Origin of the sequence: Microbulbifer guangxiensis, from assembly GCF_021729075.1 — a bacterium.
GTDB classification, from domain to species: domain Bacteria; phylum Pseudomonadota; class Gammaproteobacteria; order Pseudomonadales; family Cellvibrionaceae; genus Microbulbifer; species Microbulbifer guangxiensis.
The window spans coordinates 230,687-346,029 of the sequence record NZ_JAJSAQ010000002.1; the positions used below are offsets into that span (position 1 = coordinate 230,687).

The following is a 115,343-nucleotide window of genomic DNA, read 5'->3' on the forward strand; positions in this document are numbered from 1 at the left end:
AGACCGGCCGAGAGAATTTCGGAATCACATCACGCACGTTCTCATCGTCACCGCAGACCACTGCCAGACCGTAAAATGGCAGGTTGTGGACGAAGTCGATGAAAATCTGTTTGACCTTCTCGAAATCGCCGCCGTAGGTCTCCATATGGTCGGCGTCGATATTGGTGATCACCGTGACCATCGGCTGCAGATGGATGAACGATGCATCGCTTTCGTCAGCCTCGGCAATCAGATAGCGGCTCTCACCGAGGGCGGCATTGGCCCCGGCCGCATTCACCAGGCCGCCAATCACGAATGTGGGATCCTTGCCATCCGCGGCAAAAATGGACGCGATCAGGCTGGTGGTGGTCGTCTTGCCGTGGGTACCGGCCACGGCAATGCCATAGCGGTAACGCATCAGTTCACCGAGCATTTCCGCACGGCGCACCACCGGAATGCGGTTCTCCCGCGCAGCGACCAGCTCCGGGTTGTCCTCGTGTACTGCGGAGGAATTCACCACCACATCCGCGTCGCTCACATTGTCCGCGCTGTGGCCGATCTGCACCTGCACACCCAGGTCCCGCAGGCGGCGGGTGACCGAGGACTCCTTCAGGTCAGACCCCGACACTTCATAGCCCTGGTTCTGCAATACCTCGGCGATACCACTCATGCCGGCGCCACCGACACCAATAAAATGGATACGGCGGATGCGGCGCATGGCGGGCACGCTGTAGCTGCTCTGTTCCACTGCTGCTTCCTTACTCATTGGTTTCTCACTGCCTCCGCCGGATTCTCATTTGGTGCCTATCATGGCCGCACAGGCCGCGACCACTCGCTCAGTGGCATCGGTACGGGCCACGCTGCGGGCGGCCTTGGCCATTGCCAGCAGCTTTTCCGGCTGAGCGAACAGGTCGCTCAGCAATCCGGCCATCTGCTCGGCACTCATCACATCCTGCTGCACCACAATCGCGCCGCCGGCCTGCTGCAACCACTCCCCGTTCTTCGTCTGGTGGTCATCGATGGCAAAGGGGAAAGGCACCATGATTGCCCCGACCCCGGCGGCCGCAACTTCCGAAACTGTCAGGGCGCCCGCGCGGCAGATCACCAGATCTGCCTTTGCATAGGCGCCGGCCATGTCGGCGATAAAAGGCACCACATCTGCCTCGACCCCGGCCTGGCGGTAGCTCTCGCGGGCTACATCAAGGTGGCGTTGGCCAGCCTGGTGGGTCACATGGGGGCGGATGGATTCCTCCACCAGTGACAGCGCCTGCGGCACGACTTCGTTAATCGCCACCGCACCCAGGCTGCCACCCAGCACCAGCAGACGCAGCGGGCGTTCGGTGGCAATCCGCTCTTCCGGCGCCGGCAGCTGTGCGATTTCCTCACGCACCGGGTTGCCTACCTGCTCACCGCCGCCGAGGCCACTGGGAAAGGCTTCCAGCACCCGGTTGGCAATTCTGGCCAGCAGACGGTTGGTGGTGCCGGCAACCGCGTTCTGCTCGTGTATCAGCAGCGGGATACCCCGCAGTCGTGCCGCTACACCACCGGGCCCGGTGGCATAGCCGCCGAAGCCCAGGACCGCATCCGGCTTCACCTGGTTTACTACGGCCAGTGCCTGTTGCACGGCGCCGGCAATCTTCAGCGGTGCCTTCAGCAGGGCCAGCTTGCCCTTGCCGCGCACACCTTCCACGGTGATGAAGTGCAGCGGAATTCCGGCCTCAGGAATCAGCTGGGCTTCGATACCGCGCTCGGTGCCAAGCCACTCCACGTCGGCACCCTGGGCCTGCAGTGCCCTCGCGACGGCAAGCGCCGGGAACACATGGCCACCGGTGCCGCCGGCCATCAGCAGAAACTTCTTGCCGGCAAAATCCTGGCTCGGCTGCGGACTCAAAGTCTTTTCAACCATCACGCGGCCTCCCCCTGGGTTCTGTCACCCAGTTGCAGGGGGTTGAAAATTGGCAACATGCGCACGCTGCCGCCTTTCTGCTCGGCGCCGGACTCCTGCAGCTCGGCCTGAATGCGCAGTGCCAGCGCAAACAGGGCACAGCAGATCACCAGGCTACTGCCGCCGGAACTCACGAAGGGCAGCGTCAAGCCCTTGGTCGGCAACAGTCCGGAGGCCACACCCATATTGACGAAGGCCTGGCCGGCGAGCAGTACGGCAATCCCGAACGCCAGCAGTGCGGCAAAGAACTGTTGTTTGGCCAGCGCCTGACGCACCAGGCGCAGCAGCGACCACGTCAGCGCAGCAAACAGACCGATCACCATCAGCCCACCGACAATGCCCCACTCCTCGGAAAGAATGGCGAAAATAAAATCCGTGTGCGCCTCTGGCAGGTAAAAGAGTTTCTGCACACTGTTACCGAGACCAACCCCCAGCCATTCGCCACGACCAAATGCGATCAGTGACTGGGTGAGCTGGTAACCACTGGCAAACTGGTCCCGCCACGGGTCCAGGAACGTGGTCAGTCGTTGCAGCCGGTACGGGCTCATCAGTGCCATCGCCGCCAGGGCGCATGCCGCCAGGCCTACCAGGGTGAAAGTGTGCGGGAGCCGCGCTCCTGCCAGGAACACCATCGCCAGCACCGTCCCGGAGATCACCACCACCGAGCCGAAGTCCGGCTGCAGCAACAGCAGCAGGGCTACCAGGCCGAGGATCACCACCGGCACCATAAAGCTGCTCCAGTGGCGCAACTGCTGATTGCGGCGCGTCAGGAAGCTGGCAAAAAAGACCAGCAGGCAGAACTTTGCCACCTCGGCCGGCTGCACGGTGATCGGTCCGAACGACAGCCAGCGACGGCTGCCATTCACCTCACGGCCGATGCCAGGCACCAGCACGATCAGCAGCAGCAGGCATGAGAACAGCAGCAGCGGCCACGACAGGCGCGACCACGCCGACAGCGGTACCTGGCTGACCACCCCGGCGACCACCAGGCCCAGCACCAGGAACATCACGTGCCGCTTGAGGAAAAACCAGGGATCGCCATAGATATCGCTGGCGAAGGCGATCGACGCGGAAGCCACCATCACGACGCCGATACTCGCCAGCGCCAGCACGCTGAACGGCAGCACCCATTCCGCCTTGAAACCATCGCTGCCGCCGGCAGCAAGTTGTTGCAACTGTTCAGCAGTGCGGCTCATTGCGCACCTCCCGCCGGGACAGTGGCCTCGAGCGCGGTCACCGCGCGGCGGAAGTCCTCACCGCGCGCCTCAAAATTGCGGTACATATCAAAACTGGCGCAGGCCGGTGACAGCAGTACGTAATCACCGGGCTCGGCCATTGTCATTGCGGTTGCCACTGCCTCGTCCATTGTGCGGGCGGTCTGCGTGCGGCAGGCAGCGGCAAGTGCAGCGCCAATTTTGGGACCGTCGACACCGATGGTAACCAGCCCGCGCAGGTTGCCGGCGACCTCTGCCAGCGGCGCGAAGTCGGCACCCTTGCCCTCACCGCCGGCAATCAGCACGATCTTCTTATCGGCTGATCCCAGCCCTTCCAGGGCGGCGCGGGTAGCACCGACGTTGGTGCCCTTGGAGTCGTTCACAAAGACCACATCATTGATGTCGCCAATACGCTCACAACGATGCGTGAGGCCGGGGAATTCCCGCAGCACCGCCAGCATCGCCTCCATCGGCAGGCCCACAGCCTGGCCGAGGGCGAGTGCCGCAAGCGCATTGGCCGCATTGTGACGGCCCACCATGGCCATGTCGGACAGCGGCAGCAATTTGTTCATGCCACAGGCGAGCCACTCTTCACCATCCACTGTCCGCAGGCCAAACTGGCCGAGATCGGGCGCATCCAGGCCGAAGGTCCACTCCCGTACGCCCTGAGCCAGCGGCGCGCGGGTGAGCGGATCATCCCGGTTGACCACCAGCTGCTGCGCGTGGCGATAGATCCGCTGCTTGGCTGCGTGGTAGGCCGCCATACTCGGATAGCGGTCCATGTGGTCTTCACTGAGATTCAGGATGGTGGCTGCGGTCACTGGCAGGCTGTGGGTGGTCTCGAGCTGGAAACTCGACAGCTCCAGCACGAATAGCTCCGGCAACGGCTGCTCCAGCAGGTCCAGAACCGGCACACCGATATTGCCGCCCACGGCGACCCGCACACCGGCACGCTGCGCCATCTGCCCGACGAGGGTGGTCACGGTGCTCTTGCCGTTGGAACCGGTGATGGCCGCAATTTTCGGTGGCTGCTGCAAGCGATTCATTTCCTGCGCGAACAGTTCAATATCACCGACCACGGGAATACCCTCGGCCAGGGCCCGCTGCAGGGCCGGCTCGGCCAGCGCCACACCGGGGCTGGCGATCACTTCACTGGCTGACAGCAGCGTCTCTTCATCGAGCGGGCCAAGCTGCACCGGCACCTGCGGGAACTGCTCGCGGAACGCATCCAGCCCGGGCGGCTGCGCCCGGCTGTCGAGCACCACGGGTACGCAACCGGCACGCAGCAGGTAGCGCACCACCGATACACCGGTAGCGCCCAGCCCGATTACCACTCTCTGCTGTGAAGTTGCGATCAAAGTCATCCGTTCAATTTCCAGTGCGCCGTGCGCTCTTTATGCTCTTGTGTCCGTCTTGTGCCTGTTCTTCCGTCGATCCGTTCCGGTCTTCTGTTTCGACCCTCTGCTCCGCTGTGTCCCCAAGCCGATCAGCGCAGTTTCAGCGTTGCCAGGCCTGCCAGTACCAGCACCACGGTGATGATCCAGAAGCGCACGATCACACGCGGCTCCGGCCAGCCTTTCAATTCAAAATGGTGGTGCAGCGGTGCCATGCGGAAAATCCGCTTGCCGGTCAGCTTGAACGAGGCCACCTGCAGGATCACCGAAACTGTTTCCATCACGAACACACCGCCCATGATGAACAGCACGATTTCGTGCCGGGTGATCACCGCGATGATGCCCAGCGCTGCACCGAGGGCCAGCGCGCCCACATCGCCCATGAACACCTGGGCCGGGTAGGTGTTGAACCACAGGAAACCGAGACCCGCGCCACCGAGGGCTGCACAGAAGACGGCCAGCTCACCCGCGCCCGGAATCGAGGGGATATGCAGGTAGTTGGCAAATTCCACGTGACCGACCAGGTAGGCGATGATGCCGAGCGCACCGCCCACCATCACCGTCGGCATGATCGCGAGGCCGTCGAGACCATCGGTCAGGTTCACGGCATTACTGGAACCGACTACAACGAAATAGGTCAGTACGATGAAGAACGCCGGCCCCAGGTCGATGGCAATATCCTTGAAGAAAGGCACGAAGAACTGGGTTTCCGCCGGGCTGGTGGCGCTCATGAAGAGATAAATCGCCGCACCCAGGCCCGCGATGGACTGCCAGAAATATTTCCAGCGGGCAATCAGACCGCGCGGGTTCTTCTCGACGACTTTCTTGTAATCGTCGACAAACCCGACGGCACCGAAAACGAAAGTCACCAGCAGCACGACCCATACATAGCGGTTACTCAAGTCCGACCACAGCAGGGCTGCGGAAAAAATCGCAGCGAGGATCAAGGTGCCGCCCATGGTGGGGGTACCGGACTTGCTCAGGTGGGTCTGCGGGCCATCGTCCCGCACCGCCTGTCCCACCTGCAGCTGGTTCAGCCAGGTAATCATGCGCGGGCCAACCAACAGGGAAATCCCCAGCGCCGTCAGCGCACCCAGGATCGCGCGCACGGTCAGGTAGTTGAACACCGCAAAGGCGCTCACGTGTTGTTGCAGTAATTCTGCCAGCCAGAGCAGCATCAGTTTTCCTCTTGCGCGTCTGCGCTTTCCGTCAGTGCCTGCACAACGCGCTCCATCCGCGCGCTGCGGGAACCTTTCACCAGCACTGTGGTGTTCTTGTCCAATTCGCGTTTCAGCGCCTCTACCAGCGCCTGATGTTCGCGAAAGTTATGGCGCGGCTTGCCGGTTCCCTCAGCAAAAGCCACGCTGGCCGCCATGCCCAGCGGTCCCAGGGTAAAGAGCGCATCCAGGCCGCGGTCGCGGGCCAGCTCTCCCATCTCGCGGTGCATCCGCTCCGCGTCTGCTCCCAGCTCTGCCATGTCGCCAAGAACCAGTATTTTCTTGCCATGGCGCTGGGCCAGGAGTTCGATCGCAGCCGACACGGAGCCCGGGTTGGCGTTGTAGCTGTCGTCGATCACCGTCTCGCCACCGAGGCCCTGATGTACCTGCAGGCGGCCACCCACAGAACCGGCACGGGCGAGGCCGGTGGCGATTTCCACCGCGGGAATGCCCGCAGCGAACGCACAGCCGGCAGCGACGAGTGCGTTGTGCACATTGTGTTCACCCAGCAGCTGCAGCTGTACCGGGTGGGACACCTCGTCGATCACCAGGTCGAATCGCGCACAGCCGCGCTCATCCATGGCGATGTTATCGGCGTGCACGGCACAGTCGTGGCCGAGGCCCACTGCCAGCGTTTTTACTTCATCGGGCATCTGCCCCAGCCAGTAGCGGGCATAGTCGTCGTCCGCATTGATGACCGCGGTGCTGCCCGGTGCCAGGGTGGTGTAGATCTGCCCTTTCGCAGCCGCGATACCATCCACGGAACCAAAGCCCTCAACGTGGGCGGGCATCACATTGTTAACTGCGGTGATCTGCGGCTTGCCGATACCACAGAGATAACCAATGTCGTCGGGGCCATTGGCGCCCATCTCCAGGATCAGCACCTCATGCTCCGGCGTGAGCCCGAACAGGGTCATCGGCAGACCAAACTGGTTATTCAGGTTGCCGCGGGTCACGCATATGTTGTGGCGCTGTGAAAATATCGCCGCCAGCATTTCCTTGACCGTGGTTTTGCCACAGGAGCCGGTAATGGCCACCACCGGCCCCTGGAACTGTTCGCGACACAGCAGCCCGATCTGCCCCAGGGCAACCGTCGTGTCTGGAACCACCCACTGGGGCAGCGATACTCCGGGGATCTCGCGCTCCACTACCAGGCCGAGGACCTTGCCTTCCAGCTCGGAGGCGAAGTCATGGGCATCGAAGTTCTCACCGACGAGCGCGACAAACAGCCCCTGCTCATCCAGTTTGCGGGTGTCCGTGCACACCCGATCGAAGGTGACCGAACCGTTGACCAGCTCGCCACCGAAGCGTTTCTGCAGCTGTTCCAGGGTCAGCGGCGCGATCATGTGCGCATCCCCTCGTCATCCGCCGAGGCGTGCCGCTTGGCCAGTGCCGCCGCCGCCTGTTCGCGGTCACAGAAGTGGAAACGCTCGCCGCCGATGATCTGGTAATCCTCATGGCCCTTGCCCGCGATCAGCACGATGTCGCCGGGCTGGGCGCCGGTAACGGCGATCTCGATGGCCCTGGCGCGATCCACTTCCACCTCTATATTGCTTGCGGCACCCTCGAGAATGTCATCAATGATCTTCTGCGGATCCTCACTGCGGGGATTGTCGCTGGTGACGATGGCGCGATCCGCCATCTCCGAGGCGATACGGCCCATGGGCGCACGTTTGCCGCTATCCCGATCGCCGCCACAGCCGAAGACACACCAGAGGCGACCGCGGCAATAGGGCCGGGCTGCCGCCAGAGCTGCGCGCAGGGCATCCGGGGTGTGGGCGTAATCCACCAGCACACTGACTTCCTCGTCCATGCCCTCGACGCGGACGCGTTCCATCCGGCCCGGTACAGCACGGATCTTCGGGAAGGTATCGAGGATCTCCTGCAATGGCATGCCCGAGGCAGCCACCGCCGCCACCACCGCCAGGGCGTTGTGGATATTGAAGTCACCGATCAACGGTGCCTCCAGGCGGCCGGAGCCCCATGGCGTTGTCAGCTGCACGGAGAAACCGGTCTCGTGCCGGTGCAGATCGGTGGCGTGCAGATCGCCGGCTTGCAGGCCGTAAGTGATGACTTTCAGGTTGCGCAGCCGGCAACGGTCGGCCAGCTGGGCACCGAAGGGATCGTCCAGATTGATGATGCCGCGCTTCAGTTTCGGCAGCCCGAACAGCTTCTCCTTGGCGGCGCCATAGGCGGCCATGCTGCCGTGGTAATCCAGGTGGTCCCGCGACAGGTTGGTGAAGATGGCGGTATCGAAGATCAGGCCATGCACCCGCCCCTGGGCCAGTGCGTGGGAAGAAACCTCCATCGCCGCAGCTTTCACGCCCTGGTCGCGGAAAGCGGCATAATCGGCCTGCAGACGCACCGGATCGGGTGTGGTGAGCCCCGTATCCTCGAGGGTGATGCGCCCATCTTTCCAGATGCCGTTGCCGATGGTCCCCATGACGCCGGCGCTGCCGAAGTGATGGGCCAGCAGCTGCGCAGTCAGGTAGGCGCAGGTGGACTTGCCATTGGTGCCGGTCACCCCCACCAGGTACATGGCCTCGGTGGGGTTGTCATAGAAACGGGCGGCGATTTCGCCGACGCGCTTGGCCAGTCCCGGCACGGAGACCACCATGACCCCTTCACGGGTGATGGTGTCCAGCTGGTCGCCATCGGCGAGTACTGCCGCCGCACCGGCGTGGATGGCATCGCCGATGAATTCACGGCCATCCACCACGCTGCCCCGCAGGGCCATGAACAGGTCACCGGCACGCACCTGGCGGCTGTCCAGTGCCACACCGGAAACTTCCACGTCAGGGATGCCGGCGTAGCCCGGGACCAGTTGCTGCAGGGAAACTTTGCGCTGATTCACGATTTGTTACCTCTCTCGCCCAGCTGCACGGCCAACTGCTCCTCCGCCGGCGGCACCTCTTCCGGCGGCACCTGCAACAGTCGCATGGCACCTTCCATGACCGCGCCGAATACCGGGGCGGCCACTTCACCGCCGTAGTACTTGGCCTGGCTCGGGTCGTCGATCACCACCACCGCCGCGAGGCGCGGGTTGTCGGCGGGAATAAAGCCGGCAAATACTGAGCGGTAGCGGTTCTCCGCGTACCCGCCACTGCCCACCTTGTGGACGGTGCCGGTCTTGCCGGCGACGCGATATCCCTCCACGGCTGCCCGGCGGCCGGTGCCTTCTTTACCGATGACTGTTTCCAGCATGGCAGTGACCTGCTGTGCCAGCGCATCCTCCACCACACGCTCCGGCTCGACGGAAGCCTTCTGCCCGTCGGCCAGAACCAGCGAAACCGGGCGCTTGAGCCCGGCATTGGCGATGACACTGTAGGCCTGTGCAAGCTGCACGGCGTTTACTGTTAAACCGTAGCCGAATGCGAAGTTGGCCCGCTCGATTGGATGCCATCGACTTCGACTGGGCAGGATGCCCGCGGCCTCGCCCGGGAAGCCGCTGCCGACCGCTTCACCGAGACCCAGGCGGTAAAAGAGTTCCCGCAGGGTATTTGGTTCCAGGTCCATGGCGATTTTTGTGATACCGACCTGGCTGGACTTGGTGATCACCCGGGTCAGGTCGATGCGTCCGTAGTTGATCGGGTCCACCAGGGTCTTGCCCGGCAGGCGGATATAGCCCGGGCTGGTGTTGATGGCGGTATGCGGCCGGTAGCGACCGCTCTCCAGGGCTGCCAGCGCGGTCAATGGCTTGACGGTCGAACCCGGCTCGAACTGGTCGATCAGGGCGCGGTTTCGCATGGCTGCGGCTGTCGCGCCCTTGCGGTTGTTCGGGTTGAAAGAAGGCTGGTTGGCCATGGCCAGCACGTCGCCCGAGCGGGTGTCGAGAATCACCATAAAGCCGGAAGCGGCGCCATTTTCATTGACGGCCCGCTTCAGCTCCCGGTAGGCGAGGTACTGCAGACGCATGTCGATGGACAGGCGCAGGTCGCGGCCCGGACGCGCCTCGCGCTTGGTGGCCAGATCCTGCACCGTGCGACCCTTGAGGTCCTTCAACACCTGCTGCTGGCCAGGCTGGCCCGACAGCCAGTTGTCGTAAGCAAGCTCCAGGCCTTCCTGACCGCGATCATCGATATTGGTAAAGCCCAGCAGCTGTGCCACAACCTCACCGGCAGGGTAGAAACGGCGGTATTCTTTCTTGCTGTAGACACCGGCGATATCCAGCGACAGGGCGCGACCGGCCCGCTCCGGCGACAGGTGGCGGCGCAGGTACATGAACTCCTTGTTGGCGTACTTCTGCAGACGCTTGGCGAGTGTCGCCGGCTTCATTTCCAGCGCGGCCGCCAGCTGGCGCAGCTCAGCTGCAGAGGCTTCCTTCAGGTGCTGGGGATTCGCCCACAGTGTCTGCACCGGGGTGCTCACCGCCAGCAGCTCACCGTTGCGGTCGAGAATGGCGCCGCGATAGGCGGCGATTTCTTCGGTGCGGATGGTGCGGGCGCGCCCCTGATCCTGCAGGAAGCGGTAACCGCGCTCCTCCTCGGGCAGAACCTGCAGGCGCGCCAGGTGAAGAACCAGAACCACGGCCAGCAGGCACAGCAGTATCGCCACCAGCGCAAAGCGCCAGCGGGCAATACCCGGCTGCAACTGCTGTTTTTTGACCGCGCCCATGAAATTCTCCAACAGGCCCTGATTAAAATTATTGTTCCGGAACCAGGACTCGCTCGTCAGATTCCGGCATATGCATGTTCAATTTTTCCCGCGCCACCTGCTCGATGCGCCCGTAGGCGGACCAGGCGCCCTTTTCCAGCAGCAGGCGCTCCTGCTCAAAGCGCAGTTCATCCCGCTCCTTCTGCGCATCGACCAGCTCGGCGGTCAGGGTGCGACTGCGGTGGGTGGTGTGCACCACCGACAGCGCCGAAGCGATCACCCCCAGCCACAATCCGGCCAGCAGCAGTCCCCGCTTCGCTGTCATGGCTGTGCCTCCGTGCCTAGCTTCTCAGCGACCCGCATCACGGCACTGCGGGAGCGGACGTTCTCACCAAGCTCTTCCGCTTCTGCCTTGACGGCTTTGCCCACCGATCGCAGCGTTTTCGTGATCTGACTGTCCATAACCGGCAGCCCGCGGGGCAATGTAGGCCCGCGCTCTTTGTCGCGGATAAAACGCTTCACCATGCGGTCTTCCAGTGAGTGGAAACTGATCACCACCAGACGCCCACCGGGAGCGAGCAGGTCAATCGACTTATCCAGCGCCCGATGCAGGTCTTCCAGCTCACCATTTACATGGATGCGAATGGCCTGGAACACCCGCGTGGCCGGATGCTTGCCCTTTTCCCAGGCGGGATTGGCCTCCTTGACCACCTCCGCCAGGTCCAGCGTGCGCTCGAAGGGGCGCTCAGCCCGCCGACGCACGATGGCTGCCGCCATGCGGCGCGCGAAGCGCTCTTCGCCATACTCCCTGAACACTCGCGCCAGCTCTGCCTCGGACTCCGTGTTGACCCACTCGGCAGCACTGATGCCGTGGGTGGTGTCCATGCGCATGTCCAGCGGCCCATCCTGCATAAAGCTGAAACCGCGCTGGGCCTGGTCCAGCTGCGGGGACGATACCCCCAGGTCCAGCAGAATCCCGGTGACCCGGCCGGCCTCATCCGCCGCAGCCCGGTCCATGTCGGCAAAAGAGCCGTGCCATATGGACAGCCGCGGGTCGCCGGCAAAGCGTTCGTTGCCGTAGGCCACCGCCTCTGGATCCTTGTCGATCGCCAGCAGTCGACCGCTGGCGCTCAGCCGCTCGAGGATCGCGGCGCTGTGACCCCCGCGCCCGAATGTGCCGTCTATATAAAAACCGCCCGGATCGATGACCAGGGCGTCCACGGCCTCGCGCAACAACACACTGCGATGCAACTCTTGTGACACCCGGGGCATCTCCTCTCTAATTACAGTGACAGCGAGGCCATTTCCTCCGGCATCTCGCCATCCCCTTCACTGCTGTCGAGCCATTCCATCCAGCGGTCCTCGCTCCACAGCTCCAGTTTCTTGCCCTGCCCGACCAGCATCAGCTTCTTCTCCAGCCCGGCGTACTCGCGCAGGGTGGGGGGAATCAGCACGCGGCCGTTGCCGTCAACCTGCAGCTCACAGGCATAACCGATCAACAGCCGCTGGGCGCGGCGGGCCACTTTATTAAAGCTAGACAGCGATTCGATCTTTGGGAGAATTTCCTGCCACTGGGGCTCGGGGTACACCAGCAGGCAACGCTCTTCGGTATGGGCCGTCACCACCAGGTTACCGGCACACTCCTCCATCAGCGTGTCGCGAACGCGCGCCGGAATCGCCAGACGCCCTTTTGCGTCCATATTGATTGCGTGGCTGCCGAGATACACGAATGTGCCCGATTGAAACCCTGGTTATGCCCCCTCAAACCACCGGGGTGCGCGTTATTAACGGAGAGTTTTTGTGCGTTTTTTGGTCAAGCGAAAGTAAATCCCCACTCACTCGCCCACATGAACCACCAAAACCCACAAATCTCCACTTTTCTCCACCTCCGACACTATAAATCTGGATGGTGCAAAGTCAAGGAAATAGGCGAGGGGAAAATGAAGAAAGCCCAGTAATTTCGCGGGCTGCGGGGTTAATGAAGCTTAAGGCCGGCAATTTTTCCGCCAAATTCTCCAGGCTGAAGCGAGCACTCACTTCCCCAAACCTGAGAGACCACTTTAAGTTTCAGCCGGAGGTGATTGAATGCAGGTATGCTAGCGAACGCTCACACCAATTTGCTTGCGTTTTGAGCTTCAGTCGAACGGGCGATACCGAAGAGCCCACCATTGGCAGGAAAACATGCCAATGCCACCGGGTCTGGCGCATAATTCCGATCAGAGCCTTCCCAGATCCGGAAGCCCCCAGACAAAATAAGGACACAATCCGTGAAACAGTTGCTGCTCGGCCTCGCCTGGATACTGGCCATCGCCACTGGGGCCGCCGCCGGTGATAACGGCAAGGTGTACATCCCCCTCGATAACGCCATGGAAGCTGTCGACACCACTCTGTCAAATGCTAAAGAGCACAAAAAACGAGCGCTCATCATCATGGGCGCCAACTGGTGCCACGACAGCCGCGCGCTGGCCACCAACCTCCAGTCACCGGAGATTGCTGGCGCTGTCGCGGATGCTTTCGAGATCCAGTACGTGGATGTGGGCTACCTGGCAAAGAACTTCGACATCAACCGCCGCTTCGGCCTGCCGGTGATCTTCGGCACCCCCACCGTGCTGGCCATCGACCCGCAAACCAACCGGCTGCTCAACCGGGATTCCGTACATATCTGGAGCAGTGCCGCCAGCTATAGCGCTGTGGAGACCCTGGAAAAGCTCAACGCCCTGCAAGCTCAGCCGGCAGCGCGACAGTCAGAACCGGAGGCATTAGCCCGGCTGACGGCTCAGATCGATGAATTTGAACAGCAACAGGCCCAACGCATCTACCACGGCTACAGTATCGTCGGCCCGATGCTGGCCAGCTACAAGGCGGGAGAAAAACCGGAAGACTTCGAACGCTATTGGCAGCAGCTGTACGAAATGCGCTCCCAGCTGCCACGCGATTTACAAAACCTGCGGAGTGAAGCTCAACTGCGCGCAGCCGCCGGTGACAAAGGAGTCCGACTGGAATTTCCCGAATACTCCGCGTTTGATTGGGAAAAACCCGTAAGACAATTAACTGAAACAAAGTGAGACAAGCGATCAGATAGGGGCGCCACTCCAATAACCGCCAAAATCATACTCCGCTGGCATCACTCAAATCAGCCAACCCCTACCATATTGCCATCAGAACTGGGGGGCATGGATGCTTTGAGCCTCCTGATCGAATCGACTCCGACAATGATGAGACACAGCAGGCTGGCGATAACGTAGACAGAAATCAATCTGCTATCGATCGCTCTGCCGCGTAAATAACCATTATAGTAACCGCTGTGAAAGTGTCGCGCTTCACACGGCAACACGGGGAAGCTGCCTATTGATTAGCCAGGCCAGCCTCTGCTTCCGGCACTGTAAATTTCCAAACGGCGAGGAGACCTGGACCGACACGAAGTTCAGAATTGCCTATGCGCTCTACGTGCTGCGCCTTGACAGGACTATTGAGAGTAAACTTCAACTCAGCCAGTCCGTGCCTTCCTTTTTCAGCAGGTATAAGTACGATCTCCTCTTCCTGCCCGATCATTCGAGTTTTTCCATCAACCTTTGCGACCTTGTACCCTCCAGCCAAGAACATTGGCATCACTTGATCAATGGCATGCTTCTCCATGTTGAATGCCACATATGAGACATCACGGACAAGCTTTTCTCGATATTCATCGCCAAGATATCGCTCCCGACTGATCAGGTCCCCTTCCCCCTCCGGCGGTTCTTTTTTGGCTGCTGGGTTGTCAAGGTAAGAAGGGACATACTCCATCGCCCAGAAGGTTACCCTGTCACTTTTCGCGTCAAGGCCGACCGTATGAAACCAATCTACTTCGACACCGTCGAAATTACGCCTGCGCATATTACGAGAGAAGCTAGCACCTGACTTCACCAGATAGCGCTCGATCGAGTCAATCCCACCGACCACCTCTGGACTGATTGCGAGGCCAACATCTCCGACCTTGTAACCCCCATAGTCACCTAAAGAAAAAAACTCGACATAGGTCGATCGACCGCTGACATAACGACCCGTCCAGCTCTCTCCACCCTCGGCGGTAACCACTAATTTTTCATACTCAATAAATTCAGGTAGGTATTTGGATTGTTCGATTGCCTGAATCGTTTCTTGGTCAAGCACTGCAAACAAATGATTGAGAAATGCGGTTTGCTTCGGGGAGGCCTGCACAAATGCACTCAGACCAAAAGTTAGCGCCAGCACCGCCAGTCGGTTCCATGTTTTCATAATATTCACTCAGTGTATTTCCCGATCTGCACCGCATCTAACAGATACCCAAGTCATGCAGCCTGTTATCCTTAATTCTTACCCAGGCGAACAACACGCTTAATGCTACAGGTATGTCATCGAAGAGCAGGCATTTCTAGCAGATTCCCCTCGTGACAGGTGACAACTTTACCGCCTCAAGTACTGCCCCCGGTTAAATCGAGCGCTACAGCCTCTTGACGGCAAAACTCCCAGTAAACACCAATTGGATCAAGAGAGAGTTCACTCGCGAGCATTAGGGCACTCAAGACAACTCGAACGCACCTTTACATACAAATATACGCACAATGCCAATCATAATATATTTGTCCGAATACAATGCTGATTGAGGAGCTTGCAACATGTCATTCCATCATTTTATAAGGCATATCCCAATCCTCACTTTCAGCATTTTCCTCCCGGTCGCTTTAAGTGCCAACCCCACCCAAATCGCGTTTTTGGATCACGCTTACACAGTATTAGATAAAGCAACAATCAAAGAATTGGACGAATCAGATTTCCTTAAGCGCTTCGCATTTTACGAGGTAATCTCACATTCCGAAAAAGAGGGAGTGCGGATTGCCCGCTACCTTACTGGTCGATCGACATATATTGAATTATATGCAGAGGGCGAACGTGACGGGACAAAAGTAGGACTGGGGATAATGTCAGAATCCCCAGGGGATATAGACATAATCAAGAACCGCCTATCCCAAGAGAGCGTAGCGTTCAAGAGCTCACTGATGACCAGAAACCTCGGCGAAGAGGAGGTTAACTTCCTTCAGGACCTGGCACTTGGTGATGACGAGGTTGACTTGTGGGCCGCCGAATACATTTCTTCGTATATGAATAACCCGCTGTCGCAACGCGAACCAGCTGAACACGAAAATGACCAAATAAGTAGAGAACGATATCTTCCGGACGGCTACCAACAGCATCAGTTTAGAGACATCCAAAAAGTCGTCATTGAATTAGACCCAAGTCATGCGGCTAGCTTAATATCCCTTTTAAAAGCTGCCGGCTATAACGTCAATCGTGGCGGGAACACTTTTAGCGCAACTGGAGAGAGGGATGCTATAGAGGTGATCAGCAAGGAGGATGGAAAAGGAAGAATTCGAGAAATCCATATGCTGCTGAATGATCCGGTCAAAGGTAAGCATGTGGAAGCAATCGGAAATACTTCATTGACCGTAGGGCCAGGGAGAAGCGCTGTGTGGGTATTGAATGATTGAATATGCTTGGCAAGGCGCAACAGCCTAGGCAATTCCTGCAAGCACATCCTGCATGACGAAGGACCAGTTAGCGCCGGTCAACATGTACCAGATTCTGTACCAAGATCAGGCTCTCCAAGGAGGCGCATGCACGCACCTCCCTGAAAAACCTGAACTTTCAGAATTTGATGAGCTGGCCTGTAAGCCGGGTTCTGTCGAGGACAATCATTCATCTGGGATGTGTGTCACCACACACATCAAGCGACCTACCCGCCCTCAGTGCGGGTCACACCTGTAGAGGGCCTATTTGGTCTTGCTCCGAACGGGGTTTACCGTGCCACGAACTGTTACCAGTCGCGCGGTGCGCTCTTACCGCACCCTTTCAAAACATGCTCAACCTCACTTGTCAGGTTGATCAAGGAAAAGCTGAGCGCACGCTCAGTTCATCGATCAATCACCAAGATTGTACCAACTTCTGTACCAGCGTCGAGGGCATGCATATGGCGCCACAAGACTCTCTTACATGCCTGACGCCTCTACTTCATGGGTACGGCCAGTGCTATCCTTCATATGACAAGTCGACCAGCTGCAGCATCTCTGCAAGCATTCCTAATGAAAAATCTTCAAGATGCCTTCCTGGCGTTTCTTGATTCCCAACATCGCCCTTTTGGCGGGCACTCTCATTTTTCACAGCCTGACCGAATAGCGTCTGCTGACGGAAACAGCCTGTTCTGCACACTCATTTTCAATGCAGGCGACCACCATTGCTGCTGGAACCCAAGCTGCCATATCGGGTTGCACAGTGGAGCAGAATGGGAAGACTTCAGAGAAGTTCTCTCGAAACGCGCCCTCCGCCCTTCTCAGCTTTGCCTTCATGTAAAGGTAGAGATACACGCTGGAGCATCCTTCGACTCACCAAGCTGTTCAAGGTCGAATGGCGGCTTTGACGCTCCATTTTCGGCACTCAAACTCAATTACGAAGACACCTTGCATGAAGCCCCCTCATTCACCGAATTCATTGACGACGGGGCAATAGACATCAGCAGCCTACTCCGCGACTTTTACCCTGAAGTCCCACATCTTGATGAAGAATTCCACCAAAGGCACACACCGCACCGGACAGTACCTCCGCATTTTGAGGTGTCAGGTGCTATCAAAGGAAACACTCTGTGGTTCAGGTGCAAGCTGCTGTCTACCGGCGGCTTTTGCTGCCCAGCAATAATCTGCCACACGGATTTCACCTGCACTGAAGACTGGCAATATTTACGCGAGCTTCTGCAAGCGCGGAGAATTGAGCCTCCTCGCAGACTCAAGGTTATCTGGGAGCAAATCACTGAAAGAGGCGCTATTTTTTACGATGAACCATACATAGCGAGCCCTTGGTGCTCCACAGAAACCTCCCAAGAGTGGATACAGATGTGGGAAGAGTTACCAGGCCAGCCTGAACCCGAGGGGATTGAAATCTCACAGCCATAAAGGCTCGTATGCCGCTTATCACCGGGGCTCCAGTCGTCCGTCTGGCTATCACCAGAAGTACTGACCCGTCGTCATGTCCCACATCAAGCGACGTTCAGACTCTCGCTTCTTGGCATACCGCATCCGAGCACGAGCACTGGCCTCCGCCGCCAGCTGTCGCTGAGCGGTCTTGTTGCTGACCGACTGCTTCAAGCTCAGGTGTTCGGTCTCCACAAGCCCCTCAAAGTGCCCACTGATGGCCTGCGCCCCGACCGTCTCCAGACGCTGTCCGATCCACCGAGCAAAAGAGAGTGATAGTTGGCCATACGGCTGTGTCTTGCCGCATCACTAATTGATCAGATGGAGCCCCAAAGATCACGTAGCGCTCGCTGGTCGCAGCATTGGTAGATCAACTGAACCAGGGGAAGCTTCTGGCCAACCAGAGCCCTGGCCTGTGATAGCGAGTCAGTCTTGAGACTCCGCTCGACCTCTCTGGGAAGGGAGGGAAACCAACCTCCGCGCATGGGTCGGAGTCGGGAAGTGGAAGTAATAGGTAGCGCCGTGCAGGAGCAGGAAGCGCCGGTCGTTCTGTACCAGATTCTGTACCAAGGTCAGGCTCTCCAAGGAGGCGCATGCACGCAACTCCTTGAAAAACCTGAACCTCTGGAATTTGATGAGCTGGCCTGTAAGCCGGGTTCTGTCGAGGACAATCATTCATCTGGGATGTGTGTCGCCACACACCTCAAGCGACCTACCCGCCCTCAGTGCGGGTCACACCTATAGAGGGCCTATTTGGTCTTGCTCCGGACGGGGTTTACCATGCCGCGGACTGTTACCAGCCGCGCGGTGCGCTCTTACCGCACCCTTTCACCCTTACCTGTGCTTCCGAGGAAGCCATCGGCGGTCTGCTCTCTGCTGCACTTTCCGTAGGCTCGCGCCCCCCAGGCGTTACCTGGCGTCCCACCCTATGGAGCCCGGACTTTCCTCCACCGTAAAAACGGCAGCGATTGCCCGGCCAGCTCGCGGCGAAGAGTAATGCCGCCCCCTGGGCAATGCAAGAAAGTTGTCGGGACAAGGCGACCAACGCCCTGCGCCCTGCGCCCTGCGCCCTGCGCCCTGCGCCCTGCGCCCTGCGCCCAGCAGCATGCAGGTCCAGGCAGTCCATTCACACGGCTATTCCGCCAATGGCCACACGCCATTAACAGATCCATCGCAACAGGCCGCCATCACACCGCATTCGCAGGCGATCAAACTTTACACAGCGGCAGCAACTTCCTATTCTGCCTCACCGGAAAATCGCGGCGCCAACTGCCGCTGGTATGAAATTCTACAGGCTTGGTAATCATGAGAATAAAGGTTCGGAAGATCGCCTTCTCGGCCCTGGCGCTGGTCGCCGGTAATGCAGCCTGGGCTGCGCAGGATCCCTATCTGTGGCTCGAGAACGTGGATGGCGAGCGCGCCATCGAGTGGGTCAAAGAGCAGAATGCAGAGACTCACTCCAGGCTCGCCGAAGGCGAGTTGTACCAATCCCTGTATCAGGATGCCCTGGCGGCCCTGAATGCCGAGGATCGCCTTCCGGAACTGAGCCAGAAAGGTGACTGGCTTTACGAGAATCACCACAACGAGGAACACCCTCGCGGCCTGTATCGGCGCATCAAAACTGATGCTTTCGATCGCGGCAGTGACGAATGGGAAACGGTACTGGATATCGACGCCCTGTCAGCCGCCGAAGGTAAGAAGTGGGTTCTGAATGGTATGTCCTGTGAAGACGAGGCGCAGACCCGCTGCCTGGTCCGCCTGTCACAAGGTGGCGGCGACGCCGTCGAACTGCGGGAGTTTAATGCCCGCAGCGGTGAGTTTGTCGAGAACGGCTTCTTCTCCCCCCTGGCCAAGCAGTGGGCCACCTGGATTGATGCTGACCATCTGCTGATCACCACTGCCGGTGGCGCACAGGGCGCTACCGATTCCGGCTATGCCCGCACCGCCGTGGTATGGCAGCGTGGCGAACCGCTGGCAAAGGCCCGGCAGGTAATGGAGGTCCCCAAAGATTCCGTCTGGGTACGCCCCTTTGCTGCCGGTAGCGGCGACAGCCAGGCGATCTTCCTGACCGAGGGACTGGACTTCTGGAACCAGCGTTACTTCGCCTACCGCGACGACAAAGCCATCCCCCTGCCGCTGCCCCAGAGTGCCGAGATCGAGGGCAAGCTGGGCGATAGCCTGGTGGTCAAACTGAACCAGGACTGGCAGGTGCAAGACAAGAGCTGGCCGCTGGGCAGCCTTGTACTGGTCAAACTGGATTCCCTGCTGGCTGGCAAACCCCAGGTTGCCTCACTGGTGGTGCCCTCTGACAGCCAGGTGGTGGACTCGGTGTCGGTCACGGCGGCCGGGGTGCTGGTGACACTGTTGGAGGATGTGAAGGGCCGTGCCTACTTCTACCGCAAGGGTAAGGATGACTTCACCCGCGAGCCGATCGCCGTGCCGGACAACGGCCAGCTGGCGATCGCCAGCTACGACGAGCAGACCGGCGATGCCTACCTGCGCTGGGAGAACTTCGTGACCCCGCCCACGCTGTATCGTTATCACGCGGGCGAGGACCGGCTGGAGCAGGTGATGGTACAGTCACCGACATTCGATGGCAGCCGGTTCAAGATCGAGCAGTACTTCGCGGAGTCCCGTGACGGCACCCGGGTGCCCTACTTCGCCATCATGGCGAAGGATATCGAGCTGGACGCCAACAACCCCACGCACATTTTCTCATACGGCGGCTTCCGCAATGCCCTGCTGCCGTCCTACTCGGGTTCTTATGAGCCGCTCAACGGCGCCTACGGAAAGCTGTGGCTGGAGCGCGGTGGAGTCTACGTCCTGGCCAATATCCGCGGTGGAGGCGAGTACGGCCCGGCCTGGCATGCGGCGGCCCTGCGCGAGAACCGGGTGAAGTCCTACGAGGACTTTGCCGCGGTGGCAGAAGACCTGATCGAGCGTCGCATTACCCGTCCCCAGCGTCTCAGCATTGAGGGACGGAGCAACGGCGGCCTGCTGGTGGGGGCGAGCATGACTCGTCGCCCGGACCTGTTCAACGCGGTCATCTGCGGCGTGCCACTGCTGGATATGAAGCGCTACCACAAGCTGCTGGCCGGCGCCTCCTGGATGGGGGAATACGGTGACCCGGATACTGCCGACTGGGAGTTCATCAGCGAATACTCGCCCTACCAGAACCTGAAAGCGGATACCGACTACCCGGCGGTGTTCTTCTTTACTTCAACCCGCGATGACCGCGTGCACCCGGGCCACGCTCGCAAGATGGCGGCGCGGATGAAAGCGATGGGCCAGCAGGTGGAGTATTACGAAAACCTCGAAGGTGGACACAAGGGCAGCGCCACCAACGAGCAGCTGGCCCACCGGGTTGCGCTGATGTTTACACACCTGTGGACCGCGCTGGAGCCCCAGCCCGAACAAGCAGACAAGGGCTGAAGCCTCTGTACTGACATGAAGTCCAGGTCTCGCGGGCCCGTCTGCGAGGCCTGACTGCCCCAACGGCCCTCCGCACAGGCTAGTCGCGGGACAGGCTCCAGTTGTACAGCGCTTTCTTGCTCACCCCGGTGATCTCAGCGGCCAGGGCCGCGGCGCGTTTGGGGGGCAACTCCTTGAGCAACAGCCCCATCACCCGTGTGGCCTCGCTGTCCAGTTCACCGGCTTTCGCTTTCTCGGCCCCCCGCACCATCAGCACGATTTCCCCCCGCTGCTGGTTGCTGTCCGCCCGTACCCAGGCAGCCAGCTCGCCCAGGGGCGCCAGGTGAAAGGTCTCGAAAGCCTTGGTCAGCTCGCGGGCGATGACCGCCTCCCGCTCTGCACCAAACACCTCGGCCATGGCGTCCAGCGTGTCAGCCACCCGATGCGGGGCCTCGTAGAAGACCAGGGTTCTCGGGTCGGCAGCCAGCGTCTGCAGCGCATTGACCCTGGTGCCCGCCTTCGCCGGCAGAAAGCCCTCAAAACTGAACCGGTCGCTGGGCAGGCCGGCCGCGCTCAGGGCGGCAACGAAAGCGCAGGCACCGGGAATGGGGACCACCCGGATACCGCGGCTGCGGGCCTCCCGCACCAGGCGATAACCCGGATCGGAGATCAGCGGGGTACCCGCGTCGGAGATCAGGGCAATGGTACGGCCGGCCTCCAGCTGGGCCAGAAGGTCAGCGGTACGCTTGTCGTCCGAGTGGTCATGGTAGGCGACCAGGGGGGTATTGATACTGAAGTGGGAAAAAAGTCTCTGACTGTGACGTGTGTCTTCTGCCGCCACCAGGTCGGCGGATTGTAGAACTTCGATGGCTCGCGGTACCATATCCGCCAAATTGCCAATCGGTGTTGCGACTACATAAAGCACCTGATCCGACCCCATTGTTCACTCCGATGTAAAGAATTGCGGGAGAAGCATATGTCCGCCCAGTCCCGGCGCACGCCCCAGATATTTGCCAGAGTTGCCGCCGGCGCTCTGGCCCTGGCCCTGGCCGCCTGCCAGACGCCGGCCCCCAAGTCTGGTGCCCAGCCCCAGCTGCCGGTTACCGGCCCTGCGGCCAGCCGCGCCAGTGCCCAGCAACTGCTGCAGAGTGCACGGACCCTGCCGTCTCCCCAGCGCGACCAGCAGAGCCTGCAGGCTGCGGCCATTCTATACGACCTGGGTGAGGCTGAGGGTGCCCGCGAGGCAGTGACGCAGATCGACCCGAACCAACTCAGCGATGTGCAGTTTGCCCGCTACGCCCATGTGTACGGCAACCTCCTCGCCTCCGAGGACGAGTTCTTCCGGGCTCTTGATCTCGCGGCCTCCCCGCGCCTCGACGGCACCTGGCTGCAGCTGCCGAGTGAGACTGCCCTGCCCCTGCGGGACCTGCGCGCAGACCTCTGGGGCCTTCTCGGTGACCTGGACAGCGCCATCGCCGAGCGCCAGCAAATCGCCATGATGGCCCGGGATGCGGAGATGGTCGCCGAAAACAATGACGGATTCTGGCAACTGCTGACCCAGCTGCCGTCCAGCGAGCTGCACCTGCGCGCCGACGAAAGCAACGATCCGCTCATGCGCGGCTGGTATGAACTGGCCTTGGTCGGGCGCGACACCCAGACCGATCTCAGCTCCCAGCTGACCGCGCTCAGCCGCTGGCGCCAGCAGTGGCCACGGCACACCGCCGCCAGCACACCGCCCCAGGCCCTGCGCCTGCTGGAGCAACTGGCAGCGCAGCGAGCCGACCAGGTAGCCCTACTGCTGCCGCTGTCCGGTTCGCTGGGCAGCGCGGGACGCGCCATTCGCGACGGTTTCATGGCCGCGTACTACACGTCGCTGGAGGCCGGTGCCCCGACGCCGAAAGTGCAGGTTTACGATACCGGCACTGACCGGCCTTTTGAGCAGGTCTACCAGGAAGCCGTCGATGCCGGCGCCCAGGCCATCATCGGCCCGCTGGACAAACAGAAAGTCGCCAACCTGCTGGCTACCGAGAAGCTGCCTGTACCCACCCTCGCCCTCAATTATGCCGATGAAGGCCGCCTGACCAGTGACCTGGTGCAGTTCGGGCTGGCAATCGAGGACGAGGCGCGCCAGGTCGCCAAGCAGGCCTACCGCCAGGGCCACCGCCAGGCCATGATCCTCGCTGCCGACTCCGGCTGGGGGCAGCGCGGCGCCGACGCCTTCACCGAGCAGTTTCAGCAGCTGGGCGGCTCGGTGAGCGTTCGCCGCACCTTCCACGACCGCAGCAACTTCTCCAAGCTGGTCAGCGATACCCTGCTGATCCCGGAGAGCAAGGCCCGTGAGGCCGCCCTGCGTCGCCAGCTGGCTGCACCGCTAGAGTTTACCCCCCGCCGCCGCGGCGATGTGGACATGCTGCTCCTGCTTGCCCAGCCGGAGCAAGCCCGCCAGATCAACCCCATGCTGGCCTTCTTTTATGCCAGCGACCTGCCGGTATTTGCCACCTCCCAGGTATTTGCCGGTACGGTAAACCGGGAGCGGGACCGGGATATCAACGGCGTACGCTTTACCGCGCTGCCGTGGCTGTTTGAAGGGGAAAACCAGACCAAGCAGGCCATCGAGTCCCAGGCATCCCCGGCGCCGGCCTTCGCCAGGCTCTATGCACTGGGCGCTGATGCGTTCCGCCTGTTTCCGCGCCTGCCCATGCTGCGTCAGTTCCCGGAGCAGCGGGTACACGGCCTGACCGGTGCCCTCAGCCTGACCGCCGATGGCCGTATTGTGCGCGAACAGGTCTGGGCCAGAATCGACAAGGGAGCGCCGGTACCCGTAACCACAGCGGTAGAACCGCTGGCCGCTCCGGTAGAGAGTATCGAGCTCTCGCGCAGCAGTGAAAATCTTTAAAGCCGGGGACAACAACACAAGTCCGGCGGCCGAGACCGGCTCCATTGGCGCACGCATGGAGGAAGTCGCGGCCAGCTATCTGGCTGCCGCAGGCATCACGGTCGTTGAGCAGAATTACCGCACCCGCTGTGGAGAAATCGACCTGGTGGCCCGGGATGGGGACTCCCTGGTTTTTGTCGAGGTGCGCTACCGGCGCTCAGCTGCTTTCGGTGGTGCCGCCGCCAGCGTGGACCGGCGCAAGCAGCGCAAACTGCTCGCCGCGGCCGAGAGCTACCTCCAGCAGAGGCGGCTGGATTGCCCCTGCCGCTTCGATGTGGTCGCCATCGAGGGCAGCGGCGATGACCGGCAGATCCAGTGGATACAGAGCGCGTTCAATGCGCTGTGAGATGTAGATGTAAGCGGCCAGTTACTGGCCTGACTGATACCAATAAGCGGACCCGGAACCGCACCAGATAGGCAGGGAATGGAACAGAGAGTCGTCACCCTATTTCACCGCAGCCTCGAGGCAACCATGAACGCCGGCGAGGTGCTGGCCCCGCTGATCGCCGAGGCCAGTGACATGATCGTTCACACCCTGCTGGGCGAGAACAAGATTCTGCTCTGCGGCAATGGCGTCAGTGGCGCTCTGGCGCAGAGTTTTGCCGCCCAGATGCAGGGCGGTTTCCAGCGGGAGCGTCCGGCACTGCCAGCCATTGCGCTGAGCAGTGACGCTGTCTCACTCGGGACTGTGGTGCGCAACCACGGCCGTGCGGAATCCTTTGCGCGGCCAGTGCGGGCCCTGGGTCAGCCCGGCGACCTGCTGGTGATCATTTCCAACGACGGTCGCGATTCCAACCTGGTGCAGGCCATGCGCGCCGCCCGCGACCGCGACATGGGCATCCTGGCACTGACCGGTGGCGATGGTGGCGACTGCGCCGCATTACTGGATATGGACGATATTGAACTGCGTGTGCCTTCTGAAGTCGCAGCAGAGGTGCACCAGGTACACCTGTTAACCATTTTCTGCCTGTGCGATCTCATCGACAGCAGTTTGTTCGGTGGCTACGAGGACTGATAAATGAACCGATTTTTGAATAAAGGCAAACAATCCCTGCTGACCGCACTGTTCGCCTCTCTGTTACTGGGTGGCTGTGCCACTGTGCTGGAGGCCACCAATGACGGGCCCATCCAGGAGGACCCGGGCGAGCGCTCTCTGGGCACCTACCTCGATGACGAGAAGATCGAGACGGTGACCACTGTCAACATCAACAAGGCGCACCCGGACCTCAAGGCATCCAACGTCAATGTGAATGTGTTCAATGGCGTTGTGCTGCTGACCGGGCAGGTACCGAGCAACGAGCTGCGCCTGCTGGCCGGTCGTACTGCCCAACAGGTCAAGAACGTGCGCCAGGTCTTCAACGAAATCCAGGTGCGTGGCACTGTCTCACTGCTGGCCAGCAGCAGCGACGCCTGGCTGACCACCAAGGTGCGCAGCAGCCTGCTCGCCAACAAGGAGATCGACAGCGGTCGCATCAACGTGATCACCGAAAACGGCGTCGTTTACCTGATGGGCCTGCTGACCCGCGCTGAAGCGGAGCGTGCTGCAGACGCAACCCGCAGCATCGGCGGCGTGCAGAAAGTGGTCAAGGCGGTGGAATACATCGACTGACAACCCGGTCGCGCCTGGCGCGACCTTCGGGCACAAAAAAACGGAGGCCGAGGCCTCCGTTTTTTATTGCTGCTTCAGATCGAGCATCACACCCGCTCGATCGCCACCGCGGTCGCCTCGCCGCCGCCGATGCACAGGCTGGCAACCCCCTTCTTCAGGCCGCGCTTTTCCAGCGCGCCGAGCAGGGTCACGAGAATCCGTGCACCGCTGGCGCCCAGCGGGTGGCCCAGGGCACAGGCACCACCGTTCACGTTGACCTTGTCATGGGGCAGGTCCAGCTCCTTCATGGCCGACATGGTCACCACGGCAAACGCTTCGTTGATCTCGAACAGGTCTACCTCACCGGTGTTCCAGCCGGTCTGCTCCAGCAGCTTCTGCATTGCACCCACCGGGGCAGTGGTAAACCACTCCGGCTCCTGTGCAAACTGGGTCTGCCCTTTGAGCACCGCCAGTACCTTCAGCCCACGCTGTTTGGCTTCGCTCTCGCGCATCAGCACCAGCGCAGCGGCACCGTCGGAAATGGAACTGGCATTGGCCGCAGTCACGGTGCCATCTTTGCGGAAGGCCGGCTTCAGCTGGGGAATCTTGTCCGGGCGCGCATTGCCCGGGCCCTCGTCCACGCTGACGGTCACCTCGCCGCGACGGGAAGCGATGGTCACGGGGGTGATTTCACGCTCAAAGGCGCCACTCTCGATGGCACTGTTGGCACGGGCCAGGGATTCCAGCGCAAACGCATCCTGTTCCTCGCGGGAAAAGCTGTACTTGTCTGCCGTGCACTCGGCGAAATTGCCCATCAGCTGGCCGTCGTAGGCATTCTCGAGTCCGTCGGTGAACATGTGGTCCAGCGCCTTGCCATGCCCCAGCCGCATGCCGCTGCGGGCACTGGGCAGCAGGTAGGGAGCATTGCTCATGCTCTCCATACCACCGGCAACCACCACTTTGACATCGCCGGCCAGCAGGGCGTCGCGGGCCATCATCACAGTCTTCATACCGGAGCCGCACACCTTGTTGATGGTGCTGGTCGGGGTGCCCTGGGGAATACCGGCTCCGAGGGCCGCCTGCCGCGCAGGAGCCTGGCCGACACCGGCGGGGAGTACGCAGCCCATCAGCACCTCATCCACGTCTGCGGGCGCAACACCTGCGTCCTCGAGTGCGGCTTTGATTGCTGCGGAGCCGAGTTTTGGGGCGCTGAGCGCTGACAGTGCGCCTTGCATGGCACCCATCGGCGTGCGCGCCATACCGACGATGACCACTGGATCTGTATTCATTTCGCTCATACTGGCTGCTCCCATAGTTGACCCGCTCCCGGCCACGCAGTCGCGGCGGTCACAGGCTGAATCATTATTGCGGGGCGCATTATAACCAGAGGAACCCCGGCCGCGACCATCCGCCCTTAGCAGGATCCGCTGGTGGGACACGCACACCGATTCCGGTCACCGCGCGTGGTATGATCCGACTGGAATGCCGTGATCGTGCGGCCGGGATAACAATTAACGAGAAGGATCATCATGGAAGTCTCCACCATCGTCTGGCTGGTCGCCCTCGCCGCCCTGCTGTTCTATGTGATGGGCGTTTACAACAAACTGGTTTCCCTCAAGAACCGCTATGAAAACGCATTTGCTCAGATCGAGGTGCAGCTGAAGCGGCGCTACGACCTGATCCCCAACCTGGTGGATACGGCCAAGGGTTACCTCAAGCACGAGCGCGAAACACTGGAGGCGGTGATCAGCGCCCGCAATACGGCGCTCGCCGGCCTGAAGAGCGCGGCAGCACACCCGGACAACCCCAACGCGATCGCACAACTGGGGCAGGCTGAGGGGGCCCTTGCCAGCGCACTGGGTCGCCTGAACGTGGTCATGGAGGCCTATCCGGACCTGAAGGCCAACCAGAATATGATGCAGCTGACCGAAGAACTGACCAGCACCGAAAACAAGGTGGCCTTTGCCCGCCAGGCATTCAATGACTCGGTGATGGCCTACAACATCTACAAGCAGAGTTTCCCACCGGTTTTCTTTGCCGGCTTTTTCGGCCACCGCAATGATGCACGGTTACTGGAGTTTTCCGACTCAGAGCAATTCCAGGCGGCACCGCGGGTGGAATTCTGAGGTAACGGCCAATGAATTTTTTCGAGTACCAGGACCGGGCACGCCGAAACACCGGCCTGCTGGTCGGGCTGCTGTCTGTCGCGGTGGTGCTGCTGATCGCAATCACCACCCTGGCTGCGGCAGCCCTGGTGGCCTACTCCCGCGGTCAGCCCTTCAATCCGATGGAAATGGGCGCTCTGCTGGGCTGGGACAGCGTCGCTGCCATTGCCCTCAGTATCTCTGCCGTCATCCTGCTGGGCAGCCTCTACAAGCTGCGCCAGCTCTCCGCCGGCGGACGCGCAGTGGCGGAGGCACTGGGTGGCCGCAAGATCAATCTCGCCCCCCACAGTGATGCCGAACGACGCGCGCTAAACGTGGTAGAGGAAATGGCCATTGCTTCTGGCACCCCGGTGCCGGAGGTGTATGTACTTGATGAAGATGCCATCAATGCATTCGCTGCCGGTCACGATACCCACGATGCAGTGATCGGTTTGACCCGCGGCTGTATCGAGCGGCTTAGCCGGGATGAACTGCAGGGCGTCGTGGCCCATGAATTCAGCCATATCTTCAATGGCGACATGCGCCTCAACCTGCGCCTGGTCGGGCTGCTGAACGGCATCCTGGTGATCGGCCTGCTGGGCTACTGGCTGCTGCGGGGCACCCATATCGGTTCCAGTCGCGACAACCGGGGTCGCGCAGCCCTTGCGGGTATCGGTGTCGGGCTGATGGTGATCGGTTACAGCGGGACATTCTTCGGCAACCTGATCAAGTCGGCCGTCAGCCGCCAGCGGGAATTTCTTGCCGATGCCTCTGCGGTGCAGTTCACCCGCAGTAATGCCGGAATTGCCGGGGCCCTGAAGAAAATCGGTGGCTATAGCGGCGGCTCGAACCTGAGCAGCGGTCAGGCGGCGGAATTCAGCCATATGTTTTTCGCCAGCGGCCTCAAACGCTCGCTGACCAATATCTTTGCCACCCACCCGCCCCTGCCGGCACGAATACACCGCCTTGAGCCGAACTGGAATGGGCATTTCCCGACAACCGCCAGCGCAGTACCGGCAAGCGACGATGCCCGCATCGCGGGGATTGCCGGCTCTGTGAATACAGCCGCCGGTGTCACCCTGGACAGCTTTTCCGCCACCGTGGACAACAGCATCGGCAACCCGGGGCAGGACCATATCGAGTTCGGCCAGCACCTGCTGGACAGCATACCGCCGCAACTGCGCACCGCGGCCCACGATCCTTTTGCAGCCAGGGCCATCGTCTATCTGCTGCTCAGTCATCCCGAGGAGGCCAAGCGGGAGCAGCAGTCCGTGCTGCTGCAACAGATCGCCCACCCGGGTGTATTTCGCGAGATGCAGAAGCTCGCGCCAAGTGTGCGCGGCCTCACAGCCAGCACCCGCCTGCCACTGCTCGACCTCTGCATCCCGGCATTGCGGGAACTGGTGCCCCAGCAGTACCAGGTATTCAAGCGCAACCTGATCAAACTGCTGCGCAGTGACAGGCAGGTGGAACTGTGGGAATGGGCGCTGTATCGGGTGCTGATGCACGGCATCGAGGGTACACCGGACGGTCACCGCCTGAGTCACCGCCGGGATGCACAGAAAGACGCCGCCCGCTTCCTGCTGGCCGCTATTGCGCATGCCGGGCATCAGGACTACCTGGCTGCCAATAGAGCCTACGGCGCAGGTCTGGGGCTATTGAACCGGGACAAGGCTCCTCTGCCCACGGCGTCCGACATCACCCTGGCACGCCTGGACAAGGCGATCGCCATCGCCCGCGGCATTCCTCCGCTGGAAAAGCCGAGCCTGCTCAAGGCCCTGGCCGCATGTATGGCCCACGACGGCGTTCTTCAGGCCGGAGAAATCGAACTGCTCCGCGCTGTCGCCGACAGCCTGGACTGCCCTATGCCACCCCTGGCAATAGAGCTTGTGGGCCGGGAGAAATTGCACAGAACAAGCGAAACACCAGTGTAAGGCTTGGCAACAGGATCATCAGGAACGACAAAGCCGGCCCATGGGCCGGCTTTGTCGTTCCTGCATTCACCAGACTCGGCGGCCAACACACACAGCGGTCAACCTGATATGAGCGGACTTCGGCGTATTGATGGGATCACGTGTTCTGGTACACGGGGCCGACCCCCATGCTCCACAGAATCACCGTGCCGATCCGCACGGTCACCAACAGCACGAGCCCCACTGTGACCACTGAAGTGGCGTATAGAAAGGCCCGGTCCTTATCCAGCTTCATGAGGATCGGGATTCCCTCATAGATCAGGTAAATCGAATAACAGGCCGCCAGCATGGTGACCGCTGCATTCACCCAGAGATTGGGATAGAGCCCGATAAAGCCGACCAGGAAAATGGGCGTTGTGACAAACACCGCCAGGGCCGTGCCCTCGTAGTGGCGTGTGGGCTCATCACCCTCGACGTTGTAGGTCTTCGCCATCCAGTTGATGAACTCACCAAACAGGTAGACGCCGATCAATATGGCGATGTAGGTCAGGATGGAAAGGGTGAGTGCACTGCCGGGCGTTAGCTTTTGCACGTTATCGCCGATTCGGAAACCTACCTGGGTGACGCCGATATAACCGGAGATGGTGGGTATCAGGGCCAGGATCGGCACATGACTGAGAAAGACCTGTGCGAACGAGTGCTTGTCCCGGCGGATCGCCTCCCACTCCTTATCCGGGTTGGTAAAAATCCCAATGGTATGGCTGAGTAGACGCACGCTGGTTCTCCCTTCTCTGCTATGTCATGCAGTATCGGGGCGCGTGAAAAGATTAACCAACCGAAACAATGAAGCTGGCGCCAACTTTTTTGCCGGATGGAAGCCCGCGGACGGTCAGGCAACGCAGACGCGATTGCGACCTCCGCGTTTTGCCCGGTACAGCGCCTTGTCCGCGGCCTCCAGGACCAGGTCCGGCGTCCGCGCCTTGGGGCCACTGCTCGCCAGCCCGACACTCACCGAGGTGCGGATCTTGCGACCGCCGCCCTGCCCCCGCTTCTGGCGGCCTTTGCCCCCGCCTTCCTGGGGGCGTCCTGCCGCGCGGATACGCATAGGATAGGCAGCGATCTTCTGCCGCATCCGCTCCAGCGCCTTTTCGGCGCGCTCCCGGTCCTTACCGCGCATGACGACAACGAATTCCTCGCCACCATAGCGGAAGGCCCGTCCACCACCATAGCGGGCGATCCTCGCCGCCACCATGCGCAGTGCCTGGTCTCCGACCTGGTGACCGTGGCGGTCATTGAGCTTTTTGAAGTGATCGATATCCACAACGGCGATCGAGTAATTCCGCCCCAGCGTCAACAGGTAGCGGCTGTATGCCCGCCGTGAGGGAATCCCCGTGAGCTCATCGCGGAAAGCAAGATCATATGCCGTCCGCAGCGCCAACCACACCAGGAGCAAACCAATAGCGGAGCCGACCAGCAGTACTGCACCGTAACCGCCAAGGTAGGCCACCAATGCCAGGGTGCTGACACCGAGCAACCCGATACTCACCTGGTCCCGGTGCCAGAGTGCCGCCAGCCCACTGGCAGCGATGGCAGACAACATCAGCAGGTCAGACAACCCGAAGCGACCAGGCAGGGCATCGAGGAACGGGAGACTCGCAGCCGGTGACCAGCGCAGCATCAACAGGTCTTCCCGCAGCAGGTAGTGAATCCCAGCGACCTGAGCCGCCAGTAGCACCGCCAACGCCAGACCGAAGAAACTGAGCAGGCTGCGGTCCCGCGTCAGGGAAACCATGGCAAGGTTCAACGCACCAGCAGCAAGCCAGAATCGGAGTTCGCCCTCACTGGGGGACCACTGGAAGTAGTGCAACCCCGCAAGCAGGAGCAACACCAGTGATGCGGCGGTAGCGATTCGGCTCGCCTTGAAGAAAATGCCCAGCGCAAGGGCCACTGCGGCCAGGCCCACGGCAGCAACAGCACTGAGCGGCAGCGGTACTGCCACCCACTGTTGCCACTGGGCAAGGACCAGGGAAATAAGAATCGCAGGTAGCCAGACATGGCGCAGCAGGGTCATAGGCAGGGGTTCGGCAATCTCGGTTGAAAGCGGGATTCTACCGCCTGCGTCGCAGATTCACCGGGGAACAGGTCGCAATCCGGAGACCGGTTCCTCTTACCGGCCTCCGGCCTCGATCTACTTGACCACCCGCAGTGCAGGCTTCTTGGCGGACTTCTTGCCCAGGCTCGTGGGCGGGGTGGGTTCCGGGGGCTCCGGCGTCTCCTCTGCTTCGAATACCATGCCCTTGCCGTTCTCGCGGGCGTAGATACCGACAACAGCGCCTACCGGTACCTGGATGTCGGTAGGCACACCGCCGAAGCGGGCGCTGAAGCGGATGGCATAGTTATCCATGTTCAGCCCGACGACAGCACTCTCGGAGATGTTCAGCACGATCTGACCATCTTCGTTCACATGCTGCTGGGGCACGAGCACACCGGGCAGGTGGGTATCCACCAGGATATAAGGAGTGCACCGGTTGTCGGCTATCCACTCGTAGAACGCCCGCAGCAGGTACGGGCGGTTGGAGGTCATTTCCGGTTTACTCAAACCCTGTCCCCTCAGCGCATCTCGCGCTCGTATTCGGTCAGGCTCTGCTGGAAGGACTCGCGATTGAACAGGCGGTCCATGTAATCCAGCAGAGGCTTGGCCTGCTTGGTCTTCGGCAGGGAGATCTCGAACTGCTCCAGCCGCCACAGCAGCGGGGCCATGCAGCAGTCGACCAGGGAGAATTCCTCATTAAAGAAGTACGGCAGGTCGGTGAACATCGGGGCGATACCCACGAAGCTGTCACGCAGATCCTTGCGCGCTGCAGTGGCCTCTTTACCACCGGCGAGAATTTTGTCGACCAGCGGACACCAGTCCCGCTCGATGCGATGCATGATCTGGCGGCTCTGGGCACGGGCCACCGGGTACACCGGCAGCAGCGGTGGGTGCGGGAAACGCTCGTCCAGGTACTCCATCATCACCTTGGTCTCGAACAGCACCAGGTCACGGTCCACCAGGGTCGGCAGGGAATTGTAGGGGTTGAGGTCCGCCAGTTCCGCGGGTTTGTTGTCCGGATCCACGTCGATGATATCGACGGAGACGCCCTTTTCCGCCAGCACGATCCGCACGCGGTGGCTGAGATGACTGCGACCATCGGAAAAGAAGGTCATTGAGGAGCGCTTGTTCGTCGGCACACCCATGTTCTAACTACCTCGGGATTGGAAGCCGGCCGGGTAACCGGCTGTCAGGCTTAAATACAAAAAGGGTGGCAGAGCGAGCCCACCACCCCCGAAATCAAGAATCAGTAGCAGCCTCAGTGGTGCACGTCTTTCCAGTACTCGCGGTTGAGCAGCCAGGCAAAGACAAAGAACACCAGGATAAAGGCCAGCACAAAGAAGCCTACGCGCTTGCGGTCTTCCGCCATCGGCTCAGCGATGTACTCCATGAAATTCACCAGGTCGTAGACCGCCTGGTCGAATTCCGCCTCGGTCATGGAGCCCTTCACACCAGCCACTTCCAGGCTGCCGCAGTCAGAGTCCATGATCGGGTTGCCCAGCTCGTCGCGTACCACGCGGCCATGGTCCTTCTTCGGGCCCGGCGCGCACTCGGGCAGGCCCTGCAGCTCCATCAGCACGTGCGGCATCCCCACGTTGGGGAACACCTTGTTGTTTACGCCTGTGGGACGGCTGTCATCCTTGTAGAAACTGCGCAGATAAGTGTAGAGCCATTCCGGGGAGCGGGAGCGGGCCACCAGGGTCAGGTCCGGCGGCGCGGCGCCAAACCAGACCTTGCTGTCTTCCGTGCGCATGGAGATTTCCATCAGGTCGCCGATCTTGGCGTCACCCAGCACCAGGTGCTCCATCATCAGCTCATTGGGAATACCCAGGTCCGTCGCCACACGTCCCCAGCGGGAAAAGTTCGCGCTGTGACAACCCATGCAGTAGTTGACGAAATACTTGGCACCGCGCTGCAGGGAAGGCTTGTCCTGCAGGTCGATATTGATGTGGTCCAGCTCAACCGCCGGACCCGCCGCCACCGCCTTGATCGGCAGGAAGGCCAGGAGGCCGACAACCACGATGCCGCCAAACAGGATTCCGAAGGTCTTGGCACCAGACGGGCTGGTAACACGCTCCGGGGGCTGCTTGATGTGGTCACGGCTGGTCAGCCAGGGCAGTGCCGCGAAGAACACGGCCAGTGCCAGGCTCATCAGGCCGACGAACAGGCTCGCCTTGAAGTTGGTCACCGCCATCCACAGGAACAGCACGCCGAAGATACCGCTGACCACCCATGACAGGGTGCCCTTACGCTCTTCCGGGTTGGTCCAGATGGGCATGGTGATGAAGTAGGCGAAGTAGAACAGGGTCGCCACCTGCGCCAGGAAGTTACGGCCCGGGGTCGGGGATTTGACGCCCAGGTAACCCAGCACGATGAACATGGCAGCAAACAACAGCAGCAGCACCTTCGGCAGCATGCCCTTGTAGCGGATCGAGCGCACCGGGCTCTTGTCCAGCCACGGCAGCACGAACAGGATCGCGATGGCCGCACCCATGGCCACAAGGCCGAGGAATTTCGCTGTCAGCGGGCCGATGTCGATGGTGACGGCGCGCAGGATCGCGTAGAACGGTGTGAAATACCATACCGGGGCAATATGTTCCGGCGTCTTCAGCGGGTTGGCCTCCTCGAAGTTGGCGTATTCCAGGAAGAAGCCGCCCATTTCGGGGAAGAAGAACACCACGACGCAGAAGATGAACAGGAATACCGCGATACCCACCAGATCGTGCACGGTGTAGTACGGATGGAAAGCGACACCGTCTTTCGGAATGCCGTTCTCGTCCTTGTTCTTCTTGATGTCGATACCGTCGGGGTTGTTGGAGCCCACCTCGTGCAGTGCCAGGATGTGCAGCACGACCAGCAGCACCAGCACCAGCGGCAGTGCAATCACGTGCAGGGAGAAGAAGCGGGTCAGGGTAATCCCGGAGATCAGGTAGTCACCGCGGATCCACTGCACCAGGTCTTCACCGATACCCGGAATGGCGCCGAACAGGGACACGATTACCTGGGCACCCCAGTAGGACATCTGGCCCCAAGGCAGTACGTAGCCCATGAAAGCTTCTGCCATCAGCACCAGGTAGATGCACATGCCGAAGATCCACACCAGCTCGCGCGGCGGCTTGTAGGAGCCGTACATCAGGGCGCGGAACATGTGCAGGTACACCACCACGAAGAAGGCGGAAGCGCCGGTGGAGTGCAGGTAGCGGATCAGCCAGCCCCATTCCACATCCCGCATGATGTACTCGACGGAAGCGAAGGCACCTTCGGCAGAAGGGTTGTAGCTCATCACCAGCCAGATGCCGGTCAGCAGCTGGTTGACCAGCACCAGCATCGACAGAACGCCGAAGAAGTACCAGAGATTGAAGTTCTTGGGCGCGTAGTACTTGCCCATGTGGGTGTCCCACGCGCGATAGATCGGCAGGCGCTGATCTACCCAGTCACCCAGTGCGGTTAGCCAGTTCATGCGCTGCCCTCCTGATCCACGCCAATTACGATGATGTCATCCCCTTCGTAGGAATACGGCGGCACGTCCATGTTGGTGGGGGCGGGTACGCCCAGGTAGACGCGGCCGGCCATGTCGTACTTGGAGCCATGGCAAGGGCAGAAGAACCCGCCGAACCACTCGTCACCACCCAGGTCAGTGGCGCCCACTTCCGGGCGGAACATCGGCGCACAGCCCAGGTGGGTACACAGGCCTACCAGCACCAGCAGGTGCGGCTTGATGGCGCGGTTTTCGGGGTTGACGTAAGCGGGCTGGACGGATTCCTCGGAGCTGGGGTCACGCAGCAGGGGGGTCACCTTGTCCAGGTTCTGCAGCGCCTCTTCAGAGCGCCGCACGACGTAAACCGGCTTGCCGCGCCACTCCACGGTGACCATCTGGCCCGGCTCCATCTTGCTGACGTTGAATTTCACCGGGGCACCGGCCGCCTTGGCCTTGGCACTCGGATTCCAGGACTTAACGAAGGGGACAGCAACCCCCACGGCACCCACGCCACCAACTACCGAAGTAGCGGCCGTCAGGAACCGGCGCCGCCCTACGTTTACACCGTCATCACTCATGACGTATTTCTCCCATCACAGCGAAAATTCGCTGGCCCAAACCCAAAAAATGTTCCGAAAATAGGTGCCGCCGGCCAATTGCCGGCGCCAATAAACCCCATAAATCAGGCGGATACAAATTCGCGCAATGTTAAAGAAAATGCCAATTTGATACAAGGTGAAGTCTGGCTGAACGTCGGCAAACCGGTGGCCAACCGGCGAGAAAACAACCACATCTGACAATCAAGGCGCCACGGGCATCCCGGGCCATTGCGCGCGCGCAAAAAAAAGCCCGGCGTGTGCCGGGCTTTGAAAGCATGGATAAGCAGATTAACGCTTGGAGAACTGCGGCTTCTTGCGCGCTTTGCGCAGGCCGACTTTCTTCCGCTCCACAGCGCGGGCGTCGCGGGTTACGTAACCCTCGGCGCGCAGCGGCTGGCGCAGCGCTTCGTCGTACTGCATCAGGGCGCGGGTCAGGCCGTGACGGATAGCACCCGCCTGACCGAAGGAACCACCACCTTTTACAGTGACGTTGATATCAAATTTTTCGACCATGTCGACCTTTTCCAGCGGCTGACGCACGATCATGCGCGCCACTTCACGGCCAAAGTACTGGTCCAGACTGCGACCGTTCACAGTGATTTTGCCCTCACCTGCCTCGATGAATACACGAGCGGTGGAGGTCTTGCGGCGGCCGGTACCGTAGTATTGAGTAGTTGCCATCAGATTCTTCCCGTTTAGATCGCCAGTTCAGTCGGCTGTTGTGCCGCATGAGGATGTTCGCTGCCGCCGTATACTTTCAGCTTCTTGAACATGGCACGACCCAACGGACCCTTCGGCAGCATGCCTTTAACGGCGCTCTGAATGGTGCGCTCGGGCGCTTTCTCGATCAGCTTCTCGAAGCTGATGGACTTCAGACCACCGGGGTAGCCGGAGTGGCTGTGGTAGATCTTGTCTTTGGCCTTGTTGCCGGTCACGCGGACCTTCTCAGCATTGATCACGATGACGTAATCGCCGGTGTCCACGTGGGGCGTATACTCAGGCTTGTGCTTGCCGCGCAGGCGGTGCGCGATCTCGGCGGAAATACGGCCGAGAGTCTTGTCCGCAGCGTCAACAATGAACCAGTCGCGTTTTACCGCTTCCGGCTTGGCACTGTATGTCTTCATGTTATAAACACCTGTAATGTGACCCCGCGAAAGGGGCCGTCCCACGAAAGAGCGCGGATAGTACATAAGCACCCCGGCCATTTCAAGCAGTTTAGGCTCAAATTTCAACCAGTGGCGAGGGCGGACAAACAGGGCCGGATCAGGGCCTGTGCGGGCGGGCCAGGTACTCCCTGGACTGCATCTCCAGCAGCCGGCTCACCGTGCGCTGGAATTCGAAAGACAGGTGCCTGGCCTGATAGAGCTCCTCGGCGGGCACCTCCGCTGAAATCACCAACTTGACGCAGCGGTCATAGAATTCATCCACCAGGTTGATGAATCGCCGTGCCTGGCTCTCCATGCGCGCGTCAAACCGGGGTACATTGGCCAGCAGTACACTGTGGTACTCCCGCGCCAGCTCTATATAGTCATTCTGCGAACGCGGACCATCGCACAGCTCGGCGAACTCGAACCAGGCCACATCATCGGCCTCGCGCACCGCGGTAATGATGCGCCCCTCGATCTCCAGCGGCACATTTTCGTGCACCTCGGCCCCCTCGACGATCAGCGCACTGAAGCTGCGCGCAAGGCTCTGGTTCGCAGCCTGGTCCAGCGGACAGTGATAGAGCTCCGCCTTCTCCAGGGCCCGCAGGCGGTAATCGATACCGCCATCCACATTCACCACCTTGGTGTGCCGCTTGAGCAGGTCGATGGCCGGCAGGAAGCGGGCACGCTGCAGGCCGTCCCGATAGAGCCCCTCAGGGACAATATTGGAAGTCGCCACCAGGGTCACACCGCGATGGAACAGGGCATCCAGCAGATTGGCAAGAATCATTGCATCGGTGATGTCCGAGACAAAGAATTCATCGAAACACAGGACCCGGGCCCTACCGGCAATACGGTCGGCCACCTGCTCCAGCGGGTTCTTTTCCCCGGCGAGAGTCTTGAGCTCCCGGTGCACCTCGCGCATGAAACGGTGGAAGTGGGTGCGGTACTTCTGCTCGAAAGGCAGCGCCTCGTAAAACGCATCCATCAGGTAGGTTTTGCCGCGACCCACGCCACCCCAGAAGTAGAGCCCCAACTCGGGCTCGGGCGTGCGCTGCCACAGGCTGCGCAGCCGATTCCAGACACCGCCGTCCGGTCGCTCCTGCAGCAGGCGCCGGTAGAGATCTTCCAGCTCCATCACCGCAGCCTCCTGCGAGGGATCGGCAACAAAGTCGGGACGCTGGAGATCGCGCTGGTAGCGCTGCATTGGAGACAGGGGTGGATGCATAGCTCGGATTATGGACTGAACCGCAGGTTGCGTTAGAGGAGGCGCACTCTACCAAATCTGGCGCAAATCCGCCTAGCTTCCCGCTCTGCGCCCACCCCCACCCGCAGACGGGCCCATTGGCCCTGGGTCCCGGAAGAATGGCCAGTCAAACGGCACTGCGACCCGCCAGTGGCGCGCAGATGGCGTATAATGGGGGCGTCGTCAGGGACGACCGGCGAACTGTCAATCTTGAGGAGAAGTCTTCGTGCACTCGACATCGGTTTTGATTCTTGTAGGTATCCTGGGCGTGGCACTTGGTGCCCTGCTGGCTTTTCTTGCGGTGCGCGGCCGCTCCGGCGTAGACCGGACACAGGAGCTGGAAGCCCGCCTGCATGAGGCCAATAAAAAGCTGGAGGACTTCCAGCTACAGGTGAACGAGCACTTCGACCAGACTTCACAGCTCGTTCACAACCTTACCGAGAGCTACCGTGAAGTTCACGAGTACCTGGCCAACAGCGCCATGCGCCTGTCCAACCAGGACATCGGCCGCCAGATGCTGGAGGCCGGCAGCGGCAAGCTGAGCGACAATGACGAAAACCTGAAAACGGTCACGCCGCCGAGGGACTGGGCCCCCAAGGAACCCGGAGCCAAGGGAACACTGGCTGAGGATTTCGGCCTGGACAAGGAGCCCACGGAGCGACCCGAGCCCGCAGTAAACCGCTGAGTTACGGCACCCCTACAGCACACCACTGCGCCAGACAAAAAAAGGGCGGGTTGAAAAAACCCGCCCTTTTTAGTGCCCGCTTACAGGCTCTGGTAGTAATCCATCAGGATCTGTGCCACTTCAGGGCGGGAGAATTCCGGGGGCGGCGCAATGCCGTCACCCAGCAGCTCGCGCACCTTGGTGCCGGACAGCAGGATAAAGTCTTCCTTGGTGTGATCGGGCACATCCCGCATCATCACCACTTTGTTCAGCTTCTTTGAATAAGCAGTGTGGTCTGCGCGATAGATAGCGATCTCCAGCGCACCCTCCGGAACCTTCTGGTCGAAGACCGTCTGGGCATCGAAAGCGCCGTAGTAATCACCGACACCCGCGTGGTCGCGGCCCACAATCAGGTGGCTACAACCACAGTTCTGGCGGAATACCGCGTGCAGTACCGCTTCGCGGGGACCAGCGTACAGCATATCGAAGCCGTAACCGGTCACCATGACGGTATTGGCGGGGAAGTACAGCTCCACCATTTTGCGGATCGCAGCGTCGCGCACAGTCGCGGGGATGTCACCCGGCTTCAGCTTGCCCAGCAGCATGTGGATCAGCACGCCGTCCGCATCCACGTCTTCGAGAGCCATCTTGCACAGCTCCTCGTGGGCGCGGTGCATGGGGTTGCGGGTCTGGAAGGCAACTACCTTGCTCCAGCCACGCTCGATGAACTCGTTGCGGATCTCCACAGCAGTGCGGAAGGTGTCCGGGAAGTCGCTCTGGAAGTAGCTGAAATTCAGCACCTCGATCGAACCGGAGATCAGCTTGCGACCGGTGGACTTGAACGTGGCGACGCCCGGGTGCTTTTCGTCCAGGGTACCGAAGACATGCTCCGCCATGGTGCTGATCTGCTCGTCAGTCACGGTCTCGATGGCGCTGACATCCATGATGGCCAGGACAGGGTTGCCCTCGACGTTGGGGTCACGCAGGGCGATGCGGGATGCGCCCTCGATGGCACTGGTGTCCTCCACCATGTTGAGGACCGGCACCGGCCAGAACAGACCGTCCACGGTGCGCAGGGTCTCTGCCACACTCATGGCGTCCGCCAGGTTCATATAACCGTGCAGCGGGTTGAAGTAGCCCGCCCCCAGCATCACCGCATTGGCCGCCGCCGCGGAACTGATCACGATGGAAGGCAGGGACTCCGCCTCGTGCATCAGTTCGTGATGTCGCTCGCTATCGTAGACAAAGCGTGGCTGCAGCTTCTCGCTGCCGTGGGGCCGGACCAGGGACATAGGGGTCTCCAAATCGAATAAAACAAGGGTCTTGGAATTTTTGGACCCGCCATTATACGGATCTGGCGCCAATCACCAATGGGGCTGGCCATGTATAATGGCGACCGAACCAAGGAGTCCCGCGTGTCGCTACAACGTTTTCTGCAAGACTGGGCTGCCCCCGCCGCCATTGGACTGGCACTGGCGGCGGCAGTGCTTTTGCTGTTCCCCCAGCTTCGCGGTGGACATACCCCCACATCAGCGGACCAGCGTCAGGGTCCCTCCTCCTACGCAGCGGCGGTACGCCGGGCGGCACCGGCCGTGGTCAACATCTACAGCCGCATCCCGCTCTCCTCCTACCCCCAGGCCAACAACCCGTATTTTCGTCTGCTATTGCAGCGCATGGACCCGCAGCAACGGCGACGCATGGAGTCCAATCTCGGATCGGGAGTCATCGTCAGCGATGAGGGCTACATCCTTACCAATCACCACGTGATCGATCAGGCTGACGAAATTACGGTAATGCTTTCAGATGGACGCGAGGCGTTGGCGCAACTGGTGGGCAGCGATGCAGATTTTGACCTGGCGGTGCTCAAGGTAGACCTGCCGCGGCTGACCGCGATCGAGGTCGGCAAGCCACAGCAGGCGGAAGTCGGGGATGTGGTACTGGCGATCGGCAACCCCCTTGGGGTGGGCCAGTCGGTGACCCAGGGAATCATCAGTGCGACCGGGGAGCGCGCCGTGCGGCTTGGCGATAGCGGTACAGGCAGCTACCTTCAGGACTTCATCCAGACTGATGCGGCAATCAATCAGGGCAATTCCGGCGGCGCACTGGTCGATGCCCACGGCCGCCTGCTGGGCATAAACACTACCCAGCTGGACGAAAGCGGCTACGTGGGAGGCGTCGGCCTGGCCATTCCCGCGAACATTGCTTTCAAGGTGATGCAGGACATCATCAAGTACGGGCGCGTGGTACCGGGTTGGCTGGGCATCGAAGCGAAGCCGGTCACGCCGCAACAGGCACGGGCTTTCAGACTGGATTACACGCTCGGCATCCTGGTCACTCACATCTATGAGGGGGGACCTGCCCACCAGGCCGGTTTAGAGCCAGGCGACTTCATCACGCACATCAACGGTATGCAAATCAGGCCAACGGAACCCACCCGCTATGGCTGGGCGGGAGTTGCCGCCATGTCCACATTGAGACCCGGCGAAAAAGTCGTAATCACGTACATACGCGATGGTAAAGCAGCAACCGCAGAGGCGACGGTATCTGAACCGCCGCAAACCCAACCCGGCCAAAATTTCGGGCAATAACTGAGAGAAGCCTCAATGCGATTTTTCACTGTTATAGCGATTTCCCTGATTGCTATTCTGGGCCTTCCAGCAGAGGCGAAGGAGCAAAAGAACTTACACGCCCTACTCAACGAGTTCCTTTCATCGACCCATCAGATTGAAATGCACGAGCGTTTCTGGGCCGACGACCTGATCTACACCAGTTCTTCCGGCCAACGATTCGGCAAGGAAAAAATCATGGAAGGGCTGAGGGAATCCGGTAACGCACCCGTCACCGCCAGCTACCGGGCGGAGGATGTGGATATTCGCCTGTTCGGTGACAGCGCAGTGGTCGCCTTCACGCTGATCGGCGAAAACACGGCCGACAGTCAGGTGGAAACGAGCCGCTACTTCAACACCGGGACGTTTGTGAAACGGGATGGGCAGTGGCGCGCTGTTGCCTGGCAGGCCACCCGCATCCCAGAGTGATCACGGCCAGAGATGGCGCCCGATAGCGAGGTGACAGCGTCTCGCACCGGCCTTACTTGTTCCGCACCCGGTACTCCGCCGACCGCGCGTGCGCTTCGAGGCCCTCGCCCCGCGCGAGCGTGGCGGCCACCCGACCCAGCGCGTCCGCGCCCTCCGGGGAGCAATAAATGATCGAGCTGCGCTTCTGGAAATCGTAGACCCCGAGCGGGGACGAGAAGCGGGCCGTGCCACTGGTGGGCAGCACGTGGTTCGGTCCTGCGCAGTAGTCGCCCAGCGCCTCAGCGGTGTGGCGGCCCAGGAAGATGGCACCGGCATTGCGGATCAGTGGCAGGTACTTCTCCGGATCCGCCACCGAAACCTCCAGGTGCTCCGGCGCAATGCGGTTCGAGATCGCGATGGCCGCCTCAATGGAGTCCACGGCAATCAGCGCACTGCGCTCTTTCAGCGAGACGGCAGCGATGTCCCGCCGGGGCAGCTCTGCCAGCAGCTTTTCCAGCGAGCGTTCCACCGCATCAAGGAACTCCTGGTCGGGGCTGACCAGGATCGACTGCGCCTGCTCATCGTGCTCGGCCTGGGACAGCAGATCCATGGCAATCCAGTCCGGATCCGTCCCCCCGTCACAAATCACAAGAATTTCTGACGGACCGGCAATCATGTCGATAGCGACCTGGCCGAAGACGGCGCGCTTGGCCGAGGCGACGAAGATATTGCCGGGACCGACGATCTTGTCCACCTTCGGCACCGTCTCGGTACCGTAAGCCAGTGCCGCGACAGCCTGGGCGCCACCAATGGTGAACACCCGATCCACGCCGGCAATCGCAGCGGCCGCCAGCACCAGATCACTGATCTGGTTATCGGGGGCCGGCACCACCATGATCACCTCGTCGACACCGGCGACCTTCGCGGGTATTGCATTCATGAGTACCGACGAGGGATAACTCGCCTTGCCGCCGGGCACGTAGATGCCCACGCGCTCCATGGGGGTAATCTGCTGGCCGAGCACGGTGCCATCCGCCTCACGGTACTGCCAGGACTCCTGTTTCTGGTGCTCGTGGTAGGCGCGCACTCGTCCCGCAGCAGCCTCCAGCGCCCGGCGGGCTTCCGGCTCGATCCGCTCCCGCGCCGCCTGCAATTCCGCAGCTGACACTATGAAGTCACCACCGCTGTGCAGCTGGCGGCGGTCGAACTGATTGGTATAGGCAATGACGGCGGTGTCGCCGGCCGTGCGGACTTCGCGAAGGATCTCCGCTACCGTTTCCTCCACCCGGCGATCGGCAACCGACTCCCAGGCCAGCAATAGTTCCAGCTGGGCATCAAAATCCGGGGCGAGACTGTCTAACTGGCGAATGACGGCCATGGCTTTGACCCTGCTCCTGCTCTGACTTGTTCTTCTGTCTGTTGACCGGCTCTCGAATATCGGAATTATGCCACCGGCTCTGTCCCGACCGCGGCGGAAAGACGGTCTATCAGCGTGCGAATCGGCTCGTACTTCATCTTCATCGACGCCTTGTTCACGATCAGCCGGCTGCTGATCTGGGCGATGGTATCCCGCGCTTCCAGACCGTTGGCCCTGAGGGTATTACCGGTATCCACGATATCCACGATCTCATCGGCCAGCCCCATCAGGGGAGCCAGCTCCATGGCGCCGTAGAGCTTAATGATATCCGCCTGGCGCCCCTGCGCGGCGTAATAGCGCCGCGCACTCTCGACAAACTTGGTCGCTACCTTGATGCGCCCGCGGGGCAGCTCGGCGCCGCGGATGCCCGCCGTCATCAAGCGGCAGCGGGCAATACCAAGATCGAGGGGTTCGTAAATACCGTCAGTGCGATGTTCCAGCAGGGTGTCCTTGCCCGCCACTCCCAGGTCCGCGGCACCGTGCTGAACATAGGTGGGGACATCGGAGCCGCGCAGCAACAGCAGCCGCACTCCCTCCCGGTTGGTGTCGAAAATCAGCTTGCGGCTGCTGCCGATATCTTCGGCGGGCTCCAGCCCGGCGGCAGCCAGCAGCGGCAGGGTTTCCTTGAGGATTCTTCCCTTGGTCAGGGCAATGGTAATCTGCATGACGATTATGGATTGTTGTGACTATCAGCGCGGGGCAGCCCCGCGGCACTTACGGATACTTCTGGTGAACGACCCCCCGCTTGGCTCAACCGGGGACGCGGCGAATATTCGCTCCCAGCTGCCGCAGCTTTTCCTCGATACACTCGTAACCGCGGTCGATATGGTAAATCCGATCCACCACGGTGGTGCCCTCGGCGATCATTCCTGCGATCACGAGGCTGGCGGAAGCCCTCAGGTCCGAGGCCATCACCGGTGCCCCTTTGAGCTTCTCCACGCCGGTGACGATCGCGGTATTGCCCTCCAGGGTGATATTGGCACCCATACGGTTGAGTTCGTGGACCTGGATGAGGCGGTTTTCGAAGATGGTCTCGACCACTGTGCCCTTGCCTTCCGCCACCGCATTCATCGCCATCAGCTGCGACTGCATATCGGTCGGGAACGCCGGGTAAGGTGCGGTGCGGAAACTCACGGCCTTGGGGCGGTTGCCCTTCATGTCCAGCTCGATCCAGTCATCACCGGTACTGAGATGGGCCCCGGCCTCCTCAAACTTCACCAGCACCGCATCGAGGATATCCGCGCGGGTGTGGGTCAGGCGCACCTTGCCGCGGGAAGCCGCCGCTGCAGCGAGGAAGGTGCCGGTCTCGATCCGGTCCGGCATCACGCTGAACGTGCAGGGGTTGAGGCGCGACACACCGTGCACACGCATGGTATCAGTACCCACCCCCTCGATCTGGGCACCCATGGCGATCAGGAACTCGGCCAGGTCGACGATCTCTGGCTCACGGGCGGCGTTGTGCAGGACAGTGGTGCCCTCGGCGAGGACCGCTGCCATCAGCAGGTTTTCTGTGCCACCGACAGTCACCTTTTCCATGACGATGTTGGCACCCTTCAGGCGACCGTTTGAGCGGGCGCGAATAAAGCCCTCGTCGATGGTGATCTCGGCCCCCATCGCCTCCAGTCCCTTGAGGTGGATATCCACAGGACGGCTGCCAATCGCGCAACCCCCGGGGAAGGACACATTGGCCACCCCGTGGCGGGCCAGCAACGGCCCGAGCACCAGGATCGAGGCGCGCATGGTCTTCACCAGCTCATAGGGTGCGGTGAGGTCGTTGACCGAGCGCGGGTCGATCTCCACGCCCAGCTTTTCATCAATGGTCACATCACAGCCCATGCACCGCAGCAGGGTGATCATGGTAGTGATGTCATTGAGGTGCGGCAGGTTGTGAATATGCACAGGCCCGTCGGCCAGAAGCGCAGCGGCCAGGATGGGCAGCGCGGAATTCTTGGCGCCGGAGATTTTCAGGGTGCCGGAGGTGGGGCCGCTGCCCTCGATAATCAGTTTATCCATGGGATGCGGGCCTACTGTCCGGCTTCTGCCGGTGTGAGAGTCTGCATCTGCACTGCGTGCAGGGTGCCATCGGCAATCTTGTCACCGAGAGCGCCGTAGACCAGCTGTTGCTTCTTCAGGCGGCTGAGCCCCTCGAAGGCCGGGCTCACTACCGTCACCATCAGGTGGCTGCCTTCGAACGCGACGTCGGCCTTGCTGTCTGGGATGTGCCCTTCGATCAGGGTCTTGATTTCTTCGGGTTGCATAGGCGGGAAAACACAGAGTTGGATTGCAAAATAGCGCGGCAGTGTAATGGAATCGGCCGGACCGCGCAGCCGCAGGGCCCGGCCGGTCGCTTAACTGACCTGGTCAGCAACCTGATCTGCCGACCAGTTCGCAATGACCTTGTCGATGTCGCCATGGGTCTGCATGGCCTGGGCGAACTGGCTGCGGAAAGTCTTGCCGAGATTCACACCATTGAGAATCACGTTGATCAGTTTCCACTGGCCGGCACGGTTGCGTACCAGGGTATAGGAAACCTTGGTGATCCCCTCCTTACTGCGCACCTCCTGGAGCACGTTCACGCGGTTGCCTTTCGGGGCGGATCCCGGGTTCACCACGCGTACGTCCATCTCACCAAATGAAGCGACGCCGCGGGCAAAGGTAGCCACCAGATCCCGGCGGAAAGCACTGGTGAAGCGGGACTGCTGGGCTGCCGTCGCTTGCTTGGCATAGCTTCCCATCACGCCACGCGCGATGAAATCAAAATCCACCACCGGCTCCAGCACCCGGTCTACGGCGCTGTAATAGCGCTGCGGGTCGGACTTGAGGTAGGAGGAATTGGAGCGGATCACGCCCAGCAGGTCCTGGGAGACGCCCTCGATCAAAGTGTAGGGGTTCTGCGCTGCACTTACCGCCGGAGCCCAGGCGGACAGCAGCAGGGTACAGAGTGCGGCCTGCAACAACAGGGTGAGCGGGTTGCGGCCGGTTACGGAATTAGCGTTCACAAAAGTGTCTCCCATTTGGCAAATCGGTCCTTGGACGCGATGGGCGTCGTAAAGTGCCACGATACTGCCACTTTTTCTGACTGGATCAGTCCATGTAAAGCCAGCCGGCATCCGGTGATTTCCACTGAGGCTGACAGCGACGGCGGCAGACTATACCATGGCCCCGCCCGCGGGTGTTGTGGCCCCCATTACAGTCGGGCACATCCGCACATCTCATTTTTTCACCTAAATCATTCTTTGAGGGTAGCATGCCGGAAGTATGGCAGGCGGCGCTGGCATTGCTCGCCGGATTGGCCGGACTCGTCTGGGGCGCTGACCGTTTTGTCGCGGGCAGTGCAGCTCTGGCGCTGCGCCTGGGACTCTCCAAGCTGGTCATCGGGCTGACGATTGTCTCTTTCGGCACATCCGCGCCCGAGATCCTGGTCGCCGTCAGCGCCGCACACCGCGGCACCGGTGAGCTTGCGGTGGGCAATGCACTGGGCTCCAACCTGGCCAATATCGGCCTCGTTCTCGGCGCCACGGCACTGATCGCGCCGCTGCCGGTCCGCCGACATCTGCTGGGCCAGGAGATCCCGGTCCTGCTCGCGGTGACCGTACTGGCGGGCTTCGTCCTGCGCGATGCCCGGTTGACCGCTGGCGAGGGAGCGCTCCTGATCGCCCTGCTGCTTTTACTGTTGTGGATGACCGTGCGCCTGAAGAAGCACCACCACGGCAGCGAAGAGGAAGACGTCGAGATTCGTGACTACACCGCAGCGCGGGGCTTTCTCTGGTTCGGCGTCGGACTCGCGGCCCTGCTGGCCAGCGCCGACATCCTGGTCTGGGGTGCGAGCCACCTGGCCACCGCTGCCGGAATCAGCCCACTGGTAATCGGCCTCACCGTCGTGGCCGTCGGCACCAGCCTGCCGGAACTGGCTGCATCGGTTGCCAGCGCCCTCAAGGGCCACTTTGACCTCGCCATCGGCAATGTGGTCGGCTCGAATGTCTTCAACATTCTCGCAGTGATGCCCGTTCCCGGTATCATCGCCCCCCTGACGATGCAGGCAGAGGTGTTCCAGCGGGACTACCTCGCCATGCTGGCAATGACGCTGCTACTGGTGAGCGCACTGGCGGTGAGCCTCTGGCGGCGCCCCTATGGCGCCCGGCTTGGGCGGTGGACCGGCGCCCTGCTGCTCGGCAGCTATGGCGCTTACTACTGGCTCCTGCTCGCCACCTGAGCGGCGGCAGGCGAATTCCTACACTCTATTAAAGCTGTTTGCAGAGATACGCAATGACCCAGGACCTGATCATACAAGCGGGCCGGCGCACCATCCTGATGGAAACCGAGGCGGTTGCCGCGCTGGAAAATCGCATCAATGCCGACTTCAAGAGAGCCTGCGAGCTGATCCTGCAGTGTCGCGGCCGCACCATCGTCACCGGCATGGGCAAGTCCGGCCACGTGGGCGGCAAGATTGCCGCCACCCTGGCCAGCACCGGCACCCCGAGCTTCTTCGTACACCCCGGTGAGGCCAGCCACGGTGACCTGGGCATGATCACCCGCGAGGACCTGGTCATCGCCATCTCCAACTCCGGCTCCTCCGCCGAAGTGCTCACCCTGCTGCCGCTGCTCAAGCGACTGGGCATCCCGATGATCAGCATGACGGGCAAGCCGGAGTCCCCGCTCGCCCAGGCCGCTGACGTCAACCTGGACATCTCTGTGGCGACCGAAGCCTGCCCGCTGAACCTGGCGCCCACCTCCTCCACCACCGTCACCCTGGTGATGGGTGATGCCCTGGCAGTGGCCCTGCTGGAAGCCCGGGGCTTTACCGCCGAGGACTTCGCCTTTTCCCATCCCGGCGGCGCACTGGGGCGGCGCCTGCTGCTGAAGGTCGAGGACGTCATGCACGCGGGCGACGAGCTGCCGCAGGTCTCCCCGGAAACGCCGCTGTCCAAGGCCCTGCTGGAAATGACCAGCAAGGGCTTCGGCATGACCACGGTGGTAGACCATAACGGCACCCTGCTCGGGGTCTTCACCGACGGCGACCTGCGCCGGGTCATCGACCACAAGATCGAGCTGGACACGGCCACCATGGAAACCGTCATGAGCCGGCGGCCGAAGACCGTCTCCCGGGAAACCCTGGCCGCGGAAGCCCTGCGCGTCATGGAGGACAACCGCATTACAGCGCTGGTGGTCGAGGACGATGCCCACCACCCCGTCGGCCTGCTGCATATGCACGATATACTGCGCGCTGGCGTAATCTGATCAAGCAGAGGGAATGAATTCCGTGAGCTCCAAGCACAAAGAAAAAGACCAGGCCCACAACGAACAGATCGACCACAAGCTTGCCCGGGTACGACACCTGGTGCTGGATGTGGATGGCGTTCTCACCGATGGCCGCCTGTACTTCGACAACAGCGGCAATGAGCTGAAAACCTTCAGCACCCTCGACGGCCACGGCATCAAGATGCTGCAGAAATCCGGCGTGCAGGTGGCTATCATCACCGGCCGGCGCTCCAGTGTGGTCGAGCGCCGTGCACACGATCTCGGCGTGCACAAACTAATCCAGGGCCGCGAAGACAAGTTCACCGCCCTCAAGGAGCTGTTCGGCGAGGACGGTTACCGCCTGGAGGACATCGCCTATGTGGGTGACGACTACCCGGATCTGCTGGTGATGAAACGCGTGGGCTGTCCAATTTCCGTACCCAACGCCGCACCGCCGGTGCGTGAGCACGCCATCTGGGTGACCGAGGCCCGCGGTGGCGAGGGCGCGGTCCGCGAGGTCTGTGACCGCATCATGAAAGCCCAGGGCACCTTTGACACCGCCCTCGCCCCCTATCTGCAAACCGACTGAGTGGCGCCAAGGAGACCCCAATGCGCACCTGGCTACCCCTCGCCATCGTCGTCGCCCTGATCAGTGTGGGCCTGTGGTTTTCCGAGAGCCCACCGGAGCAGCTCCTCGGCAAGCGGCCCACCCCCAAGGAACAGAACCGGGCCGCGGACCTGATCATCCGGGGGGCCCAAACCCGCCACTTCGGCACTGACGGCACCCTCGCCTATCGGGTGGATGCCGACAGCATTACCTACTTCCAGTTCGCCCGGCGCGACCGCGCCAACCTGGAACAACCGCGCATCGTCTTCTACCAGGGAGAGGCTCCGCGCTGGCGCACTGAATCACGGATAGGCGTAGCCCATAACAACGGCGAGCGGGTGGTACTGCGCGGCAACGTCAATATCTGGGAGCTGCCGGAGAGAGGTGGGATCCACCTGCAGACCCCGTCGATCACCATCAAACCGCGTCAGGAATACGCCGAGACGGACAAAGTTGTTAAGATTGCGGCCGGCGCGAACCGCACCGAGGGCCGCGGCCTGCGTGCCTTCCTGAAAGACGACCGGGTGGAAATCCTCGCCGAGGTACAGAGCATCTATGAAAACAAGTAACCTGCTGCGACCACTGGTCGCCTTCGCCCTGCTGTCGTTCGGCACCATGGCCCTCGCCCTGCCCGGGGACCGCGATCAACCGATCAAGGTGAAGTCCGACCACTTTGACGGCAACCGGGGCAAGAACCTGTTCGTTTACAGCGGCAACGTGCAGATTTCCCAGGGCTCATTGCAGATTCGCGCCGACCGGGTCGAGGTGTACGGCACCGCCGAGGGGGAGATCCAGAAGGTGGTCGCCACCGGCAAGCCCGCCCATTTCCAGCAGCAGGTGCAGCAGAGCCAGAGCCCGGTCAAGGCCAAGGCGCTGCGCATTGAGTTCCGCGTCAACGCCGATGAACTCCAGCTATCCGGTGATGCCCATGTGGACCGTGACGGCAACACCCTGGCTGCGGAGAAGATTGACTACGACCTGAACAGCGAGCAAATCCAGGCCCAGGGACAATCCGGCAATGGACGCGTGGAGATGATCTGGAAGCCGGAGAAGAAGCCAGCGGAACAGGCTACCGAGGGCCCGGAAACCCCGTGACTTCCCCCGCCATTCCGGCACACTGGTTACCCGGGCGAGCCCCACAACGCCCACAACGACTGCGGAACAGACTATGCCAAGGCTGAGAGCGTTACACCTCGCCAAACAGTACAAGAAAAGAAAGGTGGTCCAGGACGTCTCCGTCGAGGTCAGTAGCGGCCAGGTGGTGGGACTCCTGGGCCCCAACGGCGCTGGCAAGACCACGTGCTTCTATATGATTGCCGGCCTCGTACAGGCCGATGCCGGGCAGGTACTGATCGATGATGAAGACATCACCCGCCTGTCGATGCACGGTCGCGCCCGCAAGGGCATCGGTTACCTGCCCCAGGAGGCCTCCGTGTTCCGCCGCCTGTCCGTGCGGGACAATATCCTCGCCATTTTGCAGACCCGCAAGGACCTGACCCGCGCACAGCGGGAAGATGCGGTGCAGGAGCTGCTGAGCGAATTCAACATTACCCATATCGAGGCCAGCCTGGGCATGGCCCTGTCAGGCGGCGAGCGCCGCCGAGTCGAGATCGCCCGGGCGCTGGCAACCGACCCGGACTTTGTGCTGCTGGATGAACCCTTTGCCGGCGTCGACCCCATCTCGGTCAATGACATCAAGCAGATCATCCGCCACCTGCGCGACCGCGGCATCGGCGTGCTCATTACCGACCACAACGTGCGCGAAACCCTCGATATCTGCGAGAAAGCCTATATCGTCAGCGAAGGGCACATCATCGCTGCAGGTACACCCGCCGAGGTGCTGGCCAACCAGCAGGTTCGAGAAGTGTATTTGGGACACGAATTCACCATCTGAGCCCTTCCTGCGCCCCGCATCACCTGCTGATGCAGCGGGGCGCAACAATGACCCCGCCCCCTTCGCCTGACCGGAAAATTGTCCGCGCAGTAGGCACAGTTATTGCTTGTAATTGATTCGGGCGAGGGGTAGTCTGCTGCATCGTTCAAGTCGATTGATCCGCCGAACGCATGTAACCCTCCGTATGAAGCAGTCCCTGCAGTTAAAACTCGGCACTCAGCTGACCATGACGCCACAGCTCCAGCAGGCGATCAGGCTGCTGCAGCTGTCGACCCTGGATCTGCAGCAGGAGGTCCAGTCCGCCCTCGACAGCAACCCGATGCTGGAGGTGGATGCCGAGGACTTCGATGACAGGGGCGCGGAGAACAATCCGGACAACCCAAACCAGAGCGAGACCGCGGAGGCATCCGCACCGGAAGCGGAAGCAGACTGGAGCGCGGATATCCCCACCGACCTGCCGGTCGACACCCAGTGGGATGACATCTACGGGTCCGGCAGCTACGGCGGCGCCCAGGAGGGTGATGACACTGCCCTGGAGCAACGCAACGCCGCCAACATCGGCCTCGCCGACCACCTGCTGTGGCAGCTCAACCTCACAGCCCTCTCCCCCGAAGACAAGCTGATTGCCGAAACCCTGATCGACGACCTGTCCCCCGCGGGGTTCCTGCAAACGACGGTCGCAGAACTGGCCGCAGCACTGGACGCCGGTGAAGACGAGGTGCTCGCGGTCCTCAAGGCAATACAGCAGTTTGAGCCGGCTGGCTGTGGAGCCCGCGACCTGCGCGAGTGCCTGATGCTGCAGCTGCGCCAGCTGCCCACGGATACCGCCTGGCTCAACGAGGCGACCCTGGTGGTCGACAAGTACCTGGATTTGCTGGGCAAACGGGACTTCCGCCAACTCAGCAGGCGCACCCGGCTCACGGAGGCCCAGCTCGGCGAGGCCATCCGCCTGATCCAGACTTTGACGCCCCACCCGGGCGAGACCCTCGCCGCGGAGGAAACGCACTACGTAGTACCGGATATCATCGTCAGCCGCCGCGAGCAGCGCTGGCTGGTGGAACTGAACCCCGAGACCACGCCGCGCCTGCGCATTAACGACGGTTATGCGGCACTGATCCGACGCGCTGACAATTCCAGCGACAACAACTACCTGAAGGACAACCTGCAGGAAGCACGCTGGTTCCTGAAAAGCCTGCAGAGTCGCAACGAGACCTTGCTGAAGGTTGCCACCAGCATCGTGGAAAAACAGCAGGGCTTCTTCGAGCAGGGCCCCGAGGCCATGCGGCCCATGGTGCTGGCGGACATTGCCGAAAGCATCGGCATGCACGAGTCCACCATCTCCCGCGTGACCACCCAGAAGTACATGCTCACCCCCAGGGGCGTCTTCGAACTCAAGTACTTTTTCTCCAGCCACGTCAGCACCGACTCCGGTGAAGACGCCTCGTCCACCGCCATCCGCGCACTGATCCGCAAGCTGATTGACGCCGAACCGCCACGCAAGCCGCTTTCGGACAACAAAATCACCCAGGAACTGGACAACCAGGGCATCAAGGTGGCCCGACGCACCGTGGCCAAGTACCGCGAGTCCATGGGAATTCCCTCCTCCAGCGAACGCAAACGACTGGTCTGACACCCCCGGCCAAACCTTCACTCGACCCGCCCGAGAGTAACGGTCACGCTTCTGTGGCGCGCGATCACACCGGCGTGACAACCGAATAGCGAAGTTTGAGTGTATCCTTCCAATCTGGCGAACTTCCTAGTAGGGTTGCCGCCCTGAAGAGGGGGTACCGCCTGATTGCGATCCACCCTTTGAGGAGATTTCCATGCAGATCAACATCAGTGGCAGACACCTGGACGTAAGCCCAGCCCTTCGCGATTACTGTCTCGAAAAACTGGATAAACTTGCCAACCACAATGATTTGATCACCAATGCGCAGGTTACCCTTTCGATCGAACGGGAGATCCAGCGCGCAGAAGCCCTGATGCACGTCAACGGGACCGAGGTCTTCGCCAATGCTGAGGCGGATGACATGTATGCGGCGATCGACGGTCTGACGGACAAACTCGACCGCCAGCTGTTGAAACATAAAGAGAAGTTGCGCAAGCACCGCTAGCTTATGACATTGGAAGCATTACTCTCTCCCCGCCTGAGCCTCTGCAATCTGGCGGGGAGCAGCAAAAAGAAGTTGCTGCTGAATATTGCCCAGGCCATTGCAGAACAATACCCACAACTCGACTCTGACACCGTCTTCAACCAGCTGATTGCCCGTGAGCGCCTGGGCTCTACGGGCATTGGCGAGGGTGTCGCTATTCCCCACTGTCGGCTGCCGGGCTGTGAACACCCCATCGGCGTACTCTGCACCACCGAGCCGGGAGTGGATTTTGACGCCGCAGACCGCCAGCCAGTGGACCTGTTGTTCGCCCTGCTGGTGCCCGAGGACAGTGAGCAGGAGCACCTGGACACCCTGGCCCAGATCGCCGGCCTGTTCAGCGACAGTCGCGTGCGGGAAAAGCTGCGCGCTGCCGGAAGCGGCGACGAACTCTACGCGCTGGCCATCGACAGCGCTGCCGCTGCATAATCCCCCTTTACCGTAAATAACGCAGACGCCGTCCGGGAACCTGCCCTGGACAGTGTCCAAACCGCGCTCGTTGACTGAAGGACCTGCATCCATGCGCCTGGTGATCATCAGTGGCCGCTCCGGCTCTGGAAAGAGTTCCGCCCTGCAGCTGCTGGAAGATGTCGGTTTCAACTGTATCGACAACCTGCCGGCCAGCCTGCTGCCAGAACTGGTACGGCGCGTCAGCGACCAGCCGCCAGTGGACAACACCCGGCTGGCACTGGGCATCGATGCCCGCAACCTGTGGCAGGACGTGCAGCAGGCCCCGAGGGTCATCGAGGAGCTGCGCCAGAGCGGCATTCACTGCGATGTCATTTACCTCGATGCCCGCTCGCCGGTACTGGTGCAGCGCTTCAGTGAGACCCGCCGCAAGCACCCCCTCAGTGACAACCGCACCCACCTGCTCGAGGCCCTGAATCGCGAGAAAGAATTGCTCGCGCCACTGGCCGCCATGGCGGATCTGGTGATCGATACCAGCAGCCTCAGCCTGCACCAGTTGCGCGATCTGGTGAAAACCCGCGTGGTTGGCGAGGAATCCCCGGGCATGGCCATCCTGTTCCAGTCGTTCGGCTTCAAGCACGGGGTGCCGGTGGACGCTGACCTGGTTTTCGATTTGCGCTGCCTGCCCAATCCCTACTGGGTGGCCGAGCTCCGCCACAAGACGGGCCTGGATCCGGAAGTCGTGGAATTCCTGCAGGCGCATCCCGAGACGGGAGACATGGAAGGGGATATCTCCCGCTTCCTGGAGCGCTGGCTGCCGTCCTACCAGAAGAGCAACCGCAGTTATACGTGTATCGCCGTGGGCTGCACCGGCGGCAGGCACCGCTCGGTGTACATGGTGGAGCGCCTGGCCGAGCGTTTTTCCGGGCAGTTCGACAATATCCAGATCCGCCATCGCGAGCAGCAGAAATAGCAGGCCCGGAGTAGCGCAATGCAGAAGTGCAGACTCGAAATCATCAACAAGCTCGGCCTTCATGCCCGCGCGGCAAGCAAGTTTGCACAGACATCCGCCCGCTTCTCTGCCGATGTCCGGGTGCATTGCCAGGGCAAGTGTGTCGACGGCAAGAGCGTGATGGCCCTGATGTTACTGGCCGCCGGCAAGGGCTGCGAGCTGGAGCTCGAGGTGTGCGGTAATGATGAGGAAGCTGCTCTCGAGGCCATCACCGCACTGATCGCCGACCGGTTCGGCGAAGCGGAGTAAGATCCACAGGATCTCCCGCACCGGTGGCAGGTGACCACCGATCCGCATAAAATCCCCGCTCACCGTTGCGCCCTGTAACACGCCGCCAAAGCCCAGCAGTCAAGGAGTTGCCGTGTCCAACCCACCTTCCGCCGAGATCAACTTCCGCGCCCAGAACCAGCTCAGCGAGCTGTTCGAAGCGCTGGATACCGGTACCGGGCGGGAAGTGCGGCGGATGCTCAGCAGCCTCAGCCCGCAGAGCATTGCCCAGCTGCTGGAGAGCTCGCCACCGCGCATTCGCCATGTGCTCTGGAACCTGATCGACAAGGAAATCGAGGGCGAGGTCCTGCAGGAGCTCTCCTACGACGTCCAAAGCCAGATCCTCGCCACCATGGATACCGAGGAAATGGTGGCAGTCATGGAAGGCCTCGATGCGGACGACGTGGCAGACATCCTCCAGCAGCTGCCCGAACGGCTGATGGCCGAGGTCCTGTCCGCCATGAGCGAGACGGACCGCGAGCGGGTCGAGAGTGTACTGGCCTACGACGAGGAGACCGCCGGTGGCCTGATGGACACGGATACGATTTCCGTGCGCCCGAACCTCACCCTGGACGTGGTACTACGCTACCTTCGCCGGCACGAGCAGTTGCCAGAGTCCACTGACTGTCTCTACGTGGTTAACCGGCAGGGACAGTACATCGGCCAGTTGCCACTGTCGCGACTGCTGACCACCGACCCATCTGTCACGGTACGGGAGGTGATGAGTACCGACGTGGAACCGATTCCTGTCGACATGTCGGATACCGAGGTGGCCGGCCTGTTCGCCAAGTATGACTGGATCACCGCGCCGGTCGTTGACGAGCATGCCCGGCTGGTGGGCCGTATCACCATCGACGACGTGGTCGATGTCATCCGCGAAGATGCCGACCACTCGCTGATGAGCATGGCAGGTCTGGACGAGGAGGAGGACACCTTCGCCACGGTCAGAAGGACAGCGCCGCGACGGGCGGTATGGCTCGGCATCAACCTGCTCACTGCCCTGCTCGCCTCCTGGGTGATCAATCTTTTCCAGGACACCATCGACAAGGTGGTGGCCCTGGCGGTGCTGATGCCCATCGTTGCCAGCATGGGGGGCGTGGCCGGCAGCCAGACCCTCACCGTGGTGATCCGCGGCATGGCCCTGGGGCAGATCGGCCGTAGCAACCTCAACTGGCTTCTCTCCCGCGAGCTGGGCTCGGCGGTACTCAATGCTTTGCTGTGGGCAGTGGTCATCGGCGTGATCGCCGGCCTGTGGTTCGACGATTCCCGCATCGCCCTGATCATTCTGGTGGCAATGGTCATCAACCTCATCACTGCCGCGCTGGCGGGCGCTATCCTGCCGGTAGCGCTGCGCGCGATGCGTATCGACCCGGCCCTGGCCGGCGGCGTGGCCCTGACCACGATTACCGACGTGGTGGGCTTTATGGCCTTCCTGGGCCTGGCCACCCTCTATTTCGGCTGACGGCCGATGATGCAAAGTTGGACAAAGATGCACGATTACGAAGAATTCGACGACGAGCTACCCAAAAGCAAAACCCGGGTAAAGCAGGAAATGCATGACCTGCAGGAGCTGGGGCGACAGCTGACAGAGCTCTCACCGGCACAGTTTGCCGAGGTACCCCTGGATGACGACCTGCGCGAAGCCATCGACACCCTGCACCGCATCAAGTCCAATGAGGCCCGCCGCCGCCAGATGCAGTACATCGGCAAACTGATGCGCTCCGCCGATGGGGAGGCCATCGAGGCAGCCCTGCACCGGTTCAAAGAGCGCGACCAGCAACACCTGCGCTTTGACCGTATGGCAGAGGAGTGGCGGCGACGGTTGCTGGAGGAAGGCAAGGCAGCCCAGAGCGAATTCTTCGACGCCTACCCGGGGGCAGATCACCAGCACCTGCGACAGCTGGTGCGGGATGCAACCCGGGAAGTCGAGAAGCAGAAGCCGCCCACGAACCAACGCAAACTGTTCCGCTTCCTGCGCGACCTGTTTATGGAAAGCGAGTAGCGAAACCGGACGGCAACAACCGACAGAGTGCATAAAAAAGGGGCCCGACCATTGGTGGGGCCCCTTTTTGCCTTCTGAGAGATCAGTCCTCGGCGCTGGTCTCCGCCTGCCACTCGAACAGGTTGAGTTCGATGAAGAAGAAGGCCACCAGCCACAGGAAGGCATCCCAGAAATCCAGGAAGCTGCCGTTGATGCCCCAGTAAATGGCACAGAGCAGCAGGGTAAAGTAGAGCAGCCCCTTGATCACCTGGGAATAGCGCATCACCGCATCGGACAGCTGGTGGCGCAACTGCAGCCACACATCGAAGGCCAGGATGGCCACCACCAGCAGCCAGGCACCGGCATTGATCACATCGGTCCAGGCCAACCATTTAATTCCATTCCAGGTCTCGACACTGCCCAGCACCTGGCCGTCAGCCAGGCGAAGCACCTGGGTGTCTGCCAGCGGCGCGCAGTTCTCAGCGGTCAGCCGTACGTAGTCGTCCTGCCCCACCACCAGTAGCCAATCACCACGGGCCGCCATTTCACAGGCAGACTGGGTCACCGGCAGCAAGTGGGTCAGGGACGCCATCTCCGCCACGTAGCCATAGAAGGAGTAGACGATAAACAGGTAACAGAACGCGGAAGTGCCGTTCAGCGCCCACTTCACCCAGCCGCGGATTTTGTTGTCCGGGAGCACGAAGGTTTCCAGCTCGAACACCAGCAGCAGCAGGACCCAGGCCAGGGTGTCGATGGAGTCGTTGTAGGCTTCGATCACCCGGCCGATTTGCAGCCCATCGGCAAAGACGGCACCGGCAGCGGCGTGGTTTTCAAGAAAGAAAGCGTAAACGTTGTAGGCGAGTAACAGGTAAACGGTGTACTTGAATAACCGAAACAGGGTGTAGCGGTTAACCCGTGAACCTGCCAATGTGGCTACCTCCGACATGTGCTCGGACCTCAATTCTTGTTTATTCTTTGGGGACATGGCCGCGTGCCCGACACCCGGAGCGCGCCCAAACCGTGTCGGCAGGGCTGAGTAACGGCCCGCCAGTCGCAGCCCCAATATCGAACAATTATTCGGTTTTTGCAACCGCCGGGACAAAATCCAGAGCCAGGGAATTCAGGCAATAGCGCAGTCCCGTTGGTGGCGGCCCATCGTTGAATACATGACCCAGGTGTTCACCGCAGGCAGACAGCACTTCGGTACGCTTCATGCCCCAGCTGTAATCCGGTTTCAGCACCACATTTTCCGGGTGTGCAATTTCCCAGAAGCTCGGCCAGCCGGTGCCGGACTCGAACTTGTGCTCTGAGCTGAAAACCGGCAGACGGCACCCCGCACTTACATAAGTACCTTCGGCCTCGTTTTTCAGCCACTTGCCGGTAAATGCCCGTTCCGTGTCCTTTTCCCACAACACCTCATACTGGTCTGCGGGAAGAATCTGCTTCCAGACGGATTTCGGGATCGCAGAGAGGTTGCTGCCCTCAGCGATGTGCTGCCGCGCCTCGGCCACTGTCATGGTCTTATCCCGCGGCTCTTCATCCGCCTCGCTGCAGGCGGGCAGTGCCAGGGCCGCCCCCAGCAAGGGCAGGATCATCAGGCTTTTAAACATGCCGGGCACCTCTCCTTTTTTCTGCCTTCCACAGGATTTGGAGTCCCGATGCGGGTGCGGGTTCCGCTCAGGTGGCCGGGGCGGCAGCACCGGTTACTGTCGCCCCGCCAGCGCGCCCGGTGTCGCCGATCGCATCTTCCCGGGTCCCTTCCCGCATCAGCCGCCCCTGCTGCTCGGCCTGACTGCCCTGGCGGGTGGCTCCGTCGCCATCGAAGAGCTTGTCGAAGCGGACTTCCGGCTCGGCCCAGTCACCACTGATGCGATAGCTGACGCTGGCCACGCTGTTGACCTGCTTTTTGAATGCCTTACTGATCAGGTAGACGCCGGCCGCGGCCGGCAGCCCACCCGCCAGGGCCGCAATCAACGCCAGGTTGTTACCGACCGGCAGAGTCGCCACCAGGGTCAGGTCGAGATTTTCCTGCTTGAGGTTCACACGCCCCGCCATCTGCAGCTCACTGGTGGGCCCCTCCACCTGGATAGGCACGGCGATCAGCAACTGACCATCCCCCTCGAAGAAAACCTCTCCCTGAACCTGGTCAAAGGCCATGCCGCTCTGGTAGAGGTCGGAGAAATCCAGCCGCAGACGCCGTGCCCAGGTATCGAAGTTGAAGAGGGAGAGCAGGCGCAACAGCGCCGAACCGGCGCTATCCGTGGCGCGAAGGAAGCGGCCGTCGCGGATATCGATCTTCAGGTCGCCGGTGAGACGCTGGGGCGTCAGCTGGGCCGGGGAGCCGTCCCAGCGCAGGGCAGTATCAAACGTTGCCGAACGACTTTCGATCAGCGGTTCCTGCCCCGAGGCACGCTGCACATCCGCCAGGTCATCCGCGCTCAGGCGACCGATGAACTGGGAAGACTCCCGACCATCACTGTCGCGCATCCACATCAGCTGTGCGCCCAGTCGGTTCGGCCCCTCGCCGCGGCCCTCTACCCGGACACCGCGCGCTGCACCGATAATATCGCTGACAACCAGCCTCTCGGCAGAGGGGCGTACCTGGAACGCCCAGCGCCCGTAGTCCTCTTCACCGACCCACAGGCGCTCGGTGCTGAAGTCCATATGGGGCAGTTGGGTAAAGTCGAAGCCCGCAAGGACATCTTGCTCTTCAGCTGCGGCTCCGGCATCCGTCAACCCGGAGACCCCGCCGGTGACCGCCACAGTCTCCGGAGCTGACGACTGCTCCTCCGCACTGGGCGCAGGCAACCTCAGGTGCTGCAGCTCCACCTGCATCGGCGTCTCTGCGCCCAGCACTCCGCTCAGGCGGCCGGTGGCCATCTCACTGTCGAACTCCAGCTGCCAGTCGGAGCCGAGACCACGACCCTTTACATGGATGTGCTCCACCGTCACCGCACCCAGTGCCAGACGGTCGGTGCTCAGGTCGAGGCGGATTGGCAGGGGGTCCTGCTCTGCCGATACGTTCTCCTGCTGGCCTGCGGCGGCATCTTCGCCATAGACCTGTAGTAGCTCCCGCCAGCGGGGGAAATCGATACTGGAGAGATCCCCGGTAACCGTGAGCCCCCTTTCCCCGGGCAGCTGCGCCTCGGCATTGAGCGCAATGGCACCGCGGTCCAGCTGGCCATCCACCTGCCAGAACTGCCCCTGCAGGTGTTCACCGTAATTGAGGTGATAGAGGTTGCCCTCCGCACCGATCGGAACCCGCAGCAGGAATTCGGAACGCTGCCGCGCTGGTTTGTCCAGCGGCGCGGGCAGGTGCACCTCCACGCCCGCCAGGTCCGATGTCAGCTGGAAGACCGCGGCGTAGGGAAGTTCCCGCTCTGCCGCCGGGATAGTCACCAGTGCACGGTAGTCCAGCGCACCGCTCATCCAGCCCAGCTCGGGCCGGCCACTCCACTCGCGGATGGTTTCGGTAGCAGCTGTACCGCGGATCACCACCTGCGTGTCCCGCAAACCACCCTGTTCAGGATGGGTGATTTCCGCCTTCAGTTCCCGACCCCACAATTGTCCCCGGAACTGGCTGCCGGCGAGGCCCTGTTCACTGTCGAACAGGACCTGTCCGTCGAGATCGTTTACACGCAGGTTGAGGTGCTCCATCAGTAGGTCGGCCTGCGTGAGTTCCACCTGCACCGTCTGGCGCGGGGCCAGCTCTGCCCCGCCGAGGGGCTGTCGCAGGGTCAGGCTGCCGCTGATAGTGCCGTCGAGGCGCCAGTGATCGAACGCCTCTCCAATCCGCTCACGCAGTGGGGACTCCCGCAGCAGCCGCAAGCCGTCGGCGGCAGGGCCACGCGCGCGCGCGCGCACCCCCAATATCGCCCCCTCACCGGTGGTGTGATCCGGGGTGATACCGACCTCGATATCCCGGGCATCCAGGTCCCATAGACGGGCACTGGGCGCGTGCACCAGGGTATGGCGATCGTCGATCTTGATTCGAGCGTCGATATCCGTCGCCCGCGGCCAGCCGCTGGCATACAGCAGTTCGGCATCCCGGATGTCCGCGGCCAGCTGCACCGTCTGCCGCTCGGTATGCTCTCCCAGTGCCAGCAGCTTGCGGTTGTCGCCGTCCCGGTAGGCATAGCCCCGGTAAACGAACCCAGCGGTGGTGACGCGCCCGGGGTTGTCCGCTCCAACGGCGCCGCTCAGCCACTCCCGCAGCTCATCGGTGGTAGTGAATGGGACCAGCAGTTTCTGCGCGGTAATGGGTGCGTTCTGCAGGCCGAGGGCCAGAGTCAGGGCGGCTGCGCGGGTGTGCGCCTCGAACGGCAGCTCCAGCAGAAACTGCCCATCGATCTCGCCGAGCTCGCCGCGCAGGTCGAGCGGGCCCGAATACACCTGTACCGTATTGGCCTCGCGGCTCACCGCCCAGGCCAGGGTGCCACGGGCACGCTCTAGCGCAAACGGCTGCTCATAGAGCTTGGGGAAGTGAATCCGGAAGCCCTCGGAGGCATCCAGGACGACCGTACCCCTGCCCCCCTGCATGCGCAGGAGGCCATCGAGATGTTCCACCGCTGGCGACCCCTTGTGGGCACCGGCTGAGATATCCCGCAGTTCCGCAGTCAGGGCAACCGGGCCATCCTCGGTGCGGGAAAAGCGCACTCCATGCAGCTGACCTGAGGGTTGCAGCGCCTGCAACCACTCATCTGCCGGCCCGCTCAGCAGTTCCATCCGGGTCAGGATTCCGCCCCAGGCCGCCAGGTCGATGGTGTCCACCGCCAGGCTCAGACCTTCACTGGCGCTGCCCTGGGCTTGGAGGTTGAAGGTGGGAACTTCCAGGTCGCGCCAGCCAATCCTCACGTCCTGCAGTGCCAGCCGCCAGCCTGTTCCCGGCTGCCAGTCCCCGGAAATATCGCCGGCAATGGAGGAAAGGGGAGCCAGTGCTGCGCCGGGGGCCGCACGGTCTTGTTCCTCGCTCCCGGTCACGACTGGACTTTCCCCTGACCGGGCCAGGTCCAGATGCCCGCGCAGGCGGTAGGCGCTGTTACCACCGTCCAGCCACAGGCTGCCCCGTGCGAGCTTCGGGCCGCGCCAGTGGTACTGTTCGGGCAGAGGGGTGAGCTGCTGCAACAGGTCGACGATATCGGTATCGACCAGCAGTTCGTTGAGCTGCAGGTAACCGCGCAGGCGGAAATTCTCGCTGTCGCGGGCGTCGCCCCGCCCCTCCAGGATCAGGCGCAGGGTTTCATCCTCTGCCAGCTCCTGGCGTTCAGGGGGGGCGGAGTCGCTGTCGGTGCGACTGATGAAAGCCTTGCCCACCAGGCGGTGGAAATCCCCGCTGTTCTCCAGCAGCACCTGCGGCAGGTGCAGCTGCGCCAGCTGGCCGTCATCCAGCCTGACCGACAGGCTGACATCGCGGATATCGATCTTTGGCCCCAGGCGGAACAGGCGAGCCGGATCGCCTACCTGCTGCGAGACTGTGCCCTGCCCCGAAGGCATTGCCGCCGACGGAAAACCATCGAGCTGCCAGCGGCCGGCGGCGTCCCGGTGTACGCCAGCGCGGAATTCGTGTACGCGGAGATTTTTCCACACCAGATCGCGGTTCCAGAGACTGGCCAGCAAGTCCAGATGGAACAGGCCGTAGCCCATCTGCATCTCACCCTTCTCGCCCAGCCGCAATCCGTCCAGCTGCAGAGCCACTTCCAGGGCCTGCCATTGCAGTGACAGGCGCTCCACCTGCACCGGCACCCCCAGGCGCGCGGAGAACCAGGCACTGATCTGCGGCCGGAATTCCTGGACGTGGGGCGACAGCATGCGCCCGGTCTGCACCAGGATGGCGAGGCAAATCACCAGCGAAACCACCAGTAACCAGAACTTGCGCGCCAACCAGCGCACAGCGAGCAGCAGCCCGGCCATTACCGACGCCCTCTTCGGTCACACAGGGGCCGTGCTCCGCGCGCACGCACGGAGCGGGCAGCCCTGTCGCCGATATGAACATCAGACCAGAACAATGTCGTACTGCTCCTGGTTGTAAATGGGCTCCACCTGGAACTGGATGGGACGCCCGATGAATTCTTCCAGATCCGCCACGTTGGCGGACTCCTCGTCCAGCAGCAGGTCGATCACAACCTGGCTTGCCAGCACCATGATCTTCTCGCTGTCGTAGGCACGCGCTTCGCGGATGATCTCACGGAAAATCTCGTAACACACCGTCTCAGCGCTCTTGAGAGTGCCGCGCCCGCTGCAGACCGGGCAGGGTTCGCACAGAATCTGCCCCAGGGACTCCCGGGTCCGCTTGCGGGTCATCTCCACCAGGCCCAGCTCCGACACACCGGTGATGCTGGTCTTGGCGTGGTCCCGCTCGAGGGCCTTTTCCAGCATTCGCAGTACCTGGCGGCGGTGCTCCGCGTCCTTCATGTCGATGAAGTCGATGATGATGATGCCGCCAAGGTTGCGCAGTCGCAGCTGGCGGGCAATGGCCGTGGCCGCCTCGAGGTTGGTCTTGAAGATGGTCTCTTCGAGATTGCGGTGGCCGACGAAGGCACCGGTGTTCACATCGATGGTGCTCATGGCCTCGGTCTGCTCGACAATCAGGTAACCGCCGGACTTCAGGGTGACCTTGTTGTGCAGGGCCTTGCGGATCTCCTCCTCGACCCCGTAGAGGTCGAACAGCGGCCGCTCCCCCGGGTAGTGCTCCAGGCGGCCGGCGATTTCCGGGGCGTACTTGCTGGCGAACTCCGCTGCGCGGCCGTGGGCCTCGCGGGAATCGATGCGGATCTTCTCCGTGTAAGGGCGCGCCAGGTCGCGGAGGGCGCGCATGAACAGCGGCAGGTCCTCGTAGATGACCGACGGTTGCGGCCGGCTGCGGATGCGTTGCTCCAGCTCATGCCAGAGCTTGTACAGGAACGGGATGTCGCGCAGCAGTTCCTCTTCGCTGACCCCCTCGGCCACCGTGCGCAAGATAAAGCCGCCATCGCCCTTCTGGCCTTCCTCCGCCAGTTTGGCACTGGCCTGATCCACCAGCTCCCGCAGGCGCTCACGCTCACCTTCGTCTTCGATGCGATTGGAAATTCCGATATGGCGGGTCTGTGGCATGTAGACCAAGTAGCGCGCCGAAACCGACAGGTGCGTGGTCAGGCGAGCGCCCTTGCTGCTGATCGGGTCCTTGACCACCTGCACCACCAGCGACTGACCTTCCCGGACCAGGGCGCGGATATCCGCCACCTCCGATTCCCGGGACTCCATGCCCTCCTCATCGAGGGGGGCGATATCCGAGGCATGGATGAACCCGGCCCGCTCCAGGCCGATGTCCACAAACGCCGCCTGCATACCCGGCAGTACACGCACGACCTTGCCCTTGTAGATATTGCCGACGATACCGCGGCGGGCACTGCGCTCCAGGTAAACTTCCTGCAGTACACCGTTCTCCACAAGCGCTACCCGGGTTTCCGTGGGCGCTACATTGATCAACAGTTCTTCGCTCACTGGGCTCCCTCCCATTGCCAGTAGGGAATACCGGCCTGCTCCAGCATCGGTACCAGGACCTCCAGGGGCAGCCCCACCACATTGGTGTAACTGCCGTTGACGGCCGTCACCAGCGCGGCGCCAAGCCCCTGGATACCGTAACCGCCGGCCTTGTCCCGCGGCTCACCGGTCTGCCAGTAGGCTTCGATCCGGGCCTGGTCCAGTGTTCGGAAACGCACCCGCGTCTCCACCGTCTCACTGAGAGTGTCCCCGCGACTGGCAAGACATACAGCAGTCAGCACCGAGTGCTCGGCGCCGGAAAGCAAGGACATCATTGCGGCAAAATCAGCGAAATTACGCGGTTTTTCCAGCACCCAGTCGCCGGCGACCACCAGCGTGTCGGACCCCAGCGACCAGGCGGGTACCGGCTGGCAGTCTGCCGCAAGCACGAGCCCGGCCAGTGCCTTCTCCCGCGCAAGGCGCGCTACGTAGGCCGCTGGTGCCTCGCCGGGCCCACACTCTTCGGGTACTGCGGTGGGGCACTGAATGAAGCGCACACCGATCTGCGCCAGCAACTGGGCACGGCGCGGGGAGCCGGAGGCGAGCAGGAGTGGTTTGTCGGCGGCGGTATTCGGCACTGCAATCTTTATTGTTGGTGAATCAGCGTCGGATTATAGCGGCATCGATCGAAAAATGATCGCCCGTTTACCGGACTTAACCCTGAATATGACAGGGATTCCGGTTGACTGAAGCGTCATAGCGACCGCTCAGCGCACCTGCAGCCTGCCGGCCATGTGGTCGAGCCAGGGGATTGTCAGCGGCCACAGCAGGGCCGTAGTCAGCGCGGGCCAAAGGAACATCAGGCCCGGGACTGGCTTGCCGGCCAGATTATGCACCCAGTTGCCCACCACCTGCTGGATACCCACCAGCACAAACACCCACAACAGCTGCTGCGCAGGATTGAAAGCCCGCGTACGCTGATAGGTGAGCAGGCTGAAATAGGCCAGCACTGCCAGTGCGAGGGCGTGGGTGCCCAGTGCGGCCCCCGTGACCAGGTCTTCCGCCAGGCCCACCAGCCAGGCAAAACCGACCCCAACACTCTGGGGCATCCGATTGATCCAGAAAATGACCAGCAGGGCAGTGAACGAGGGGCGAAACCAGAGCCAGCCCAGCGGCAGTGGCATGACCGCCAGCAGCAGTGCGACCACCACCGAGGCGACGATAAACCAGCGATTATTCGCTTCCAACGGACTGCTCCTCGCCGGAGAGAACCGCGAGCACAAAGCGACTCCGGTTCATCCGCCCGCGGGGCTGCACCTCCGCCTCAGCGAACGGCCGGCCGGGATCACGTATCACCGAAACCACATCACCCACCGGGTAGCCCGCCGGGAAGCGGCCGCCCAGGCCGGAACTCAACAGCAGGTCACCTTCGCGGATGTCACTGGTGTTGGCCAAGTGACGCAACTTCAGCCGATAGAGATCACCGGTACCCTCGGCTACGGCACGCACACTGTTGCGCAGCACCTGCACAGGCAGGGCATGGCTGGCATCGGTAATCAGCAGGACCCGGCTGCTGGAACCACCCGCCTCAATGACCTGACCCAGCAGGCCGGCGGCATCCATGATTGGCGTACCGGGCACGACCCCGTCATCGCGCCCCTTGTCGATCACCAGCACGTGTTCCAACGGATCGGGAGAAACGCCGATAACCTGGGACACCAGCACCCGTTCGTCGAGCATCTCGGCGGAATTCATCAGCTCCTTGAGCTGGGTGTTCTCTGCTTTCACGGCAGCCAGCGACTGGCTGCGCTGTTCCAGCAGCAGCACCTGACGCTTCAGGCGGCTGTTTTCCTCCAGCAACTCATCGCGGCTGCGCAGCTGATCACCCGCCCAGTCGGTCACTCGCCCGGGAGCGTCAGTCAGCCAGTAGAAGGGAGTCACCAGGGCAGCCGCGCGCTCACGCAGTGGCTGCAGCCAGTCGGTGTACAGGTTGATTACGATGAGCGCAGCCGCCGCCAGCCCCAGCAACAGGATGCGGGACTCAGGCGAGGGACCACGGGTAAACAGCGGCTTAATGGGAAACCCCCATTAATAAATCAGTTTTTATTATCAGTTGGACACCAGGTACAGGCGGCTCTTGTCCATCATGTCAAGCGCCTTGCCGCCTCCGCGGGCGACACAGGTCAGCGGATCGTCGGCAACGATGACCGGCAGGCCAGACTCTTCCATCAACAGGCGATCCAGGTCGCGCAGCAATGCGCCGCCACCGGTCAGTACCATACCGCGCTCGGCGATATCGGAGGCCAGCTCGGGCGGGGACTGCTCCAGAGCGCTCTTCACTGCCTGCACGATGCCGGTCAGGGGCTCCTGCAAGGCCTCGAGGATCTCATCAGAGTTCAGGGTGAAACTGCGCGGCACCCCTTCTGCCAGGTTGCGGCCGCGAACATCGATCTCGCGCACTTCGCTGCCGGCGTAGGCGCAACCGATCTCTTCCTTGATGCGTTCAGCAGTGGCATCACCGATGACACTGCCGTAGTTGCGGCGCACATAGTTGACGATGGCCTCGTCAAAACGGTCGCCACCGATACGCACGGAATCGGAGTAAACCACACCATTCAGGGAGATGATGGCGATCTCGGTGGTACCACCACCGATGTCCACCACCATGGAGCCACTGGCTTCCTCCACCTTCAGCCCGGCACCGATGGCCGCAGCCATCGGCTCTTCAATCAGCCACACTTCGCGGGCTCCGGCACCCAGGGCGGATTCGCGGATCGCCCGGCGCTCCACTTCAGTGGACTGACAGGGCACACACACCAGGACCCGGGGGCTCGGGCGCATCCAGCTGTTCTCGTGCACTTTCTTGATGAAGTGCTGCAGCATTTTCTCAGTCACCTGGAAGTCGGCGATCACACCGTCCTTCAGGGGACGGATGGCCGTGATATTGCCCGGGGTACGCCCCAGCATGCGCTTGGCCTCGACACCGACGGCCTCGACGATCTTCTGCCCATTGTAATGGCGGATGGCCACGACAGAGGGTTCGTCGAGAACCACTCCCCGGTCGCGAACGTAGATCAGCGTGTTGGCCGTTCCCAGGTCGATGGAGAGATCACTGGAGAACATGCCCCGCAAACGTTTAAACATGGAATTCGATTACCTTGTACAAAATTACAGCACCAACTGAAGGTGCAGTAGACGCGGACCCTTGCGCCGTTAAAGCCTAATTAGTCCGCGGGAATTATTCTGAGTTCCGGGACCCCGTGTGGCCCCTGTTGCCCGACCGGGAACGCACCGGGGGCAGAATCGGCAAACTCTAACAACGGCGCGGGTTCAGGGCAAGGATGAATCCCCGCTAAATCCGCCACGTGACGATCGCCCCTCAATGAGCCCATCCCGGCCGGCCGCGGTGAGAATCGGCGTCGACTGTGCTAAATTTGCGACCCCTCTGCCCGGCGCGCCGATCCGGGCAGCAGCAGGATCACCACAACAATCAAGCGAAACGCAAGCTGGAGCCCCCAATGGCCGTGGACGCGCAAACCGTACATCGACTGGCCGAGCTGGCCCGCATCGCCATCTCCGAGGAGACACTGGAGGAAGTGAGCGGCCGACTCGGAGACGTACTCAAGCTGGTTGACCAGTTGCAGACCGTCAACACCGAAGGGGTGGCCCCCATGGCCCACCCCCTGGATGCGACCCAGCGGCTGCGCCCGGACCAGGCCACCGAGACCGACTGCCGCGAGGAGATGCAGGCCATCGCCCCCCAGACCGAGGACGGGCTCTACCTGGTCCCCAAGGTCATCGACTGACCTCACAGCACCCCCGCTGCCCACCCAGAGACAGGAACAACCCGGGAAGTTCATGCACCAGTTAACCATTGCCGAGATCATCAAGGGGCTGCGCGAGAAACAGTTCTCCAGCGTCGAAATCACCCGCCACCTGCTGGAACGCATCCAGCAGCAGGATGCCCGTTACAACAGCTTTATCACCGTCACTGCAGAGCAGGCCCTGGCGCAGGCCACTGCCGCAGACGAGCGCCTGGCTGCTGGCAAGGCTCCGGCCCTGTGCGGGGTGCCCATTGCCCACAAGGATATTTTCTGTACCCGCGGTGTGCGCACCAGTTGCGGCTCGCGCATGCTGGACAACTTCGTGCCGCCCTACGACGCCGCCGTGGTGGAGGGCTTTGAACGCGCCGGTGCCGTGAGCCTGGGCAAGACCAATATGGATGAGTTCGCCATGGGCTCGTCCAACGAGAGCAGTTTTTACGGCCCGGTGAAGAACCCCTGGGATACCAGCCGGGTACCGGGTGGCTCCTCCGGCGGTTCCGCCGCCGCAGTGGCAGCCCTGCTCTGCCCTGGCGCCACCGCCACCGATACCGGTGGCTCCATCCGCCAGCCGGCTGCGCTCACCAATACGACCGGTGTCAAACCCACCTACGGGCGCGTATCGCGCTGGGGCATGGTTGCGTTCGCATCGAGCCTGGACCAGGGCGGTCCCATCGCGCGCACGGCGGAAGATGCCGCGCTGATGCTGTCGGTAATGGCCGACGTCGACCCGCGCGATTCCACCAACCTGCAGCGTCCGGCCGAGGACTTCACCCGGGACCTGGGCCAGTCCATCTCGGGACTGAAAATCGGGGTTCCCAAAGAGTACTTTGGCGAGGGCCTCGACAGTGCGACCGGCGAGCGGGTGCAGGAAGCCCTGCGGGAATACGAAAAGCTCGGGGCACAGCTGGTGGAAATCAGCCTGCCCCACACCCACCTGGCCGTGCCCGCCTACTATGTCATCGCGCCGGCGGAGGCCTCCGCCAACCTGTCCCGTTTCGACGGCGTTCGCTACGGCTACCGCTGTGAAAACCCCGCGGATCTGCGCGATCTCTACATGCGCTCCCGCGGCGAGGGCTTCGGCGAGGAAGTGCAGCGGCGCATCCTGGTCGGCACCTACGCCCTGTCCGCCGGCTATTACGATGCCTACTACAACAAAGCGCAGCAGGTGCGCCGACTGATCAAGCAGGACTTCGTCCAGGCCTTCGGGCAAGTGGACGTGATCATGGGCCCCACTGCCCCCAGCCCCGCTTTCGCGCTGGGCGCCAAACAGGCGGACCCGGTCAGCATGTACCTGGAGGACATCTACACCATCGCCATCAACCTGGCCGGCGTGCCGGCCATGTCGCTGCCCTGTGGCACCGTCGATGGCCTGCCCGTGGGCCTGCAGATCATCGGCAATTATCTCGACGAGGCGCGCATGCTGAACGTCGCCCACCAGTACCAGCGGGCCACCGACTGGCACAAAGCCAGCGCAGTATAAGGAGGCGATCAGATGGAATGGGAAATCGTTATCGGGCTGGAAGTGCACGTGCAGCTCTCCACCCAGTCAAAGCTCTTCTCCGGTGCCAGCACCCGCTTCGGTGCGCCCCCCAATACCCAGGCCTGCGCCATCGACCTGGCCATGCCGGGCACACTGCCGGTGCCGAACGAGCAAGCGTTCCGCTATGCGGTCATGTTCGGGCTGGCCATGAATGCTGAAATCAGCAAGCGCTCGGTGTTCGAGCGCAAGAATTACTTCTACCCGGACCTGCCCAAGGGCTACCAGACCACCCAGCTGGCGGAGCCGATCGTCGGCGCCGGTGAGATCGAAATCCACCTCGAGGATGGCAGCAGCAAGAGTGTCCGCTTGCACCATGCTCACCTCGAAGAGGATGCTGGCAAGTCTCTGCATGAAGACTTTCAGGGTATGTCCGGTATCGACCTCAATCGCGCCGGCACGCCGCTGATCGAAATCGTCTCCGAGCCGGATATGCGCAGTGCTGCCGAGGCGGTGGCCTACCTGAGAAAAATTCACAGCATCGTCACCTACCTGGGCATTTCCGATGGCGACATGTCCCAGGGATCCATGCGCTGCGATGCCAATGTATCGGTGCGACTGAAAGGCGAGGAGAAGCTCGGCACCCGCACCGAACTCAAAAATATCAACTCATTCCGCTTCGTCGAACGCGCCATCAAAGTAGAGGCACAACGGCAGATCGACCTGATCGAGGACGGCGGCCAGGTGGTACAGGAAACCCGCCTCTACGACGCCGACAAGAACGAGACACGTTCCATGCGCAGCAAGGAGGTGGCCAACGACTACCGCTATTTCCCCTGCCCGGACCTGCTGCCAGTCGAGCTGGATGACGACTATATCGAGGCCATCCGCAGGGAACTGCCGGAACTCCCGGACGCCAAGAGTGCCCGCTTAGCCGGCGAATACGGCCTCTCTGTCTACGATGCCGACCAGCTGACCCAGGAGCGCGCCAGCGCGGACTTTTTCGAGGCTGCCACAAGGCAATGCGGGCAGCCGAAACTGGTGGCCAACTGGATGATGGGCGAGCTCGCAGCTCTTCTGAATCGGAAGGAAATCGGCATCGAGCAGTCGCCAGTCAGTGCTACGCAACTGGCCGGGCTGATTGAACGCATTGTCGACAATACTATTTCCAGCAAGATCGCCAAGCAGGTCTTCGAGGCCATCGCCAATGGCGAGGGGGATGCCGATACGGTGATCGAGCAGCGGGGGCTGAAGCAGGTCTCCGACACCGGCGCCATCGAGCAGATGGTGGACGAAGTGATCGCCAACAGCACCGCCCAGGTGGAAAACTACCGCAACGCAGACGAAGCCAAGCGCCCCAAGATGATGGGTTATTTCGTTGGCCAGATCATGAAGGCTTCCAAAGGCCAGGCCAACCCGCAGGTAATCAACAAGATTCTCAAGGACAAGCTGGACGCGCTGCTCTGATCGCAACGCCGTGGAAGGTGCATCAAAAGGAGAAAGTTTTGAGCCTGAAGAAAGACAAACAGAAAGTTCTCGGTGAGACTTTCGACGAAGAGCGCATTGCCGGCTTCCTGGCCGGTGAGGCTCCCGAGGGGCAGGATCGTGATTTCTACCTGCTGGAACGGGCTTACCGGGGCATGAGAGCGGAAGACTTTGCTACTTTCGTGCAACTGTTCCTGGCCCGGGGTGGCGACCTCAACGCCCGTAACAGCGAGGGGCAAACCCTGCTGGATCGCCTCCTTGAACATCGCCAGAGCAGCGACTACGCCGAAGTGCTGCGCACCGCCGCCGGGTCGTAAGGCGAAAACCTTGACCACCTCTGCCCACTGAGGAAAACCGATGACATCCAATCCAACCCACGGCCTGGATGCCCTTGTCAGAGGCGCCCGGCTGCTCACCCGCCGGGAGCTTCGACCATTCATCATCATTCCACTGCTGATCAACCTGGTGCTGTTTATCGCGTTGTCGGCGCTGATGCTGTCCCAGATCAGCGGGCTGGCGGACTATCTGAGCAGCCTGCTCTCCCACTCACCGGTCAATACCGAGAATATGTCCTGGTGGCGGGCGATCATGGCCAAGGGTGCTGCCTGGGCCGCCGATGCCTTTCAGTGGCTGGCCTGGCTGATTGCCATCGCCGTCGTGGTGCTGTTCCTGTTTGTCTACGGCTATGCCTTCGGCATCATCACCAACATCATCGCGGCACCGTTCAACGGCTTTCTCGCCGAGAAGGTCGAGGAACTGCTTACCGGTCGCGCACCGCCCCCTGAGCCGCTGCTCTCCATGGTCTGGCGCACTATCGGCCGCGAGTTACGCAAGCTGATGTATTTCATCGGCTGGGGCATCGTGATCTTCATCATTGCCATGCTCACCAGCTGGACGGTTTTCATTCCCGCCGTGCTCGGCGGACTCTGGGGCGCCTGGTGCATGGCCATCCAGTATGTGGATTATCCGCTCGACAACCACCAGCGCCCGTTTGCGGAACTGAAAAGTGTGCTGCGCCGCCGCAAGTTCACCTCTCTGGGATTCGGCGGAGCAGTGATGCTGGCAAAGATGGTGCCGGTGCTGAATATCTTCGTGATGCCAGCCGCCGTAGCGGGTGGTACGGTACTGTGGGTCGAGCGTCTGCGCCGGGAGGGAGATCCCGGCACAGACAGGGCGCTCGAGCAGGGATCGCAGGGTTAGAAGTGTTGCCGGCCTGGCCTGTGCCAGGCTGGCGAGACCTGAAACCAGACTCAAAATGCCCGCCCCGGGCCTCACCGCCGCATTCACAGGAATGGGATCCCGGAGGCCCGGCACGCTGGCGCAGGCTAAAGCCGCATCTCTTACACCGCCACCATTTGCCCCTCACCTACTGAGAAGGTGCTGTTGAAAAAGTATCGCGCTCAACCGGAACCCAAACGGTCGAGAAGCTCAGGCACCAGTTGCTCCGAGCCAAACGCACTCAGGTGATCGTCGTCCCGGTACAGGGGCCGGCCATCTGCCTGAATCTGGCAGCGGGGATGGCACAGGTCCGGCACCAGGCTCTCCCGCTGAATCTGGAACGCTTCCACCAGGGAGCCCAATATTTCATTGGTGCGCTGATTGCGTGCCTGCACCTCTTCCAGAGTCGGAGCAGCCTGCAACTGGGCACCCACGAATTCTGAGCTCACAATCGCCATCGGTACCGAGAACGCGATCTCGGGAATACTCTCGACGATCAGCACTTCCCTTCCGGTGGCGCGAATCCGCGACACGGTTTCGGCAAGCCCCTGTGCCACCAGGCCGGCGTTGTCCCGGCCCGGGTCGTCACTCGCGGTCAGGGGTTCCTGCTGGCCGGCCAGCCCGAGCACAGCGGGCGGACCACTCTCACCGGGCGAACGACTGCCCTCCACCACCAGCGCCCAGCGCGCCACCAGGATCACCGTGCTGATATCCTCGCGGCCTTCCAGCATCTCGATCACCTGCGCGTTGAAACGGTCGCAATCCTGTGCCGATCCCATCTCTACCCGCACCACGCCCATTAGCGGCGCGCAGGCAGACTTCACCGCCGCCAACCCCCGATGGCCTCGCTCCCGCAGCCAGAGCTGGAAGCCCGGCAGGAAGGCGCCAGCATGGGAATCGCCCCACAGCAGGTAATCCATATTGTTCCCCTGACCGTCGTCAGCGCCGAATTCGCACAGCCCCTCCTCTGGCAGCCGATCCATACAGCGACGCTCTTCCGGGGCGCGTTTGATGGCTTCGCGATAGGTGGTGAACAGATCCTCCGGCAGCCGCTCCGGGACCCCTTTGTTTACGTTGACCACCAGCGCGAGGGCGACAGTCAGCGTGGCGAGCGCGCCGCAGGTGCGCACCAGGACACGGCGGGACATGCCGGTGGGAGCGGGCTTCCGGAACGGCGCCTCGACGAAACGCCAGCTGAGCCAGGCCAGCACCAGCGACAACGCGATGGCCTGTAGCGCCAGTTCCAGCGGCAACTCGGCACTGCCGTGCAGCAGGCGGAACAACACCAGGACCGGCCAGTGCCACAGGTACAGCGAATAGGAGACCAGCCCTACCCACACGAAAGGCGACCAGGCCACAAGGCGCCCGGTGACGGTCGATCCATGGCCGCCAGCCCAGATCAGTGCGGCGGCACCGACACAGGGGAGCAGCGCAGCCAGCCCCGGAAAAGGCGTGGCCGAATCGTAGGCTACGACCGCGACGAGGATCATCGCCAGTCCAGCGGCGGCGGCCAGCTCGGCCTGCCAGCGCTGCCGCGGGGCCGCAAACGCCCCCAGAGCCAGTAGTGCCCCCAGGCCCAGCTCCCACATCCGCGTCGGAGTGAGGAAGTAATTGGCCAGTGGCTGGCTTTTTGTCGCCCAGATCGAGAGCAACAGGGACAGGACGGACAGGCCGGCCACCCCCATCAGCACGGATCGCCGGCCGCGGGCCGCGAGCAGGCAAAGGAGCAATGGAAAGCCCAGGTAGAACTGCTCCTCTACCGACAGTGACCAGGTGTGCAACAACGGCTGCCACTCTGCGTCTGAACCGAAATAGTCGCCGGTGCTCTGCCAGAACCAGAAGTTGGAGACGAAGAACAGGGCCGCGAGCACCGATTGCGCCAGCTCCTTGAACGGCTCCGGGGGCAGCACAAACCAGCCGACGCCCAGACAGGCGAGAAATACTGCAAACAACGCCGGCAGGATGCGCCGGGCCCGGCGCTCATAGAAATTCGCCAGGGAAAAGCGGTCCTCACCAATCTCCCGCATCAGGATCCCGGTGATGAGAAATCCCGAGATAACGAAGAACACATCCACGCCGACGAACCCGCCGGAAAAACCCGGCAGCCCCGCGTGTGCAAAAAGAACCGGAAGTACCGCAAAGGCACGTAGGCCGTCGATGTCCCGACGGTAAGCAAGACTACTCACAGAAGATAACCAGAGACTGACTGTTTACATTAGATAAGACTTGTAACTGGCCACTCCCTGGCGCGCTGGCAGAGGCCCGCGCAATTCCCGCCCCGGCACCGGGCCGGGCAAATATTCGATATAACTGTGGTCGGCCATGCTCAGCGTCCGTCGCGCTTGCGCCGCCGTAGCCGCGCCCACCAGCCCTTCCCCTCCGGCCACACCGCAGCGGTTTGACCGAGACACTCTTTCAGCGCCGCAAGCTCGCGCCCTGTCTTTGATTCTGGCCCCGCAGCTTCAACAACCCGATTCAGGGGCTCGATCACCAGGGCATCCCGCAGCGCCCGCGGATCCTGCAGGCCGACCTTGAAAAAGTCCGGTTCCCATTCCGCCAGGTCACTCAGCAACAGATGATCATTGCCGGTCTCCGGATAACTGGTGAAGTCATCGCTGAACCCAAGTCCCGAGGGGTGGGACAGAAATTCCCGATCCAGCGCGCGATTAGACTCGGCAAAGTGGCTGAAGAAGTCCACGGCCCGCTCCCGCGCGGGTTTCAACCGGCTCTTATCCTGCTTCATCCATGGCTTGAGCTTTTTCAGTTGCCGCGGCTCCAGTCCCAGCTCGATCAGCCGGTGGCTCAGCAGGAATTCCTTGCGCGACACAGATTCGTTGATGCGACAGGGATCCAGGTCGGTACTCAAGCCGAGCAGGGAGGCAAAATCGGTAACGATATCCCTGCCCTCCAGGTCGGCCGCATTGAAGCGCCGGACCCGCAGGGACTCCTTACCGAAACTATCCGCCCACAGACGGAGCTTGGCACAGTAGTCGTAGTAGGTTCTGACATCGTCAGTCAGAGCGGGAAGGGCTCCGCTTTCATGACCGAGCAACTTGCTCGACGAACTGCGGTCACGCTCGCAGCCCCTGGCCGCCTGCTGCTTGAAGGATATGGCCTGTCGGTCCTGCCGGCGCAGGTAAACAATGACAATCGTGCGCTCGAAGTGCTGCCGGCAGAGCCTGCAGACCTCTTCCACCTGTCTGGCCTCGTGCAGGAAACTCAGGTGTTCGGCAGAGACGATGACCCGGTCCGAGCGACTCGAGGCCAGCAGCTCGGCAAAGCGGTCATTGAGAGAAAATGAGAGCTGGCCATCAGTCTTGCGCACATCAATGGCACCGGACGAGTTGCCTTTCTTGCCCAGAGAAATGAACTCAAAACCTTCTGCCGCCAGCTGCGCGCGGGCGCGGCTCAGCGCCAGCTGCAGGGAGGTTGAGCCGGTCTTGTGAAAACCGATGTGCAGATAGAGCGTGCGCATGGAATCTAGCACCGATTATTATCGGGAACAGGCCATCGTTCCATGATACCCGAATGACGATGAAAAACGCGGACTCAGCCCGCGTTTTCCGCTAGCGGCGGGGTCGGCGACCACCGCCCCCGCTGCCGCCGCGACGACCGCCACGGCTGTCGCTGCTGCGTTTGACTTTCACCTTCGGGGGCTCCTCGAGCAGGGCCTCCGGGGGCTGCTCGCATTTCAGCTTCTGACCGAGCAACGCCTCAATAGGTTCCAGCCGCATGGCATCGTCCTCACAGGCAAAACTGATCGATGTGCCCGTTTTGCCGGCGCGGCCGGTGCGACCGATGCGGTGCACGTAGTCCTCGGGCTCTTCGGGCAGGGTGAAATTCACCACGTGGCTGATGCCATCGATATGGATGCCGCGGCCCGCCACATCGGTGGCCACCAGCACACGGGTCTTGCCGGTCTTGAAATCTTCCAGGGTGCGCACGCGCTTGTTCTGCGCGATCTCACCGGAAAGCAGGCCCGCGGAAATGCCATGTGCCAGCAGGTGCTCGTGCAAGCGGCGACACTGGTCACGGCGGTTGGCGAACACGATCAGGCTCTCTACTTCTTCGCGCTGGAGAATGTTGTACAGCAGGGTGTACTTCTCGTCGCTCGCTGCCAGGTAGACATGCTGCTCGACGGAATCGGTGGCCACACGCTCGGGTTCGATCTCGACGATCACCGGCTCGTCGGTCCACTGCTCCACCAGGGAGTCCACTTCCGGGGTAAAGGTGGCGGAGAAGAACATGGTCTGGCGGTGGCTCTTGCGCGGTGTCTGCCGAACAATGTTGCGGACCTGGGGAATAAAGCCCATATCCAGCATACGGTCGGCCTCATCGATCACCAGAATCTCCACCTGATCCAGGTAACAGTCCCGGTTGCCGGCGAAATCCAGCAGCCGGCCCGGCGTGGCTACCAGGATGTCGACGAACCGCTCGTGCAGGTTGCGCTGCTGCTTGGCGTAATCCATGCCGCCCACCAGGGTGTGGATCTCCAGGTCGGTGTATTTGCACAGCGCCTTGGCATCGTCGGCAATCTGCATCACCAGCTCGCGGGTCGGTGCGATGACCAGGGAGCGGGCCTCGCCCGCATAGCGCTCGCCCTCGATCGGGTGCTTGAGCAAGTCGTCGATGATGGTGATCAGGAATGCCGCAGTCTTGCCGGTACCGGTCTGGGCCTTACCCACCAGATCGTGGCCATTGAGGGTGTGCGGAAGGGATTGGCCCTGGATGGGGGAGGCGTACTGGAAACCCAGGTCCTGGATGGCACGCATCAGCTCATCCGGCAGGCCCAGATCGTGGAAACGGACCTTGCCCTCCTGTTCGGGCACCGGGAAATCCTTCAGTGACCAGGGCTTGCTGTCGCGGGAACCGGTTTTGCGGTCGCCACGGCCCGAACGCCGCTCGCGGGTCTTTTCGCCAGAGGCGGCCGCCTTGGCGGACTGTTCGGATTTTGCCTTCCTGGTATCGTTCGGCGCCTTGCTGCCACCACGGGCGCCGCGGCCGGAACGCTTCTTGTCCCCGCCGGTACGGTCATTCCCGCCCTGACCACGCGGGTCTTCACTGCCCTTGTCCTGTGTCACGGGGTCGGCGGATTTACGTTCTTCTGTCGCCGGAGATGAACGGCGAAACAACTTTCCTATCAAGAGTAATACTCGCTTGGATGGTCAAATAATCGGCGAGTATATCATCTATATGGCTTGACTACTTCACTTGCCGTGCCTTTGGCCAAGCGCCCGACAAAGCCAGTAATCCAGACTCACCCAGCGGCCGCCCCCGGTACAGAGCAGCGCCAGCAACATGACAAAGTAGGTGGCGGCGAATTCGATGCCGTTTTTGAGCACAGTGAAGCTGCCAGCCTCTGTCAGCCAGGCGTAGTTGCCATGGGCCTGAAACAGCTCCCTGGCCTTGTCGCGACGCACCGCGGCCTCCTCGATAAGATCCCTGCGCCACTCCCAGGGCATGGTGAGGGTCTCCTCCGGGAGGGCATGCCACCCGTACTGCCAGTGTGCGGTGGCGGCCGCCACCGCCATCACGAACATCAACGGCATAGCGACGAGGCGCACCCCCAGCCCGACCAGCAGGGCGGCGCCGCCCAGCAGCTCCGTCAAACCCGCCAGCCAGGCCATCAGGTACGGGGCCGGCAGGCCCAGCCCCCAGTCGGGATTGCCGAACCAGGCCGCCACGTCATCGATTTTGCCGAGCTTGTTCATGCCGGCGAGGAGCAGGATCGGGGCCAGGAATATCCGTAGTGCCAGGGGCCCGAGCCAGTCGAATCCGGCCACCGCCCGCAGGAACCGGCAGTAAAACGCGTTGATGCCGCGCAGTGCCTTATTCATAATCCAGCCTCTTTTCACCGTATCGTGCGCCAAGTGGTGCATTAGTCGGCCAGTCAGCCGCCCTCTTACACCAGCTACGGAAAGATAGCCCCGGCGCAACCCCATGTTCAGGTTCTACCCCCGCGCATCCGCCACCGAACTGCGACATCTGGCCCATCTGGGCGGGCCGCTGGTGGTCAGCAACCTCGCTGTGGTCAGTATGGGTGTCACGGATACCCTGGTCGCCGGACGCGCCGGCGAGGTGGATCTGGCTGGCCTGGCGCTGGGCTCCAGCATCTGGGCAGTCTGTGCAGTCACCCTGATCGGGCTGCTGGCCGCGGTCTCGCCACTGGTCGCCCACCTGCGCGGCGCCCGGGATGAGCCGGGCTGCGCCCGACAGCTGCAACAGGCCCAGTGGATTGCGCTGATCGGCGGCCTGGCGGTGATCGGCCTGCTGCTGGCGGTGCCCTGGTGGGGCCGCTGGATTGATACCGAGGAACCGGTACGCCAGGTCATGCAACAGTACCTGCTGGCGCTGGCCACCGGCACGCTGCCCTTCGCCCTGGGCACCGCGCTGCGCGGCTATTGTGAGGGGATGGGACAGGTGCGGCCGGTGATGCGCATTTACCTGGCGGCCGCGGTCCTCAATATCCCCCTCGATATCCTCCTCGTGTTCGGTGCCGGCCCAATTCCCGCCATGGGTGGTGCCGGCTGCGGCTGGGCTACCAGCCTGGTGAGCTGGGCCATTGCCGGAGCCCTGTTCTGGCACGCCAATCGCGACCCCGCCTACCGCAAGCTGCGGCTCAGTCTGTTGCCACCGCGGCCGGACTGGCCGACACAGCGCCACCTGTTGGCCGTCGGCCTGCCCATCTGTATCGGCGCCGCCAGCGAGGTGACCTTTTTTGCCAGCCTGGCGATACTGCTGGCACCCTACGGTGCCACCATCGTGGCGGCGCACCAGATCGGCATGAACGTGGGCACCATCTTCTACCTGGTGGCCCTGGCGCTGGCACAGGCACTCAGTATCCGCACGGCCCAGTTAATGGGCCAGCAGCGCCCGCGTCGCGCCCGCTTTGCCAGCACTGTCGGCGTCAGCAGCGGCATCCTCTATGCAGCCGCGGCCGGCGTACTGCTGATCACACTGCGCTACCCGTTTGTGATGGCCTATACCAGCAACACGGACATCATCGCCGTTGCCACCAACCTGCTCCTGTTATGCGCGGCCTTCCAGATCGTGGACGTCGCCCAGGCCATGGCCTGGGGAGCACTGCGCGGCTACAAGGACACCCGTGTACCCATGGTCATGCAGATCTTCTCTTACTGGCTGGTAGGGCTCACCAGTGCCTACTGGCTGGGGGAAAACCTTTGGGGCGTCTACGGCTACTGGACCGGCATCTGCATCGGCCTCGGCGTCGCCTCGGTATTGCTGGGACTGCGACTGTGGCGCACCAGCGGCATTGCCATCGCCAGTCAACGGACAAAATGACTGGGCGGCAGCCCACAGTTTCGGCAGACTTTGGCCGGACAGGGGAACACTTTCGCTATACTCGCGCTCCAAGCGTCAGCCGGCGAACAAAACGGCGCCCACATGACCGCCTCGTCATCGCCGACAGAGCAACAACGAACCGGAGTTTTTCGATGCAATTGCGCTCGCGCATGAGCCCCATAGTCCTCGCCCAGGCCCTCGCCGCCGCCCTCTCCCTGACGGCCGGCCCGGCCTGGAGTACCGAGGAGGCAGACAATCCCGAAGGCAACGAGGTGCAGTCCGAGCTGCCTAAAGCGCAGGAGCAGCCGTCGGAACAGGAGCAACCGCTGGAAAAGGCGGAAAGCATTTCCCTCGACCAGCCGATCGAGTCGCCGGCGCAGGAGCCCGCCCCCGAGGATCCGACGGCAGCGACCAGTGAAGAGATCGCTCCGGCGGAAGCTGCCGGGGCCAAACCCCTGCGCCTGCTGGGCGCCGAAGTGCCGCCGGCCACCTCGACCCGGCTGGCCTGGTCACCGAGCCAGCACTTCGAGGGCGTTTACAGCTCCACTGCGGTACTGGTCGTCAATGGTGCCGAGCCGGGGCCGACCCTGTGCCTGACCGCCGCCGTGCACGGCGATGAGCTGAACGGCATCGAGACCGTCCGCAGGGTGCTCTACAACCTCGACCCGAACACCCTGAAGGGCGCCGTGATCGGGGTACCGATCGTAAACCTGCAGGGCTTCCACCGCGGCTCCCGCTACCTGACCGACCGGCGGGACCTGAACCGGCACTTCCCCGGCGACCCCAACGGCTCCTCGGCCTCGCGGATTGCCCACTCGTTCTTTCACGAGATCATCGTCCACTGCAATGCAGTGGTGGACCTGCACACCGGCTCGTTTTATCGCACCAACCTGCCCCAGTTGCGTGGTGACCTGACCAACCCGAAAGTGGTCAAGCTCACCAAGGGCTTCGGCTCCACCGTGGTACTGCACAGTGACGGCGCCAAAGGCACGCTGCGTCGGGCTGCGGTCAATGCGGGCATCCCCACGGTGACCCTGGAGGCCGGCGCGCCGATGGTCCTCGACGAGACATCAGTCAGCCACAGCGTGAAGGGAATCCGTACCCTGCTGCACCAGCTGGATATGGTGGCCAAATTCCGCCTGTGGGGGGATCCGGAGCCGGTCTACTACAACTCCACCTGGCAGCGCGCAACCACCGGCGGCATGATTTTCAGCAAGGTGAAACTCGGGCAGTTCGTGCGCAAGGGCGACCTGCTGGGCACTGTCACCAACCCGATTACCAATGTGCGCACCGAGATCCGCTCCGAGCACAACGGGCGCATCCTGGGCATGGCACTGAACCAGGTGGTGCAACCGGGCTTTGCCGCCTATCACATCGGGATTCAGGCGCCGCAGGAACAGATCAGCGCACCGGAGGAAGTCACGGCAGAGCTGTCACCGGAAGCAGAAAGTGACCGGGCCAGTGATGCAGCCGGCAAGGAACAGCCGGGCGACGCGGTGAGCGAGGACGGCGAGCCACTGGAGGACGAGTCGGCGACGGAAACACCGACCTCGGAAGCCATGCCCACCGATGCCGGTGATGAACCGGAAGAGCACGCCGATCCGGATACCGAAGACAAATAGGTGCCAAGGCCGGGGGCATCCCTCCACCGGGATTCCTCAGTGGTGCCTCAGTGATCCCTTAGCGATCAGAGATGCGGTCGACGATCTCTACCTGACGTCCCTGCAGCGGCTCCGGCTGCAGGGTGATATGGTCGATATCGAAGCGCTGTATCAGGGTCTGCCGCAGCCGGTCCAGCACCCCCGGCCAGGCCTGCAGGTCATCCACCACGATATGGGCCGACAGGGAGATAGTGCTGCTGTCCAGCCGCCAGATATGGAGGTCGTGAACGGAGCGAACCCCTTCGACCGCGGCCAGTGTCTTGCCCACCACCGGCAGGCTCAACTCCCGCGGCACGCGCTCCATCAGCACATCAATGGAATCCCGCAACAGGCGCAGGCTGGAAACCAGGATCAGGCCACAGATCAACAGTGACAGGATCGGGTCGATCGGCGTCCAGCCGGTGAAGTAGATGATCGCCCCCGCCGCCAGAGCCGCTACCGACCCCAGCAGGTCCCCCATGACGTGCAGCAGCGCGCCGCGGATATTGAGCGTCTGCTCGCCGCGATGAAGCACCCAGGCCACGGCCAGGTTCACCACCAGGCCGATGGCGGCAATCACCATCACCACCCCGCCCTGCACCGGTTGTGGGGTACGCAGCCGGTCGATTGCCGCGACGCCGATGGCAATAATGATCAGCAGCATGAACAGGGCGTTCACCACCGCCGCCAGCACCTCGGCACGGCCCCAACCAAAGGACAACTCCCGATCCGCGGGCTTTTGTGCCAGCAGCGCTGCCACTGCCCCCAGGGCCAGAGCCAGGGCATCGGTGGCCATATGGCCCGCATCCCCCATCAGCGCCAGCGAACCCGACAGCCAGCCGCCGACTGCCTCCACCAGGGCAAAGGCAAAGGTGATGACGAGCCCCCAGACCAGGGGACGGAGATGGCCACTGCCGTGGCGATGGTGGACGTGTTCGTGCATGCTCCCTGCCGCTTTCCTGTGACCTAAGGTCCTGCGGGTCCCGTCAGAACCGGCACCAATTTAACACTGGCTGCGCCCCAGGGTCAGCCGCTCGCGGCCACCGTAATCCCGGCGGCTCTCGATCGACACCAGTCCCGCGTCGGCAAAGATCGCGCGCACGGCTGCCGCCTGCTGCCAGCCGTGCTCCACCAGCAAACAGCCGCCGGGCGCCAGGAAGGCGGGGGCGGTGGCAGCAATCACCTCGATATCGGCCAGCCCCTCGCGATCGGCCACCAGTGCCGAACGGGGTTCAAAGCGCACATCCCCCTGCCCCAGGTGCGGGTCGGCTGCATCGATGTAGGGTGGATTGCTGACGATCAGATCAAAGGACTGCGGCGGTATCTGCGCAAACCAGTCGCTCTCGATGACCCGCACATTGTCGAGGCCGAGACTGACGCGGTTGCGCTCCGCCAGCGCCAGCGCGTCGGGGGATTTCTCCGCTGCCAGCACCTGCCAGGCCGGGCGCTCCGAGGCCAGCGCCAGGGCGATGGCGCCGGTACCGGTACCGAGATCCAGGACTCGCTGCGGTGTTACCGGGCACAACGCCAGAGCCGTCTCCACCAGCAGCTCGGTATCCGGGCGGGGAATCAGGGTGGAGGCGTCCACCTGGAGCGACAGGGACCAGAACTCCCGCTCGCCGGTGAGGTGGGCGACCGGCTCTCCGGCGGCCCGCCGTCGCAGCAGCTCATCGAATTGAACCTGCTCACTTTGCGACAGCTCATACTCGGGCCAGGTATAGAGCCAGGTACGCGGGCGCTCCAGCACATGGGCGAGCAGCACCTCCAGGTCGAGGCGGGCCGAATCACTGTCGGGCAATTCCCCGCCGCGACGGAGGTTCTGCTGTACCGTGATCAAGAGCGGTCCCCTGCCGGTGCAACCCAGGCGGATAACACGATCAGCCCTGGCCCAGGGCCGCGAGCTGGTCCGCCTGGTGCTCGGTGCGCAGCGGATCGATCACCTCCTCGAGGGCGCCCTGCATGATTTCATCGAGCTTGTAGAGCGTCAGCCCGATGCGGTGATCGGTCACGCGGCCCTGAGGGTAGTTGTAAGTGCGGATACGCTCGGAGCGGTCGCCACTGCCGACCAGGTTGCGGCGCGCGTCGGAAATTTCCTTCGCCGCGGCGGCCTCCTGTTCGCTGGACAGTTTCGCCTGCAGTAGCGCCATGGCCTTGGCCCGGTTCTTGTGCTGGGAGCGCTCGTCCTGGCACTCCACCACGATACCCGTGGGAATATGGGTGAGGCGCACCGCCGAGTCGGTCTTGTTCACATGCTGGCCACCGGCACCGGAGGCGCGATAGGTATCGATGCGCAGGTCCGCCTTGTTGATGTCCACCGCCTCGCGCTCATCGGGCTCCGGCATCACCGCTACCGTGCAGGCGGAGGTGTGGATACGGCCCTGGGACTCGGTCTCCGGCACCCGCTGTACCCGGTGGGCACCAGACTCGAACTTGAGCTTGGCATAGACATCCTCACCTGCGACCCGGGTGATGATCTCCTTGTAACCGCCGTGCTCCCCGGGGTTCTCACTGATGATCTCCACCCGCCAACCCTGACGCTCGGCATAGCGGGAGTACATGCGGAACAGGTCGCCGGAAAAGATCGCCGCCTCGTCACCACCGGTGCCGGCGCGAATTTCCAGGAAAACGTTCTTGCGGTCGTTGGGGTCCCTGGGCAGCAGCAATGTCTGCAGCTCCCGCTCCAGCGGTTCCACCTGCGCCTCGGCCGCGGAGATTTCCTCCCTGGCCATTTCACGCATTTCCGGGTCGCTCTCCTCGAGCATCTCGCGGGCCGCAGTCATATCCTCCTGCAGCTGACGATAGCGGTTGTAGCACTTAACCACTTCTTCCAGCTCGGCGTATTCACGGGACAGGTCGCGGAACTGCTCCTGGTCGCTGATGATCTCGGCGTCCCCCAGCAGGGCAGACACCTCTTCATGGCGGTCCACGAGATGTTCCAGCTTGTTGCGTACCGACTCTTTCATTCGCTCTGTTTTCTCAATAGTGACCCGGCCATGCCGGGCGCGGCGCCGTCGGCGCCTGTCAGTCCTGCGACTCGCGATCGCCGCTCTCGGGATCGAGGCCGACGATCTCGCGGGCCAGGCGCAGGCGCTCCGCGTCGCCCTCGGCGGTCACCCGCCTGAGGCTGACGGTGGGGGCGTGTATCAATTTGTTGGTCAGGGAACGGGCCAGCTGCTCCAGCAGGCGCCGGGGGTCGCCACCCTTGTCGAGCTGCTGCAGGGCCCGCGCCAGCTCGGCCTCACCGATGGACTGGGCGCGCTGGCGGAAGTTGCGGATGGTATCCACGGCCTCGAGTGCGCGGTGCTGGCGCATGAATTCCGCCGCCGCCTGCTCGACGATTTCATGGGCGGCCTCGGCAGCCTTTTCCCGCGAGCGACGTCCCTCGTCAATCACGCCGCGCAGGTCATCCACCGTGTAGAGGTAGACATCGTCCAGCTGGTTCACCTGCGGCTCGATATCCCGCGGCACGGCGATATCCACCATGAACATGGGACTGTGCCGGCGGGCCTTGAGCGCCGTTTCGACCGCACCCTTGCCGAGGATCGGCAGCTGGCTGGCAGTGGAACTGATGACGATGTCCGCACGCGCCAGGTAATCGGGAATATCTGCCAGCAGGATCGGCTCGGCACCGAAATCCGCCGCCAGCTGCTCGGCGCGGTTCAGGGTACGGTTGGCCACGATCAGCTTGCTGACCCCCTGCTCCCGCAGGTGCCGGGCAACCAGCTCGATGGTCTCGCCGGCCCCGATCAGTAATGCCGTCTGCTTGCCCAGATCAGTGAAAATCCGCGACGCCAGCGACACCGCCGCATAGGCCACGGAGACCGGATTCTCGCCTATCGCTGTCTCCGTGCGCACGCGCTTGGCGACGGCAAACACCTGCTGGAACACACTGTGCAGCAGGCTGCCTACCGCACCGGATTCCCGCGCCACTGCGTAGGCGGACTTGATCTGGCCGAGGATCTGCGGCTCCCCCAATACCAGGGAATCCAGGCCACAGGCGACCCGCATCATGTGGCGCACCGCCTCTTCACCGCTGTAGCTGTAGGAACAGCCGGCCAGCTGCTCCAGCGGCACCCGGTGGTAGTCGGCGAGCCAGCGCAACAGGCGTTCGCGGGTCACCTCGCCGTAGATCTCGGTGCGGTTGCAGGTGGAAAGGATCGCCAGCTCGGGACACTGCAGTGCCTGACGCGCATCGCCCAGGGCGCCGGACATGGTTTCCGGGGCAAATGCCACCCGCTCGCGCACCTCGATCGGTGCACTGTCATGGTTGATACCCAGGGCGAGGATTGGCATAGGCTCCCGTCGATATTACTGGCAGTCTCGGAATCAGGCCGGGAGGCGCGCGATTGCGGGACTCCGGGGGGCGCATTTTCCCGGCGGACCGCCCGCCTTGCAAGCGGCGCCGCGGAGAACCGGCCATCCGGATGCGCACGCTGTGGCAGCTCCGACCTCCCCGGCGGGGCCTCAGCGGCAAAATCGCGTCTAGAATTACAGAGCGGCTCCGCACGGGCAAAGGAGAGGCGCCAGACGCCAGCCCCACAGCCATAAACCTGCCCGCGGCCCTGTCTTCACATCGCACCGGGAAAGGTGCGGCCATAAAGAACGGACACCCCTATGCGACCTGCTCTACCCGTCCACCACTCCCGGCACTTGCCACGCCTGACCGCAGCCATTGTGCTCCTCGGCGGCCTGCTGGCCTCCTCCTGCGCCCAGCAGCAACCGGATACCGGGACGGCCCCGACCGCCACAGAAGCGCCTGCCGGCATTCCCGAGGCCAGCGCGCAAGATCGCGGCGATGGCGAGACAGCCAGGGCCCCGACTCCGCAGCCTCCGGCGCCGGCCGTACCCACCAGCCCCGCGCGCCCCTTCCCGGTCGAGACCCTGTATACCCTGCTGGTGGCCGAAGTGGCGGGCAACCGCGAGCAGTTCGACGTAGCCCTGGCCAATTATTATCACCAGGCGCAGAGCACGCGGGATGCGGGGGTTGCGGCCCGCGCCACCCGTATCGCCCGCTTCCTCAATGCCCGCCGCGCAGCACTGCGCTCCGCGCAGCTGTGGGCCGAGCTGGAACCGGATGAGGCGGAGGCCCAGCTCACTGCCACCGCCGAGCTGACCCTGGCCGGGGAACTGGATCAGGCCCTCGTCCACGCGGAAAAGGCCATGGAGCTGGGCGGGGATGCACCCCTGCAGTCACTCGCCGCCACCGCCGTGTCCAACCCGGAACTGGTCAAGCGCATCACACCGGAGTTCCGGCGCCTGGCCGAGAAAGCCCCCGACAATGGCGAGGCGGCTCTGGCACTGGCGATGATGCTGCGCGCCGCCGGGAACTACCCGGAAGCACTGGCCATCGTCCGCCGGGTGGAAGAACAGCACCCGCAGCTGCTGGACGCCCCGCTGCTGAAGTCCCACCTGCTGGTGGACATGAAGCGGGAGGACGATGCCGTCGCCCTGCTGGAACAGATGGTGGCCACCTACCCCCGCGAAACGCGAATCCGGCTGCAGTATGCCCGCCTGCTGGTGAACAGGGACCTGGATCAGGCGCAGGAACAGTTCACCACCCTGGTCCAGCAACGCCCGGCCGATGGCAACCTGATCCTGTCCCTGGCCCTGATCCGCATGGAGAGCGAGGACTTCGCTGCTGCCGAGCCGCTGCTGCAGCGCCTGCTGGAACTGGAGCAGCATGAGTCTGCCGCCCATTTCTATCTGGGCACCATCGCCCAGCAAGCCCGCGACCCACTCCGTGCCGCGGCACACTACCGTCAGGTGGAACCGGGTAACGATTACATGCAGGCCATTACCCGCGGCACAGAGTTGCTCGCCGCTGTGGGCAAACCCGGGGAAAACCAGCAGTGGTTCACCCAATTGCGCCAGCGGCACCCGGACCAGTCAGAGCACTTTTACGTGATGGAGGCGAACCTGCTGCGCAAGTATGACCAGCCCGCCCAGGCCCTGACTTTGCTCGACCAGGCCCTGGGGCAGCATCCGGACAGCGGCCGCCTTATCTATGTGCAGTCACTCATTCACGAGCAGCTAGGCAATACTGCGGCCTTCGAGCAGGGGGTGCGCCAGTTACTGGCCCGCGACCCGGACAACGCCACGCTGCTCAATGCGCTCGGTTACAAGCTGCTCGATGACGACAGCCGCCTGCAGGAAGCCCTGGAACTCATTACCCGAGCACTCGAACTGAAGCCGGATGACCCCGCCATCATCGACAGCATGGGCTGGGTGCAGTACCGTCTCGGCAATCACGCCGAGGCCGTGCGCTACCTCGAGCAGGCACTGGAAAAATTGCCAGACCACGAAATTGCCGCCCACCTCGGCGAGGTCCTGTGGATGCAGGGTAACCGTGAGCGTGCCATGCAGGTCTGGCAACAGGGACTCGAGATCAACCCCGAGAGTGAGATCATCCCGGCGGCCATCGACAGGCTCAAGGACAAGAACCCCATGGAGCAACATGTTTCCGATCACTGACCGCCCCGTGTTCGTCCACCGGCCCGCAGCCGGGTTTCACCGCCCCGTATTGCGGCTACTCGGCCTTTGTCTGCTGGCTCTGCTCTCGGCCTGCACCAGCCAGACCCGGCAACCACCCGTGGCTCCCGAGCAGCCAGTCATGCAACTGCAGCAGTGGACCATCAAGGGCAAACTGGGTGTCCGCTCCCCCAATGACAACGGCAGTGCCAATCTCACCTGGCTACAGCAGTCACAGCCCAACTACCGCATCCACCTGAGCGGCCCACTCGGCGCCGGCGCCACCGTGATCAGCGGCTCACCGGGGGGAGTCAGCCTGCAACGTGGCGACGAGCCCACCACCCATGCCGCCAACCCCTCCCAGCTGACCGCAATGACCCTGGGCTGGCCGCTGCCGGTGGACGAGATGTTTTACTGGGTTCGGGGCTTACCCGCGCCAGGCCAGGCATCCGGCGAACGGCGTAACACGCAGGGGCTGCTGCAGTCACTGCAACAGGCCGGCTGGCAGCTGAATTTCAGCGGCTACCAGAATGTCGGTGCCTATGTACTGCCCACACGCATCAAGGCGGAAACCCGCCAGGCCAGCGGCCCGGTCAGGGTGACCCTGGTGATCAAGGAGTGGCTGCTCTGACCCTGCCGGCTTTCCCGGCCAATAACAGGAAGGGCGCCCGTGCCGTGCGCCGACCGCTGCGGGCCGCTATCATTGCGGCCCAACCACGTCGCCGCAGAAGCGTTGAAGCATGCCCCTGGAATTACCCGCCCCTGCCAAACTGAACCTGTTCCTGCGCATTCTTGGCCGCCGCCCCGATGGTTATCACGAACTGCAGACCCTGTTTCAGCTGCTCGATTTCGGCGATTCGCTCCAGTTTGAACTTCGCGATGATAGTGAGCTGTCTGTCGAAGCGCCCGGGCTGGATGTGCCGCAGCAGGACAACCTGATTTTCCGCGCGGCCAGATTGCTCCAGGACATTAGCGGCACACAAAGGGGCGCTCATATTCGCCTGGAAAAGAAACTCCCCGCGGGCGGCGGTATCGGCGGCGGCAGCAGCGATGCGGCCACCGCGCTGCTGGGCCTGAACCATCTGTGGCAATGCCACCTGTCCCTCAGCGAGCTCGCATCCCTGGGACGACAGCTGGGCGCGGATGTGCCGGTGTTCGTCGCCGGCCACACGGCTCTGGCAGAGGGTATCGGCGAGCACCTGGTCCCGGTGCAGACCGGGCCCCGTCACTACCTGATACTGGTTCCCGAATGCCATGTCAGCACCGCGGCGATATTCCGCCACCCGCGTTTGACAAGAGATTCCCCGGCAATTAAATTAGCGCACCTTCGCGACAGGGTGCTGGACAGCGAATGGCTGCGAAAGCACGCTGGCAATGATTGCCAGCCGCTGGTCGAGGAGCTCTACCCGGAGATCCGGGTCGCTCGGGAGTGGCTGCAGCAGCATGCCGACGCACAGCTGACCGGCACCGGCGCCTGCGTTTTTGCCGCCTTCCACTCTGAAGCGGAAGCGCAAAGAGTCTTCGAGCAGAGGCCAGCGGGATGGCGCGGCTTCATCGCCGCAGGCGTCGACAGATCGCCAACCCACAAGGCGCTCGCGAAAACCATTTCCGCCAGCCGGGAGTGAAACAAAGAATTTACTGGGGTGTAGCCAAGCGGTAAGGCAGCGGGTTTTGATCCCGTCATGCGTAGGTTCGAATCCTACCACCCCAGCCATATTTCGCTGACTGCGTTAATGCAGATCGGATCTCCGCAACTCGACAGGTTCGAGCCGACAAACTTGCGAAGCGAGTTTGGGCGCCGGAGTAGAAGTAAACGGACGGCGGGGCGCAGCCCCGAGCACGAAGTGCGAGTCCACCGGCCGGGGCCGCCGGAGACCAGCGAGCCGCTAGGCGACGCTAATCCTACCACCCCAGCCATTTTTCTCGTCCCCACCCTCTCCCGGGTAAGGGAAACGATCCAGCCCAATCGGGCCGGAAGCGGCCATCACTGGGCCGCAACAGATTATGAACCGGGTAATTACCCGCCCCCTTCGCGGCCGCCTGTGCCGCCACAGCAAAAGGTGACGCAATCGCGCGCTACAAGCTTACTCACAGACAGGCATCTACACTTTTCACGTCCCCAGGAACTCAACAGAACCAAAGGTATTCGCAGTGGCTGACTTAATGGTCTTTACCGGCAACGCCAACCCGGAACTGGCGCAGAAGATTGTTGACCACATGGCAATCCCGCTCGGCGAGGCGGTGGTCAAGCGCTTCTCCGACGGCGAAATTGCCGTGGAAATCACCGATAACGTCCGCGGCCGCGACGTGTTCGTGGTGCAGTCCACCTGCCAGCCCACCAATCGCAACCTGATGGAACTGATCCTGCTCGTTGATGCCCTGCGCCGCGCCTCCGCCGGCCGCATTACAGCCGTGGTGCCCTATTTCGGCTACGCCCGCCAGGATCGCCGCGTAAGGTCCCAGCGTGTACCCATTTCCGCCAAGGTGGTGGCGGACATGATGGTGAGCGTGGGGATCGACCGCGTACTGACCGTCGACCTGCACGCCGAGCAGATCCAGGGCTTCTTCGATGTACCGGTGGACAACGTCTACGGCTCCTCCGTACTGCTGGACGATATCGAGCGCCAGAGCTACGAGAACCTGGTGGTAGTGTCCCCTGATATCGGTGGCGTGGTGCGCGCCCGCGCCGTGGCCAAGAGCCTGGACTGCGACCTGGCGATCATCGACAAGCGGCGCCCGGCCGCCAACGTGGCGGAAGTCATGAATATCATCGGTGAAGTCAGTGGTCGCACTTGCCTGCTGGTGGACGACATGGTCGATACTGCCGGCACCCTGTGCAATGCCGCCAACGCGCTGAAGGAACACGGCGCCATGAAGGTAGTGGCCTACTGTACCCACCCGGTCCTGTCCGGCAACGCCATCGACAATCTCAACAACTCCGTGCTGGATGAACTGGTGGTCACCGACTCCATCCCGCTCGGCGACAAGATGGAGCAGGCTCCCAAGATCCGCCAGCTCACCCTGTCCGCCATGCTGGCAGAGTCCGTGCGCCGGATCAGCAACGAGGAATCCCTGTCAGCGATGTTCCGCTGATCCCCGGTGACCGGCCGCCTGCCGGTCGCTCCTGCCGGCTGACCCGCTGCAGATTTTGTAGCGCTTTGCCGGCGATTCCCTTAGAATACGCGCCCGCCCGGCACTGCCGGGCGTTTACTATTGGGTAATCGGAACCCCGTTGCCCGATTTACAGCAATGCCAGAGTGGTCCGGTCGCAGGTCACTCTGGGCAGACAACCCGAGGTTTACCCCATGTCTGATTTCAAACTGAACGCCAACGTCCGCAGCGACGAAGGGAAAGGTGCGAGCCGCCGCCTGCGTCGTGAGGAAGGCCGAGTACCTGCCGTCGTATACGGTGGCAAGGCCAAGCCGGCTTCCATCTCCCTGCTGAGCAAGGAGATGTTCAAGGCGCTGGAAGATGAAACCTTCTTCTCCTCCGTCCTGACCCTCGATATCGAAGGCAAAGAAGAGAAAGTGATCCTGCGTGATCTGCAGCGTCACCCGGCCAAGCAGCAGCTGCTGCACGCTGACTTTCAGCGCGTATCCGCCAACACCAAAGTACACCTGAAAGTGCCGGTGCACTTCCTGAACGAAGACAAGTGCAAGGGCGTGAAAGCCGGCGGTATCGTTTCCCACACCCTGACCGAGCTGGAAATCAGCGCCCCGGCCTCCAAGCTGCCCGAATTCATTGAGGTAGACCTGGCGGACCTGGAGCTCGACGGCACCGTACACATCTCCGACATCAAGCTGCCGGCCGGCGTTGAGTCTGTGGACCTGGCCCACGGTGCAGACCACGACCTGGTCGTAGCCTCCGTTCACAAGCCGCGCGGCGCCATCGAAGCCGAAGCGGAAGGTGAAGAAGGCGAAGCTGCTGAAGGCGGCGAAGAGTAAGGGTCAATATTTTGGCCAAGGCACCGGATACACCGATCCAGCTGATCGTGGGCCTGGGCAACCCCGGCCCCGAATACGACCGGACTCGCCACAACGCCGGTGCCGACTTTGTCACCGAGCTGGCGCGCCGCCACGGCGCCCAGCTCGCGTCCGACAGCAAGTACCGCGGCCTTACCGGCCGGGTACGGATCGGTGGCCAGGATGTGCGCCTGCTGATCCCCACCACCTACATGAATCGCAGCGGCCAGGCAGTTGCCCCGCTGGCGAACTTTTTCAAGATTCCCGCCGAAGCCATTCTCGTGGCTCACGACGAACTCGACCTGCCCCCGGGCACCGCACGGCTGAAGGCCAGCGGCGGCCATGGCGGTCACAACGGCCTGCGGGACATCATCTCCGCGCTCGGCAACAACCGGGATTTCATGCGGCTCCGGCTCGGCATCGGGCACCCAGGCAGCGCCCGCGAAGTCGTCAACTTCGTACTGCAGCGCGCCCCCCGCAACGAGCAGGAACAACTGGCTGAAGCGATCGACCGCGCTGTCGACGTGATGCCCATCGCTGCTGAAGGCGACTGGGGCGCAGCCATGAAAACACTGCACACAGCGGCGACCGCGGCCAAGTAAGCCTGCGGCGCCACGACGGTGCACCCCGAATCAACCGGCGCCAGAGCGCCACTCGCAACGGAAAGAACACCATGGGTTTTACTTGCGGAATCGTCGGCCTGCCCAATGTGGGCAAATCCACCCTGTTCAACGCCCTGACCAAGGCAGGCATCGATGCAGAGAACTTCCCGTTCTGTACCATCGAGCCCAATGCCGGCGTGGTACCGGTGCCGGATCCCCGTCTCGACAAGCTGGCTGAAATCGTCAAGCCGCAGAAAGTGATCCCCACCACCATGGAGTTCACCGATATTGCCGGCCTGGTGGCCGGGGCCTCCAAGGGCGAGGGCCTGGGCAACAAGTTCCTGGCCAACATCCGTGAGACCGATGCCATCGCCCACGTGGTGCGCTGCTTCGAGGATGACAACGTGATCCACGTGGCCAACAAGGTACACCCGGTTGCCGACATCGAGGTGATCAATACCGAACTGGCCCTGGCCGACCTGGATACCGTGGAAAAGGCCCTGCAGCGCTACACCCGCGCCGCCAAGGGACAGGACAAGCACGCCATCAAGATGAAGGCGCTGCTGGAAAAGATCCAGCCGCACCTGGACGAGGCCAAACCGCTGCGCTCATTCGGCCTCAGCGAAGACGAACTGGCGGCCCTGCGCGAACTGAGCCTGCTCACCATCAAACCCACCATGTACATCGCCAACGTCGATGAAGACGGGTTCGAGAACAACCCGCACCTGGATGCGGTGGCCGCCATCGCCGCCGAGGAAAACGCGGTGCTGGTACCCATCTGCAACAAGCTCGAGTCAGAAATCGCCGAGCTGGACGATGAGGAAAAGCAGGAATTCCTGGAGGAGCTGGGCATGGAAGAGCCGGGCCTGAACCGGGTGATCCGCGCCGGCTACCAGTTGCTGGGCCTGCACACCTATTTCACTGCCGGCGTCAAGGAAGTACGCGCCTGGACCATTCCGCTGGGTGCCACTGCACCGCAGGCCGCCGGCAAGATCCACACGGATTTTGAGAAGGGCTTTATCCGCGCCGAAGTCGTGAGCTATGCCGACTTCGTCGCCAACAATGGCGAGGCCGGTGCCAAGGAAGCGGGCAAATGGCGCCTCGAGGGCAAGGAATACGTAGTGGCAGACGGCGATGTGATTCACTTCCGCTTCAACGTCTGATCCCGCTTCGATGGCACCCTGCGCCCCTCATCCGAGGGGCGCGACCACCCCGCCCCAACCCACAGATCGTCACCATGCATCCTTCCAACTGGAAAATCGGCCTGCCGCTGGCCCTGGTCACCGCATTCATGTGGGCACTGCTTCCCATTGCCCTCAAGGGGCTGCTGGACTCCATGAGCGCCAGCACCGCTACCTGGTACCGCTTTGTCGGCGCTGCTGTGCTGGCCGGCACTTACTATGGATGGACCCGCCAGCTGAACCTGCGCCAGCTGTTCGAGCGGGGCATGCTGCCGCTGACCATCATCGCCGTGGTTGGCCTGCTGACGAATTACCTGACCTACGCGTCCGGCCTGCACTTCATCACCGCCGGCGCCGCGCAGATCGTCATCCAGCTGGCGCCCCTGCTGCTGTTGACCTCCAGCGTTATCTGGCTGGGTGAGCACTTCTCGTCACGGCAATGGCTCGGGGTCGCCATGGTGGTGGCCGGCCTGCCGTTATTCTTCAACCAGCGGCTGACGGAACTGGTCAGTGGTGCCAACAACAGCTACCTGCTGGGGCTCGGCCTGATCGTGGTGGCGGCAGTGGGCTGGGCCGTGTACGGTTTTTTCCAGAAGAAGATTCTTGGCCGGGCCAAGCCCCAGGATCTGCTGGTGCTGATTTATATCGCCGGCACCCTGTGTTTCCTGCCCATGGCGGATCCGCTTTCGGCCCTGGAGCTCGACTGGCTCGGCTGGGGCCTGCTGGTCTTCCTGACCGCCAATACCCTGATCGCCTACGGTGCCTTCACCAAGGCCCTTGCCCACTGGGAGGCCTCCCGGGTCAGCGCTACCCTGGCTCTGGTGCCCCTGCTCACCCTGGGCATGGGAACACTGATCGGTGCTGCGTGGCCGGGCTATATTGAAGTGGAGCCGATGAACTGGATCAGCTGGCTGGGCGCCGCAGCAGTGGCCAGCGGCTCACTGTTTGCGGCCATCGGCAGGGGGCGCTAGCAGCGCGCGATGGCGCGTGCGGACAATTGCGCTAACTCACTGAAAATTCAGCAAAAAAGGGGGTTGACAGCCCCATCCCGGAGTCCCATAATTCGCGCCCTCGGTTAGCCGAGAACGTCAGTGGCAAGGTAGCTCAGCTGGTTAGAGCGCAGCACTCATAATGCTGAGGTCGGGAGTTCAAGTCTCCCCCTTGCTACCATTTTCCTCCTGCGAGAGGCTTCTCGCAGCGCCTTTACTGGGGTGTAGCCAAGCGGTAAGGCAGCGGGTTTTGATCCCGTCATGCGTAGGTTCGAATCCTACCACCCCAGCCATTTTCTTCCCTGACCCAGAAGCTCCCCTTAAAGCTATTCAGTGAAATGAAACTGAAGGGATCAGCGAGCCCGACAGGGCGACGCTCATCCTACCACCCCAGTCATTTTCCTCCCTGATCCAGAAGCTCCCCCTTAAAGCTATTCAGTGAAATGAAACTGAAGGGATCAGCGAGTCTGACGGGGCGATGCTCAACCGGCACCCCCAGCCATTTCCTTATGTGCCACGGCTAAGCCAGCAGAGCCCGAGCAGCCGACCAGCGGAAACCAGTCAGCCCACGATGGACAGAGACGGAGAATTGGGAGCAGGACCCGGGGAAGATCCGGACCTCGGCCAGCCTCAGGTTGCCTGAGGCTGGACACCATTCAGGGAGGTCGCGGGAGCTGCTTGCGGACGCGGCCGCCGCCGGCCGATGGCCCGCAGCCATTCGAAGCCCAGCAGCCCCAGCAGCACCGCAGCAGCAACGAGCACGGCACCAGCCGGGCCGATGGCCTGCCACTCCACGTAACAGGTCCACAGCAGCTGCACGACACAGAGGCAGGCGACGACCAGCAATGTGGGCTTGCGACCGATCAGGGCCACCACAAATACCCCCAGGGGCGCCCCCAGGGCCACTACCGGTGCCGCCGCCATCCAGTTGCCAAATACCTGAGGATGCCAGTCCCCGGAAAGGCTCTTCACCGCCACACCAATCACAGAGCTGAACGCCATGATGACCACCGAGGTGGGGATCGCGACTTTCAGATCCACACGGCACATCAGCACCAGTACTGCGTAGATCAGCATATCGATGCCCACCCCCGTGGTCGCCACCGCGGACACACCGGCGGCGGCACCGAGCCACAGGCCAAGGCGAAAGTCCCGCCGTGGCTCACTGTGGGGGCAGGCATTGTGGGCGGTGATTTCATTGAGGCGGTACAGGTGCAGGATGCCGAAACTTCCCCAGAGCACCGCAAAGACCAGCTTGATCCAGAGATCCGGCATCGCCGGGGCCACAAAAAGGATGCCGAGAGGGGTACCGAACAGGGAGCCGAGCATGGCGCCCCGCAGCATTGGCCAGGCCAGTGTCTGCCGACGGGCCAGAATAAACAGGCTGGCGCTCACCATACCGATGGACTGCACCGCAAAACTGAAATCCCGGCCAAGGCTGGCGGGCATATCGAACAGCAGCACCAGCACGGGAAACCCGACAGTGCCGCCGCCCATAGGGGTGGACCCGGCGGCGTAGCTGCCGATAGCCATCGACAACGCCATGGGCCAGTGGGCTTTAGCCAACGCCCAGTAATCCAGCCCGAAGGCCAGTAGCAGCCACGCGGCGTAGAACACCACAAGGCCGGCCAACCAGAGTCGCAGGTGCTTGAGCACGGCCATCAGCTCACCTCGACCATCCGCGCGCGGGCGTCGGATGCAGGGTGCACAGGAAAGCCTGTCGCCACATGACCGCAAAAAAGGAGTAAATACTGTGCACTGTGGCCTCGCCGACACCGATGATGGCCTCTTTAGGGCTCTCGGTTACGTGTATGAGAGAACTCTTCGCACAGAGGCTGAAGCTGTGCTTCAGGTGAATGGCGGTCGGCCAGCCAGCGGTGACACCGCCCATCATCAGGACATGCCCGATGCGACCGGATGTCACCGCATTGGCCATCAGCCGGTTTGCACGCCGCTTCAGGCGGCTGCAGTGGCCTGCATCTTGGCCAGCTTGGAAAGCTGGTGCAGAGAGCCCAGCTGCGCGTACAGAGCCGGCAGGAAGCCGCGCTTGCGGAAATCGGCGAAGTCTTCCTCACCGAGCTCATTCAGCTTCTTCTCGTCGACGATGTACAGACCGTTCAGGTTGATCTTCTCTTCGCCCGCATTGACGGTGACGGACTGAGCGGTCAACAGCTCCTTATCAACCAGAACATTAACGAAGGCCTTGGTCATCTGGTCACTTTCGAGGAAGTTCACCAGAGTTTCTTTCTTGGCCTTCAGGTAATCGGATTCCTCACCCTCAGCGGTGAACAGGGGGTTGCCCTCTTCTTCGCTCACCAGCGAGCTGTTCTCGATGATACCCACCATCAGCTGATCTTTGTTCTCGCCCGCGGGCGCCAGCACGAAGGGGTGGTTACGGACACTGCCGGGCACGAAAGTACCCTGCCACTTGTCACCATCGACAAACAGGTTCTCACCGACTTTCAGGCCCAGCAGTGCGACTGACTGGAACTGGCCGGTTTCAGAATTCTTGACAAAAACGATCGGGTACTCGGCTCCCAGGCGGGTGAACTCGTGGGCCGTCACAGGCACCATGTGCGCGTTCTTCACGTGCTCAAAGCTGCCCAGTTCACGGATTTTCAGCTTGCCGTGGGCCTCTTTGTGCAGAGGAGCGATCTTGGGAGTCTGTTCAGTGGTCATACAACACCATTACGTTCGTTGGTTATTCTGTTAATTTGGCCGCCCCAGTATATTTTTCAAACGGAAAAAGGGAAGCAAAAACTTCCCTTTTTCCTCTGGTTCAGGGCCCGGCCAGCTTACCTCAGAACCTGGCGGACACGCCAAGATTGACCCGGCGAGCGGTTTCGTACTCGTTCAGCGGAAAACCGGCAGTGAAACCAGATCCGGACGTCGGTTCAGCGTTGTTCCCCGGCCGGGCTGACTCTTTGCCCTGCAGGTTGTTCACATCCAGTTTCACACCCACCGGGTCCATCGCCTGCCAGACGACACTGAAGTCCAGGCTGCCGAAGTCGCCGTGCGGGTGGTTACCGTAAGATCCTGCTCGCGGAGCATGGACTCGCTGCGCCAGCTGTAGGCCAGGCGCGCAGGGGAGATGCCATTCCCGTAGTCGCCAGCAGCCAGTCAGGTCGTAGACGTTGTCGGAGCGCTGGCGCCGCAACTGGGCTCACGAGGGCATTGTGAAAACCAGCCCAGCGAAGACCAGTCCAATACAAGTTATCGCTCTCCTTCTTCCAACTGGAAGACCGGAGAAGTGAGGATTGGTGGAAGCTGTGTCCGCCCGTTCAGAGTGGTGAGGAAAAGAGGCAGGAAATAGAGGGATTTTACCCCGCGAATCAGCCACCGCGCCCGATGGGGCGCGGTGGCTGCAGGTTATTCGATTTCCTTGATACGCATGGCGTTGGTCTGGCCGCCCACATTCAGGCGGTCGCCCTGGGTGATCAGGATCCGCTGGCCCTTCTTCAGCTCCATGCGCGATCCCACCACTTCGACAATGGACTCGCTCAGGTGGCCCAGCGGAATCTCCGCCGGGTCGAAGTCCACCACCGGCTCGACGCCACGCAGCAGCACCAGCTGGCGGGCAACCGCTGGATGGCGGGTCAGGGCATAGATCGGCAGGTGGGTGGTGGCGCGGGACATCATCCGCGGCGTGCGGCCGGACTCGGTCAATGCCACCACCGCCACCAGGTTTTCCACCCGCGCGGCAACATCCACGGCCGCCTGGGCGATGACGGTATCGATTCGATCGGACGCCCTGCTCTGGCCGGCGGGACGATTGACGCTACCCAGGTAGCGCTCAGCGCCCACGATCACCTCACTCATGGCTTCCACAGCAGCCACCGGGAAATCCCCTGCAGCGGTTTCCGCCGACAGCATCACCGCATCGGTGCCGTCCAGCACCGCGTTGGCCACGTCCATCACTTCCGCCCGGGTCGGGGTCGGGCTGGTGATCATGGATTCCATCATCTGGGTGGCCGTAATGACGCCGCGATTGAGGGCATTGGCGCGGTTGATCAGCTTCTTCTGCACACCGACCAGGGACGGGTCTCCGATCTCCACACCGAGGTCGCCGCGGGCCACCATGATCGCGTCTGAGGCGAGGATGATTTCATCCATCTGCTCGTCGGACGCGACGGCCTCCGCCCGCTCGACCTTGGCGACGATGGCCGCTTTGCTGCCCTCGGCTTCCATGGCACGGCGCGCGGTTTCCAGATCTTCCGCGCTGCGGGGAAAGCTCACGGCGAGGAAATCGACATCCAGCTCAGCGGCCAGCTTGATATCCCGGTAGTCCTTCTCCGTCAGTGCCGGAGCCGAGAGCCCCCCTCCGAGCAGGTTGATGCCCTTGTTGTTGGACAGTTTGCCGCCCTGCAGGACACGGCAGTAGAGCTTCTGCGGAGTAGTCCCCGTCACCTCGAGGCGGATCTTGCCGTCGTCGAGCAGAAGGATGTCGCCGGCTTCGCAATCGCTGATCAGGGTCGGATAGTCCACACCGACGCGGTGAACGTCACCGGCATCTGCCGGGCAGTCCGCATCCAGGGTGAACTCGCTGTTGTTCTCCAGCCAGATACTGCCCTCAGCAAAACGGGCAATACGGATCTTCGGCCCCTGCAGGTCACCGAGGACGGCCACCAGTTTGTTTTGCGCGGTTGCCGCCTCACGTACCGCTTCCACTCGGCGCCGGTGGTCTTCGGCGGAGCCGTGGGAAAAGTTCAGGCGGACAATGTTCACCCCCGCACGAATCATCTCTTCGATGACACGGGGCTTGTCAGTGCCGGGGCCGAGGGTGGCGACAATTTTGGTATGGCGGATCATAGACAGGCAATTACTTCTCAGTTGTGTTCAGGGCGCACGCGGCGCCCACACGGGCGGACACTCCACCCAGTTCGCTTTCTTTCGCTGTTGCTCAGGCGGTTTCTGCAACCGGCTCCTGCAACTGCAGCGCTTCGGCCATGGACAGGCTGGTATCCAGCATACGATGGGAGAAGCCCCACTCATTGTCGTACCAGGCCATGACCTTGACCAGATTACCGTTGACGCGGGTGTGGTTCGCATCAAAATGGCTGGAAGCCGTGGTGTGGTTGAAGTCCACGGACACCAGCGGCTGGTCACAGTAGGTGAGCACACCGCGGCTGTTGGTCGCCGCCTCTTTCATGATGGCGTTCACCTCCTCAACGGTAGTGTCGCGCCCGGCAACAAACTGGCAATCCACCAGGGAAACATTGCTCACCGGCACGCGGACGGCCATGCCGTCCAGGCGCCCCTTCAGTTCCGGCAACACCAGGCCGACCGCGGCAGCTGCACCGGTCTTGGTGGGAATCATATTATCGGCGGCGGCACGGGCGCGGTAGATGTCCGCGTGCACCGCATCCTGGGTGTTCTGGTCGTTGGTATAGGCGTGCACCGTGGTCATGAAGCCGCGCTCGAGACCGAGTGCGCGGTGCAGGGCCTTGGCCACCGGCGCCAGGCAATTGGTGGTACAGGATGCATTGGAAACTACCTTGTGTTCCGCCGTGAGCTTATCGTCGTTCACGCCGTAAACCACAGTCAGGTCGGCGTCCTTGGATGGGGCAGAAATCAGCACTGCCTTGGCACCGGCCTGCATGTGAGCAGACGCACTTTCTTTGGTAGTGAAACGCCCGGTGCACTCCAATACCAGATCCACCTCCAGCTCGGCCCAGGGCAGCTGTGCCGGGTCGCGCTCCTGGCACACACGGACGCGGTCACCACCGATCAGGAGGTCATTCCCCTCCACCGACACCGGCGTATTGAAGCGACCGTGAATGGTGTCAAAGCGGGTCAGGTGGGCATTGGACTCCACCGGGGCCAGGTCATTGATGGCCACCAGCTGCACCCGATCGTTGTAGCCGGACTCGTAAATCGCACGGGTGACGTTGCGGCCGATGCGGCCGTAGCCGTTGATAGCAATTTTCAGTTTCATTGGGTTTGCCTCAAATTTTTTAACGTTATTCGTCGCTGCTGCGGTCGGCTACTGCACCCGGCTCGCGGCATCATTCAGAGCGCCGAGGCCTCTCTGGCCAACCGGGTGATCTCTTCCCAGCGCTGCTCTTTCACCAGCTTTGACGACGCCATCCAGGAACCGCCGGCACAGATCACATTTGGCAACGCCAGGTAATCTTTTGCGTTGCCCGGCCCGATGCCGCCGGTGGGACAGAACTGCACCTGAGACAGGGGGCCGGCCAGGGACTTGAGCATGGGTACACCACCGGCAGCCTCTGCCGGGAAAAACTTCTGGTAGCGGTAACCGCGCTCCAGCAGACGCATCACCTCCGAGGCGGTTGCGGCACCCGGCAACAACGGCACCTGATGATCCTCTGCCGCATCCAGAAGCGCTTCTGTCGCCCCCGGGCTGACCATGAATGTCGCGCCCGCATCGACCGATCTCTGTAGGTCTGCAGCATTCAGCACAGTACCGGTACCCACATGGGCGTCCGGCAGGTGCTTTGCGATTTCCTCCACTGCTTTCAGCGCCGCATCGGTGCGCAGGGTCACCTCCAGCACATTCAGGCCGCCCTCAACCAGGGACTGCGCCAGCGGCAGTGCATCCTCGACTCTGTTGATCACCAGCACCGGTACGATGCCGGCCTGCGCAAGCACTTCGGCAAGCTGTTTCTGCATGATTGATTTCCAGTTGTTGCGGGGCGCTTCCCGCCCTCATTCGTTATTTCAGTTCGGCCTGACCATCCTGGCGTCAGGGTGCCCAGTAAACGGTTACCGCCTTGAGCCCCTGCTTGAGAATGCTGCGAATCGGCATTTCCAGTTCGTCGCTGCCCAGAAGGGCCTGTCGGTAAACCTTGAGTTTTTCCTCGCCGGTGATCAGCAGCTTGATATCCCGCGCCTGCAGGATGGCGGCAAGGGTCAGCGTCATCCGCTCGGTGTGACTACCGGTTACCTCGGTCTGTTGAGCGATAATGGCCTTGCACAGCTGGCTACCACTGGCGTCCAGGGCCGCTTCCAGTCCCTCGGCGTGGGGAAACAATGAGGCGGTGTGGCCATCGCTGCCCATCCCCAGGATGCAGACGTCGAATGGACGCGGAAGCTCGCTGTAGGCCCGTTCGCAGTCCGCCTCACCTTCCGCCGCCGATGCGTGCGGAGTTTTCATACCGAGGAAAGGCGCCTCTGCAGCAACATTTTGCAGCAGGCTCTTTTCGATAAACGCGTGGTTGCTGCCGCTCTCGTTTTTTTCTACCCAGCGCTCATCCACCAGCGCCACGGTGATATCTGACCACGGCAGAGGGCGTTTGGAGAGCTCCCGGTAAACCGGTTCCGGCGTGCTGCCGCCGGACACCAGGAAACTGGCCTGGCCATTTTCCCTGATGCCCTGCTGCAACTTGCTGGCACAGTCATTGGTCAATGCCTGTACCAGCCGCTCCCGGTTGGGGAAAAACTTTTCCTCAATCATCATGGCGTTCGCCTCGATTTCGCAGTTATTGGACGTTGCGTCAGCAGATTACCTGGCGTTGACCCACTCGCGGCCATCCAGCCGCATCAGGTCATCGGCCGCCTGCGGCCCCCAGCTACCGGCCCGATACAGGCAGGGCTGGTCGCCGGTTGCGCGCCAGTGCTCGATAATCGGGTCGACCCACGCCCAGGCTGCAGCCACCTCGTCGCGGTGAATGAACAGCGCCGGATTGTTGGCCGCCGCATCCAGCATCAGCCGCTTGTAGGCATCACTGCGGATGCTGTCGTAGGTCTCGGACAGGGTCAGGTTCAGCTCAACCGGTTTCAGCTCCATCTCGAGGCTGTCCATTTTCTTGGCCATCAACAGCAGCTTGATGCTCTCTTCCGGCTGCAGGCGGATGACAAGGCGGTTAGGGACTGCCTTACCGGCGGACCTGTCGTAGACGTTGTGGGAAACCTTTTTGTACTGGATCACAATCTCCGCGCAGCGCTTGCCCATCCGCTTGCCGGTACGGAGATAGAAAGGCACACCCGCCCAGCGCCAGTTGTCGATGTGGGCCCGGATGGCGACGAAAGTCTCGGTATTACTGGACGCCTGGTCCAGCTCCTCCAGGTAACCGGGCACCAGCTGGTCGCCGATACCGCCAGCGACGTACTGACCGCGCACGATGTTTTCATCCACCTCGACACCGACAAGGGGGCGCAGCGCCTCCAGCACCTTGATCTTTTCAGCGCGGATATTCTTGGCCGACATGCTGTTGGGGGATTCCATCGCGATCAGGCACAACAGCTGCAACAGGTGGTTCTGCACCATGTCCCGCAGCGCACCCGCTTCGTTATAGAAGCCGGCGCGCCCCTCGAGACCGACCGTCTCGGAAATGCTGATTTGGATATGGTCGATGGTCTGCGCATCCCACAGGTGCTCGAACAGCACATTGCTGAACCGCAGCGCAAGCAGGTTCTGGACGGTTTCCTTACCCAGGTAGTGATCGATCCGGAAGATATCCTTTTCCGGAAAGTAAGTGGCAATCTTGCTGTTGATCTCGTCTGAGGTCTTGGCGTTATAACCGAGGGGTTTTTCCACCACGACGCGGGACTGCTCGTGAATCAGGCCCTTGACCGACAGATTTTCACAACAGGCGCCGAACACTGCCGGCGGAATGGCCAGGTAGAAAATCCGCGCGCGTTCATTGTCGCCGCCCAGCAGGTCACCGAGGTGATCCCACTGTTCGTCGGCAACGGCAATATCCAGGGCCACTGCACGCAGGCGCTGCTGGAATTCGTCCCAACCCTCTTCGGTGTATTCACCATCGCGCAAATGCGTTTGCAGAGCCTTCCGGGCAGTTTCCAGATAGGCATCCGCATCTTCCTGGCGACGGCATACTGGAAAGATACGTGAACTTTCCTCGAGACTGCCCTCCAGGTGAGCCCGGTAAAGTGCCGGAATCAGTTTGCGCAGGGCGAGATCGCCACCGCCACCAAACAAAACCATATCGAAGGGATTGACCATAAATACTCTCTGTCCTTTTTCGACGCCCGGCGCCGTGCAGTCATTAACAGGGCTCTTCGTGTCCCGTAACCGACTCAGTAAAGAATACTGGCCCCACTCTCCGCACCGGTGGCGAGGCTGCGCAGGTTCTTGAACAGCTCGCGCCCCATACCGCGGGAGTGCGCGCTCAGGTCCACTTCCACCGCCGGCCGCGCGGCCAGTTCCGCATCATCCACATGTACCACCAGCTTGCCCGCCTTGGCATCCAGCTCGATAACGTCGCCATCGCGCACCCGGGCGATTGCACCGCCCTCGACCGCTTCCGGTGACATGTGGATCGCAGCCGGTACCTTGCCGGATGCGCCGGACATGCGGCCGTCCGTCACCAGCGCCACCTTATAGCCGCGATCCTGGAGAACGCCGAGGGTGGGAGTGAGTTTGTGCAGTTCCGGCATGCCAATGGCCTGCGGTCCCTGGAAACGCACCACGGCGACAAAATCTTTCTCCAGCTCGCCGGCCTTGAACCGTTCCAGCAAATCGTCCTGGCTCTCGAACACCACAGCCGGTGCCTTGATGTAGAGCTGGTCAGACTTGAGTGCGGATACCTTGATTACACTGCGCCCCAGGTTGCCGTCGAGCAGCTGCAGGCCGCCGTGCTGGGAGAAAGGGTCACTGGCCGGGCGCAGGATGCTGGCGTCGCCCGTCTCCTCAAGGGTGGGCCGCCACACCACCGAGGCCTTGTCTTCACTCAGGAACGGATCGTGGCAGTAAGGCTTGAGCCCGGATTCGCCGAGCACGGTGTGGACGTCGTTGTGCAGCAGGCCGGCATCCAGCAGCTCCCGAATCAGGAACTGCATACCGCCGGCAGCGGCAAAGTGGTTGATATCCGCCGTGCCATTCGGGTAGACGTGACACATCAGCGGCACCACGTCGGACAGCTCCGCCATATCCTGCCAGGTAATCTGGATACCGGCCGCACGGGCCATGGCGATCAGGTGCAGGGTGTGATTGGTGGAACCGCCGGTGGCAAGCAAGCCGACGATGCCGTTGACGAAGGCCTTTTCGGTGAGGATTTTCGCAATCGGTGTGTACTGGCTGGGCTCGGTGATCTGCACCAGCTGTTTCACGGCGGCATCGTTCAGCGCCTGGCGCAACTCAGTACCGGGGTTCACGAAGGAGCTGCCCGGCAATTGCAAACCCATGATTTCCACCAGCATCTGGTTGCTGTTGGCAGTGCCGTAGAAAGTACAGGTACCCGGGCTGTGGTAGGAGGCACTCTCTGCTTCCAGCAGCTCCTTGCGGCCCACCTTGCCCTCTGCATACAGTTGCCGCACCCGCGCCTTTTCCGCATTGGACAGGCCGGTGGGCATGGGGCCTGCGGGCACGAACATCGCCGGCAGGTGTCCGAACGCCAGCGCGCCGATCACCAGGCCCGGGACGATCTTGTCACAGATCCCGAGATAAAAAGCTCCCTCGAATACATCGTGGGAGAGAGCGATTGCGGTCGACATGGCGATCACATCGCGGGAGAAAAGACTGAGTTCCATTCCGGCGCGCCCCTGGGTCACGCCGTCACACATGGCGGGCACACCACCAGCCACCTGGGCCGAGGCGCCGTTGCTGATCGCCGCCTTCTTGATCAAATCCGGATAGGCACCATAGGGCTGATGCGCCGACAACATATCGTTGTAGGCATTGACGATAGCCAGGTTGGGCCCGCGCCCGGAGGCGATCAGGTCCTTGTCGCGCTCGCTGCAGGCAGCAATCGCATGGGCAAGGTTGCCACAGGAGAGATGACTGCTGGCTCGCCCGCTGACATGGGCGCGCTCTACCTGGGCGAGGTACTCGCCGCGGGTCTCCTCACTGCGCTCGACGATGCGTTGCGTAACTGCTTGAACCTTGCTGTGGACCATAACCCTTTTACTCTTTTGCTTATCCGGTGGTTTCCGCCTCGGCGGCACCGGCAGTGACCCGCCGGCAGTATTCGATCAGACGGGCTGTGGGGCATCCTCGCTGCGCAGATCACCACTCTCCAGCTTTGGTTGTAGTGCCGCGGCGAGGCCTTCACCCAGTTCCAAGCCCCACTGGCCGAAGAAATAAATCTGCAGAATCACGCCCTGACTAAAAATATTGTGCTGATACAGGACGATCAGAGCACCCAAGAGTCGCGATTCCAGTTTTTATAAGAATCCTGTTGCTTGGCCGATTACCCGGGTGAACCTTGAACGGCGCCAGAGCCGGAACCACCGCCGGGCCCTGTGCAGACACTGGTAAAAGGTACGCTGACCGTTGATTCCCAGCTGACCCCAGATCAAGGGGCCCAGATGCGGGCCGTCGACACCGAGATCGACCACATCGGTAATCGGCTGGCGGGTGCAGCCTGTCAGGGCGACATTATGTAGTAAATTTACAAACCCTTTCAAGCGATCCAGCTCGACATCTGCGGCGGCTGCCCCCAGCTCCCCTGCCCGACTGACATCCGGCGCCACGCTCCCTCGCGGCGCCGGGTTGAAAACGGGCGAACCTCGGTGCGATTGATGGCGGCACCAGCAAAGAGACGCCCCGCCAGCGCACCACACCGACCTCCCTGTCCAGCTGTAATAAATTTACAAAAATCTCGTCATCGATCCGGTTTTTGACGTAGTCGAGCAGGAATGACGGCAGCTCCAGGGAGTAGCACGCGGTGCGCGTTGGTTGCCCGACAGCGAGCTAACGCTTGAAAACACATTGACAACGCTGTCATTATGGCTTGAGAGTCCCATACTGCGACAACGCTGTCAATCTGGGCCTGTAGTAAAGTTTCAGGACCTGATAATCCGCCTGCCCCTCTGCCGCGGCGGCGCATCCAGGTAGCTTTTGCTGCTAAACTGCGCCTCTCGGCCTGCGGGGGAAGCGATGCGGGACCGGACAGAACAAGGACAAGGACCAGCGCCCTTCATGAAAGTCACCATCAATGATGTCGCCGCACAGGCCGGCGTCTCCATCAAGACCGTGTCCCGGGTCATCAACAATGAACCCTCAGTGCGCCCGACCACCAAGAAGAAGGTCATGGATGCGGTCAAGGCTCTCAACTACCAGCCGAACCTTGCGGCACGCAACCTGGCGGGCACCCGCTCCTACACCATTGCCTTCATTTACGACAATCCCAACGCCTACTACGTCATCGACATGCAAAACGGCATTCTCGATGCCTGCAAGGCACGGGGCTATGAACTGCTGATCCACCCGAGCAACTCCAAGTCGCCCAATGTGTACAAGGAGCTGGAGGATTTGGTGGATCATTCCAAGGTGGCGGGACTGGTACTCACCCCACCCTTCTCGGAAACGCCGGACGTCATCGAGTCCATCAAAAAGCTCGGGGTCGACTATGTGCGTATCGTCTCCGCCGAGGCCGCCGAGAAGGATGAAGACAACTGCATCCAGGTGGATGACAGCAGTGCCGCCTACGAGCTGACCAGACACCTGCTGGAGCACGGCCACAAGCGCATCGGCTTTCTGTGCGGTGGTGAGGAACATGTCTCCACCCATGGTCGCCTGGAAGGCTACCGGCGAGCACTGAGAGACGCCGGACTCGAGGTGGATGAAAAACTGGTACTCAAAGGGGAGTACTCTTTCGACTCCGGTGTCCAGGGAGCCAAGAAACTGCTGGAATCCGCGCAACCACCCACCGCGATTTTTGCCAGCAACGACGAAATGGCGGCGGGCGCCCTTTTCGCTGCGCGCCTGATGAACATCGACATTCCGTCCCAGCTCTCCATTGTCGGCTTCGAGGACAGCCCCTTCTCCCGCCAGACATGGCCGAAGCTGACGACCGCACATCAGCCCAACAATGAGATTGCCAAATGTGCAGCTGCCCTGGTGCTGAGCAAGGCACGCAGCAAGGGCGCCACCGAGACCGGGTCAGCCAGCAAAGAGGCCGGTATCCAGCGCAAGTTCACCCCATCCCTGGTAGTGCGCGATTCCAGCGGCCCGGCTCCGGAATAACCCCCACCCCGGCGGGGCACTCCCGCCGACTGCCTCCCTCTATCCCCACTCAACAACCCAAACCATCCGCATAAAAAGCCCGGGCACAAAAAAGCCCTCACGCGGAGGGCAAGATGACGAGAACCAACGAGAGAACAGAGAGCTTACAAAACTTCCGGAATCACCCCTGGATCACCAGTGCAGCGGCCGGAGACTTAACTCCAGCTGCGCATCTTGTGGCCCTTGAGGGCATAGAACAGGATGAACAGGTAGCAAGGCAGCGCGACCCAGTAGCCGACCTGGGTGCTCTCCGCCACATGGGCGAGCTTGCCGAAGGCCAGCGGAATAATCGCGCCGCCGGCAATACCCATGATCAGCAGTGCGGACCCCTGTGCGGTGAAGCGGCCCAGACCTTCCAGGGCCAGCGGCCAGATGGCAGGCCAGACCAGTGCGTGCGCGAGCCCCATCAGGGCAACGAAGGCCACGGTATTTGGTACCACCGGCACGCCGGTCCAGCCCCACAGGACGTCGGCAATCGCGGTGCTCTCCGCTGAGCCGTACAAAGCTCCAAAAACACACAGGCTGCCGGCGATGGCTGAGCCCAGCAGCGCCTGCTGCTGGCTGATAAAGCGCGGGATGCCGAACACACCGATCAGGTAACCGATCACCATGAATACCATGGTGTAGGAAGTGAGCGAGGCGTAATTGGCAAGGCCGAGTCGCTCACCGTAGAGACCGATGGTGTCACCGGCGATCACCTCCACACCGACGTAGGCAAACAGCGCCAGTGCACCCAGAACCACCTGCGGATACTGTAGGATGCCGGACTTCTCCTCGCTCTTGTCACTGGCCTCCTCCTCGATGTCCGGCAGACCGGACAGCTTGACCAGCCCGACCAGCAGGAACAGCAGTGCAGCCATGTAGATATACGGCATGATCAGGCGATTGGAGACTTCCTCCAGCCTGGCTGCGCGCTCAGCGTCATCCAGCTGGCTGATAGCCTCGGTATTGAAGTCCGCCAGACCGGACAGCACCAGCGCGGTGAACACGATCGGGGCCAGCACCCCGGCGCCCTTGTTGATAATGCCCATCACCGCAATACGGGTAGCAGCACTTTCTGGCGGACCCACCTTCACCACGTAGGGGTTGGATGCCGTCTGCAGGATGGTCAGGCCGGCACCGAGGCCGAACAGGGCCAGCAGGAACACCGGATAGCTGCCCGTCTGTGCCGCCGGTATAAAGATCAGCGAAGCCACACCCATGATGCCGAGGCCGATCGCCATACCATCGCGGTAGCCGGTACGGCGCAGGATGTAGGACATGGGCAGGGCCATTACCGTGTAGGCAATGTAGAAGGCAAAGGTCACGAACAGTGCCTGGAATTCGTTCAGCTCACAGAGGACTTTCAGGAACGGAATCAGGGATCCATTCAACCAGGTCACAAATCCGAAAATAAAAAACAGCATACCGATAATGGCCATCGGCAGCAGGCTGCTTCTCGTTCTCGATTCACTTTGTTGCAGAACTGCAGTTTCCATAGGAGCACCTTTATTATCGTTATCGTGGTCTTCGCCACGGTCTAAAAACCGGCAAGTGAAAGACTCAGGCAGTAAACACTTCCCGGCCGGAAATCCAGGTCTTCTGAACCCGGAGTTCCTCATCCAGTAAAATCAGGTCGGCGCGGCCGCCTTCCTGAATGCGCCCGCCCGAATCACCCAGGAATTGCGCCGGGTACAGGGAGGCCATGCGCAGCGCCTCGAACAGCTCGACATCGCACCAGCGATGGATATTCCGCACTGCAGAAATCATATCCAGATGCGATCCCGCCAGCTCACCGGTGGTGGAAGTGAGCTTGTCCCCTTCCCTTGTCACCACCCGATCGAACAGCGGGAAGCTGGTCTCATCGCTGCCGACCAGCGACATGGCATCAGTGACCAGCATGATCTTGCCCCTTGGCTTGGCCTTGATGGCCAGCCGCATGGCTTCGGCACTTACATGGTGGCCGTCGGCAATCAGCCCGCACCAGGCCTGGTCACTGATCAGCGCCGTCCCCACCATACCCGGCTCGCGGGAATGCAGCGGCGACATGGCGTTATAAAGGTGGGTGAAACCGGTGGCACCGGCCTCCAGGGCCGCCGCGGCGGTCGCACCATCGGCATTCGAGTGCCCGAGGCAGACCCGCACCCCCAGATCCACCAGCTTGCGGATATCGGCAACAGAGACATTTTCCGGGGCCAGGGTCACCATCTTGATGCCGAGGTCCTCACGGGCGTAGATGGCCAGCTCCTCATCGGTGAGCGGACGGATAAACCGCTCTTCGTGGGTGCCCTTCTTGGGAGCACTGAGGTGCGGCCCCTCGAAGTGCACACCCAGCACGCCGGGCACCGACTCCTTGATTCCCGCACTGACGGCATCTGCCGCCCGCTGCATGACGGCCACCTCATCGGTGATCAGGGTTGGCATAAAGCCCGTGGTGCCGAACTGCGCGTGCGCGCTGCTCATTTTTCCCAGCGCATTGACGCTGGGATCGTTGTTGAACAGCGCCCCGCCACCACCATTGACCTGCACATCCACCAGCCCCGGCGCCACCAGTCCGTGCAGGCGTTGCGCATCCGCGGGCGCCTCATCTCCCAGCGAGGCGATGGTGCCATCGTCGGCGAGGGCAATGGTCACGTTCGTGCGAACATTCTCCCCATCAAAAAGCTGTTCGGCGATCAGGGTGCGGGCCACGACTCTCTTCCTTGCCGGTTCTCAGACGGTCTGGGTGACTTTCTTGAGGCCGGCCGGCTCGTCCGGGTTGATCCCCCGGCTCACCGCCACATGGGCCACATCGATATAAAAGCGCTGTAACAGAGCCAGCGGTGCCACGCGCGGGTGTACCCCCTTGCTCGGCACATGCAGGTTCACCAGGGTGCCGCCACGGCGGATGATGTCGGCGATCTGCTCACTATGGGCTTCGAAACTTTCGTCCTCGATAGGCACATTCACCACGGTGAGCTTCTGTTCTACCAGAGTCACCGGTCCGTGCAGAAATTCCGCGCTGGAGAAAGATTCGGCGTGGATGTTGCAAACCTCTTTCAGTTTCAATGCCAGCTCGCGGGTAATGCCGTAACCCGGGCCACGGCCGAGTACCACCAGGTTTTTTACTGCCGCCAGGTCTTCCGGGCGCAGCTGCACATCGGATTCCACCGCCTCGCGCAGTGTCTCGGGCAACGCATTTACCGCACTGAGCAGCTGCTCATCCCGGGTCCAGTTCGCCACCAACTGCAGCACGGCGGACAATGTGGCCAGGTAACTCTTGGTGGCCGCAACCGCCTTTTCCGGCCCAGCTTTCAGGGGCACCATCAGGTCGACGATCTCGCCGATGGGGGCGGACTCGTCGTTGACCAGAGCCACCACGTAGGCGCCGGCCTCCTTGGCCATGCGGGCCTGGGCGAGAATGTCCGGACTGCGGCCGGACTGGGAAATCACCAGCACCAGCGCACCCTCGAGCTTCAGCTTGCGGCCATACACACTGGAGACGGACGGCGCGGCGGCAAAGGTCGGCGTACCGGTCTCGATCTCGATCAGGTACTTGGCAAAAACGCCGGCGTGGTCGGACGAGCCGCGTCCAACGATCATGACAAAGCGCGGCGGCTCGCGGCGCAGTCGCTCACCCAGCTCCGCCATGACAGCGGCGTTGTTCTGCAGTTGTTCCGCGATTCGCTCCGGTGCCTCGCGGGCTTCAGATTCCATCACCGTGGTAACCATCGTCTTTTCCACCTGTGTTACCTCAGCCGTATTTGCTGCACTCATATCACTCTCAATCGTTATCCGTTAACCAAACAGGGCGCTGCTGCCCGACTTCTTGGCAGCGTCCTTCGCGTTGCCGGCCTCGCGGGCCAGAGACTGTTCGGCGAAATACACACAGCCGATCTCCGGCGGGTCCTGCGGATCCGTCAGGCGCTCTACCACATGAGGAGCCAGCCAGGGACGCAGGCGCGGGGCGAGACCACCGATCATCGAGAGTCGTGGCGGTTTCTGTTCCAGCAACTTGTCCGCCAGATCGCTGATATAGGACGCGCCGTCGCGAACAATGGCAACCGCTACCGGGTCGCCCGACTCGGCGCACTCGATCACCGGTACGGCCATTCGTGCGTAATGACTGGAGGATTTGCCACCAATCTTCTCGAATACTTCATTGGCATCGGTGGCATCCAGGGCCTGCAACAATGCCCCTTTCAGGCGGGAGTCCTCGGCGAGACCATCGAGCGCCATCAGCAGGTACTTGATCGCCTCCATGCCCATCCAGGCGCCACTGCCCTTGTCCCCGTGGGGGAAACCGTGGCCGCCCACGAGCAGGCTGCGACCGTTCACCCAGGAGTAACCACAGGAACCGGTACCGGCAATGATCACCGCACCGTCCCCGCCGCGATGCGCGCCAAGACAGGCGGAGTGCTGATCCGTTGTGAGGTACATTTTCTTGAAGGGGTGCGCCCAGGAATCCATCTCGTGGTACAGGCGCGGCATATTGACGCCCGCAAGGCCCACACCCGCCACCAGATCACCGAGAGTTTCCGGCGGCAGCCCGGCATCGGCCAGGGCCAGTGCGGCAGAGCGCACGATGGAGTCGATTGTCTGGGCGTAACCGTGAAGAGGGTTGGCAGGGCCGGCCACTCCGGTGCCGAGTACACGATGGGCGGCATCTACAACAGAGGCGCGACACTTGCTGCCGCCACCATCGATGCCAATGTAAAGGGTATCCCTGTCTCTCAAAGCAACCATCTGAACCGGCCTCTAAGATTTTCTATTGTTATGTGTCCGTGCCGGGCTTCCCAACATTTCCCCCGGGGGAAGCGCGGCTGACGCATTGAGGGCGCCAGTGCGAATATACGGGAATACTACAGGAGGGATGACAGCGTTGTCATCCCGTTTCTTAGAAAAAGCCCGCAGAAAAACGCATGGCGCCCGATCCTTGCACAGAATTCGTACAAACCCGGAGCAATCCCCTGCAGTATAGCGGCTCGCCGTCGAGCGATTGACCGCCGGAAATCTATCACCGCTCCTGCGACAACCGCCTTTCGCCCTCCCGCTCAAACAACCCGCGATTGCACAATAACTACCATCACTACATAAGACCCTCCTGCAATGAAGCACACGCCAGCCGGTCGGCAACCGCTGGGCCATCACAGGCACGGCAAATCGGAACCGGAGCAGGACAGCCTCGCACTAAAGGAACCGGGCGGCCTTGCAAATTTTATCGGGGAGTCAAAGCAGTCCCCGAAGCTGACGCAGGAAAAATTCCCCGGTCGCAAGTCTAAGGAAAAACAGTTGGGTGGAGGTCTGGATCGACAGCAGCGTCGTAGAGAGTCAATAAGCGAAAGAAAGAGGTCGGCTCACGACTGAACCCGGCCGCCTCGCCGACGTCTATATTTGTGAGGAACGGACAGTAATTTATTGGCGCGCCGCTCATCATTGGCTGAAAGAGACGATAAGCAGAGCGTTCACGCCAGGCAGGGCAAGCTCGATGGCCGCTCAAACCATCCACGACACAACCGGGCGTATTGTTTGCGACATCAGCCGTGCCACGCGGCTCGTGGTGGCCCTGTTCTGCCTTCTGACGCTCACCAGCTGCTCCAGTATCCAGTTTGCCTACAACCAGCTGGATACCTGGCTGCGCTGGCGGCTGGACGACTATGTGGATCTTAATGGCGGCCAGAAAAACCAACTCACCACGTCACTGGAAAGCTTTCACCGCTGGCATCGCCAGACCCAGCTGCCGCGCTACGCAGAATTCCTCGATGAACTGGCCTACGAAGCCTCCAATGGCGACCTCGAATCGGTTTCCCTCCCCGCAATCGAAGAGGACCTGAGCCAGTTCTGGGACACCAGCAGTAACCAGCTCTACCGCCAACTCCTGCCACTGGCCGCCCAGTTGACGCCGGCACAGATTGACGAGCTGGAGCAGTCGATGCTGGAAAAACGCATGGAGTCGCTGGAAAAGTGGCAGCGTTCACCAGAGAAGGTTCGCGAGCGCCGCAACAAGCGTATCCGCAAGCAGAGCCAGCGTTGGCTCGGCTCAGTCAATGGGCGACAGGAACAGCTCATTGCCGCGTTCGTCGACCAGGTTGCCTACAACCCCCTGCTCCGCGACCAGCAACGCCAGATATGGCAGGCCCGCTTTATCTCGGTACTGCGGGAGAAACCCGAAGGCTATCAGCAGCACCTGCTGGACTTGATGCATAACCCGGAACAACTCTGGTCGGAGGATTATCGCCGCATGCAGGCAGAACGCCGGGAGCAGGCCATGAGGCTGAGCCGCGAGCTGCTGGCCAGCACCACCCCCGAACAACGCCGCCATCTGACCGAGACCCTGCGCGACTATGCCAGTGATTTCCGCACCCTGGCCCAGCGCTGAGTACAGCTCCTCCTGACTTTCCTGACCTCCAGCTGCTTTTCCCGTTATCCGCTGGCGAGTCTCCACGGCGGCTGATAAGCTCGCCGCTTCCATTTAGCCAAGCGAGGAAAACCCGTGCGTATCGACTCCGCCACCCGAGATCAGTTACAGGCGTGGGAAAAAGAATTGGGCGCGCAATACCAGCGCATCTGCCAACACGAGCTCAACCTGGACATCACCCGCGGTAAACCTTCCGCGGATCAGCTGAGCCTGTCCGATAAACTCGACGGCAGCCTGAATGGTGATTACCGCGCAGGCGACGGAACCGATACACGCAACTACGGTGGCCTGGAGGGCCTGATCTGCGCCCGCGAAATGGGCGCCGATATCCTCCAGGTGCCGACCAACGAGGTTATCGCTGGCGGTAACAGTTCCCTGACCCTGATGTACCACGCCGTCCTCACCGGCTACCTGTTCGGCTTTGCCGGCAATACACCCTGGCGTGACATGAAGGCGCCCAAGTTCCTGTGCCCGGTTCCCGGCTATGACCGCCACTTTGCCATCTGTGAACAGCTGGGCATTGGCATGGTCAACGTTCCCATGACCGCCACCGGTCCGGACATGGGCGCTGCGGAGCGCCTGGTTGAGGAGGACCAGGAAATCATCGGCATGTGGTGTGTGCCGAAGTTCTCCAACCCCACCGGCGTCACCTACGATCAGGAGACCGTCGAGCGACTGTCTCGCCTTGGCCGGATTGCCAATCCCGGTTTCCGCATTTTCTGGGACAACGCCTACGCCATCCACGATCTCGGACAGCAGGTCAACCTGCCAAACATCCGTACGGCAACAGTCGAGAACGACACTGTAGACTCAGTGCTGCAGTTTGCGTCCACTTCCAAGGTCACCCATGCGGGCTCCGGGGTCGCTTATGTCAGTGCCAGCCCGGCCAACCTGGCCTCACTCAAGCAGCAGATGCAGGCCATGACCATCGGCCCGGACAAGGTGAACCAGCTGCGCCACTCGCGCCTGTTCCCCGAGTTCTCCATGCTGAAGGACCATATGAAAAAGCATGCCGGGATCCTGCAGCCGAAGTTCGCCTGTGTGCTCAAGCACCTGGACGACGCCTTTGGCGATTCCGATCTCGGTACGTGGGAAGAGCCCAGGGGGGGTTACTTCGTGTCCTTTGACACCCGCCCGGGCTGCGCCAGGGCCGTCGTAGAGCTGGCGGCAGGCGCCGGCGTGAAACTGACCCCGGCCGGAGCCACCTTCCCCTACGGCAAGGACCCGGAAGACTGCAATATCCGCATTGCACCGAGCTTCCCGCCGCTGGAAGAGCTGGACACGGCCATGTCTGTCTTCGTGCTCTGTGTGAAACTGGCTAGCGTGCGCAAAGCGCTGGAAGCCTAGCCACCCTGGGACCCGGTGGCTCCAGACCACCGGTTCCGGGTTTTCGAAAACGCACAAAGCCATCCCCGTAGCTCTGTCGGTGCCGTCCCCGGCACCGACAATTCACACTACCCGTCCTCTCCCTCTCCCTCTCCCTCTCTTACCAGCACAACATTTGCGTTGCTAAAATCACAGATCACGCTGTCCACCTGGCGCAAAGAGATGTTCAAGCTCGATACCCCGCGACTGGTCCTTCGCGAGATGACAGAAGACGACGCCCCGCTGATGCTCGCGGTACTGAACGACCCGGACTTCCTGCGCAACGTGGGCGATCGCGGTGTGCGTACCGAGGACGATGCGCGCCGCTATATCGTCGATGGCCCCATTGCTGCCTACAAACGCCAGAATTTCGGCATGTACAAGGTGGAGTTGAAAGATGGTTCGCCCATCGGCCTGTGTGGACTGGTCAAGCGCGACGGCCTGGATGACGTGGATATCGGCTTCGCCCTGCTGCCGGATTACCGCAGCCAGGGCTACGCGCTGGAAGCAGCCGAGGCAGTGATGCAGTTCGCCCGGGAGAGTGTC

General features: G+C 62.0%; 105 protein-coding genes, 3 tRNA genes and 2 other RNA genes (2 of these 110 running past the window's edge). 48 read left to right on the plus strand and 62 right to left on the minus strand.

All coding sequences use genetic code 11. The features are described 5' to 3' along the window. The 11 genes from murC to mraZ all read right to left on the minus strand — a co-directional run. Nucleotides 1–745, minus strand: partial view of a UDP-N-acetylmuramate--L-alanine ligase gene (gene murC / locus LVD12_RS05185; protein WP_237066184.1) — the 5' portion only. The gene continues 719 nt to the left of window position 1, outside the view; only the first 745 of its 1,464 coding nucleotides appear in the window; the start codon lies at nt 743–745; its stop codon lies beyond the left edge, outside the window. A 27-nt stretch (nt 746–772) separates the two neighbouring features. Further along, a complete protein-coding gene (gene murG, locus LVD12_RS05190) occupies nt 773–1,885 on the minus strand; it encodes an undecaprenyldiphospho-muramoylpentapeptide beta-N-acetylglucosaminyltransferase (protein WP_237066187.1) in 1,113 nt (370 codons plus the stop codon). Further along, nucleotides 1,885–3,120 (minus strand): putative lipid II flippase FtsW, encoded by a 1,236-nt coding sequence (gene ftsW, locus LVD12_RS05195; protein WP_237066189.1) that lies wholly within the window; start codon nt 3,118–3,120, stop codon nt 1,885–1,887. Before ftsW ends, murG begins: the two co-directional genes overlap by 1 nt. Further along, a complete protein-coding gene (gene murD / locus LVD12_RS05200) occupies nt 3,117–4,502 on the minus strand; it encodes a UDP-N-acetylmuramoyl-L-alanine--D-glutamate ligase (protein WP_237066191.1) in 1,386 nt (461 codons plus the stop codon). Before murD ends, ftsW begins: the two co-directional genes overlap by 4 nt. A gap of 122 nt (nt 4,503–4,624) precedes the next feature. Continuing rightward, on the minus strand, nt 4,625–5,710 hold the full coding sequence (mraY, locus tag LVD12_RS05205; protein ID WP_237066193.1) for a phospho-N-acetylmuramoyl-pentapeptide-transferase: 1,086 nt from the start codon (nt 5,708–5,710) through the stop codon (nt 4,625–4,627). Beyond that, nucleotides 5,710–7,095, minus strand: a complete 1,386-nt coding sequence (locus LVD12_RS05210; RefSeq protein WP_237066195.1) for a UDP-N-acetylmuramoyl-tripeptide--D-alanyl-D-alanine ligase — start codon at nt 7,093–7,095, stop codon at nt 5,710–5,712. Before LVD12_RS05210 ends, mraY begins: the two co-directional genes overlap by 1 nt. Continuing rightward, nucleotides 7,092–8,603 carry a UDP-N-acetylmuramoyl-L-alanyl-D-glutamate--2,6-diaminopimelate ligase gene (locus tag LVD12_RS05215; protein ID WP_237066196.1) on the minus strand — a complete coding sequence of 504 codons (1,512 nt, stop codon included), beginning with the start codon at nt 8,601–8,603 and terminating at the stop codon, nt 7,092–7,094. The genes LVD12_RS05210 and LVD12_RS05215 overlap by 4 nt, the downstream gene beginning before the upstream one ends. Beyond that, nucleotides 8,600–10,363 (minus strand): peptidoglycan D,D-transpeptidase FtsI family protein, encoded by a 1,764-nt coding sequence (locus LVD12_RS05220; RefSeq protein ID WP_237066198.1) that lies wholly within the window; start codon nt 10,361–10,363, stop codon nt 8,600–8,602. The genes LVD12_RS05215 and LVD12_RS05220 overlap by 4 nt, the downstream gene beginning before the upstream one ends. 28 nt (nt 10,364–10,391) lie before the next feature. Continuing rightward, nucleotides 10,392–10,667, minus strand: coding sequence for a cell division protein FtsL (gene ftsL, locus LVD12_RS05225; RefSeq protein ID WP_237066200.1), 276 nt, complete (start codon nt 10,665–10,667; stop codon nt 10,392–10,394). After that, complete coding sequence (gene rsmH, locus LVD12_RS05230; RefSeq protein WP_237066202.1) at nt 10,664–11,605, minus strand: 16S rRNA (cytosine(1402)-N(4))-methyltransferase RsmH; 942 nt, start codon at nt 11,603–11,605, stop codon at nt 10,664–10,666. The genes ftsL and rsmH overlap by 4 nt, the downstream gene beginning before the upstream one ends. A gap of 20 nt (nt 11,606–11,625) precedes the next feature. Continuing rightward, on the minus strand, nt 11,626–12,069 hold the full coding sequence (gene mraZ / locus LVD12_RS05235) for a division/cell wall cluster transcriptional repressor MraZ (RefSeq protein ID WP_237066203.1): 444 nt from the start codon (nt 12,067–12,069) through the stop codon (nt 11,626–11,628). Between the two features lie 540 nt (nt 12,070–12,609). Between mraZ and LVD12_RS05240 the strand changes: the two genes are divergently transcribed. Continuing rightward, a complete protein-coding gene (locus LVD12_RS05240) occupies nt 12,610–13,407 on the plus strand; it encodes a thioredoxin family protein (protein ID WP_237066205.1) in 798 nt (265 codons plus the stop codon). Nucleotides 13,408–13,687: 280 nt separating this feature from the next. Here LVD12_RS05240 and LVD12_RS05245 read toward each other — a convergent pair whose 3' ends face one another. Continuing rightward, nucleotides 13,688–14,596 (minus strand): DUF5829 family protein, encoded by a 909-nt coding sequence (locus LVD12_RS05245; protein WP_237066825.1) that lies wholly within the window; start codon nt 14,594–14,596, stop codon nt 13,688–13,690. Nucleotides 14,597–14,976: 380 nt separating this feature from the next. On the opposite strand from LVD12_RS05245, the gene LVD12_RS05250 reads away from it, so the two are divergent. Then, a complete protein-coding gene (locus LVD12_RS05250; protein WP_237066207.1) occupies nt 14,977–15,846 on the plus strand; it encodes a DUF5829 family protein in 870 nt (289 codons plus the stop codon). Between the two features lie 164 nt (nt 15,847–16,010). Here the strand turns inward: LVD12_RS05250 and rnpB (LVD12_RS05255) are convergent. Next, nucleotides 16,011–16,415, minus strand: an RNA gene (gene rnpB / locus LVD12_RS05255) — RNase P RNA component class A. Nucleotides 16,416–16,437: 22 nt separating this feature from the next. Between rnpB (LVD12_RS05255) and LVD12_RS05260 the strand changes: the two genes are divergently transcribed. After that, the gene (locus tag LVD12_RS05260) at nt 16,438–17,301 is read left to right on the plus strand and encodes a hypothetical protein (RefSeq protein ID WP_237066209.1); all 864 of its coding nucleotides are present in this window, start codon (nt 16,438–16,440) and stop codon (nt 17,299–17,301) included. Between the two features lie 649 nt (nt 17,302–17,950). On the opposite strand, the gene rnpB (LVD12_RS05265) is transcribed toward LVD12_RS05260, so the two are convergent. Next, an RNA gene (gene rnpB / locus LVD12_RS05265) (RNase P RNA component class A) lies at nt 17,951–18,303 on the minus strand. Between the two features lie 321 nt (nt 18,304–18,624). Here rnpB (LVD12_RS05265) and LVD12_RS05270 point away from each other — a divergent pair. Beyond that, nucleotides 18,625–20,751 (plus strand): prolyl oligopeptidase family serine peptidase, encoded by a 2,127-nt coding sequence (locus tag LVD12_RS05270; RefSeq protein ID WP_237066211.1) that lies wholly within the window; start codon nt 18,625–18,627, stop codon nt 20,749–20,751. A 79-nt stretch (nt 20,752–20,830) separates the two neighbouring features. On the opposite strand, the gene rsmI is transcribed toward LVD12_RS05270, so the two are convergent. Continuing rightward, nucleotides 20,831–21,670 carry a 16S rRNA (cytidine(1402)-2'-O)-methyltransferase gene (rsmI, locus tag LVD12_RS05275; RefSeq protein ID WP_237066213.1) on the minus strand — a complete coding sequence of 280 codons (840 nt, stop codon included), beginning with the start codon at nt 21,668–21,670 and terminating at the stop codon, nt 20,831–20,833. A 36-nt stretch (nt 21,671–21,706) separates the two neighbouring features. Between rsmI and LVD12_RS05280 the strand changes: the two genes are divergently transcribed. From LVD12_RS05280 to LVD12_RS05295, 4 genes are all read left to right on the plus strand, one after another. Next, entirely contained in the window at nt 21,707–23,626 is a 1,920-nt protein-coding gene (locus LVD12_RS05280) for a penicillin-binding protein activator (RefSeq protein WP_237066214.1), read from the plus strand. Next, on the plus strand, nt 23,613–24,011 hold the full coding sequence (locus tag LVD12_RS05285; RefSeq protein WP_237066215.1) for a YraN family protein: 399 nt from the start codon (nt 23,613–23,615) through the stop codon (nt 24,009–24,011). Before LVD12_RS05280 ends, LVD12_RS05285 begins: the two co-directional genes overlap by 14 nt. 78 nt (nt 24,012–24,089) lie before the next feature. Further along, nucleotides 24,090–24,680 (plus strand): SIS domain-containing protein, encoded by a 591-nt coding sequence (locus tag LVD12_RS05290; protein WP_237066216.1) that lies wholly within the window; start codon nt 24,090–24,092, stop codon nt 24,678–24,680. Between the two features lie 3 nt (nt 24,681–24,683). Continuing rightward, entirely contained in the window at nt 24,684–25,274 is a 591-nt protein-coding gene (locus LVD12_RS05295; protein ID WP_237066217.1) for a BON domain-containing protein, read from the plus strand. A gap of 86 nt (nt 25,275–25,360) precedes the next feature. Here LVD12_RS05295 and LVD12_RS05300 read toward each other — a convergent pair whose 3' ends face one another. After that, nucleotides 25,361–26,551 carry an acetyl-CoA C-acyltransferase gene (locus LVD12_RS05300; RefSeq protein ID WP_237066218.1) on the minus strand — a complete coding sequence of 397 codons (1,191 nt, stop codon included), beginning with the start codon at nt 26,549–26,551 and terminating at the stop codon, nt 25,361–25,363. 231 nt (nt 26,552–26,782) lie between these two features. Between LVD12_RS05300 and LVD12_RS05305 the strand changes: the two genes are divergently transcribed. Further along, nucleotides 26,783–27,379 (plus strand): LemA family protein, encoded by a 597-nt coding sequence (locus tag LVD12_RS05305; protein ID WP_237066219.1) that lies wholly within the window; start codon nt 26,783–26,785, stop codon nt 27,377–27,379. Nucleotides 27,380–27,390: 11 nt separating this feature from the next. Continuing rightward, nucleotides 27,391–29,331: a M48 family metallopeptidase gene (locus tag LVD12_RS05310; protein WP_237066220.1), complete on the plus strand. Its 1,941-nt coding sequence runs from the start codon at nt 27,391–27,393 to the stop codon at nt 29,329–29,331. 136 nt (nt 29,332–29,467) lie between these two features. Here the strand turns inward: LVD12_RS05310 and LVD12_RS05315 are convergent, their stop codons facing one another. From LVD12_RS05315 to zapE, 9 genes are all read right to left on the minus strand, one after another. Then, nucleotides 29,468–30,085, minus strand: coding sequence for a Yip1 family protein (locus tag LVD12_RS05315; protein ID WP_237066222.1), 618 nt, complete (start codon nt 30,083–30,085; stop codon nt 29,468–29,470). 114 nt (nt 30,086–30,199) lie between these two features. Beyond that, entirely contained in the window at nt 30,200–31,381 is a 1,182-nt protein-coding gene (locus tag LVD12_RS05320) for a GGDEF domain-containing protein (RefSeq protein WP_237066223.1), read from the minus strand. Between the two features lie 117 nt (nt 31,382–31,498). Continuing rightward, the gene (locus LVD12_RS05325; RefSeq protein WP_237066827.1) at nt 31,499–31,894 is read right to left on the minus strand and encodes a ClpXP protease specificity-enhancing factor; all 396 of its coding nucleotides are present in this window, start codon (nt 31,892–31,894) and stop codon (nt 31,499–31,501) included. 26 nt (nt 31,895–31,920) lie between these two features. Further along, a complete protein-coding gene (locus LVD12_RS05330; RefSeq protein WP_237066224.1) occupies nt 31,921–32,547 on the minus strand; it encodes a glutathione S-transferase N-terminal domain-containing protein in 627 nt (208 codons plus the stop codon). Nucleotides 32,548–32,660: 113 nt separating this feature from the next. Then, complete coding sequence (locus LVD12_RS05335; RefSeq protein WP_237066225.1) at nt 32,661–34,862, minus strand: ubiquinol-cytochrome c reductase; 2,202 nt, start codon at nt 34,860–34,862, stop codon at nt 32,661–32,663. Continuing rightward, a complete protein-coding gene (petA, locus tag LVD12_RS05340) occupies nt 34,859–35,458 on the minus strand; it encodes a ubiquinol-cytochrome c reductase iron-sulfur subunit (RefSeq protein WP_237066226.1) in 600 nt (199 codons plus the stop codon). Before petA ends, LVD12_RS05335 begins: the two co-directional genes overlap by 4 nt. Nucleotides 35,459–35,767: 309 nt before the next feature. Continuing rightward, nucleotides 35,768–36,160, minus strand: a complete 393-nt coding sequence (gene rpsI / locus LVD12_RS05345) for a 30S ribosomal protein S9 (RefSeq protein ID WP_069948582.1) — start codon at nt 36,158–36,160, stop codon at nt 35,768–35,770. 14 nt (nt 36,161–36,174) lie between these two features. Then, complete coding sequence (rplM, locus tag LVD12_RS05350) at nt 36,175–36,603, minus strand: 50S ribosomal protein L13 (protein WP_069948583.1); 429 nt, start codon at nt 36,601–36,603, stop codon at nt 36,175–36,177. 139 nt (nt 36,604–36,742) lie between these two features. Next, nucleotides 36,743–37,831: a cell division protein ZapE gene (gene zapE, locus LVD12_RS05355; RefSeq protein WP_237066227.1), complete on the minus strand. Its 1,089-nt coding sequence runs from the start codon at nt 37,829–37,831 to the stop codon at nt 36,743–36,745. A 265-nt stretch (nt 37,832–38,096) separates the two neighbouring features. Here zapE and LVD12_RS05360 point away from each other — a divergent pair, with 265 nt between their 5' ends. Further along, a complete protein-coding gene (locus tag LVD12_RS05360; RefSeq protein ID WP_237066228.1) occupies nt 38,097–38,555 on the plus strand; it encodes a Z-ring associated ZapG family protein in 459 nt (152 codons plus the stop codon). An 80-nt stretch (nt 38,556–38,635) separates the two neighbouring features. On the opposite strand, the gene sat is transcribed toward LVD12_RS05360, so the two are convergent. Then, on the minus strand, nt 38,636–39,826 hold the full coding sequence (gene sat, locus LVD12_RS05365; RefSeq protein ID WP_237066229.1) for a sulfate adenylyltransferase: 1,191 nt from the start codon (nt 39,824–39,826) through the stop codon (nt 38,636–38,638). Between the two features lie 123 nt (nt 39,827–39,949). Between sat and LVD12_RS05370 the strand changes: the two genes are divergently transcribed. Beyond that, on the plus strand, nt 39,950–41,122 hold the full coding sequence (locus LVD12_RS05370) for a S1C family serine protease (RefSeq protein WP_237066230.1): 1,173 nt from the start codon (nt 39,950–39,952) through the stop codon (nt 41,120–41,122). Nucleotides 41,123–41,137: 15 nt separating this feature from the next. Further along, the gene (locus tag LVD12_RS05375; RefSeq protein ID WP_237066231.1) at nt 41,138–41,569 is read left to right on the plus strand and encodes a nuclear transport factor 2 family protein; all 432 of its coding nucleotides are present in this window, start codon (nt 41,138–41,140) and stop codon (nt 41,567–41,569) included. A 52-nt stretch (nt 41,570–41,621) separates the two neighbouring features. Here the strand turns inward: LVD12_RS05375 and hisD are convergent, their stop codons facing one another. The 5 genes from hisD to LVD12_RS05400 form a co-directional block, all read right to left on the minus strand. Continuing rightward, nucleotides 41,622–42,926: a histidinol dehydrogenase gene (gene hisD / locus LVD12_RS05380; RefSeq protein WP_237066233.1), complete on the minus strand. Its 1,305-nt coding sequence runs from the start codon at nt 42,924–42,926 to the stop codon at nt 41,622–41,624. A 65-nt stretch (nt 42,927–42,991) separates the two neighbouring features. Then, nucleotides 42,992–43,630 carry an ATP phosphoribosyltransferase gene (hisG, locus tag LVD12_RS05385; RefSeq protein ID WP_237066236.1) on the minus strand — a complete coding sequence of 213 codons (639 nt, stop codon included), beginning with the start codon at nt 43,628–43,630 and terminating at the stop codon, nt 42,992–42,994. A gap of 85 nt (nt 43,631–43,715) precedes the next feature. Beyond that, the gene (gene murA, locus LVD12_RS05390; protein ID WP_237066238.1) at nt 43,716–44,978 is read right to left on the minus strand and encodes a UDP-N-acetylglucosamine 1-carboxyvinyltransferase; all 1,263 of its coding nucleotides are present in this window, start codon (nt 44,976–44,978) and stop codon (nt 43,716–43,718) included. 11 nt (nt 44,979–44,989) lie between these two features. Continuing rightward, nucleotides 44,990–45,223 (minus strand): BolA family protein, encoded by a 234-nt coding sequence (locus tag LVD12_RS05395; RefSeq protein ID WP_237066240.1) that lies wholly within the window; start codon nt 45,221–45,223, stop codon nt 44,990–44,992. Between the two features lie 90 nt (nt 45,224–45,313). After that, the gene (locus tag LVD12_RS05400) at nt 45,314–45,964 is read right to left on the minus strand and encodes an MlaC/ttg2D family ABC transporter substrate-binding protein (protein ID WP_237066242.1); all 651 of its coding nucleotides are present in this window, start codon (nt 45,962–45,964) and stop codon (nt 45,314–45,316) included. Nucleotides 45,965–46,212: 248 nt separating this feature from the next. Here LVD12_RS05400 and LVD12_RS05405 point away from each other — a divergent pair, with 248 nt between their 5' ends. The 13 genes from LVD12_RS05405 to yjgA all read left to right on the plus strand — a co-directional run bounded on the left by LVD12_RS05405 (nt 46,213) and on the right by yjgA (nt 56,543). Beyond that, nucleotides 46,213–47,178, plus strand: coding sequence for a calcium/sodium antiporter (locus LVD12_RS05405; protein ID WP_237066244.1), 966 nt, complete (start codon nt 46,213–46,215; stop codon nt 47,176–47,178). A gap of 53 nt (nt 47,179–47,231) precedes the next feature. Next, nucleotides 47,232–48,203, plus strand: coding sequence for a KpsF/GutQ family sugar-phosphate isomerase (locus LVD12_RS05410; protein ID WP_237066245.1), 972 nt, complete (start codon nt 47,232–47,234; stop codon nt 48,201–48,203). A gap of 22 nt (nt 48,204–48,225) precedes the next feature. Beyond that, nucleotides 48,226–48,792 (plus strand): KdsC family phosphatase, encoded by a 567-nt coding sequence (locus LVD12_RS05415; protein ID WP_237066247.1) that lies wholly within the window; start codon nt 48,226–48,228, stop codon nt 48,790–48,792. Nucleotides 48,793–48,812: 20 nt separating this feature from the next. Next, a complete protein-coding gene (gene lptC / locus LVD12_RS05420; RefSeq protein WP_237066249.1) occupies nt 48,813–49,379 on the plus strand; it encodes an LPS export ABC transporter periplasmic protein LptC in 567 nt (188 codons plus the stop codon). Beyond that, a complete protein-coding gene (gene lptA / locus LVD12_RS05425) occupies nt 49,366–49,905 on the plus strand; it encodes a lipopolysaccharide transport periplasmic protein LptA (protein WP_237066251.1) in 540 nt (179 codons plus the stop codon). Before lptC ends, lptA begins: the two co-directional genes overlap by 14 nt. 73 nt (nt 49,906–49,978) lie before the next feature. Beyond that, nucleotides 49,979–50,704, plus strand: a complete 726-nt coding sequence (gene lptB / locus LVD12_RS05430; protein WP_237066253.1) for an LPS export ABC transporter ATP-binding protein — start codon at nt 49,979–49,981, stop codon at nt 50,702–50,704. Nucleotides 50,705–50,888: 184 nt separating this feature from the next. Beyond that, nucleotides 50,889–52,334, plus strand: a complete 1,446-nt coding sequence (locus LVD12_RS05435; protein WP_237066255.1) for an RNA polymerase factor sigma-54 — start codon at nt 50,889–50,891, stop codon at nt 52,332–52,334. 193 nt (nt 52,335–52,527) lie between these two features. Next, entirely contained in the window at nt 52,528–52,818 is a 291-nt protein-coding gene (hpf, locus tag LVD12_RS05440; protein WP_237066257.1) for a ribosome hibernation-promoting factor, HPF/YfiA family, read from the plus strand. 3 nt (nt 52,819–52,821) lie between these two features. Further along, nucleotides 52,822–53,283 (plus strand): PTS IIA-like nitrogen regulatory protein PtsN, encoded by a 462-nt coding sequence (gene ptsN / locus LVD12_RS05445; protein ID WP_237066259.1) that lies wholly within the window; start codon nt 52,822–52,824, stop codon nt 53,281–53,283. A gap of 91 nt (nt 53,284–53,374) precedes the next feature. After that, a complete protein-coding gene (rapZ, locus tag LVD12_RS05450; RefSeq protein ID WP_237066260.1) occupies nt 53,375–54,235 on the plus strand; it encodes an RNase adapter RapZ in 861 nt (286 codons plus the stop codon). A gap of 18 nt (nt 54,236–54,253) precedes the next feature. Further along, nucleotides 54,254–54,523, plus strand: a complete 270-nt coding sequence (locus LVD12_RS05455) for an HPr family phosphocarrier protein (protein WP_237066261.1) — start codon at nt 54,254–54,256, stop codon at nt 54,521–54,523. 112 nt (nt 54,524–54,635) lie between these two features. Further along, nucleotides 54,636–56,003: a magnesium transporter gene (gene mgtE / locus LVD12_RS05460; protein ID WP_439651322.1), complete on the plus strand. Its 1,368-nt coding sequence runs from the start codon at nt 54,636–54,638 to the stop codon at nt 56,001–56,003. A 27-nt stretch (nt 56,004–56,030) separates the two neighbouring features. Then, nucleotides 56,031–56,543: a ribosome biogenesis factor YjgA gene (gene yjgA, locus LVD12_RS05465; protein WP_237066262.1), complete on the plus strand. Its 513-nt coding sequence runs from the start codon at nt 56,031–56,033 to the stop codon at nt 56,541–56,543. A gap of 82 nt (nt 56,544–56,625) precedes the next feature. Here yjgA and LVD12_RS05470 read toward each other — a convergent pair whose 3' ends face one another. The 8 genes from LVD12_RS05470 to LVD12_RS05505 form a co-directional block, all read right to left on the minus strand. After that, on the minus strand, nt 56,626–57,468 hold the full coding sequence (locus LVD12_RS05470; protein WP_237066263.1) for a hypothetical protein: 843 nt from the start codon (nt 57,466–57,468) through the stop codon (nt 56,626–56,628). 127 nt (nt 57,469–57,595) lie between these two features. Then, on the minus strand, nt 57,596–58,132 hold the full coding sequence (gene msrB, locus LVD12_RS05475; RefSeq protein WP_237066264.1) for a peptide-methionine (R)-S-oxide reductase MsrB: 537 nt from the start codon (nt 58,130–58,132) through the stop codon (nt 57,596–57,598). Between the two features lie 67 nt (nt 58,133–58,199). Continuing rightward, nucleotides 58,200–62,432, minus strand: a complete 4,233-nt coding sequence (locus LVD12_RS05480; protein ID WP_237066265.1) for a YhdP family protein — start codon at nt 62,430–62,432, stop codon at nt 58,200–58,202. 81 nt (nt 62,433–62,513) lie between these two features. Continuing rightward, nucleotides 62,514–64,001, minus strand: coding sequence for a ribonuclease G (gene rng, locus LVD12_RS05485; RefSeq protein WP_237066267.1), 1,488 nt, complete (start codon nt 63,999–64,001; stop codon nt 62,514–62,516). Beyond that, a complete protein-coding gene (locus LVD12_RS05490) occupies nt 63,998–64,618 on the minus strand; it encodes a Maf family protein (protein ID WP_237066269.1) in 621 nt (206 codons plus the stop codon). Before LVD12_RS05490 ends, rng begins: the two co-directional genes overlap by 4 nt. A gap of 129 nt (nt 64,619–64,747) precedes the next feature. Further along, complete coding sequence (gene mreD / locus LVD12_RS05495; protein WP_237066271.1) at nt 64,748–65,227, minus strand: rod shape-determining protein MreD; 480 nt, start codon at nt 65,225–65,227, stop codon at nt 64,748–64,750. Next, entirely contained in the window at nt 65,214–66,056 is an 843-nt protein-coding gene (mreC, locus tag LVD12_RS05500; protein ID WP_369413370.1) for a rod shape-determining protein MreC, read from the minus strand. The genes mreD and mreC overlap by 14 nt, the downstream gene beginning before the upstream one ends. Before the next feature lie 33 nt (nt 66,057–66,089). Next, on the minus strand, nt 66,090–67,124 hold the full coding sequence (locus LVD12_RS05505; RefSeq protein ID WP_067082099.1) for a rod shape-determining protein: 1,035 nt from the start codon (nt 67,122–67,124) through the stop codon (nt 66,090–66,092). Between the two features lie 374 nt (nt 67,125–67,498). Here LVD12_RS05505 and gatC point away from each other — a divergent pair, with 374 nt between their 5' ends. Genes gatC through cysZ form a run of 5 tightly spaced genes read left to right on the plus strand, consistent with a single transcriptional unit; the run spans nt 67,499 to nt 71,966 of the window. Beyond that, nucleotides 67,499–67,786, plus strand: coding sequence for an Asp-tRNA(Asn)/Glu-tRNA(Gln) amidotransferase subunit GatC (gene gatC / locus LVD12_RS05510; RefSeq protein WP_237066275.1), 288 nt, complete (start codon nt 67,499–67,501; stop codon nt 67,784–67,786). 52 nt (nt 67,787–67,838) lie between these two features. Further along, entirely contained in the window at nt 67,839–69,284 is a 1,446-nt protein-coding gene (gene gatA, locus LVD12_RS05515) for an Asp-tRNA(Asn)/Glu-tRNA(Gln) amidotransferase subunit GatA (protein ID WP_237066277.1), read from the plus strand. Between the two features lie 12 nt (nt 69,285–69,296). Further along, nucleotides 69,297–70,748 (plus strand): Asp-tRNA(Asn)/Glu-tRNA(Gln) amidotransferase subunit GatB, encoded by a 1,452-nt coding sequence (gatB, locus tag LVD12_RS05520; RefSeq protein WP_237066279.1) that lies wholly within the window; start codon nt 69,297–69,299, stop codon nt 70,746–70,748. Nucleotides 70,749–70,786: 38 nt separating this feature from the next. After that, nucleotides 70,787–71,083, plus strand: coding sequence for a PA4642 family protein (locus LVD12_RS05525; protein WP_237066282.1), 297 nt, complete (start codon nt 70,787–70,789; stop codon nt 71,081–71,083). 40 nt (nt 71,084–71,123) lie between these two features. Continuing rightward, entirely contained in the window at nt 71,124–71,966 is an 843-nt protein-coding gene (gene cysZ / locus LVD12_RS05530; RefSeq protein ID WP_237066284.1) for a sulfate transporter CysZ, read from the plus strand. Between the two features lie 200 nt (nt 71,967–72,166). Here cysZ and LVD12_RS16245 read toward each other — a convergent pair whose 3' ends face one another. The 4 genes from LVD12_RS16245 to LVD12_RS05550 form a co-directional block, all read right to left on the minus strand. After that, nucleotides 72,167–74,170, minus strand: a complete 2,004-nt coding sequence (locus tag LVD12_RS16245) for an acyltransferase family protein (RefSeq protein WP_237066287.1) — start codon at nt 74,168–74,170, stop codon at nt 72,167–72,169. A gap of 140 nt (nt 74,171–74,310) precedes the next feature. After that, nucleotides 74,311–75,459, minus strand: coding sequence for a hypothetical protein (locus LVD12_RS05540; protein ID WP_237066288.1), 1,149 nt, complete (start codon nt 75,457–75,459; stop codon nt 74,311–74,313). A 91-nt stretch (nt 75,460–75,550) separates the two neighbouring features. Next, on the minus strand, nt 75,551–77,065 hold the full coding sequence (gene rhlB / locus LVD12_RS05545; RefSeq protein ID WP_237066289.1) for an ATP-dependent RNA helicase RhlB: 1,515 nt from the start codon (nt 77,063–77,065) through the stop codon (nt 75,551–75,553). Between the two features lie 126 nt (nt 77,066–77,191). After that, the gene (locus tag LVD12_RS05550) at nt 77,192–77,821 is read right to left on the minus strand and encodes an HvfX family Cu-binding RiPP maturation protein (RefSeq protein WP_237066291.1); all 630 of its coding nucleotides are present in this window, start codon (nt 77,819–77,821) and stop codon (nt 77,192–77,194) included. Between the two features lie 103 nt (nt 77,822–77,924). Here LVD12_RS05550 and LVD12_RS05555 point away from each other — a divergent pair, with 103 nt between their 5' ends. Further along, a complete protein-coding gene (locus LVD12_RS05555) occupies nt 77,925–79,286 on the plus strand; it encodes an MATE family efflux transporter (RefSeq protein WP_237066293.1) in 1,362 nt (453 codons plus the stop codon). A 152-nt stretch (nt 79,287–79,438) separates the two neighbouring features. Then, nucleotides 79,439–80,908 (plus strand): succinylglutamate desuccinylase/aspartoacylase family protein, encoded by a 1,470-nt coding sequence (locus LVD12_RS05560; protein WP_237066295.1) that lies wholly within the window; start codon nt 79,439–79,441, stop codon nt 80,906–80,908. Between the two features lie 58 nt (nt 80,909–80,966). Here the strand turns inward: LVD12_RS05560 and LVD12_RS05565 are convergent, their stop codons facing one another. Genes LVD12_RS05565 through hemA form a run of 4 tightly spaced genes read right to left on the minus strand, consistent with a single transcriptional unit; the run spans nt 80,967 to nt 85,219 of the window. Further along, a complete protein-coding gene (locus LVD12_RS05565; protein ID WP_237066297.1) occupies nt 80,967–81,869 on the minus strand; it encodes a cation diffusion facilitator family transporter in 903 nt (300 codons plus the stop codon). 60 nt (nt 81,870–81,929) lie between these two features. Continuing rightward, nucleotides 81,930–82,763 (minus strand): peptide chain release factor N(5)-glutamine methyltransferase, encoded by an 834-nt coding sequence (gene prmC, locus LVD12_RS05570; protein ID WP_237066299.1) that lies wholly within the window; start codon nt 82,761–82,763, stop codon nt 81,930–81,932. 40 nt (nt 82,764–82,803) lie between these two features. After that, the gene (gene prfA / locus LVD12_RS05575; RefSeq protein WP_237066301.1) at nt 82,804–83,889 is read right to left on the minus strand and encodes a peptide chain release factor 1; all 1,086 of its coding nucleotides are present in this window, start codon (nt 83,887–83,889) and stop codon (nt 82,804–82,806) included. 58 nt (nt 83,890–83,947) lie between these two features. Next, nucleotides 83,948–85,219: a glutamyl-tRNA reductase gene (gene hemA / locus LVD12_RS05580; RefSeq protein WP_237066303.1), complete on the minus strand. Its 1,272-nt coding sequence runs from the start codon at nt 85,217–85,219 to the stop codon at nt 83,948–83,950. Between the two features lie 321 nt (nt 85,220–85,540). Here hemA and LVD12_RS05585 point away from each other — a divergent pair, with 321 nt between their 5' ends. From LVD12_RS05585 to LVD12_RS05635, 11 genes are all read left to right on the plus strand, one after another. Then, nucleotides 85,541–87,397, plus strand: coding sequence for a tetratricopeptide repeat protein (locus LVD12_RS05585; protein WP_237066305.1), 1,857 nt, complete (start codon nt 85,541–85,543; stop codon nt 87,395–87,397). Further along, on the plus strand, nt 87,381–88,025 hold the full coding sequence (lolB, locus tag LVD12_RS05590) for a lipoprotein insertase outer membrane protein LolB (protein WP_237066306.1): 645 nt from the start codon (nt 87,381–87,383) through the stop codon (nt 88,023–88,025). Before LVD12_RS05585 ends, lolB begins: the two co-directional genes overlap by 17 nt. Nucleotides 88,026–88,134: 109 nt before the next feature. Then, nucleotides 88,135–89,019, plus strand: coding sequence for a 4-(cytidine 5'-diphospho)-2-C-methyl-D-erythritol kinase (gene ispE, locus LVD12_RS05595; protein WP_237066308.1), 885 nt, complete (start codon nt 88,135–88,137; stop codon nt 89,017–89,019). A 14-nt stretch (nt 89,020–89,033) separates the two neighbouring features. Continuing rightward, nucleotides 89,034–89,108 (plus strand) — tRNA-Gln (locus LVD12_RS05600). 449 nt (nt 89,109–89,557) lie between these two features. After that, nucleotides 89,558–90,487 carry a ribose-phosphate pyrophosphokinase gene (locus tag LVD12_RS05605; RefSeq protein ID WP_255771569.1) on the plus strand — a complete coding sequence of 310 codons (930 nt, stop codon included), beginning with the start codon at nt 89,558–89,560 and terminating at the stop codon, nt 90,485–90,487. Between the two features lie 212 nt (nt 90,488–90,699). Continuing rightward, nucleotides 90,700–91,338, plus strand: coding sequence for a 50S ribosomal protein L25/general stress protein Ctc (locus tag LVD12_RS05610; RefSeq protein WP_237066312.1), 639 nt, complete (start codon nt 90,700–90,702; stop codon nt 91,336–91,338). An 11-nt stretch (nt 91,339–91,349) separates the two neighbouring features. Continuing rightward, nucleotides 91,350–91,958: an aminoacyl-tRNA hydrolase gene (gene pth / locus LVD12_RS05615; protein WP_237066314.1), complete on the plus strand. Its 609-nt coding sequence runs from the start codon at nt 91,350–91,352 to the stop codon at nt 91,956–91,958. Nucleotides 91,959–92,029: 71 nt separating this feature from the next. Then, nucleotides 92,030–93,121: a redox-regulated ATPase YchF gene (ychF, locus tag LVD12_RS05620; RefSeq protein WP_237066316.1), complete on the plus strand. Its 1,092-nt coding sequence runs from the start codon at nt 92,030–92,032 to the stop codon at nt 93,119–93,121. Nucleotides 93,122–93,195: 74 nt separating this feature from the next. Beyond that, nucleotides 93,196–94,110 carry a DMT family transporter gene (locus LVD12_RS05625; protein ID WP_237066318.1) on the plus strand — a complete coding sequence of 305 codons (915 nt, stop codon included), beginning with the start codon at nt 93,196–93,198 and terminating at the stop codon, nt 94,108–94,110. 122 nt (nt 94,111–94,232) lie between these two features. After that, nucleotides 94,233–94,309 (plus strand) — tRNA-Met (locus LVD12_RS05630). Nucleotides 94,310–94,346: 37 nt separating this feature from the next. Further along, nucleotides 94,347–94,421: transfer RNA gene (locus LVD12_RS05635), tRNA-Gln, on the plus strand. A gap of 337 nt (nt 94,422–94,758) precedes the next feature. On the opposite strand, the gene LVD12_RS05640 is transcribed toward LVD12_RS05635, so the two are convergent. From LVD12_RS05640 to LVD12_RS05690, 11 genes are all read right to left on the minus strand, one after another. After that, entirely contained in the window at nt 94,759–95,790 is a 1,032-nt protein-coding gene (locus LVD12_RS05640) for a sulfite exporter TauE/SafE family protein (protein ID WP_237066319.1), read from the minus strand. A gap of 4 nt (nt 95,791–95,794) precedes the next feature. Continuing rightward, on the minus strand, nt 95,795–96,064 hold the full coding sequence (locus tag LVD12_RS05645; RefSeq protein WP_237066321.1) for a tryptophan 7-halogenase: 270 nt from the start codon (nt 96,062–96,064) through the stop codon (nt 95,795–95,797). Between the two features lie 20 nt (nt 96,065–96,084). Beyond that, on the minus strand, nt 96,085–96,807 hold the full coding sequence (locus tag LVD12_RS05650; RefSeq protein WP_237066323.1) for a SapC family protein: 723 nt from the start codon (nt 96,805–96,807) through the stop codon (nt 96,085–96,087). A gap of 121 nt (nt 96,808–96,928) precedes the next feature. Further along, entirely contained in the window at nt 96,929–97,285 is a 357-nt protein-coding gene (locus tag LVD12_RS05655; RefSeq protein ID WP_237066325.1) for a hypothetical protein, read from the minus strand. A 212-nt stretch (nt 97,286–97,497) separates the two neighbouring features. After that, a complete protein-coding gene (gene pyk / locus LVD12_RS05660; protein ID WP_237066328.1) occupies nt 97,498–98,937 on the minus strand; it encodes a pyruvate kinase in 1,440 nt (479 codons plus the stop codon). A 91-nt stretch (nt 98,938–99,028) separates the two neighbouring features. Beyond that, nucleotides 99,029–100,063: a type I glyceraldehyde-3-phosphate dehydrogenase gene (gene gap / locus LVD12_RS05665; protein ID WP_237066330.1), complete on the minus strand. Its 1,035-nt coding sequence runs from the start codon at nt 100,061–100,063 to the stop codon at nt 99,029–99,031. 74 nt (nt 100,064–100,137) lie between these two features. Further along, the gene (locus LVD12_RS05670; protein WP_237066332.1) at nt 100,138–100,761 is read right to left on the minus strand and encodes a bifunctional 4-hydroxy-2-oxoglutarate aldolase/2-dehydro-3-deoxy-phosphogluconate aldolase; all 624 of its coding nucleotides are present in this window, start codon (nt 100,759–100,761) and stop codon (nt 100,138–100,140) included. A 73-nt stretch (nt 100,762–100,834) separates the two neighbouring features. Next, complete coding sequence (gene pgl, locus LVD12_RS05675) at nt 100,835–101,548, minus strand: 6-phosphogluconolactonase (RefSeq protein WP_369413364.1); 714 nt, start codon at nt 101,546–101,548, stop codon at nt 100,835–100,837. Nucleotides 101,549–101,593: 45 nt separating this feature from the next. After that, entirely contained in the window at nt 101,594–103,054 is a 1,461-nt protein-coding gene (zwf, locus tag LVD12_RS05680; protein WP_237066333.1) for a glucose-6-phosphate dehydrogenase, read from the minus strand. Between the two features lie 74 nt (nt 103,055–103,128). Beyond that, entirely contained in the window at nt 103,129–104,946 is a 1,818-nt protein-coding gene (edd, locus tag LVD12_RS05685; RefSeq protein ID WP_237066335.1) for a phosphogluconate dehydratase, read from the minus strand. Nucleotides 104,947–105,021: 75 nt separating this feature from the next. Then, nucleotides 105,022–105,210, minus strand: a complete 189-nt coding sequence (locus tag LVD12_RS05690) for a phosphoglucose isomerase-related protein (protein WP_439651331.1) — start codon at nt 105,208–105,210, stop codon at nt 105,022–105,024. Between the two features lie 760 nt (nt 105,211–105,970). Between LVD12_RS05690 and LVD12_RS05695 the strand changes: the two genes are divergently transcribed. Further along, nucleotides 105,971–107,017: a LacI family DNA-binding transcriptional regulator gene (locus tag LVD12_RS05695; protein ID WP_237066339.1), complete on the plus strand. Its 1,047-nt coding sequence runs from the start codon at nt 105,971–105,973 to the stop codon at nt 107,015–107,017. Nucleotides 107,018–107,211: 194 nt separating this feature from the next. Here the strand turns inward: LVD12_RS05695 and LVD12_RS05700 are convergent, their stop codons facing one another. From LVD12_RS05700 to nagK, 4 genes are all read right to left on the minus strand, one after another. Next, nucleotides 107,212–108,534 carry a sugar MFS transporter gene (locus tag LVD12_RS05700; protein ID WP_237066341.1) on the minus strand — a complete coding sequence of 441 codons (1,323 nt, stop codon included), beginning with the start codon at nt 108,532–108,534 and terminating at the stop codon, nt 107,212–107,214. A 64-nt stretch (nt 108,535–108,598) separates the two neighbouring features. Beyond that, complete coding sequence (nagA, locus tag LVD12_RS05705; protein WP_237066343.1) at nt 108,599–109,726, minus strand: N-acetylglucosamine-6-phosphate deacetylase; 1,128 nt, start codon at nt 109,724–109,726, stop codon at nt 108,599–108,601. Nucleotides 109,727–109,747: 21 nt separating this feature from the next. Then, nucleotides 109,748–110,758, minus strand: coding sequence for a glucosamine-6-phosphate deaminase NagB-II (nagB-II, locus tag LVD12_RS05710; protein ID WP_237066345.1), 1,011 nt, complete (start codon nt 110,756–110,758; stop codon nt 109,748–109,750). Nucleotides 110,759–110,812: 54 nt separating this feature from the next. Then, the gene (nagK, locus tag LVD12_RS05715; protein WP_237066347.1) at nt 110,813–111,760 is read right to left on the minus strand and encodes an N-acetylglucosamine kinase; all 948 of its coding nucleotides are present in this window, start codon (nt 111,758–111,760) and stop codon (nt 110,813–110,815) included. A 742-nt stretch (nt 111,761–112,502) separates the two neighbouring features. Between nagK and LVD12_RS05720 the strand changes: the two genes are divergently transcribed. The 3 genes from LVD12_RS05720 to LVD12_RS05730 form a co-directional block, all read left to right on the plus strand. Further along, on the plus strand, nt 112,503–113,393 hold the full coding sequence (locus tag LVD12_RS05720) for a DUF6279 family lipoprotein (RefSeq protein WP_237066349.1): 891 nt from the start codon (nt 112,503–112,505) through the stop codon (nt 113,391–113,393). A gap of 114 nt (nt 113,394–113,507) precedes the next feature. Next, nucleotides 113,508–114,779, plus strand: a complete 1,272-nt coding sequence (locus LVD12_RS05725; protein WP_237066351.1) for an aspartate aminotransferase type Ic — start codon at nt 113,508–113,510, stop codon at nt 114,777–114,779. A gap of 159 nt (nt 114,780–114,938) precedes the next feature. Continuing rightward, nucleotides 114,939–115,343: the 5' portion of a GNAT family N-acetyltransferase gene (locus LVD12_RS05730; protein ID WP_237066354.1), read on the plus strand. Its footprint extends 162 nt past the window's final position; only the first 405 of its 567 coding nucleotides appear in the window; the start codon lies at nt 114,939–114,941; its stop codon lies off the right edge, out of view.

Excerpts from the sequence above, each read along its gene's own strand:
- murG (WP_237066187.1), bottom strand. The coding sequence starts at position 1,885 with ATGGTTGAAAAGACTTTGAGTCCGCAGCCGAGCCAGGATTTTGCCGGC.
- ftsW (WP_237066189.1), bottom strand. The coding sequence starts at position 3,120 with ATGAGCCGCACTGCTGAACAGTTGCAACAACTTGCTGCCGGCGGCAGC.
- murD (WP_237066191.1), bottom strand. The coding sequence starts at position 4,502 with ATGACTTTGATCGCAACTTCACAGCAGAGAGTGGTAATCGGGCTGGGC.
- mraY (WP_237066193.1), bottom strand. The coding sequence starts at position 5,710 with ATGCTGCTCTGGCTGGCAGAATTACTGCAACAACACGTGAGCGCCTTT.
- LVD12_RS05210 (WP_237066195.1), bottom strand. The coding sequence starts at position 7,095 with ATGATCGCGCCGCTGACCCTGGAACAGCTGCAGAAACGCTTCGGTGGC.
- LVD12_RS05220 (WP_237066198.1), bottom strand. The coding sequence starts at position 10,363 with ATGGGCGCGGTCAAAAAACAGCAGTTGCAGCCGGGTATTGCCCGCTGG.
- ftsL (WP_237066200.1), bottom strand. The coding sequence starts at position 10,667 with ATGACAGCGAAGCGGGGACTGCTGCTGGCCGGATTGTGGCTGGGGGTG.
- LVD12_RS05245 (WP_237066825.1), bottom strand. The coding sequence starts at position 14,596 with ATGAAAACATGGAACCGACTGGCGGTGCTGGCGCTAACTTTTGGTCTG.
- LVD12_RS05250 (WP_237066207.1), top strand. The coding sequence starts at position 14,977 with ATGTCATTCCATCATTTTATAAGGCATATCCCAATCCTCACTTTCAGC.
- LVD12_RS05260 (WP_237066209.1), top strand. The coding sequence starts at position 16,438 with ATGAAAAATCTTCAAGATGCCTTCCTGGCGTTTCTTGATTCCCAACAT.
- LVD12_RS05270 (WP_237066211.1), top strand. The coding sequence starts at position 18,625 with ATGAGAATAAAGGTTCGGAAGATCGCCTTCTCGGCCCTGGCGCTGGTC.
- rsmI (WP_237066213.1), bottom strand. The coding sequence starts at position 21,670 with ATGGGGTCGGATCAGGTGCTTTATGTAGTCGCAACACCGATTGGCAAT.
- LVD12_RS05280 (WP_237066214.1), top strand. The coding sequence starts at position 21,707 with ATGTCCGCCCAGTCCCGGCGCACGCCCCAGATATTTGCCAGAGTTGCC.
- LVD12_RS05290 (WP_237066216.1), top strand. The coding sequence starts at position 24,090 with ATGGAACAGAGAGTCGTCACCCTATTTCACCGCAGCCTCGAGGCAACC.
- LVD12_RS05295 (WP_237066217.1), top strand. The coding sequence starts at position 24,684 with ATGAACCGATTTTTGAATAAAGGCAAACAATCCCTGCTGACCGCACTG.
- LVD12_RS05300 (WP_237066218.1), bottom strand. The coding sequence starts at position 26,551 with ATGAGCGAAATGAATACAGATCCAGTGGTCATCGTCGGTATGGCGCGC.
- LVD12_RS05305 (WP_237066219.1), top strand. The coding sequence starts at position 26,783 with ATGGAAGTCTCCACCATCGTCTGGCTGGTCGCCCTCGCCGCCCTGCTG.
- LVD12_RS05310 (WP_237066220.1), top strand. The coding sequence starts at position 27,391 with ATGAATTTTTTCGAGTACCAGGACCGGGCACGCCGAAACACCGGCCTG.
- LVD12_RS05320 (WP_237066223.1), bottom strand. The coding sequence starts at position 31,381 with ATGACCCTGCTGCGCCATGTCTGGCTACCTGCGATTCTTATTTCCCTG.
- LVD12_RS05325 (WP_237066827.1), bottom strand. The coding sequence starts at position 31,894 with ATGACCTCCAACCGCCCGTACCTGCTGCGGGCGTTCTACGAGTGGATA.
- LVD12_RS05330 (WP_237066224.1), bottom strand. The coding sequence starts at position 32,547 with ATGGGTGTGCCGACGAACAAGCGCTCCTCAATGACCTTCTTTTCCGAT.
- LVD12_RS05335 (WP_237066225.1), bottom strand. The coding sequence starts at position 34,862 with ATGAACTGGCTAACCGCACTGGGTGACTGGGTAGATCAGCGCCTGCCG.
- petA (WP_237066226.1), bottom strand. The coding sequence starts at position 35,458 with ATGAGTGATGACGGTGTAAACGTAGGGCGGCGCCGGTTCCTGACGGCC.
- rpsI (WP_069948582.1), bottom strand. The coding sequence starts at position 36,160 with ATGGCAACTACTCAATACTACGGTACCGGCCGCCGCAAGACCTCCACC.
- rplM (WP_069948583.1), bottom strand. The coding sequence starts at position 36,603 with ATGAAGACATACAGTGCCAAGCCGGAAGCGGTAAAACGCGACTGGTTC.
- zapE (WP_237066227.1), bottom strand. The coding sequence starts at position 37,831 with ATGCAGCGCTACCAGCGCGATCTCCAGCGTCCCGACTTTGTTGCCGAT.
- sat (WP_237066229.1), bottom strand. The coding sequence starts at position 39,826 with ATGTCCCTGGTCCGGCCCCACGGCAGCGAGAAGCTGCAGCCACGCTTT.
- LVD12_RS05375 (WP_237066231.1), top strand. The coding sequence starts at position 41,138 with ATGCGATTTTTCACTGTTATAGCGATTTCCCTGATTGCTATTCTGGGC.
- hisD (WP_237066233.1), bottom strand. The coding sequence starts at position 42,926 with ATGGCCGTCATTCGCCAGTTAGACAGTCTCGCCCCGGATTTTGATGCC.
- hisG (WP_237066236.1), bottom strand. The coding sequence starts at position 43,630 with ATGCAGATTACCATTGCCCTGACCAAGGGAAGAATCCTCAAGGAAACC.
- murA (WP_237066238.1), bottom strand. The coding sequence starts at position 44,978 with ATGGATAAACTGATTATCGAGGGCAGCGGCCCCACCTCCGGCACCCTG.
- LVD12_RS05395 (WP_237066240.1), bottom strand. The coding sequence starts at position 45,223 with ATGCAACCCGAAGAAATCAAGACCCTGATCGAAGGGCACATCCCAGAC.
- LVD12_RS05405 (WP_237066244.1), top strand. The coding sequence starts at position 46,213 with ATGCCGGAAGTATGGCAGGCGGCGCTGGCATTGCTCGCCGGATTGGCC.
- LVD12_RS05410 (WP_237066245.1), top strand. The coding sequence starts at position 47,232 with ATGACCCAGGACCTGATCATACAAGCGGGCCGGCGCACCATCCTGATG.
- lptC (WP_237066249.1), top strand. The coding sequence starts at position 48,813 with ATGCGCACCTGGCTACCCCTCGCCATCGTCGTCGCCCTGATCAGTGTG.
- lptA (WP_237066251.1), top strand. The coding sequence starts at position 49,366 with ATGAAAACAAGTAACCTGCTGCGACCACTGGTCGCCTTCGCCCTGCTG.
- lptB (WP_237066253.1), top strand. The coding sequence starts at position 49,979 with ATGCCAAGGCTGAGAGCGTTACACCTCGCCAAACAGTACAAGAAAAGA.
- LVD12_RS05435 (WP_237066255.1), top strand. The coding sequence starts at position 50,889 with ATGAAGCAGTCCCTGCAGTTAAAACTCGGCACTCAGCTGACCATGACG.
- hpf (WP_237066257.1), top strand. The coding sequence starts at position 52,528 with ATGCAGATCAACATCAGTGGCAGACACCTGGACGTAAGCCCAGCCCTT.
- ptsN (WP_237066259.1), top strand. The coding sequence starts at position 52,822 with ATGACATTGGAAGCATTACTCTCTCCCCGCCTGAGCCTCTGCAATCTG.
- rapZ (WP_237066260.1), top strand. The coding sequence starts at position 53,375 with ATGCGCCTGGTGATCATCAGTGGCCGCTCCGGCTCTGGAAAGAGTTCC.
- LVD12_RS05455 (WP_237066261.1), top strand. The coding sequence starts at position 54,254 with ATGCAGAAGTGCAGACTCGAAATCATCAACAAGCTCGGCCTTCATGCC.
- yjgA (WP_237066262.1), top strand. The coding sequence starts at position 56,031 with ATGCACGATTACGAAGAATTCGACGACGAGCTACCCAAAAGCAAAACC.
- LVD12_RS05470 (WP_237066263.1), bottom strand. The coding sequence starts at position 57,468 with ATGTCGGAGGTAGCCACATTGGCAGGTTCACGGGTTAACCGCTACACC.
- msrB (WP_237066264.1), bottom strand. The coding sequence starts at position 58,132 with ATGTTTAAAAGCCTGATGATCCTGCCCTTGCTGGGGGCGGCCCTGGCA.
- LVD12_RS05480 (WP_237066265.1), bottom strand. The coding sequence starts at position 62,432 with ATGGCCGGGCTGCTGCTCGCTGTGCGCTGGTTGGCGCGCAAGTTCTGG.
- LVD12_RS05505 (WP_067082099.1), bottom strand. The coding sequence starts at position 67,124 with ATGTTTAAACGTTTGCGGGGCATGTTCTCCAGTGATCTCTCCATCGAC.
- gatC (WP_237066275.1), top strand. The coding sequence starts at position 67,499 with ATGGCCGTGGACGCGCAAACCGTACATCGACTGGCCGAGCTGGCCCGC.
- gatA (WP_237066277.1), top strand. The coding sequence starts at position 67,839 with ATGCACCAGTTAACCATTGCCGAGATCATCAAGGGGCTGCGCGAGAAA.
- gatB (WP_237066279.1), top strand. The coding sequence starts at position 69,297 with ATGGAATGGGAAATCGTTATCGGGCTGGAAGTGCACGTGCAGCTCTCC.
- cysZ (WP_237066284.1), top strand. The coding sequence starts at position 71,124 with ATGACATCCAATCCAACCCACGGCCTGGATGCCCTTGTCAGAGGCGCC.
- LVD12_RS05540 (WP_237066288.1), bottom strand. The coding sequence starts at position 75,459 with ATGCGCACGCTCTATCTGCACATCGGTTTTCACAAGACCGGCTCAACC.
- LVD12_RS05550 (WP_237066291.1), bottom strand. The coding sequence starts at position 77,821 with ATGAATAAGGCACTGCGCGGCATCAACGCGTTTTACTGCCGGTTCCTG.
- LVD12_RS05555 (WP_237066293.1), top strand. The coding sequence starts at position 77,925 with ATGTTCAGGTTCTACCCCCGCGCATCCGCCACCGAACTGCGACATCTG.
- LVD12_RS05560 (WP_237066295.1), top strand. The coding sequence starts at position 79,439 with ATGCAATTGCGCTCGCGCATGAGCCCCATAGTCCTCGCCCAGGCCCTC.
- LVD12_RS05565 (WP_237066297.1), bottom strand. The coding sequence starts at position 81,869 with ATGCACGAACACGTCCACCATCGCCACGGCAGTGGCCATCTCCGTCCC.
- prfA (WP_237066301.1), bottom strand. The coding sequence starts at position 83,889 with ATGAAAGAGTCGGTACGCAACAAGCTGGAACATCTCGTGGACCGCCAT.
- hemA (WP_237066303.1), bottom strand. The coding sequence starts at position 85,219 with ATGCCAATCCTCGCCCTGGGTATCAACCATGACAGTGCACCGATCGAG.
- LVD12_RS05585 (WP_237066305.1), top strand. The coding sequence starts at position 85,541 with ATGCGACCTGCTCTACCCGTCCACCACTCCCGGCACTTGCCACGCCTG.
- lolB (WP_237066306.1), top strand. The coding sequence starts at position 87,381 with ATGTTTCCGATCACTGACCGCCCCGTGTTCGTCCACCGGCCCGCAGCC.
- ispE (WP_237066308.1), top strand. The coding sequence starts at position 88,135 with ATGCCCCTGGAATTACCCGCCCCTGCCAAACTGAACCTGTTCCTGCGC.
- LVD12_RS05605 (WP_255771569.1), top strand. The coding sequence starts at position 89,558 with ATGGTCTTTACCGGCAACGCCAACCCGGAACTGGCGCAGAAGATTGTT.
- LVD12_RS05610 (WP_237066312.1), top strand. The coding sequence starts at position 90,700 with ATGTCTGATTTCAAACTGAACGCCAACGTCCGCAGCGACGAAGGGAAA.
- ychF (WP_237066316.1), top strand. The coding sequence starts at position 92,030 with ATGGGTTTTACTTGCGGAATCGTCGGCCTGCCCAATGTGGGCAAATCC.
- LVD12_RS05625 (WP_237066318.1), top strand. The coding sequence starts at position 93,196 with ATGCATCCTTCCAACTGGAAAATCGGCCTGCCGCTGGCCCTGGTCACC.
- LVD12_RS05640 (WP_237066319.1), bottom strand. The coding sequence starts at position 95,790 with ATGGCCGTGCTCAAGCACCTGCGACTCTGGTTGGCCGGCCTTGTGGTG.
- LVD12_RS05645 (WP_237066321.1), bottom strand. The coding sequence starts at position 96,064 with ATGGCCAATGCGGTGACATCCGGTCGCATCGGGCATGTCCTGATGATG.
- LVD12_RS05650 (WP_237066323.1), bottom strand. The coding sequence starts at position 96,807 with ATGACCACTGAACAGACTCCCAAGATCGCTCCTCTGCACAAAGAGGCC.
- pyk (WP_237066328.1), bottom strand. The coding sequence starts at position 98,937 with ATGATCCGCCATACCAAAATTGTCGCCACCCTCGGCCCCGGCACTGAC.
- gap (WP_237066330.1), bottom strand. The coding sequence starts at position 100,063 with ATGAAACTGAAAATTGCTATCAACGGCTACGGCCGCATCGGCCGCAAC.
- LVD12_RS05670 (WP_237066332.1), bottom strand. The coding sequence starts at position 100,761 with ATGCAGAAACAGCTTGCCGAAGTGCTTGCGCAGGCCGGCATCGTACCG.
- pgl (WP_369413364.1), bottom strand. The coding sequence starts at position 101,548 with ATGATGATTGAGGAAAAGTTTTTCCCCAACCGGGAGCGGCTGGTACAG.
- zwf (WP_237066333.1), bottom strand. The coding sequence starts at position 103,054 with ATGGTCAATCCCTTCGATATGGTTTTGTTTGGTGGCGGTGGCGATCTC.
- edd (WP_237066335.1), bottom strand. The coding sequence starts at position 104,946 with ATGGTCCACAGCAAGGTTCAAGCAGTTACGCAACGCATCGTCGAGCGC.
- LVD12_RS05695 (WP_237066339.1), top strand. The coding sequence starts at position 105,971 with ATGAAAGTCACCATCAATGATGTCGCCGCACAGGCCGGCGTCTCCATC.
- LVD12_RS05700 (WP_237066341.1), bottom strand. The coding sequence starts at position 108,534 with ATGGAAACTGCAGTTCTGCAACAAAGTGAATCGAGAACGAGAAGCAGC.
- nagK (WP_237066347.1), bottom strand. The coding sequence starts at position 111,760 with ATGGTTGCTTTGAGAGACAGGGATACCCTTTACATTGGCATCGATGGT.
- LVD12_RS05720 (WP_237066349.1), top strand. The coding sequence starts at position 112,503 with ATGGCCGCTCAAACCATCCACGACACAACCGGGCGTATTGTTTGCGAC.